86 protein-coding genes (2 of these 86 only partly in view) are annotated in these 115343 nt (G+C 54.5%); 43 read left to right on the top strand and 43 right to left on the bottom strand.

The window, feature by feature from the left end; all coding sequences use genetic code 11:
- The 10 genes from FYC48_RS01425 to FYC48_RS01380 form a co-directional block, all read left to right on the top strand.
- Positions 1-718 carry the 3' portion of an efflux RND transporter permease subunit gene (locus FYC48_RS01425; protein ID WP_149494919.1) on the top strand. The gene continues 2342 nt to the left of window position 1, outside the view, so 718 of the gene's 3060 nt are visible here — the last part of the coding sequence; its start codon lies off the left edge, out of view; the stop codon is at positions 716-718.
- Positions 719-736: 18 nt separating this feature from the next.
- Complete coding sequence (locus FYC48_RS01420; RefSeq protein WP_149494918.1) at positions 737-2101, top strand: V-type ATP synthase subunit B; 1365 nt, start codon at positions 737-739, stop codon at positions 2099-2101.
- Positions 2094-2723, top strand: a complete 630-nt coding sequence (locus FYC48_RS01415) for a V-type ATP synthase subunit D (protein WP_149494917.1) — start codon at positions 2094-2096, stop codon at positions 2721-2723. Before FYC48_RS01420 ends, FYC48_RS01415 begins: the two co-directional genes overlap by 8 nt.
- Positions 2720-4594, top strand: coding sequence for a V-type ATP synthase subunit I (locus tag FYC48_RS01410; protein ID WP_149494916.1), 1875 nt, complete (start codon positions 2720-2722; stop codon positions 4592-4594). Before FYC48_RS01415 ends, FYC48_RS01410 begins: the two co-directional genes overlap by 4 nt.
- Positions 4585-5031 carry an ATP synthase subunit C gene (locus FYC48_RS01405; protein ID WP_149494915.1) on the top strand — a complete coding sequence of 149 codons (447 nt, stop codon included), beginning with the start codon at positions 4585-4587 and terminating at the stop codon, positions 5029-5031. The genes FYC48_RS01410 and FYC48_RS01405 overlap by 10 nt, the downstream gene beginning before the upstream one ends.
- A 72-nt stretch (positions 5032-5103) precedes the next feature.
- The gene (locus FYC48_RS01400; RefSeq protein WP_149494914.1) at positions 5104-5754 is read left to right on the top strand and encodes a hypothetical protein; all 651 of its coding nucleotides are present in this window, start codon (positions 5104-5106) and stop codon (positions 5752-5754) included.
- Entirely contained in the window at positions 5751-6416 is a 666-nt protein-coding gene (locus FYC48_RS01395) for a DUF2764 family protein (RefSeq protein WP_235034014.1), read from the top strand. Before FYC48_RS01400 ends, FYC48_RS01395 begins: the two co-directional genes overlap by 4 nt.
- Positions 6400-8226 carry a V-type ATP synthase subunit A gene (locus tag FYC48_RS01390; RefSeq protein WP_149494913.1) on the top strand — a complete coding sequence of 609 codons (1827 nt, stop codon included), beginning with the start codon at positions 6400-6402 and terminating at the stop codon, positions 8224-8226. The genes FYC48_RS01395 and FYC48_RS01390 overlap by 17 nt, the downstream gene beginning before the upstream one ends.
- A gap of 675 nt (positions 8227-8901) precedes the next feature.
- Positions 8902-11235 (top strand): transporter substrate-binding protein, encoded by a 2334-nt coding sequence (locus FYC48_RS01385; protein ID WP_149494912.1) that lies wholly within the window; start codon positions 8902-8904, stop codon positions 11233-11235.
- 58 nt (positions 11236-11293) lie between these two features.
- The gene (locus FYC48_RS01380) at positions 11294-12016 is read left to right on the top strand and encodes an LOG family protein (protein WP_149494911.1); all 723 of its coding nucleotides are present in this window, start codon (positions 11294-11296) and stop codon (positions 12014-12016) included.
- Positions 12017-12438: 422 nt separating this feature from the next.
- On the opposite strand, the gene FYC48_RS01375 is transcribed toward FYC48_RS01380, so the two are convergent.
- On the bottom strand, positions 12439-13809 hold the full coding sequence (locus FYC48_RS01375) for a Gfo/Idh/MocA family protein (protein ID WP_149494910.1): 1371 nt from the start codon (positions 13807-13809) through the stop codon (positions 12439-12441).
- Between the two features lie 563 nt (positions 13810-14372).
- On the opposite strand from FYC48_RS01375, the gene FYC48_RS28240 reads away from it, so the two are divergent.
- Positions 14373-15536 carry an alpha/beta hydrolase gene (locus FYC48_RS28240; protein WP_235034013.1) on the top strand — a complete coding sequence of 388 codons (1164 nt, stop codon included), beginning with the start codon at positions 14373-14375 and terminating at the stop codon, positions 15534-15536.
- Between the two features lie 251 nt (positions 15537-15787).
- On the opposite strand, the gene FYC48_RS01365 is transcribed toward FYC48_RS28240, so the two are convergent.
- A complete protein-coding gene (locus FYC48_RS01365; RefSeq protein ID WP_235034105.1) occupies positions 15788-18409 on the bottom strand; it encodes a M56 family metallopeptidase in 2622 nt (873 codons plus the stop codon).
- A 23-nt stretch (positions 18410-18432) separates the two neighbouring features.
- The gene (locus FYC48_RS01360; RefSeq protein WP_149494908.1) at positions 18433-18852 is read right to left on the bottom strand and encodes a BlaI/MecI/CopY family transcriptional regulator; all 420 of its coding nucleotides are present in this window, start codon (positions 18850-18852) and stop codon (positions 18433-18435) included.
- 533 nt (positions 18853-19385) lie between these two features.
- Here FYC48_RS01360 and FYC48_RS01355 point away from each other — a divergent pair.
- From FYC48_RS01355 to FYC48_RS01335, 5 genes are all read left to right on the top strand, one after another.
- A complete protein-coding gene (locus FYC48_RS01355; RefSeq protein WP_149494907.1) occupies positions 19386-20162 on the top strand; it encodes a hypothetical protein in 777 nt (258 codons plus the stop codon).
- Positions 20163-20204: 42 nt separating this feature from the next.
- On the top strand, positions 20205-21305 hold the full coding sequence (locus FYC48_RS01350; protein WP_149494906.1) for a cis-3-hydroxy-L-proline dehydratase: 1101 nt from the start codon (positions 20205-20207) through the stop codon (positions 21303-21305).
- A 503-nt stretch (positions 21306-21808) separates the two neighbouring features.
- The gene (locus FYC48_RS01345; protein WP_149494905.1) at positions 21809-23818 is read left to right on the top strand and encodes a response regulator; all 2010 of its coding nucleotides are present in this window, start codon (positions 21809-21811) and stop codon (positions 23816-23818) included.
- Positions 23819-24253: 435 nt separating this feature from the next.
- Positions 24254-24445, top strand: a complete 192-nt coding sequence (locus FYC48_RS01340; RefSeq protein WP_149494904.1) for a hypothetical protein — start codon at positions 24254-24256, stop codon at positions 24443-24445.
- A gap of 146 nt (positions 24446-24591) precedes the next feature.
- A complete protein-coding gene (locus FYC48_RS01335; protein ID WP_149494903.1) occupies positions 24592-26100 on the top strand; it encodes an aKG-HExxH-type peptide beta-hydroxylase in 1509 nt (502 codons plus the stop codon).
- 19 nt (positions 26101-26119) lie between these two features.
- Here FYC48_RS01335 and FYC48_RS01330 read toward each other — a convergent pair whose 3' ends face one another.
- A complete protein-coding gene (locus tag FYC48_RS01330) occupies positions 26120-27115 on the bottom strand; it encodes a hypothetical protein (protein WP_149494902.1) in 996 nt (331 codons plus the stop codon).
- A 176-nt stretch (positions 27116-27291) separates the two neighbouring features.
- On the opposite strand from FYC48_RS01330, the gene FYC48_RS01325 reads away from it, so the two are divergent.
- The 7 genes from FYC48_RS01325 (at position 27292) to FYC48_RS01295 (ending at position 35127) form a co-directional block, all read left to right on the top strand.
- Positions 27292-27909 carry an MgtC/SapB family protein gene (locus FYC48_RS01325; protein WP_235034012.1) on the top strand — a complete coding sequence of 206 codons (618 nt, stop codon included), beginning with the start codon at positions 27292-27294 and terminating at the stop codon, positions 27907-27909.
- 416 nt (positions 27910-28325) lie between these two features.
- On the top strand, positions 28326-29426 hold the full coding sequence (locus FYC48_RS01320; RefSeq protein ID WP_235034011.1) for a sodium:calcium antiporter: 1101 nt from the start codon (positions 28326-28328) through the stop codon (positions 29424-29426).
- Positions 29427-29449: 23 nt separating this feature from the next.
- Positions 29450-30388: a cytochrome c oxidase subunit II gene (gene coxB, locus FYC48_RS01315; RefSeq protein WP_149494901.1), complete on the top strand. Its 939-nt coding sequence runs from the start codon at positions 29450-29452 to the stop codon at positions 30386-30388.
- Entirely contained in the window at positions 30385-32922 is a 2538-nt protein-coding gene (ctaD, locus tag FYC48_RS01310) for a cytochrome c oxidase subunit I (protein ID WP_149494900.1), read from the top strand. Before coxB ends, ctaD begins: the two co-directional genes overlap by 4 nt.
- A gap of 2 nt (positions 32923-32924) precedes the next feature.
- Positions 32925-33335: a transmembrane prediction gene (locus FYC48_RS01305; protein ID WP_149494899.1), complete on the top strand. Its 411-nt coding sequence runs from the start codon at positions 32925-32927 to the stop codon at positions 33333-33335.
- The gene (locus FYC48_RS01300; RefSeq protein WP_149494898.1) at positions 33335-34000 is read left to right on the top strand and encodes a cytochrome c oxidase assembly protein; all 666 of its coding nucleotides are present in this window, start codon (positions 33335-33337) and stop codon (positions 33998-34000) included. The genes FYC48_RS01305 and FYC48_RS01300 overlap by 1 nt, the downstream gene beginning before the upstream one ends.
- The gene (locus tag FYC48_RS01295; RefSeq protein ID WP_149494897.1) at positions 34000-35127 is read left to right on the top strand and encodes a c-type cytochrome; all 1128 of its coding nucleotides are present in this window, start codon (positions 34000-34002) and stop codon (positions 35125-35127) included. The genes FYC48_RS01300 and FYC48_RS01295 overlap by 1 nt, the downstream gene beginning before the upstream one ends.
- A gap of 132 nt (positions 35128-35259) precedes the next feature.
- Here the strand turns inward: FYC48_RS01295 and FYC48_RS01290 are convergent, their stop codons facing one another.
- The 5 genes from FYC48_RS01290 to FYC48_RS01270 all read right to left on the bottom strand — a co-directional run bounded on the left by FYC48_RS01290 (position 35260) and on the right by FYC48_RS01270 (position 42362).
- Positions 35260-37113, bottom strand: a complete 1854-nt coding sequence (locus FYC48_RS01290) for a vanadium-dependent haloperoxidase (protein WP_149494896.1) — start codon at positions 37111-37113, stop codon at positions 35260-35262.
- Positions 37114-37303: 190 nt separating this feature from the next.
- Entirely contained in the window at positions 37304-39058 is a 1755-nt protein-coding gene (locus tag FYC48_RS01285; protein WP_149494895.1) for a sulfatase-like hydrolase/transferase, read from the bottom strand.
- Between the two features lie 12 nt (positions 39059-39070).
- The gene (locus FYC48_RS01280) at positions 39071-40327 is read right to left on the bottom strand and encodes an NAD(P)/FAD-dependent oxidoreductase (RefSeq protein ID WP_149494894.1); all 1257 of its coding nucleotides are present in this window, start codon (positions 40325-40327) and stop codon (positions 39071-39073) included.
- Complete coding sequence (locus FYC48_RS01275) at positions 40324-41322, bottom strand: proline racemase family protein (RefSeq protein ID WP_149494893.1); 999 nt, start codon at positions 41320-41322, stop codon at positions 40324-40326. The genes FYC48_RS01280 and FYC48_RS01275 overlap by 4 nt, the downstream gene beginning before the upstream one ends.
- Complete coding sequence (locus FYC48_RS01270) at positions 41322-42362, bottom strand: dihydrodipicolinate synthase family protein (protein WP_200836510.1); 1041 nt, start codon at positions 42360-42362, stop codon at positions 41322-41324. Before FYC48_RS01270 ends, FYC48_RS01275 begins: the two co-directional genes overlap by 1 nt.
- 80 nt (positions 42363-42442) lie before the next feature.
- On the opposite strand from FYC48_RS01270, the gene FYC48_RS01265 reads away from it, so the two are divergent.
- Complete coding sequence (locus FYC48_RS01265; RefSeq protein ID WP_149495772.1) at positions 42443-43183, top strand: AraC family transcriptional regulator; 741 nt, start codon at positions 42443-42445, stop codon at positions 43181-43183.
- Between the two features lie 116 nt (positions 43184-43299).
- On the opposite strand, the gene FYC48_RS01260 is transcribed toward FYC48_RS01265, so the two are convergent.
- The 3 genes from FYC48_RS01260 to FYC48_RS01250 form a co-directional block, all read right to left on the bottom strand.
- Complete coding sequence (locus tag FYC48_RS01260) at positions 43300-43539, bottom strand: hypothetical protein (RefSeq protein WP_160149264.1); 240 nt, start codon at positions 43537-43539, stop codon at positions 43300-43302.
- 79 nt (positions 43540-43618) lie between these two features.
- Entirely contained in the window at positions 43619-44821 is a 1203-nt protein-coding gene (locus FYC48_RS01255) for a DUF1559 domain-containing protein (RefSeq protein WP_149494891.1), read from the bottom strand.
- A gap of 578 nt (positions 44822-45399) precedes the next feature.
- On the bottom strand, positions 45400-48501 hold the full coding sequence (locus FYC48_RS01250) for an FG-GAP-like repeat-containing protein (RefSeq protein WP_149494890.1): 3102 nt from the start codon (positions 48499-48501) through the stop codon (positions 45400-45402).
- A 103-nt stretch (positions 48502-48604) separates the two neighbouring features.
- Here FYC48_RS01250 and FYC48_RS01245 point away from each other — a divergent pair, with 103 nt between their 5' ends.
- The 3 genes from FYC48_RS01245 to FYC48_RS01235 all read left to right on the top strand — a co-directional run bounded on the left by FYC48_RS01245 (position 48605) and on the right by FYC48_RS01235 (position 54630).
- Positions 48605-50191 carry an FG-GAP repeat domain-containing protein gene (locus FYC48_RS01245; RefSeq protein ID WP_149494889.1) on the top strand — a complete coding sequence of 529 codons (1587 nt, stop codon included), beginning with the start codon at positions 48605-48607 and terminating at the stop codon, positions 50189-50191.
- Between the two features lie 961 nt (positions 50192-51152).
- Positions 51153-52754 carry a TolC family protein gene (locus tag FYC48_RS01240; protein WP_149494888.1) on the top strand — a complete coding sequence of 534 codons (1602 nt, stop codon included), beginning with the start codon at positions 51153-51155 and terminating at the stop codon, positions 52752-52754.
- A gap of 214 nt (positions 52755-52968) precedes the next feature.
- On the top strand, positions 52969-54630 hold the full coding sequence (locus FYC48_RS01235) for a cation:proton antiporter (protein WP_149494887.1): 1662 nt from the start codon (positions 52969-52971) through the stop codon (positions 54628-54630).
- A gap of 44 nt (positions 54631-54674) precedes the next feature.
- On the opposite strand, the gene FYC48_RS01230 is transcribed toward FYC48_RS01235, so the two are convergent.
- The 9 genes from FYC48_RS01230 to FYC48_RS01195 form a co-directional block, all read right to left on the bottom strand.
- Positions 54675-55808, bottom strand: a complete 1134-nt coding sequence (locus tag FYC48_RS01230) for an ABC transporter permease (RefSeq protein ID WP_149494886.1) — start codon at positions 55806-55808, stop codon at positions 54675-54677.
- A gap of 276 nt (positions 55809-56084) precedes the next feature.
- Positions 56085-56771 carry an ABC transporter ATP-binding protein gene (locus FYC48_RS01225; RefSeq protein WP_149494885.1) on the bottom strand — a complete coding sequence of 229 codons (687 nt, stop codon included), beginning with the start codon at positions 56769-56771 and terminating at the stop codon, positions 56085-56087.
- A 2-nt stretch (positions 56772-56773) separates the two neighbouring features.
- Positions 56774-58369, bottom strand: a complete 1596-nt coding sequence (locus FYC48_RS01220; protein ID WP_149494884.1) for an efflux RND transporter periplasmic adaptor subunit — start codon at positions 58367-58369, stop codon at positions 56774-56776.
- A 3-nt stretch (positions 58370-58372) separates the two neighbouring features.
- On the bottom strand, positions 58373-58915 hold the full coding sequence (locus FYC48_RS01215) for a hypothetical protein (RefSeq protein WP_230775328.1): 543 nt from the start codon (positions 58913-58915) through the stop codon (positions 58373-58375).
- A gap of 12 nt (positions 58916-58927) precedes the next feature.
- Positions 58928-60112: an ABC transporter permease gene (locus tag FYC48_RS01210; RefSeq protein WP_149494883.1), complete on the bottom strand. Its 1185-nt coding sequence runs from the start codon at positions 60110-60112 to the stop codon at positions 58928-58930.
- Between the two features lie 237 nt (positions 60113-60349).
- The gene (locus FYC48_RS27545) at positions 60350-60805 is read right to left on the bottom strand and encodes a hypothetical protein (RefSeq protein WP_160149263.1); all 456 of its coding nucleotides are present in this window, start codon (positions 60803-60805) and stop codon (positions 60350-60352) included.
- Positions 60806-60894: 89 nt separating this feature from the next.
- Complete coding sequence (locus tag FYC48_RS01205) at positions 60895-62361, bottom strand: L-serine ammonia-lyase (protein ID WP_315853758.1); 1467 nt, start codon at positions 62359-62361, stop codon at positions 60895-60897.
- Between the two features lie 358 nt (positions 62362-62719).
- A complete protein-coding gene (locus FYC48_RS01200; protein WP_149494881.1) occupies positions 62720-63565 on the bottom strand; it encodes a hypothetical protein in 846 nt (281 codons plus the stop codon).
- Positions 63566-63692: 127 nt separating this feature from the next.
- The gene (locus FYC48_RS01195) at positions 63693-64859 is read right to left on the bottom strand and encodes a XylR family transcriptional regulator (protein WP_149494880.1); all 1167 of its coding nucleotides are present in this window, start codon (positions 64857-64859) and stop codon (positions 63693-63695) included.
- Between the two features lie 272 nt (positions 64860-65131).
- On the opposite strand from FYC48_RS01195, the gene FYC48_RS01190 reads away from it, so the two are divergent.
- The 10 genes from FYC48_RS01190 (at position 65132) to FYC48_RS01145 (ending at position 75132) form a co-directional block, all read left to right on the top strand.
- Positions 65132-66304, top strand: coding sequence for a hypothetical protein (locus tag FYC48_RS01190; RefSeq protein WP_149494879.1), 1173 nt, complete (start codon positions 65132-65134; stop codon positions 66302-66304).
- Between the two features lie 417 nt (positions 66305-66721).
- A complete protein-coding gene (locus tag FYC48_RS01185; protein WP_149494878.1) occupies positions 66722-67198 on the top strand; it encodes a BLUF domain-containing protein in 477 nt (158 codons plus the stop codon).
- A gap of 70 nt (positions 67199-67268) precedes the next feature.
- The gene (locus tag FYC48_RS01180) at positions 67269-67847 is read left to right on the top strand and encodes a heme NO-binding domain-containing protein (protein WP_149494877.1); all 579 of its coding nucleotides are present in this window, start codon (positions 67269-67271) and stop codon (positions 67845-67847) included.
- Positions 67835-69193, top strand: coding sequence for a sensor histidine kinase (locus FYC48_RS01175; protein WP_149494876.1), 1359 nt, complete (start codon positions 67835-67837; stop codon positions 69191-69193). The genes FYC48_RS01180 and FYC48_RS01175 overlap by 13 nt, the downstream gene beginning before the upstream one ends.
- Positions 69174-70421 carry a sensor histidine kinase gene (locus tag FYC48_RS01170; protein WP_149494875.1) on the top strand — a complete coding sequence of 416 codons (1248 nt, stop codon included), beginning with the start codon at positions 69174-69176 and terminating at the stop codon, positions 70419-70421. The genes FYC48_RS01175 and FYC48_RS01170 overlap by 20 nt, the downstream gene beginning before the upstream one ends.
- Positions 70422-70493: 72 nt before the next feature.
- Entirely contained in the window at positions 70494-71669 is a 1176-nt protein-coding gene (locus tag FYC48_RS01165; protein WP_149494874.1) for a response regulator, read from the top strand.
- A gap of 2 nt (positions 71670-71671) precedes the next feature.
- Positions 71672-72832, top strand: a complete 1161-nt coding sequence (locus tag FYC48_RS01160; RefSeq protein WP_160149261.1) for a response regulator — start codon at positions 71672-71674, stop codon at positions 72830-72832.
- A 5-nt stretch (positions 72833-72837) separates the two neighbouring features.
- Positions 72838-73212, top strand: a complete 375-nt coding sequence (locus FYC48_RS01155; RefSeq protein WP_149494872.1) for a response regulator — start codon at positions 72838-72840, stop codon at positions 73210-73212.
- A 255-nt stretch (positions 73213-73467) separates the two neighbouring features.
- A complete protein-coding gene (locus FYC48_RS01150; protein WP_149494871.1) occupies positions 73468-73935 on the top strand; it encodes a CBS domain-containing protein in 468 nt (155 codons plus the stop codon).
- A gap of 129 nt (positions 73936-74064) precedes the next feature.
- Positions 74065-75132, top strand: coding sequence for a Gfo/Idh/MocA family protein (locus FYC48_RS01145; protein ID WP_235034010.1), 1068 nt, complete (start codon positions 74065-74067; stop codon positions 75130-75132).
- 20 nt (positions 75133-75152) lie between these two features.
- Here the strand turns inward: FYC48_RS01145 and FYC48_RS01140 are convergent, their stop codons facing one another.
- The 5 genes from FYC48_RS01140 to FYC48_RS27540 form a co-directional block, all read right to left on the bottom strand.
- A complete protein-coding gene (locus FYC48_RS01140) occupies positions 75153-77978 on the bottom strand; it encodes a serine hydrolase (protein WP_149494869.1) in 2826 nt (941 codons plus the stop codon).
- 165 nt (positions 77979-78143) lie between these two features.
- Positions 78144-78899, bottom strand: coding sequence for a glycosyltransferase family 2 protein (locus tag FYC48_RS01135; protein WP_315853757.1), 756 nt, complete (start codon positions 78897-78899; stop codon positions 78144-78146).
- A 107-nt stretch (positions 78900-79006) separates the two neighbouring features.
- Entirely contained in the window at positions 79007-80155 is a 1149-nt protein-coding gene (locus FYC48_RS01130) for a glycosyl transferase family 28 protein (RefSeq protein ID WP_200836509.1), read from the bottom strand.
- Positions 80152-81258 carry a glycosyltransferase family 4 protein gene (locus FYC48_RS01125; protein WP_149494867.1) on the bottom strand — a complete coding sequence of 369 codons (1107 nt, stop codon included), beginning with the start codon at positions 81256-81258 and terminating at the stop codon, positions 80152-80154. Before FYC48_RS01125 ends, FYC48_RS01130 begins: the two co-directional genes overlap by 4 nt.
- 289 nt (positions 81259-81547) lie before the next feature.
- Entirely contained in the window at positions 81548-81763 is a 216-nt protein-coding gene (locus FYC48_RS27540) for a hypothetical protein (RefSeq protein ID WP_160149260.1), read from the bottom strand.
- Positions 81764-81936: 173 nt separating this feature from the next.
- Between FYC48_RS27540 and FYC48_RS01120 the strand changes: the two genes are divergently transcribed.
- Complete coding sequence (locus FYC48_RS01120) at positions 81937-83358, top strand: MATE family efflux transporter (protein ID WP_149494866.1); 1422 nt, start codon at positions 81937-81939, stop codon at positions 83356-83358.
- A 212-nt stretch (positions 83359-83570) separates the two neighbouring features.
- Here FYC48_RS01120 and FYC48_RS01115 read toward each other — a convergent pair whose 3' ends face one another.
- The 4 genes from FYC48_RS01115 to FYC48_RS01100 all read right to left on the bottom strand — a co-directional run bounded on the left by FYC48_RS01115 (position 83571) and on the right by FYC48_RS01100 (position 88584).
- The gene (locus tag FYC48_RS01115) at positions 83571-85016 is read right to left on the bottom strand and encodes a Y4yA family PLP-dependent enzyme (protein ID WP_235034009.1); all 1446 of its coding nucleotides are present in this window, start codon (positions 85014-85016) and stop codon (positions 83571-83573) included.
- 5 nt (positions 85017-85021) lie between these two features.
- The gene (locus FYC48_RS01110) at positions 85022-86674 is read right to left on the bottom strand and encodes an FAD/NAD(P)-binding protein (protein WP_149494864.1); all 1653 of its coding nucleotides are present in this window, start codon (positions 86672-86674) and stop codon (positions 85022-85024) included.
- Positions 86671-87723 carry a 2,3-diaminopropionate biosynthesis protein SbnA gene (gene sbnA, locus FYC48_RS01105; RefSeq protein WP_149494863.1) on the bottom strand — a complete coding sequence of 351 codons (1053 nt, stop codon included), beginning with the start codon at positions 87721-87723 and terminating at the stop codon, positions 86671-86673. Before sbnA ends, FYC48_RS01110 begins: the two co-directional genes overlap by 4 nt.
- Positions 87724-87873: 150 nt before the next feature.
- Positions 87874-88584 carry a hypothetical protein gene (locus FYC48_RS01100; RefSeq protein ID WP_149494862.1) on the bottom strand — a complete coding sequence of 237 codons (711 nt, stop codon included), beginning with the start codon at positions 88582-88584 and terminating at the stop codon, positions 87874-87876.
- 531 nt (positions 88585-89115) lie between these two features.
- Here FYC48_RS01100 and FYC48_RS01095 point away from each other — a divergent pair.
- A complete protein-coding gene (locus FYC48_RS01095) occupies positions 89116-90546 on the top strand; it encodes an MFS transporter (RefSeq protein WP_160149259.1) in 1431 nt (476 codons plus the stop codon).
- 96 nt (positions 90547-90642) lie between these two features.
- Here FYC48_RS01095 and FYC48_RS01090 read toward each other — a convergent pair whose 3' ends face one another.
- The 4 genes from FYC48_RS01090 to FYC48_RS01075 all read right to left on the bottom strand — a co-directional run bounded on the left by FYC48_RS01090 (position 90643) and on the right by FYC48_RS01075 (position 95976).
- Positions 90643-92673: an ATP-binding protein gene (locus tag FYC48_RS01090; RefSeq protein WP_160149258.1), complete on the bottom strand. Its 2031-nt coding sequence runs from the start codon at positions 92671-92673 to the stop codon at positions 90643-90645.
- 299 nt (positions 92674-92972) lie between these two features.
- Entirely contained in the window at positions 92973-94802 is a 1830-nt protein-coding gene (locus FYC48_RS01085) for a glycosyltransferase family A protein (protein ID WP_149494859.1), read from the bottom strand.
- 14 nt (positions 94803-94816) lie between these two features.
- Positions 94817-95029, bottom strand: coding sequence for a hypothetical protein (locus FYC48_RS01080; RefSeq protein ID WP_149494858.1), 213 nt, complete (start codon positions 95027-95029; stop codon positions 94817-94819).
- Between the two features lie 134 nt (positions 95030-95163).
- Positions 95164-95976, bottom strand: coding sequence for a hypothetical protein (locus tag FYC48_RS01075; RefSeq protein WP_149494857.1), 813 nt, complete (start codon positions 95974-95976; stop codon positions 95164-95166).
- Between the two features lie 363 nt (positions 95977-96339).
- Here FYC48_RS01075 and FYC48_RS01070 point away from each other — a divergent pair, with 363 nt between their 5' ends.
- A complete protein-coding gene (locus FYC48_RS01070) occupies positions 96340-97689 on the top strand; it encodes a prolipoprotein diacylglyceryl transferase (RefSeq protein ID WP_149494856.1) in 1350 nt (449 codons plus the stop codon).
- Here the strand turns inward: FYC48_RS01070 and FYC48_RS01065 are convergent.
- Positions 97614-99392, bottom strand: a complete 1779-nt coding sequence (locus tag FYC48_RS01065) for an AAA family ATPase (RefSeq protein ID WP_149494855.1) — start codon at positions 99390-99392, stop codon at positions 97614-97616. The two genes, FYC48_RS01070 and FYC48_RS01065, sit on opposite strands and share 76 nt — an antisense overlap.
- Before the next feature lie 223 nt (positions 99393-99615).
- Between FYC48_RS01065 and FYC48_RS01060 the strand changes: the two genes are divergently transcribed.
- Complete coding sequence (locus FYC48_RS01060; protein ID WP_149494854.1) at positions 99616-99804, top strand: hypothetical protein; 189 nt, start codon at positions 99616-99618, stop codon at positions 99802-99804.
- A gap of 232 nt (positions 99805-100036) precedes the next feature.
- Here FYC48_RS01060 and FYC48_RS01055 read toward each other — a convergent pair whose 3' ends face one another.
- From FYC48_RS01055 to FYC48_RS01045, 3 genes are all read right to left on the bottom strand, one after another.
- Positions 100037-101839, bottom strand: a complete 1803-nt coding sequence (locus FYC48_RS01055) for a polymorphic toxin-type HINT domain-containing protein (protein ID WP_149494853.1) — start codon at positions 101837-101839, stop codon at positions 100037-100039.
- Between the two features lie 256 nt (positions 101840-102095).
- Positions 102096-103412 (bottom strand): DUF1501 domain-containing protein, encoded by a 1317-nt coding sequence (locus FYC48_RS01050; RefSeq protein WP_149494852.1) that lies wholly within the window; start codon positions 103410-103412, stop codon positions 102096-102098.
- Positions 103413-103548: 136 nt separating this feature from the next.
- Entirely contained in the window at positions 103549-105270 is a 1722-nt protein-coding gene (locus tag FYC48_RS01045; protein WP_149494851.1) for a DUF1549 domain-containing protein, read from the bottom strand.
- 157 nt (positions 105271-105427) lie between these two features.
- Between FYC48_RS01045 and FYC48_RS01040 the strand changes: the two genes are divergently transcribed.
- Complete coding sequence (locus FYC48_RS01040; protein ID WP_149494850.1) at positions 105428-106177, top strand: class I SAM-dependent methyltransferase; 750 nt, start codon at positions 105428-105430, stop codon at positions 106175-106177.
- A 113-nt stretch (positions 106178-106290) separates the two neighbouring features.
- Here FYC48_RS01040 and FYC48_RS01035 read toward each other — a convergent pair whose 3' ends face one another.
- The 5 genes from FYC48_RS01035 to FYC48_RS28755 all read right to left on the bottom strand — a co-directional run bounded on the left by FYC48_RS01035 (position 106291) and on the right by FYC48_RS28755 (position 112674).
- Positions 106291-107805 (bottom strand): sulfatase family protein, encoded by a 1515-nt coding sequence (locus FYC48_RS01035; RefSeq protein ID WP_315853756.1) that lies wholly within the window; start codon positions 107803-107805, stop codon positions 106291-106293.
- 316 nt (positions 107806-108121) lie between these two features.
- Complete coding sequence (locus FYC48_RS01030) at positions 108122-108463, bottom strand: hypothetical protein (RefSeq protein WP_149494849.1); 342 nt, start codon at positions 108461-108463, stop codon at positions 108122-108124.
- Positions 108464-108532: 69 nt separating this feature from the next.
- Entirely contained in the window at positions 108533-109636 is a 1104-nt protein-coding gene (locus tag FYC48_RS01025) for a transposase (protein WP_149494848.1), read from the bottom strand.
- A 710-nt stretch (positions 109637-110346) separates the two neighbouring features.
- Positions 110347-111624 carry a hypothetical protein gene (locus tag FYC48_RS01020; protein WP_160149257.1) on the bottom strand — a complete coding sequence of 426 codons (1278 nt, stop codon included), beginning with the start codon at positions 111622-111624 and terminating at the stop codon, positions 110347-110349.
- Positions 111625-112512: 888 nt separating this feature from the next.
- Complete coding sequence (locus FYC48_RS28755) at positions 112513-112674, bottom strand: DUF2256 domain-containing protein (RefSeq protein ID WP_149495769.1); 162 nt, start codon at positions 112672-112674, stop codon at positions 112513-112515.
- Positions 112675-113590: 916 nt separating this feature from the next.
- Between FYC48_RS28755 and FYC48_RS01010 the strand changes: the two genes are divergently transcribed.
- Positions 113591-115343, top strand: the 5' portion of a protein-coding gene (locus FYC48_RS01010; protein WP_200836508.1) for a RecQ family ATP-dependent DNA helicase. Its footprint extends 287 nt past the window's final position; 1753 of the gene's 2040 nt are visible here — the first part of the coding sequence; it begins with the start codon at positions 113591-113593; its stop codon lies off the right edge, out of view.

Here is a 115343-nt window from a genome sequence, read left to right as displayed (position 1 = left end):
GCTTGGAACCAACGCTATCCCAGTCGGTCAAGTCATCGATGGTGTTGATTTGTCATGGGAAGACCCGATCATCTGGCGATGGGACCGCCGTCGCGCAATCACAGTGCAGTGCTCCCCCAATGACGTCACCGCACCAACGCTGCGAAACGCCGTGGTGGACAAATTCAATGCGATCGACCTGCCTCCCGGGTATCGCTTGGATTGGGACGGGGAGTACTGGAGCGCGAAGCAGTCACAGGAAGCCCTATTACCCGGAATCGTTCCGGCCATCGTGATCATGCTGTTCATCTTGGTGGCGTTGTTCAATGGCTTTCGGCCGATGCTAATCTGCATCGGCGTGATTCCCTTTGTCATGATTGGGGTCTCGGGCGGAATGCTGGTAACACAAACACCGTTTGGATTCATCGCTCTGTTGGGTGCGATGAGTTTGTCGGGAATGATGATCAAAAACGCCGTGGTTCTGTTGGATGAAGTCAATGCGAATCTTGCGCGAGGCCTCTCGCCCTACAACGCGGTCGTAGAGGCAGGGGTTTCACGCTTGAGCCCTGTGGTAAATGCGGCTGGCACAACCGTGCTTGGCGTTTTGCCGATGCTGCAAGACGTTTTCTGGGTCGCCTTGGCTGTGACGATTTTCTTCGGCTTGATTGTTGGAACCGTGCTGACGATGGTCATGGTCCCCACGTTGTATGCCCTGCTTTACCGGGTTCAAGCGGAATAACGTTTCGAGGCAACCTCAATGGAATCACAATTGCAACAGCTCGTCCGTCACACCCGCGTGCATGAAATCGTCGGGGACGTCATTCGTGTTCATGCGACTGGCGTTGCGCTGGGCGACCTGGCGGAAGTCCAGAATACCGACGATGAAATCTCATTGGCGCGAGTAATAGCCCTGGATCGTAACCTGGCCAGTCTTCAAGTGTTTGCGGGAGGCAAGGGCTTATCGACCGACGCGACGGTTCGCTTTCTCGGCCGACCGCTCGACGTGGTCTATTCACCGAACATTTTGGGACGCATTTTTCGTGGCTCGGGCGAGCCGATGGACGGTGGCCCCGATTTGTCAACGGAACCACGCGTCAAAGTTGGTGGCCCGACGGTCAACCCTGTGATGCGTGTGATGCCCACAAAAATGATCGAAACCGGCATACCAATGATTGATCTGTTCAATTGTCTGGTCGAAAGTCAGAAGATCCCAATCTTCTCGATCGCCGGCGAACCACACAGTGAACTTCTTGCTCGCATCGGGTTTCAAGCCAACGCTGACGTCTTGGTCTTCGGTGGTTTAGGACTGATCTTTGACGATTACTACTTCTTTCGCACGGCGTTTGAAGAGCATGGGGTCTTCGCCCGAACGGTGATGTTTGTCAATCAAGCCTCCGACCCGCTTGTCGAGCGACTGTTGGTACCCGACATGGCACTCGCGGTCGCCGAAAAATTTGCAGTGGAAGAGAACAAACGAGTTCTTGTCCTACTAACGGACATGACGGCCTATGCGGATGCGATGAAAGAGATAGGCGTTGCACAGGAGAGGATCCCCGCGGTCCGTGGCTACATGGGCGATCTATACACGCAACTGGCTCAACGTTATGAAAAAGCTTGTGACTTCAAAGGTGCCGGTTCTGTCACCATTCTGACCGTGACGACCATGCCAGGCGACGACGTAACCCATCCGGTTCCCGACAATACCGGCTATATCACCGAAGGACAGTTTTACTTGCATGGCGGTATCATTGATCCCTTTGGTTCGTTGTCACGGCTAAAGCAACATGTCATCGGAAAGGCCACTCGTGAGGATCACTCCCAAATCATGAACGCGATGGTCCGTCTCTATTCCGAGGCAGTCGAAGCGCAGCGAAAGCAGGCGATGGCGTTCGAATTATCGCCGTTCGATCAGAAGCTTCTTCGTTTCGGCACGCTATTCCGCGAGCGATTCATGGACATCCGAATCTCGATGCCGGTGACCGAAGCTCTGGACCTGTGTTGGAAAACCCTGGCGGAATGCTTTGAACCACAGGAGTTGTTGATGAAACAAGCCCTTGTGGAGAAATACTTTCCAAAAGATGTCGGACCTGTGGCAGTCAACGAGGCCCCGATTCATGGCTAAGCTCAGGCTCAGCAAGAATTCGCTTCAGCAGCAACAACAACAGCTGAAGCTCTATCAGAAACTGCTTCCGTCGCTGGATCTGAAACGCCGACAACTGACGGTGGAGGCACAAAAAGCACGTGCCGACTACCAATCTTCTCGTGGGTTCGCCGAGGAACTGGAGACTCACATCGGGCGCGAACTTCCGATGATCGCTGATGAATCGATCGATCTCAGCGGCTTGGTAAGTATGAACGGGTATCGCGTCGGCGAACAAAACGTTGTGGGAACACGGCTTCCGACTCTTGAACACGTCGAGTTTAACGTGGCGGACTACTCGCGACTGGCGACACCAGCGTGGGTGGACATTCTCATCGAAAGACTGAAGGACGCAGCCGAGGCACGCGTTCGGGCGCGTATCGCCGGCGAACGCGTCAAGATTCTTGATCATGCCGTGCGGCGGATTACACAGCGGGTCAACCTGTTCGAAAAAGTCCTAATCCCCGACGCAAAGAAACATATCCAACGGATACGCATCTTCCTCGGCGATGCTGAACGCGCCGCCGTGATCGCATCAAAGCTCTCCAAGGCAAAGCAGTCAAAAGCCGGCGAGGATTGGAGCAGCGAAGAGGGACACGCATGAGCATTGTCACGTTACATCGTGTCTCATTCGCCGGTCTAATCGGCGACAAGGAAATTCTACTTGACGATCTGCATCGGTTTGGAGTTTTGGAAATCATTCCCTCTGGCCAAGTTGCAAAGGGAGCAGCAGGGCATGCTTCCTCCGATCGCTCTCGCGAGGCATTGAAATTCCTTCTCTCGGCACCACAGCGTCGTCGGCAAGTTCAGAACTATGAGACCTTCGATCCACATGTCGTCGAACAAAAGGCCCTGGAGCTGCAGGATCGCATTGCGACCTTGGAGGCCGAGCGTGACGACCTTTTGCAACGTCTGGATGCGGCCAAACCATTTGGCAAATTTCGTTTTGTACCGAAAGAACAAATGGGCGACCTGCGGCTTTGGTTTTACGCGGTACCGCATGCCAACATTGCCCAGGTCGATGCGGCCGTTGCGGAAACGAGTGTTCGAGTTGCGGCGGCATCGGAAATCGTCGCACGAGACCCGCAGTGCTGTTATGTCGTTGTTGTCTCGCCAGTAGAAGTACCGAAAATGCCCGTACCACGGGCGAGGATTGGGTCGACAGGCCCCCACGAAATGTCGCGCAGACTCGACGAAGTTGAGCTGGCGATCGAGGACGCTCAGTCCGACCGAGCGTCGCTCACACGCTGGTGCCTTCTGTTTGCCCGTAACTTAACGGCTCTTCAAGATGCCGCGGCTCGTGCGGACGCCGATCGGCAAACCTTCGACACCGATCCGGTTTTTGCCTTGGAAGCCTGGGTCCCCGAGCTACACGTCGACGAACTGGCGCGCTACGCTCACAAGAATGGGTTCGTCTTTTCCAACCGACCACCGACCCCCGAAGAATCGCCTCCGACATTAATGCGCAATACACCGCGTGTTGAAGCGGGCGAGGACCTTGTGAATTTTTACATGACTCCCGGTTATTGGACTTGGGATCCCTCCGGCATCGTATTCATTTCGTTTGCCATTTTCTTTGCGATGATTTTGGCCGATGCGGGTTATGCAACGGTGCTCGGCCTAATGTTGCTGGTGGTTTGGCGAAAGCTCGGGCGCCCGAACACGACTGACGCCATCTTTGCGAACGCTGCCGACATCGAACAGGGCGAACCGCTTCCCGAGCGAACAACGGGGCAGCGATTCCGGCCTGTCCTGTTGATGATCGTTCTGTCCTCGATGATCTATGGCGTCATGGTCGGCAGTTACTTTGGACTTACACCATCCACTGACTCGGTGCTGGGTTACTTGCACGTGCTGGACATCAACGATTCGCATTTGATGATGGGCGTTGCTGTTTTCGTCGGCGCGTTGCACGTCGTTTTGGCAAACATCATGGATGCCCGTCGCTATCAAGATTGGCGAGACGGCCTGTCATCGTTCGGTTGGGCGGCCGCAGTAGGCGGAGGGTTACTCTTCGCAGCGGGAACCGCGATCCCGCTGGTTGCTGGGCTGAAGCTGATAGGCGTTCTTGTGGGCATAGCGGGACTGTTGCTGGTGTTGCTCTACACGGCGCGTCACGAAAAACCGCTGAAGCGATTGTTGGGCGGTTTACTCGGGCTAACGAAAGTCTCCGCTGCGTTTGGCGACGTCTTAAGTTACTTGCGTCTATTCGCGTTGGGCTTGGCGTCCGCTTCTTTGGCGACGGCGTTCAATGATATGGCATCTGGAATCTACAGCAGCATGCCACGATTCGGTCTGATTGCGGCCTTGTTAGTACTTTTATTTGGACACGCCCTGAATTTACTGCTGGGCGTGTCCAGCGGAGTGATTCATGGTCTTCGACTGAATGTGATTGAATTTTTCAATTGGGGTCTGAAAGACGAAGGGCGACGTTTTACACCCTTTCGGCGAAAAGAAGGTTCTCTATGGAATTAACATTACTCACTTTAGGATGGATCGGTTTATATGCCCCGCTGTCCCTGGGAGCCATCGGCAGCATGATTGGTTGTCTTCGAGGGGGCATGGCTGCTTGCGGCGCGATGCTGGAAGTCGAGAGCGGTTTCGGACGCTTTGTCGGCGTCGCGGCAATGCCATCCTCCCAAACCATCTATGGGATCGTGGTGACGATGGCATTGCCGACTTCGATTTCGCCCGGGAACTCTCCGGGAATGTTTTCTCTCGGCGTGCTCTCGGGCGCCGCCTTGCTTTGCAGCGCTATCGCGCAGGGCACCGCGTGTGCTGCGGCGATCAATGTTTCCAAAAACAAACCCGAGGTGTTTGGTATTTCCCTTGCCCCCGCGGCCTTGATTGAAGGCTTTGCCGTATTCGCTTTCGTCTTCGCGCTTGTATTGGCGGGACGGCTGCCCGAATGAAAGGCGATGAAAAGGCGTGGTTTAAACAGGACTCGACGATTGGTTGAACCGTAATCTCAACGACTGAACGCAATGAAAAGCAACACCAAACCATCCGCCGGTGTTCAAGAACTGATCGAACGGATTCGCGATGAGGGGGTCCAGGCGGCACAGAGCGAAGCGGATCACCTGCTAAGCGATGCCAAGCGGCAGGCAGCAAAGATCATCGCGGATGCGAAAGCCGAAGCCGAAGTGATCCAGGCGAAGGCACGTGACGAAATAGATGCCCACCGGACGGCAACGCTCGATGCGTTGCAATTGGCCGCAAGAGATACGGTACTGGATTTGAAGTCACGTGTGATCTCGCGGTTCGAGGAATTTGTCCAGCGGCTCGTTGTATCAGCGACACGCGACGAGCAACTCGTTCGCAATATTGTGCTGGTACTTGCAGGACGTGCGGCGGACGAGTTTATCCAGGACAAAGACATCAGGGTGCGGATATCAAAGGCCTTACTTGGTGACAACACGTTAAAAGAAGAGGGCAGGCAGGCCATCCTTGCTTTGTCGAGTGATATGTTGCGCGAAGGAATCGAACTCGTTCCCGATCACGAAGTCGACGGCGGGGCACGTGTTCAGCTAGTCGAAGACAGATTGGAAGTCGATCTGTCCGATCGAGCGGTTGCACGACTGATCGCACAACGCATGCTCCCCCGCTTCAGATCGATTTTGGACGGCACGGAATGATGTACTACGACCTAATCGCGAGCCTACCGCGACTCCCTCATTTCGAATCGGCTGAGCGAGTGCCGATCACCCCTCTTCGACTGAATCAACGACTTACTCGATTACACCCCGCGCATGCAGAACAGATCCACAGGGCAAGATCGCAAGTCACATTACGTCCGTCAGGCATTGCAGAACGAAGCGAAGACGCACTGATTCAAGAACATGATCATTTGTTGCAGACCGGCACCGAAAACGCACTGCAAGACTTCCTCGTCTTTCGTATGACGCAGCGGATAGTCGTCGCGGCGCTGCGGCGATTCCGAGCCGGTCTCGAACCGTGGCGAGATCTGCAACTTTGGCAGGCCAGCGGGCTGCTGTTCCAGATTCGAAAAAATTGGGACGTCCCCTTTTTTAAGCTCCAACACCTATATCCTTGGGTAACACAAGTCTCAACATTTTTGAGAGATGGTGATGCGATTGGACTGGAACGACTGCTATCGAATCTCAACTGGCACTGGCTATCTCGCTGCTCCGAACGTTCCATGTTTGGATTCCCGGCCGTCATGGCATTTGTATTTAAGTGGGACATGATTCAAGCATGGCTGGCATGCAGTGATCAGGGGGCCAAAGTTCGGTTCACAAATCTGATTGACGAGGTGACACATGAATCACAACGATAACCAAGAAGTCAATGATCGTTCGGCAGTTGTCGTTCAGGTGCGTGAAAGCCTCGTACTAGTTCAATTTGACGAGCATACTTCGGTCAAAAAGAACGAGGTGGGCTACGTGTGTGTCGGTGATGAACGGCTGAAGGCGGAAGTGCTTCGTATTCGCGGCCGCGTCGCTGATATGCAAGTGTTTGAAGACACCACGGGCGTGCGTGTAGGCGATCGGGTTGAAATGACCGGCGAAATGCTTTCGGCAACCCTGGGCCCGGGATTACTGGGACGCGTCTTTGACGGCTTGCAAAATCCATTGCACGAACTAGCTGATCAGCATGGGTTCTTTCTCCCACGTGGTGTTTCCGCGCCGCCACTGGACCTGCAGAAAGAATGGCAATTCACCCCTTGTGTATCGGTTGGTTCACGGGTTCCACCGGGCGGGGTTTTGGGGACCGTCCCCGAGGGTTCGTTCATCCATAAAATTCTCGTCCCCTTTGGAGAACCCGAGCCAGCCGTGGTGACCTGGATTGGCGAAGGCAACTACACGCTGAACGACCCGGTGGCTCGGATTGAAGTGAAAGGCGTGGAGCGTGAGGTCACCATGGTTCAACCGTGGCCAGTCCGTCGCCCCATCCCCGCGTTATTGCTGCGTCGCCAATACGCGGAACGAATGTACGCTCAGGAACCGTTGACCACCGGAACACGGATCATAGATACCTTTTTCCCTATCGCCGATGGCGGGACGGGGTGCATACCGGGACCGTTTGGAGCTGGTAAGACGGTTTTGCAAAGTACGATCGCCCGCTACGCGACGGTGGACATCGTCATCGCCGTAGCATGCGGGGAGCGTGCCGGTGAAGTCGTTGAAACCATCACGCTCTATCCGGAAACCGAAGACCCGCGGACCGGCGGAACGTTAATGGATCGGACGATCATTATCTGCAACACCTCCTCGATGCCCGTCGCGGCACGCGAAGCTTCGATTTACATGGGGGTCACACTTGCCGAATACTATCGCCAAATGGGATTGAAGGTGCTGCTGATTGCCGACTCCACTTCGCGTTGGGCACAGGCAATGCGAGAGACCTCCGGACGAATGGAAGAGATCCCTGGGGAAGAGGCATTTCCTGCATACTTGGATTCTTCCATCAAAAGTGTTTATGAGCGTGCGGGGACAATTCGCTGCGCGGACGGATCACAAGGAAGCCTCACGATGATCGGTACAGTTTCGCCAGCAGGAGGCAATTTCGAAGAACCGGTCACCCAGTCGACGCTCGGCACGGTAAAGACATTCTTGGGCTTGTCTTATGACCGTGCCTACAAACGATTTTATCCGGCAATTGATCCGCTCGTTTCTTGGTCGCGGTACTTCGATCAACTCTCGCCTTGGCTCAGTAAGAATCTTGCCCCAAACTGGTTGGACGACGTCAGACAGTTGCAGACGCTGCTTCAGAAGGGAGATGCAATCAATCAGATGATGCAAGTGACAGGAGAGGAAGGCATCACACTGGAGGACTATGTCACCTGGCAAAAATCCGTCTTGGTGGACATGGCCTATCTGCAACAGGATGCTTTTGATGAAGTCGATGCGTTCATGCCGCGGGATCGCCAACTGGAAAGCTTGCGACTTTTAAAGAGTATTGTGTATCAAAACTATGATTTTAAAAGTCGTGATGAAGCACGCGACTACTTTACCAAGGTTACCGGTACCTACAAAAATTGGAACTATAGCGCATCGGGAACCCCAGATTACGAAAGACTGAAATCTGAAATTGAAGAACTGAAGTCGAGCATGAGCGTCCGAACGGAGCAGGCGAATCTGACCTGACGCCAATGATCGAGGGACCACGATATGGCCACTTGGCCGCAGACCAAATCCCTCACCTCAAGGCCAGGGCGAGCCACAATGAATTCGATGGAAGAAAATTTAGATCGATCGGTAAAGCCCTTGAGTTACCGATGGGCGACATGAAAATGGGGGACCAGATCTGCGCACTCGAACATTGAAAATGTCCTAACGGACGCATCGACCGCGCTTCGTTAATGTGCGACCTGAAGCCACCCAACTATTCCAACGATGCGTTAGCAATCTCCAGTCACGGCGAACGTAGGCGGTTTCTTTGAGGTAGTCGGACCGAATCATCGCGCCGTTAGGGCTTCAATCCTGTAGAGAACGATTCGAATCGCTGAAGGCGTGATAGAATTGACCCACCTTTGAAAAAGGACAGGGCTCCACCATGAAGTAAATCCTCTTTTCCCCGACGACCGCTTGATTGAGGCGGCGGACGAACCCCCGTGCCGAACGTGGTTTGGCCCTGTTCGATCACTGACCTTCAGAAGTTCTTTTCGCTCCCGACGGAACATTAAGAACCAAACTTTATGAACGAATACGCATTGCATTGATGCAATATTGCCGGCTCCAACCGTACCTGTCAGGCTGAAAGCGTCTTGCCAAGCAGGATTTCACCGGTTGTCGCATTCGACTCACTGATCTGAACGTACTATGACACCGAATGACAGTCCTTCGATTGGTAGTCCAACGCCCGATGATCAGGGTGAGCAACCTCAGCTCAGCGAAACCAGAAGCCTGTGCACAACCTCGGGCGACACTGGATCGAGTTCGCATCGGAACCAAACGGCAGAGAAGTGGATCGGCAAGACATTGGGTAAGTACGAAATCACCGGAGTATTGGGGCAAGGAGGGATGGGGCTTGTGCTTCGGGCCCACGACCCGACGCTCGAACGTGATGTTGCCATCAAGGTCCTATCTGAACACTTGGCGGCCAACCCGACCGCGCTGGCTCGTTTTCAGGCGGAAGCAAAGGCTGCAGGAAAACTCAACCATGCCAACGTGGCGTCGATCCATGAGATTGCTGAAGACAAGCAGTTGCACTATCTGGTTATGGAATTGCTTGCCGGTGGAAGCGTTGCGGCTGAAATCCAGCGACGGAATGCCTACACTTCGCAAGAAGCCACGCGGATTATGATTGATGCCTGCGGTGGTATAGCGGCCGCCCATGCCGCCGGACTTGTCCATCGCGACATCAAGCCGGCAAACCTTGTGCGTTCCGATCTTGGCACTGTCAAAATCACCGATTTTGGTTTGGCGAAACTGACATCGGGAGGCGCGGGTATGCAATTGACACAATCAGGGACGATTATCGGTACGCCCTATTTTATGAGTCCTGAGCAGTGCCAGGGTCAATCTGTCGATTCCCGTACCGACATCTATGCGCTGGGCGCCACGTACTATTGTCTATTGACCGGACGCGAGCCCTATGATGATTCCGACAGCGCCGTTCAGGTTATGTTTGCCCATTGCCACAAGCGTATCCCCAATCCGCGCGATCACGATCCGTCTGTTCCTCCCGATTGCTCAGCGATCATCTCTCGCGCCATGGCAAAAGATCCGTGCGACCGGTACCAGACGGTCGAAGAGATGCTACACGATCTGCAGGCCGTGGATGCGGCCCTGTCCGGTCATCCCTCGGCCGATTTCCAAACCCGGTCCAGTGTTTCTCTCGCTGCAGCACCCCCATCGAATTCGCTTCGATCGGATCGCCGGATGTACGGGAAAATCATGCCCCTTGCCATTGTGCTGGTAGTCGCCTTGGGGATCGCCTGGAGCTTCTTTCCCTCCGCTTCGGTACCCATCGGACCACATGGAGAACCGATCAAGGTCGGTGTCTTACAATCTCTTAGCGGGACGATGTCGCGAAGTGGCACAAGCGTCGTAGACGCTACGCTGTTAGCAATTGAGGAGATCAATCTGGCGGGAGGTTTAATGGGCCGTACAGTGAAAGCCGTCGTCGCCGACGGTCGTTCGGACACGCAAACATATGCCCGAGAAGCCGAGCGTCTGATAAAAGATGACAACGTCTGTGTCGTGTTTGGTTGCTGGACGTCTGCAACTCGTAAGACCGTCAGGCCAATCTTTGAAGAACACAACCACCTATTGATTTATCCTGTGCAGTACGAAGGCATGGAGACTTGCCCCAACATCGTCTACATCGGTGCGGCGCCCAATCAACAGATCCTACCCGCCGTATCGTGGGCGAACGAGCAGGTGCATGTGAAGCGATTCTTTCTCGTAGGCTCTGACTACGTCTTCCCCCGCACAGCCAGTCAGATCATCAAAGACCAAATGAAAGAATTGGATGCCGAAGTCATTGGCGAGAGGTTTGTACCGCTGGGAAGTTTGGAGTTTAGTGAAGTTGTCAAAGAGATCAAACGCCTCAAACCGGACATGATACTGAACACCGTTGTCGGTGACTCTAACGTCGGATTCTTTAATGCACTACGTGATGCAGGGATCGGCCCCAGCGAGATTCCTTGTCTGATGTTCAGCATTGGGGAGCAAGAGCTTCGCAGTTTCAATATTCAAGACGTGGAAGGCGATTACGCTGCCTCGACCTATTTTCAGTCACTTGATAGCCAAGCGAATCAAGAGTTCGTCGAACGCTTTACGAAAAAGTATCCTCAGCATGTCATTTCCGATCCAATGGAAAACGCCTACGTCGGTGTAAAACTGTGGGCGCAAGCCGTACGTGATGCGGAGAGCATCGAGCCAGCCAAGGTCCGGCGTGCCATGCTTAATCAGCGTCTTGCTGCCCCGGAAGGCGATGTTCGCGTGGACCCAGAAACCCAGCATTGCTTCAAAACACCGCGTGTCGGCCAAATTCAAAGTGATGGTCAATTTCGAGTCGTCTGGAGTGCCGAGGCGCCGATCCGTCCTAGCCCATACCCTCTTAGCCGAACCGCGGAAGACTGGAAGGCTTTCCTACATGACCTGTACACCGGCTGGGGGAACAACTGGACCTCTCCAACGTCCCTCTAGCGGTTCAGTGTCGTTCATGAAGTTTAATTCAAACCAACCTTCACCCCAGATATGTACGATGAAGCCAGAGCAAACCGCCGTCAGCCTCGCCAACGAAGACCAAGTCCGAGAAGTGCTTGCCGAATCGGTGCTTGGCTTATGGGATGTCGTCAACAATATCACACGTCTAAAGCCGTCTCGTCGTGAACGCTTTCGTGTGACCGTGTTTGGCTCGGCGCGATTTAAACCTGGCTCGTTTGGCTATGAAGAGACGAAGCGCTGCGCCGCAGAACTGGCGAAACTCGGTTGCGATATCATAACTGGCGGTGGCCCCGGCTTGATGAAAGCGGCAAACGAAGGCGCCGCGAGTGCCCCCGAGCGATCCAAATCAATCGGGGTCCGAGTCGATCTGCCGTTCGAGCAGGAGGTGAACTCGTTTGTTTCACAAACGTTCGAGCACCGCACTTTTTTCACACGATTGCACCAATTCGTCCTGCAATCGGATGCCTTCATTGTCGCGCCCGGCGGTATCGGCACGGTGCTGGAAACAATGATGATCTGGCAATTACTTCAGGTGCGTCACCTCCAAAATACACCACTGATTCTTGTTGGTGAAATGTGGCCTTCGCTCGTCGAGTGGGCGAAAAAATCCATGATCTCCATCGACTCGCCTATGGCCGACGCCGCGGACCTGGACATTCCGCAGTGTGTCGGAAGTGGAGATGAGGCGGTCACCTTGATTCGAAAAGCTCACGCTCAATGGGTCAAAAACCAGGACAAGACTGTGAGCGAACCAAAGTAGTTGCGAGAACTTCCAAGGGAGTTTAGGGCGATTGCGCGGTGACGTTGGCTGACCCTTACCCCGGAAACAGTGACGGCGCTGCCTGCACTGATTTCTACTTAGCCGGTCAGCGATTCGATTTGCTTGGTCAGCAGATGAACTTGACCTTGCAGTCGACCAATTCGTGAAGTCTTTGCACCGGCCCGTGAGCAGCTATGCCACGCCTCTGTTGAGCGACGCAGCCGACCTTGTGGAAGTGGAAAGCGGAAACGCTCGCGATTCGGAGAATTGAGCGACAATGTCGCTCAACTTTCCAAGTTGCTGGCGGACTAATGCGAGTGGTTGATGATGCCGGAACATCGCTTCAAGAACAAGCTATTAGTGCCAAAGCCGGCCCAGTGCAAAACCGGCTCAATAACACAGACCCGCTCAGCAGGACAAGACTACAGGTTGATCTCGTATCCCTTTCGGCTGTCTCTTGCCAAAAACGCGTTGGCTTCGTCGTCGCCAACGATTTCTCGTTTGACCGGATCCCACTGCAACTCGCGTCCCAAGCGGATGGCAATGTTCGCGAGGTGACATGTTTCTAGCATTCGGTTGTGAGTAAACACGTCAGAGATCGGCTGCTCTCGAGATTGCATGGCGGCAATGAAGTTGGCGGTGTGATTTTCACTCACCGGTCCTCCATAAACTTCTTCCACAGCCCCTTCGGGCAGCGGATTGCTTTCGAGATCTTCGACCGGCTTGCCGGACAGACGGCCCCGATTGACGAAGAAGCGGCCCTTGGTCCCTTCGAACAGAATCCCGTTGTCGCCTTCGCTGGTAATGACCAGCGGGATGTCGCCGGGCATGTTTGCATGAATTTCGAACTTTGTTGGCGAGTTGTAACGGTCATCGACCGTGGGATAACCATCTTTGTATTCCACTGGCAGGGAATAGCTTACCGGCGTGATTTTGCTTGGACCGGAGTCATCGGCTCCCAGTGCCCAAGTCGCAATGTCGACGTGGTGGGCGCCCCAATCGTTCATTTGGCCGCCCGAGTATTCGTACCAATTTCGCCATGCGTAATGGCAATTGGTGTAAAGCGGTACGCCGCCGCCGTAGCCTTTGCGCATCTCCGGCAATGCCCGATAAGAGACTTTGGGAGCCGGGCCAAGCCACATGTCCCAGTCAAGACCTTCGGGAACATCGATCGCGGGGATCTCAGGTGATCCCGTCGCACCGTTGATGCCACAGGTCACCTTTCGAATCTTTCCGATTCGGCCGGCGCGGATCAACGCGATGGCCTTCAAGAATCGCTGGCTGTTTTCGGTACGCTGCATCGTTCCGACCTGGAAGACACGGCCGGTCTGCTTCACGATCTTTTCAATCAGCTTGCCTTCGGCGATCGTCAGCGTGAGCGGTTTTTCGCAGTACACGTCCTTTCCGGCTAGCATCGCCTCCACAGAAATCTTGGTGTGCCAGTGGTCCGGCGTGGCGATCATCACCGCGTCGATGTCGTCTCGTTCAAGCACCTTGCGGTAGTCGCTGTAGCCATCGGCCGCTTTACCAGTTTTCTCCTTGAGCTTTCCATTGACGCTGCCAAGGACGTTGGCATCGACATCGGCGAAAGCGGCAAAGTCGGCGAACTTGGTCGACTTGTTGGTGATCGTCCAGCCCTGGTTGCGCAATCCAATGGTTGCAAAGACGGGACGCTCGTTGGGTGAATCCTGAGCCAATGTGAAGTTGCTTGTTCCGGCAAAAACACCGGCACCGGCCAGGGCGGAGGTGGATTGAAGGAAGCGACGACGGTTCAGACGAGACGCATTTGACATAGTGATCCTCTTAGAGCGAGACAGACCTGATGAGTTGAACTGGGCTACTTCAGCCAATGATCCAAGCTTTTTGAAACGTTCTTAGGTTTGGTTCAATGCAGCTGATGAGCACTGCGCTGATGCGCGGTGCAATGAACCTACAGGAAGCCGGCCCAGTGTTGCGCATAGGAAAGGACATGGGGGGGAATATCGAGAAATGGGGTTGCGCGACGCGTCTTGGCAGCAGAGACACGTTGATTGGTCATGGCCGAACGATCCAGTCGAGACGCGAATCTCCTCCGCGTAAAATTATTCAGCACTCAAACAGTTTACATGCTGCGAGCGCTAAAGCGTACCCCGCGATTTCACCTGAAACAGCAATGTCGTCGAGCAAGGTTAGCAGCGACGCGGCTCCATGAGAGAGATCGCTTCCCACTTACGTCAAGACGCCACGTTCACGCCGCCAAGAATCGCTCTAGACGCATTAAAGGCCCCTTGATCTCTAATCGTCAAGCGTGGAACGCCCTTCGCTTCACAGGCGAGCAGGATTGATGGCATGCGCAGTGCTTTTCCGAGTTCGGACGATGAGAATAAAACACGATGGATTGAGCGACACCCTCGTCTCCACGAATGGTTTATGCGTACACATGCAACCTTGGTCCTTCGAGACCTCTGCCGCATGTGAAATATCTCTGCTGCGGTGCAAAATCTCTCATGAAACCCAAGAAGAGGTCACCGCCTGTGAATCAATCCCGGCGTCGGGCGTCATCCAAAACGCTTGCTCCTCCCTCGAAACACCTGAAGGCCAAGTTGTCTCGATGAAAAGAACACTGACACTGATCGCACTCTACCTGCTATTGCCCTGCGTGCTTCAAGTTGTGCAGGCCTCGGCGCAAGACCAAACCAACCCCGAGCGACGTGATCGTCCTCGGGGCAGATTCGGTGGACCAATCGAACTCGGCCCGGATGACAAGCAAATCTATCCGGATCCTCCGAACAGCATTGTCGAGAAACGTGACGACGTACCGCGCGGAAAGCTGGAGATGATTGATTACGAGTCGAAGACGGTTGGTACGACTCGGAAGATGAACGTCTACACTCCACCAGGCTACTCGGACGAAACGAAGTATCCTGTGCTCTACCTATTGCACGGGATCGGTGGCGACGAAACCGAATGGCAGCGATTCGCGACACCCGATGTGTTGCTCGACAACCTGATTGCAGACGGCAAGGCGGTGCCCATGATCGTCGTGATGCCGAACGGGCGTGCCCAAAAGAACGATCGCGCCGAGGGGAACGTGATGGCCAGTGCGCCGGCGTTTGCGGTCTTCGAAAACGACCTTTTGAACGATGTGATCCCCACGATTGAATCTCGTTATTCCGTCGCAGCGGACCGACAGCATCGAGCGCTCGCCGGACTTTCGATGGGCGGCGGTCAATCACTGAATTTCGGTCTCACCCACCTTGACACTTTTGCGTGGGTAGGCGGTTTCTCATCGGCACCGAACACGAAAGCTCCCAAGGAACTGATCCCCGATACCGAGAGCACCAAGAAGCAACTCGAATTGCTTTATTTGTCATGTGGAAACAAGGACGGATTGATCAAAGTTAGCCAACGCGTCCAAAGGTACCTCAAGGAGAACGACATTCCACATCACTGGAACGTTGATTCTTACGGACACGATCCCACTCACTGGCGAAACAATCTGTATCATTTTGTTCAATTGTTATTCAAGGAAACGCCATAGACCTCGGAATCGAAGGCAGCGACAAAGCCCAGTTGAATGAACCGCCTTCGGTGAACCGCCAGCAATGCGCCGCCGCTGAAAACGATTCCCTGAAGGCATCAAGAGGATTCCCAACTCCGCGTCCAACGGCGAAGCCGGAAAGCCTCGCCGCAGCCAGTCCCGAGGTCGAATCAAGTTCCACCTCGCCACGGATAGCATTGTGGGCGTCCTCTTGAATTAGGAAACTCAGTTTTTCAGATCCGAGCGTTGCTCTATTTGACGATGATCGTCGCTATGTCAGGCTGTTGGAATTCCCTCGACAACTGAAGTGATCGGATGCCTTGCAATCCATTTTTCGTTGTCGCAACGATATCGATATCAAACATCACAGGTCGGACTGGGATCGTTGCTTGGCCTTGCTTGTTTGAGAAAAATGGCGGCATCCAACTGCGGCGTTCCCAGCCTCGACGAAGAATCCGTATTTCTGCTTCCGCCGGAGTGCCATCCTCGTTTTGCACCTTTATCTGCAACGGGGCGACCGGGCGAAGCTCGAACGATACTTCAAGATCCTCGTTGCCTTGCTCGATCGTCTGCAACCATTCGCTTTGTTCCAGTGCCGGCGTGTACTCGTCCGGATTCGTCGTTAGCCGATCGTAATGGGTCACGAATCCATAACACCGTCCGCCGATGTAGATGTCCGTCGACTTCGAAGGAATCCTCAGCTCTGCAATTCCCTCTCTGTTAGTTGATGCCATTCCGGGGCTAATTCGAATCCTTCCGTTGCGAGGGGCTCTCCAGCCGACGCCGACGCCTTGCACACCATCTCCGGTTTCGGCGTTGACGACATGAACCGTGACCGTGCGAGCGGACGCCTGATCTGTCCCACCATCGAGTGCAACAGAGTTTGCAGCGGTCCGATCAGCAGTGTTGCGTTGAAGTGGAATTTCAAACGTGGGCTGATAGTACGGATACACCAAACTGGATCGCGGTCGCCCTTCGGCAATCATGCGCCAAGTTGCGAGATCGGTTGATGTCGCAACGCGGATCACGCGAGCGGCGGCAGTCGAACCGACAGGGTCGATACTGACAATCCGATGGCTCGGTAGTCCTCCGATTCGAAAGTTACCTCGGTCGTCCGTCCGAACGACGCAGTTGAGTTCACTGTGCAAAAATGAAACTTCGATCGCAGCATTTTGATAAGGATCGACGATTTCTAAGAGTGAGAGTTCGAGTTGCTCAATCGGATTTCCGTCAGCATCTTTGATTGTCCCATGGATTTCATGTTCCTGATTTAGTCGCAGCGTGACCTGCGTCTCTTGGCTGTCAAAGTACGGATATGTTCGCGCCGCGATGGCATAGCCTGGTGCAAAGACACAAATCTCCCAGCGAAGTGGACTCCCTGATTCAAACCAAGGAGTTGGCTGGTCTTCAAATGCGAATCGACCGTCGCCATCCGTCCAGCCAACGGCAAACACCTCCTTCGTGCGACCATCGGCTCCCAAACGCATGATCGAAGAATTGCTCGGAAGCCGAAGGACGACGAAGGCACCCGGGACGGCATCCTGCTGCTCGTCGATCACAAGCCCTCGAACGGTGATAGGATCGCCTTGAAGTTCGGCCTGTCGGCCTTCAATTCTGTCGATAAAATCGGCGTCAATGAAACGCCAACCGGAAGTTGTATGGATTTGCCGAAGCAGTTCGTTGCGATCTGTCACCGACGAAGAGCTGTTTTGATCGTTCAGCGAATTGGTTTCCGTGTCGATCGTTTGCGTCAATGCGGTATTGGTCAGTCCACAGGCGATGAGGGCAACCGCGACGAAACAAGCGAATGAAGTGCGCCAATGGTTGGATTCGGTCGGGGCGACAAGTTCATCCATTCGTGCGTGTAAGCTCGATCGCCTCGCGGCCATATAAGCGAGCCCCTGAATTCCTGCCGGATGCTGTGCGAGTTTGATCAGTAGTTCGCCATAGGGTTGACGATTTCGTTCGCCAATCACGGCAATCGTCGACGCATCCACGGCAAGTTCGGTTTGAAAGCGGACCTGGCGTTGTATTAGGTACGCTAAGGGATTAAACCAGTGGATTGTCGTGACGAGCCGGCAAAGAGAACAACAAACCCCGTCCCACCGACGAACGTGTTCGATTTCGTGCACGATGATTGTGTGAAGTTGTTCGTCGCTTAGGTCGCGAAGCAACCTTGATGGCAAAAGAATCGTGGGGCGAAACAGGCCGCAGACGGCAGGCCCAACGTTTTGGTCAACGATCACACAGCGAATTTTACGCCGCAGTCTTATTGAATGCTGACGCGAGTCGCAAATTTGAAGCAGCTTCGAATCGGTCAGCGGTCGCCCCCTCGCGACTATTCTTCGGAGCATAAGTTGAGAGCGAGCCCAACACATGGCAGCCCAGCAACATCCGATGAGCCATGCGGTGACCAGGAGTAAAGCCGGCGAAAACCATTGCATTGGCAGAGGTTCGTTCAATCTCGATGTCATGATCGAACCCGAAGATGCTTGTAAGTTCCGCGCTGGCGATTCCTCCGTCATGACGATCGATCTTGAAGGTGAGGTCAGCGCCGCGATAGCGAGATCCGAGTCTGAGCGTTCGGTACGCGTGTGAGACCCTGGATTGAGAACGGTCTGCACTTTGGTGTCCAGGCTTGGATCGATGTGCCCGGATGCGAATAGGTTAAACATGCTAAGAGCACTCGCAGGAACGAGAAACACCAGAAAACGGCAAGCAGGAATGAGCCACAGTCTCGAACGCCATTTCGGCGTGATCCAACGGCGGAGCCCACGAGTAAGGATCAGTACGATCGCGGTCAGCACCGCTGCCTGCCAGGTTGTTCGCCATAGCAGTCCCGCCCAAACGTCAGCTTCGACGGTCGATAGCATCGAAGCTTGCTCTTGCAGATGCGTCATTTGTTTTTGCCTGATTTGCGAGATCGCTCGGCTGTCGTTTTGGTTTCCCGTGATGCCAGTCGCCGACGAAGTTGTTGAACTTCTTCGTCGGTGAGTGATTCGTATTCAACGAAATGAGAAAGCAGAGAATGCACATTGCCGTTGAAGAAGCGTTCTGCAAATGACCGGGCAGCCGACCTGATGCATGCTTCACGAGTCACGGCAGCCGTATAACGGTACTGCGATCCATCGACGCGCACCTTGACCGCCCCTTTTTCGACAAGCCTTGCGAGTAACGTTCGAAGTGTTCGGTGGCTACGTTTTTTGGCCGTCACGCCGGCCAGCACATCACCCGCGGTTTGGTCGTCGGCCCGCCAAACGCCTTCCATCACTCCCCATTCGGCGTCGGTGATGTGGATTTTGCTCTGATCGTTCACATGTGGCCTCCCGTGACTACGCCCGTAGTAATTCGGGGCTCAGTGTTACCATGCTTGTAGTAAGAGTGCAAGAAATTTCTGCAAGATGAAACGGAATGGGAAGACCATCGCGTCGACCAGATGCAGCATCTAAGAGCGTGTCGAGTCAAATTTGGTACGAAACATCACGTGCTGTTGGACGTGAAGTTCTCTTGTCCAATACTTCGCAAGAAGTCTCGCCTAGCGTCTGCCTGCTGCGGTAGCAACGTTTGGCCTCCACACTAGCGACTTGCCGCTTAGGTCGTTGCCAGCGGCTGGCGTTTGATGCATGGGGGGATATCCGGTGGGGGTACCGCTTGCTCGGCTTGTTGGGCATTGTGGTGACCCAAGGCGGACATTGCCGCCCTCGTATTGACTCGCTCGCGACGACGGTCGAATTGGCCTATAGTCGGGACTTTAATGTCGTAGTAGCACCCCGGTTATTACCTCCGACGCACCGGATGGCCCAATCCCGCGCGGCCAGGGTGATGTCCCGTAACGTCTGATGAGTTTCCGTGATTGAATTCTTATCGCAGCGAAGATTCGCCGCACAGATTTGTGTCGTGGTGCTTTCACCGTTGGCGATTGTCCTGATTGGTTTGTCCAGGCACGCGACCGCGGTCGATCCACCAAAGTCGTTGCCCGACGTCACCGAGCTACCGGCCAAAGTCGATGGGTATCAACCTCGAATCGTTCAAGGCTGGGGCTTTCAGATCAGTGAGCGGCTGCTTGACGAAGACCGTCAACAAACCGAGCATGCGGTCATGAAGTTTGCCGACCAGATTGAATTGGTCAAGCGAATCCTACCGCCGGGATCGCTCAAGCAAATTTCACACGTCACCATTTGGCTTTCGCCACCTTACGAAGGATTTGGCGCGACCGGTGAATACCATCCGTCGGCAAGGTGGCTACAAGCCAATGGCCGCGCCCCTGAGCTTCATCGCTGTATTGAATTCACCAACACGGCAAAGATCGATGCGGAGATAAAGCGAATGCCTGCCCTGCTATTGCACGAGTTGGCGCATGCCTATCACGACCAAGTTCTGGGCTTTGAGCATCCGGAAATCGAGCGTGTTTTTCGGCAGGCTCGTGATGCGGGGACCTACGACGCTGTTGCTCGGCATGACGGTAAGATCACAAAATCTTACGCGATGACAAATGCCAAAGAGTACTTCGCTGAACTTTCAGAATCGCTTTTCGCACGGAACGATTTTTTTCCTTTCGACCATGGCGAACTGGTCCGACATGACCCGCAAGGGTATCGCGTATTGACGCGACTTTGGAATCAGTAGCACCACGACGCACCAAACTTTGTTTCGGCCAGGATCATCATCATGAAAATTACGGGATTGAGTGTCTACCAAGTCGACTTACCGCTTCACGAAGGCAACTACAGTTGGTCAGAAGGGAAAAGCGTCGATGTGTTTGACTCCACGGTGGTCCAGGTCGAAACCGATGCGGGCATCAGCGGATTCGGCGAAGTCTGTCCGCTCGGCCCGGTCTATCTGCCGGCCTACGCCGCCGGGGCCCGCGCCGGAATTGAGCAACTCGCACCGGCTATCATCGGCGCGAACCCGACCGAACTGACGGCACTCAATCGGTTGATGGACTACACGATGAAAGGTCACCCTTACGTCAAATCCGCAATCGATATGGCGTGTTGGGATATCCTTGGCAAGGCGGCACAGCTGCCGGTCTGTTCCTTGTTGGGAGGACGCTATGACGACGACGTCTTACTTTATCGGGCGATCTCGCAACGACCGGCGGACGAAATGGCCGCGAACGTCCAAAGCTATCGAGAGGAAGGTTACCGCAGGTTTCAGCTCAAGGTCGGCGGAGACGCCAACGACGACATCGATCGCATTCGCGCGGTCGCCGATGTGCTGCAACCGGGAGACAAGTTAGTCGCCGATGCGAACACCGGATGGCTGATGCACGAAGCGATGCGAGTCGCGGATGCGGTCCGTGATATCGATGTCTATTTTGAACAGCCTTGTGCATCCTACGAGCAATGCCTGAGCATTCGTCGGCACACCAATCTGCCCTTCGTGCTCGACGAAGTCATCGATTCAATCGGCGCGATCTTAAGAGGTGCTGCCGATCAAGCGATGGATGTCGTGAACATCAAAATCAGCAAGTTCGGTGGCCTAACCAAAGCGCGCCAAGCCCGTGACCTGTGTGTCGAACTCGGTATCGCGATGACACTTGAAGACAGTTGGGGAGGTGACATCATCACCGCGGCGATTGCCCACTTGGCGCACAGTACGCCAACGGAGTACCGGTTTACCTCGACAGACTTCAATAGCTATGTCACCAAGTCGATCGCCAGCGGCGCCCCACAACGAGTCGACGGACGCATGTCTGCATCGACCGAGCCCGGCCTTGGGATCATACCCAAGTTCGACGTCTTGGGAGATCCGGTTTGGCGTTGCTAAGAGTCAGCATCATAAGGCCGTGGCAAGAAACGATGCGAACAAACGCCTAAACCTCTCGCGATGATGTGGTGATTCGTCGTGATTCCGGGCAGGGGAACTTGCCGAAAGTTTCAGCTTGCCGCCGTCGGATTGCTGAAAGCCTCGGCGGAATCCACGACGTCGCAAATCTAATTTTGTCTCTAGGGGGCACCCAAAGCGATCGCTACGGCTGCGTCGAAAAGACGATGGCTGTTACCCGCCGACCGGTTGATTGGCCCAACATCTCGATTGTATTGATGGGTTCGTCGCCAGACATGTGTGCGGTGGATTTCCCTTCGAATTCCAGCCGAAGAGGCTCGTTGGGAAGCCCCCGTTGTGCCGGACGCTGATACAATTTTGCGGCTTTACGTTGTTCGGCAATGCTCCGCACAACAAAGCTTCAGGTCTTGTGATCGGAAAACGCCCGATCGAAAGTGATCGATCGAACAAGACGGGGTGTGTTAAGTCCACTGGGGTGCTGGGCAATGAACGATGGATCTGGTCGAAAAAGCGAATCACTTCCCGGTAAAGCGATCGATCGGAGTCAGCGAGAGACCGAGGACCGCTATCACCGGCTTGCCAACCTGATCGATCAGGGCTTTTGCGTCATGGAAGTTTTCTTCGATGACGACGGCGTGGGGGTGGATTATCGATTTTTAGAGGTCAACCCAGTATTCGAGCGACACACCGGCCTGGTCGATGCGGTGGGGAAGACGGCCCGCGAACTGGTCCCGAACCTAGAATCGACTTGGCCCGAACGTTATGGCCGGATCGCGATGACGGGCAAATCGGAACACTTCGTCGATCGCTCCGAAGCGATGGGACGTTGGTTCGAGGTCGATGCGTTTCGAATCGGCGCCCCGGAACAGCGCCGGGTGGCTTTGTTATTCACCGATATCAGCAACCGTAAAGCCGCCGAGGAAGCTCTGCGTGAAAGCGAAGAGCGGTTTCGCGATCTTGCCGATAATATGTCTCAGTTTGCTTGGATGGCCGATCGCGACGGATCGATCGTTTGGTACAACCGGCGGTGGTATGAGTATACCGGGACGACGCTAGAGCAGATGAAGGGGTGGGGATGGCAAGCGGTGCATCATCCCGACCATGTCGGTCGCGTCGTCGAAAAAATCAGCCATTGTTTTCGTACCGGCGAAACCTGGGAAGACACTTTTCCCCTGCGATCGGCTAATGGCGACTATCGTTGGTTTCTTTCGCGAGCGATTCCGATTCGGGATAGCAAGGGGCGCGTTCTCCGGTGGTTTGGCACAAACACCGATATCACGCAACAGCGTCAACTTGAAAGCAAGTTGCAACAAACGGCGATTCAGTTGGCTCAGGCGAATCGACGAAAGGATGAGTTTCTCGCCAATGTTAGCCACGAGATTCGCTCGCCGATGACCGCGATTCTCGGTTACCTCGACCTGATCGAGTTGCACAGCGACGAAGACCGGAGGCATGTCGAAACGATTCGTCGCAACGGCGAATTCTTGCTGACGTTGATCAACGATATCTTGGACCTTTCCAAGATCGAGGCAGGGCAATTTGAAACTGATGCGGTCGCCTTTGACCCAAAGGCATTAATCGGCGAAGTTGTTGACCTGATGACGATTCGTGCTCAAGAAGGCGGAATCACGCTGACAACCAAAGTCACCGAGTCTGTTCCCGAAGCGATCGTGACCGACGCTAAACGAGTCCGCCAGGTGTTGATTAATCTAGTCGGTAACGCCATTAAATTTACCCCGCAAGGGAGCGTGCAAATGGTCACCACGTTCGATCAAGAGTCAGGTGAGATGGTGTTCGATGTCATCGACACCGGCATCGGGATCCCAGCAACAGACGTCGAGCGTTTGTTCCGGCCTTTCGAACAAATGGATGGATCTATCACACGTCGCTTTGGGGGCACGGGGCTTGGCCTTGCCATTTGCCGGCGGCTCGCGACCGTTCTCGGCGGGTCAATCAGCGCGGCCAGCGAGGAGGGGGCAGGGAGTCGATTTCGATTCACGTTGCCCGTGGGAACCCAGTCTACAGATCGAATTGATTGGCGCGGTGAATTCGCAGCGTCGGGAACACATGATGGAACGATCGACACGGTTCCCGTCTTCCGCGAAGGCGATCGACTCGATGCGCGTGTGCTAGTCGTGGACGACCGTCCGGACATTCGATTTCTGCTACAACGCTTGCTTGAACGATTCGGATGTGACGTTGCCACGTGCGAGAATGGCGAGGAGGCCTTGCGATGGTTAGACGACCCGGATTCGGCGACGATTGATGCCGTCATCATGGATATGCAGATGCCTGGAATGGACGGCTTAACCGCCGTCCGGCACATGAGACAAGCGGGGTTCAGTCGTCCCGTCATCGCTTTGACCGCCAACGCGATGGACAGTGATCGGGAGCGATGCCTGAATGCCGGCTACACCGATTACCTGAGTAAGCCGATTGACAAGCATTTGCTGTTTCACAAGCTCAAGCGTCGACTGGCCGAAACGCAACGTTAGTACAAGATTTGCCTCAAGAGGCAACGGACCATGGGAGTGTTTCGCGGGCGAGTGCTCAAATCTATATTTCAGGATGAGCCGTATGGAGTTAGCCACCGTTGAACTTTAACGACGCCCGCTAACCGCCGAACGCCCGTCGCCTGATAGTACACAGGTGTTTTAATGGTCCGACAAGCGTTGCTCAAGCCACGTCAACCTTTACCTCTAGGGTAGCGGAACTCGCCGAGAAATTCGGTCAGTCAATTCGAACCGGCGGATCTCGAATGCGTTTTCACACCAGTCTGATGACTCGGAGCCCAGGGAGCCCACCGGAAGCCAATTCCAATCTTGACGCTTGGGGGCGTCCATCCCTACCCTGACTGTCATTCTGGCGATAGCGGGTTGCCTCATCAACTCCATTGCTTCCATCTACATGACGCGAAAAGGAATTGGTTCATGCAAGAAAAACGCCCCAATAACGACGTGCGATCGAACAAGTCGGTTTCCGATTTGGAAAATAAGATTCTTGATCACTTGACAACCGATCGAAACAAGGACGGCGAAGTCAATCCCGTTTTCCCGACGGACTTTTCTGCGTCGGGTAGCGGTAAAGGCGGCGGCGGAAATGTCGCATCGATCGAGCAGTAAAGGGTCCGGCTTCACGGTACTCAATCCTCACGACGATTCGTTTTGAACGTGACGGCAATCTTGAACTTACCGCCAAGCGTACTAGTTCGTTACGTCTTGGCGGTCTTGGGTGAAGGAACAGGATTACAGAGCAAGGACAAGCATCAATGATCAGCGACAAGACGCTTTTGGAGCAAGCACCTGATTGGATTTGGGAATCCCACCACGTTCTTTCGCTCAAGTATGAGAAAACGATCGCAACGTTGTCTGCGATTCGGAAGGCGCTGCTTCAGCAATCGTCGCGTTCCGATCAGGCTTCCCAATTTTGCGAGCAAGTTGACTGGGCCCTTGGGTTGCCATCCGATGTGGTTGAGTCGACATGGCGAGATCCACAGGCCTACTTTTTTGCTCGCACTGCCTATGACTTGTATCTCGCCGCCTATCTGGAAATTGATCTCCCTTCAGGCACTCGGGCTTACGTCGACGAGCTCAGTCGCACGAATCCAGATTGTCCAAAATCGCTGCCTCAGTTGCTCGATGATCATCTCGAACGCTTCGGTCTTTTCGCCGTTTCGTTCGCCATCGCGGCGCAACAATCAATTTCCATTCGTCCGCTTTCGCTCGATCTTCCCGAGACACTTCCGGGCACGCGTTGGTCGTTCTCTGGTACAGAGTCATTGCAACTTTGTGGGGTCGATCCGGATGGCCATCTAGGGCTGAAGATGAACGATGAAGTAATCAACGTTCCTCTCCCGGATGCAACACTTCAGAAAGAGAACTGGGCGATTCATGTCGCTCCGGTGATTGGGGCGATACGGTTGCAGCCTCCCGCGTTTAATCTTCCCGGCTTAAGAGACATCCGTTCGGTCGTTCCCGCCAGCGTCGATGGGCAAGCGGCATACTGTAGGATTGTCACCGAAACACTAGATCTCATCCGCCTTTGTGATCCTCAGACCGCCGAGCAAATCGATGGCGTGATGCAAGTCTTGGCAATGAAGCCTGCCGGATTTGGAGGCGTGTTCAACACCAGCTGTTCTCGATTGCCCGGTGCTGCGGTTTTCAGTGGCGCCCGTTGTCGAGCAATGTTGGCCGACGACCTCATTCACGAGTTCTACCACAATCGTTTGTTCGCAATCGAAGAACAAGGACCATTCTTTGCCGAATCAACCTCGGATCAACGGTGGGTTCCCGAGACGGTTTATTCGCCATGGCGCGATGACCCAAGACCAATCTATGGCTTGTTTCATGCGGTGTATGTTTTTGAAAGAGTGTTGGGGTTCTGGATTTCGGCGATCCAAGGCGATGCCCTGAATGCTGATGAACTTCAATTTGGTAAGTACCGGGCGTCCAAGTTAATAGGTCAGCTTCAAATCAGTTTGGAGCAACTGATCGCGTGGGGCGAATTCACCGATCGGGGGCAAACGCTGTGTCACTGGTTGCGGCACACCTTGGAACAGAGAGCACAACAATGTGCCGCTTTGGAACTGGGGGGCCATACCACCGTCACATCAATGGATGAGCATGGCAACTCCACCGCCATGATTGACAAGCAGGGTAGATTCGTGACCGTTGCTCAAGAACTGCGGCGACACATTGAAATCTACGACACCAATCGGCGCTGCGAGCAATTGCCGCGACTACGTGAACGCTTCCTTTCGGCAATGGCGTTGCCCTAGCAAATTTCTGCCCAACTAATCAACCGGCTCGTTTTCTGGTTCCCCGCAGCGCCCTCCGATAGATCATTTCGGCGGCGATTTGGGGGGCAGCCCAGATTGGGATCGTGCGGTCAAGACGAAGGGGTGTATCGTCGGTCAATCCGTCCTCGAGTGCTCGCATTGCATCGATGAACCGCTGATTAAAAGCGTCGTGAAGCGATTGACGCGCTTCACCGCCCCCGCCGTAATCGACCGGCAGCATTGGGTTGGTGTTGATTTCCCAAACTTGGAGCATCCCCTCTTTGACACCATAATCGATCCGACCAAAGTCAACGCCGGCTAATTCAAAAATCTGGAGCAGTTGATCATGATGGGGAAAGTCATCGATGTATTGCCGTTCTTCGGCGAGCAAGTCTTCGTCGAGTAGTTCCCATGATTTCACACACCAATGGCGGCTAAAGAATAGGTGGCGTGGTAGGATTCGGTTGCCAATACGAAAAGCAGCGTACTTCCGGTAAACACCATTTTCGTCGCCGATATCACAATGTTCGACCACCAGTTTCCTGTGCGTTCGCCCCCAGCGTTGATCCCAGGTTCGGTAAGCATGATCGAGTTGTTGCTGGGTGTGGATCAGCGTTGAAAGCGGGCCCTTATGATCATCTTCGCCGCGAATGAAAACGGGGAAATGCTTTGGTTGGGGGTGGTCACTCAGTCGATAGGCATCGAATTGATTGATCCCCGTCTGTCGTAATCGTTTCAGCAGCGGAAGTCGCCCCAACGTACGTGCGGGGTGGTTAAGGAGCTGAAAACCGCGGGCGTTTTCGAGTTGGCTGCATAATTTCGCCAAGCGGTCGAGATCGCGTGCCGTCAGACGTTCATGGTCGGCGAAGACATAGGTGCCGCGAGGAAACTGTCGCATCAGAAACAGTTGAGCGTAACACATCGGCCGGACAATCGTTTGCAGCATTCGGCACTCCAAACGCAGGCATTTCCGGATGGTGTAATCGTGGCGTTTGGTGGTTAAAAAAAAGATCATCGCGGTAATCACAGAGAGGCACGGCCGACAGGTCAGCGATACATCAAAACAGGCGTAGCGGGAAAGTCCATTTCAAATCTTCGTGGGTCTGTCGCAGTCGATGCCCCGATCGGGAAGCCTGATGCCGAGACTCTCAAGAATTCTCTTGAAACAGGAACTGATACGACAAGACCACCGTGTCACGCCCCGGGGCGTCGTGGGGAGGCGTTCGTTGGCATTCAGTTTGCTTTGTGCAGTACGAAAAATCCGTTTTTCGTACTTGCGTGAAGGGCCTTCGGTTGGAACTCGACTTTCAGAATATTTTGACGGTATTGATTGCCGGTGGTTTGGGCGCGATCCTTGGTTTGGAACGTGAAATTGCCTCGAAGCCGGCTGGCATTCGAACTCATATCCTGGTGGCTTCGGGGTCGGCGCTGATGATGGTGCTCGGAGAAGACATCATTCGAGAGTACCAGTATGTCGATGAGGAGACGAAACTGCAGTCCGATCCGATTCGGATGTTACAGGCAATCGTCGTCGGCATCAGTTTTCTGGGTGCCGGCACGATCGTCCATGACAAGGAACAAGGGGTCGAAGGCCTCACCACCGCGGCAACCGTCTTTCTGACCGCAGGCATTGGAGTTGCCGTCGCCGTTGATCGAGTTCGATTCGCGGTGATGATCACCGCGGTCGCCATCGTCGTACTACTTGTCGTCGGTTTTTTGGAACGCTTAATCCATCGTTGGCAAACCAAGCGAGAGCAGATCGTGACAGAGCCATCCGCGGTCGCGTCGACATGCGACGAAAGCGATTGATTGGTTTGCTGCCATGCCTGCGGAGCAAACAAGACCACCCCGTTCGGCGATCGACCAGCGAAGGTGAAGGCGACGTGCCGGAGAAATTCCGCCGAAGAAGAAAAGGCTGCGATCGCGTCGCCGCCGTCGCGACTTAGGGATAACGGTATCGTCGCTTCAAGAGGTGAGCCTCACGCGGTTCAATCAGATAGACACGCACTGTGCCTACAGAATCAAAGTGTTTTCTACCAAAGCGGTATGAATGTTGTTCTCCGATAGGGCCTGAGTTCCTTAACGACCTACTGTGATAACGTTTTTATTGATGCCGCATCGTCGTCCACCGACCACCATGATTTGGCCAGGATGCCAACCGTGCCGTCTGCATCATTGCCGTTGGCAATTCCCATCGGGGCCGCAGATTGATCAGCGGTTCGCGAGTGGCCCCAGACAGATTGGCCGACGGGATGCTTGAGTTCACGTCATATCCGATCTGGGGAAACGCCGCGGTCTTCGCCGCTGGGGCGTTGCTGGTATGGACCGCCGGAACAAAGCTCAGCCGCTATGTAGATCTGTTTGCCGATCGGACGGGAACTGGCAAAGCATTCGCCGGTGTGCTGCTCCTCGGTGGCGCGACGAGTTTACCGGAACTCGCGACGACGTTGACGGCGGCGTCCTCCGGCGCTGCGCAGCTGGCCGGTAATAACTTGATCGGAGGCATTGTGATGCAGATTGCCGTTCTGGCATTTGTTGATGCATGCTTGCTTCGCGGTAAGCCGTTGACGTTGTTTTCTCCCAAGGCGAGTTTATTGCTTGTCGGCGTGATGTTAATTCTGTTGGTAGCACTGGCGTCGGCAGCAATCAGCAGCGGCGAACTCGCCTCGCTGGATATTGTTTTTCTGGGGCACGTCGGAATCTGGCCGGTGCTGTTGTTTGTCGCGTATCTGGGGACGCTGTGGTTGATTTACCAGTACGAAGGTGACCCACGTTGGGAACCTCGGGGGGACATTGCCCAACCTCCGGAGACGGCGCGAGACTTGAAAGACGCCCATCACGAAACCTACGCTGAAACGACGACCAAACGATTGGCCGGGTACTTTGCCATCGCTTCGATCTGTGTCTTGATCGGTGGGTTCTTTGTAGCGAAGACTGGCGAAGCGATTGCCGAACAGACGGGAATTGGCGAGGGCTTTATTGGGGCGACGCTGGTTGCTCTGGCGACGAGTTTACCGGAGGTTAGCACGACCTATTCGGCGGTTCGTTTTGGGGCCTACAGTATGGCGGCGGCGAACATCTTGGGGACGAACAGTCTTGAGGTAGCGCTCTTTTTACCAGCCGAGCTGGCTTACCGCGGTGGGCTGATCTTTGACCAGATGAAACCATCGGCCGCATTCCTCGCCGCCCTCGGAATTGTCGTGACTGCGATCTACTTGGGAGGCATTCTCGAACGGCGTGATAAAACGATTGCGGGCATGGGCATCGATTCGTTCGCCGTGTTGTTCGTGTATCTCTGCGGTATGGCAGTGTTCTACTGGTTGTAGTTTCCCATCGGCTGGCTTCGAAAATGGATCACGCTTCTCATTCAACCTTGAATCCTGCGGGTGCGGCCGCGGAACAGATCTCACAACTGTTCTATTGGATGCTGGCCGGTGGGATTGTGATCTGGGGAGTCGTGGTCGGACTTGCCGTTTACGCGATTTTTGTCCGCAAGGAACATCCACTTCGCATGACGCGTGCGTTGGTCATCGGCGGCGGAGCGGTGATACCGACAGTGACTCTTTCGGGACTGATGGCATATTCGCTTTCGATCATGCCTGAGTTACACCGTCCGGCGCCCGACGGCAGTTTGACAATTCGAGTCAGCGGGGTGCGTTGGTGGTGGCGAGTGGAGTATTTAACGGACGATGGCGAAGTTGAGTTTGAGACAGCCAATGAAATCCGGTTGCCGGTCGATCGGCCAGTCGAGTTCAAACTGGTCAGTGAAGATGTCATTCATGCGTTTTGGATTCCGGCACTCGGCGGCAAGATGGATATGATCCCGGGGCGTGAAAATCGATTGCGGCTTGATCCAACTAAAGTCGGCACGTATGGCGGAGTCTGCGCCGAGTATTGCGGAACGGCCCACGCACAAATGATGTTTCGTGTGATCGTGTCCGACGAACAGGAATTCGATGCTTGGCGACGTCAACAACGAAGTGACGCGATCATCGAACCGGCCCCAAATCCATTCGGGCGGCAAGTCTTTTGGCGGCGTGGCTGTCCTGCGTGTCACACCATTCGGGGAACCGAGGCTGACGGTTCTGTTGGTCCTGATCTGACACATTTTGGCTCTCGGATGACTATCGGTGCGGGGATACTGCCCAACGAATCGGACGCACTAAAACGTTGGATTGTGCGAACGCATCGTGTTAAACCTGGCGTCGAAATGCCGGGCTTCGAATCGCTAATCAATGCACCCGAAGAGCTTGATGCGTTGGTGGCATACCTGGAGGCCCTGCGTTGAACGATCGCCGCGAAGAGCAATCTACGTCCGATACGCAATCTTCAAACGATCCGGCCGCCCGGAGACTGTTACAGGCATGGAAGACGCCGACGGGATGGCGCTATTGGTCGGCGGTAAACAATAGTGAAGTTGGCTTGTGGTACACGCTGACCGCGTTTGCATTTTTTCTATTCGGCGGATTGCTGGCTCTGGTCATGCGGATCCAGTTGGCGGTGCCGGAAAACGATTTCATTTCGGCGGACACCTACAATCAGGTATTCACGCTACACGGCAGCGTGATGATGTTTCTCTTTGCGGTGCCGATTCTGGAAGCGATTTCGATCATGTTGCTTCCGGAAATGATGGGTGCACGAGACCTACCGTTTCCTCGTTTGTCGGCGTTTGGATTTTGGTGTTTCGTGATCGGCGGAGTCTTTGTGTGCGGGTCAATCTTTTTTGACGCCGCCCCACGTGGAGGATGGTTCATGTACCCGCCGATGACGACGCAATACCAAGACGGCGTTGGCGTCGACATTTGGTTGTTGGGGCTATCGTTCATCGAGATCGCGTCGATTGCCGCTGCGGTGGAGTTAATCGTCGGGGTGCTCAAATGCCGTCCCCCGGGGATGCGTCTGAATCTGATCCCGCTTTACGCGTGGTACATTTTGGTCGTCGCGGTGATGATCCTATTCGCGTTTCCTCCGCTGATTGCCGGCGACGTATTGATGGAGCTAGAACGCGCGCTTGACTGGCCATTTTTCGATGCCAGTCGTGGTGGTGATCCGCTGTTGTGGCAGCACCTCTTTTGGATTTTCGGGCACCCAGAAGTCTACATCGTTTTCCTGCCATCGATCGCGTTGATCGCGATGATCGTCCCCACGTTTTCACGCACCCCAATGGTCGGCTATAGCTGGGTTGTGCTAGCGGCGGTGGGAACCGGATTTTTAAGCTTCGGCCTGTGGGTCCACCACATGTTCACGACTGGGTTGCCTGGAATCACGATTGGTATCTTTTCGGCGGCAAGCCAAGCGGTTGCGATCCCAACCGGTGTGCAACTGTTTTGCTTTATCGCCACATTGCTGGTCGGACGTGTGGTTCGATCGGTGTCTCTATTGTTCGTCTTGGCAGGACTCGCGACTTTCATCATCGGTGGGTTGACCGGAGTGATGGTCGCGGTGGCTCCGTTCGATTACCAAGCTCATGACACGTACTTCGTTGTCGGGCACTTGCACTACGTCTTGATCGGAGGAACGATTTTCCCGATCGTCGCGGGATTCTACTACTACTATCCGTTCGTGACCGGCAAGCAACTTTCCGAGCGTTTGGGATATTGGATTTTTGGGTTGATGTTCATCGGGTTCAACGTCAACTTTTTCCCGATGCATTTGGCCGGTCTACAAGGCATGGCGAGGCGCATTTATACGTACTCGCCAATGTTGAACGTCGGTTGGTTGAACATGATTTCGACAATCGGCGCATTCGTGTTGGCTTCCGGAATCCTCGTATTCTTGATCGATGTGCTGCGTCCCAAAGGCAAGCAGCCGTTGGTCAAACGGAACGTGTGGAACGCAGGCACTCTGGAGTGGAGCGGTCAAGTTCCCGATCGTCCGTGGGGTATTCGCAGCATTCCGGTGATCGAGTCCCGCTATCCACTTTGGGACCAAGACGACTTCATTGCGAAAGTCGATGCGGGGCAGTTTTACCTGCCTGATGCCGCCGAAGGTTTACGTGAAACGCTGGTGACGACGACTGTTGATGCGCGTCCGATTCAGTGTCTACGGGTTCCCGGCCCTACGTTTTTGACGCTTTGGGCGGCCATTTTCACCGGCGGTGTGTTTATCTTCGGAACGTTTCATTGGTACGTCGCGGCAGGCCTGAGTGGCGTACTCGCGTTTGCAACGATCATCACTTGGCTTTGGACAGGGACGTCGATCATCCCCGAAAAGGACCAAAAAGAAATTGGTTTGGGGGTGACGTTGCCGATTTATGTGTCGGGGCCCAACGCAGTAGGTTGGTGGGCAATGTTCATCACGATGATGGGTGATATGACTGCGTTTGTCTCTTTGATTTTTGGCTATTACTTTTACTGGACCATTCATGAAGACTTCCCGCCGAAGGACATCGCGGGTCCGGGAACGTTTTGGCCGCTCGCCAGTTTAGCCGCCGGGGTCGCAGCGTGGGGATTGACGGTCGTCACCAAGAAACGCAATTCGGCCAACGATGCCCGGGGGTTTTACGCTGCTTCGATCGCCAGTCTCGTGTGTGCGGCGGTTGGAATCGTTGCGCTTTGGATGGGTATTTGGCAACACGACATGGATCCCACCGAACACGTTTACCCCGCGATCGTTTGTGCGATCGCGCTGTGGACAGGGTTGCATTTATTGGTCGGTAGCGTGATGCATTTGTACTGCATCGCACGGCGACTCGCCGGAAGGATGACAAATCGGTTTGATGCCGACATCGTTAACGTGACTCTGTATTGGCACTTCGCGGTGATCACGATTGCGGTTACGGCACTTACCCTTGGCTTGTTCCCTGTTGCGGTGGGGCGATAGAGATGACCACTCCGACGGAGTCTTCGAAAACCTACGAGCGACGATCGATACCCATTTCTTCACGGTTGTGGTGGCTGACGATCGCGCCGACCGTTTGGGCCATTCACTTTCTTGCCTGTTATTTGGCGGCAGCGATTTATTGTGCAAAAGCATCGTCACCCGAGGAGTCGATGCCGATGCTTCGGATCGCAGTTGCCATTCTCACCGGACTCGCGATTGTCATGATCACGTTTGTGGCGTTCATCAGCTTCCGCCAGCATCGTATGGGCGCCGCGCCGCTACCGCATGACTTTGATTCCCAGGACGACCAGCAACGTTTTTTGGGATTCGCTGCCTTCTTGCTTTCGCTGTTAAGCATTATTGCGACGTTGTTTACCGCATCGGTCTTTGTTTTCCTGGGGGCTTGTCATTGATGCGTGCTTTCGCATGGAATCTTGGGTGGTTGCTGTTGGCTTGGGCTTGGTTAGGGCCATTGCCAGACCTGGCCGGATCATCGTTCGCGGCTCATATGACGCTCCATATGCTGGTCGTTGCGATCGCGGCACCGGTCCTCTCGATTTCCATCGCCGGGCTTCGACACGACCCCGTACGAAAGGCCCCTTGGTTATTCGCGGCGGTACCGGCCTCGGTGGCCGAACTGGTAATTGTCTGGGCATGGCACGCGCCGGTACCACACCACTGGGCACGCCATTCGCTTTGGGGATTCGCCGCAGAACAAGCAATGTTTCTCTCCGCGGGAATGTGGGTCTGGCTTTCGGCCTTTGGGGGGGCGCTTCCTCGTGATCGCGGAAGATCAGCCTCGGGTGTCATCGGTCTATTGTTGACGTCGATGCATATGACTTTTTTAGGGGCACTGCTCGCGATGTCAAATCGTCAGTTGTATCAACATCACCATCACGGCGGAGGGTTGGATCCGTTGACCGACCAACACGTCGGCGGCGCGGTAATGTTGGTCGTCGGTGGTATCGCCTACTTGGTCGGTGGGCTATGGCTGATCGGTGATGTTTTGTCGCTATCAAAGCAAAACGCTGACGAACTGCATTGGAAACGAACAAACGAACTTATGGGACGTCTGTAATGTGGAAACGGCGACTAAAGGATCTCGTCGGTCTGGCGGCGATCGCTGGGATCACCGGAGTGATCGTATTGATATCGGGGATCTTTCCGGTACGCGCTAGTGACGGGCATTGGGCGATCACGAAATGGTTTCTAGATTTCGCTAGTAACCGCAGTATCCAAACGCATGCGACGGGAATCGATGTCCCTAACTTGGACGAAACCGGTCTGATTCGCTTGGGGGCAGCTACATTCGATACGAATTGTCGATGGTGTCATGGGGTTCCCGATTTACCGATGCCGTCACCGGCGAGTCAGATGACACCACGTCCGCCAAATTTGAAGCCTGTTGTAACCGGATGGGATGACGACGAGCTGTTTTACATCGTCAAACATGGCATCAAGTTCGCCGGAATGCCAGCCTGGGCATCACCCCAGCGAGACGATGAAGTTTGGCCGGTCGTAGCGTTTCTCAAGCAGTTGCCCAATATGAGTCTCGCTGACTATCGCGAACATGTTCATCCCACGCGATTCGCGATGCAGGATTCGGCAGACCTTTCTGACAAGAAGGGGGCGATCGTGAACATCGTCAGAGAACACTGTGCCGCTTGTCATGGCATCGCTGGGAACGGTCGAGCGGGTGATCGTGTTCCAAAGTTGTCGTCGCAGCGAAAGGAGTATCTTGCAGCGACCCTTGTGGCCTATCGCGACGGACAACGATTCAGTGGCGTGATGCATCCTATCACGGTCAATTTTACAGACGAAGAACTACGATCCTTCGCCACTCATTTTTCTCAACAGCCTCGTAAGCCAATGATCACGACCGCGGTCGAACAAGATAGTGACATCACCGATCACGGACGAAGGCTGGCAACCGATGGAGACCGGGAACACAAACTTGCATCGTGCAACGATTGTCATGCTGTAAACGTCGACGGTGACGAAGGCTCTGGTCCCGATCGAAGTTATCCGCGACTAGCCGGTCAACCCAAGGAGTATCTACGGCGTCAATTACAACTCTTTCGCGAGGCAAATCGCGGCGGCAGTTCCAACGCATCGATCATGATCAAGATCGCCGCAAAACTAAACGATGATCAGATCGAAGCAGTATCGAAGTTCTACGCCAACGAATTGATCGATCCGGAGTAGCTGTTCGCGGTGTCTAACTTTGCCTCGTTCGGACAAGCGAGTTCCGAATTGGTAGCGATTTATCGACTCTGGTCAGCGTTGGCGAACTGACACAGTACCCCAAACGCGCGATCGGTTTGCCAAAGCGTTAACCTAGACGATTGCTAACAGTGCGTCGGCGATGTCCTTGTCTTGATCGCGGGCGATTCGATCGGGATGGCCATGGCTAGCTCCGCTTAGCACTGTCTGTTTCATAGCACCGGGAGGTGCGTAGTCGACGCCGTCTTTATCAAGATGCACTTCGCCGCCACCGTAGGTTGTAAAGTGGAAACAGAAATCTTCCACATAGTCACGACTCTGGCGATAGAGCATGTCGACGGCGACTCGCTGGCCCAGCAGGATGCTTTGCGTGTAATCGCTGCGCCAGTGTACGCCCGCCATGTTTCGTCCGATAGAAATGTTGGCAGCCAGCTTGTCGAGTTCCATACCAACGGTGAGATAGCCGGCATCGGCTGCGTCGTAGTCTTCGAGATGTTGACCGCACGCACTGGAGATTTTGGGAGAACGAATCTGCTCACTTTCCTTGAAGAATGCTTTGAGAATCGTAACGCAGGCGCCGGCGACGGTGGCATGCCCGGCACCGTAGGCGGGGTGCATCGGCGATCCTTCCGGGAACGCCATCGGCAATAGCCCCGTGGGATGGCGTTTCTGATTGGCACGATAAGCCGCACTGGCGGTCACCGTGTCCGCGGCAGCGCCGATCAAATTAGGAACCCGCGAGACAAGCCCGCCGTAGACTTCCGGACGCAATCGAAGGTGAGTCCACTTTTGTCGCCAAACGGCCTTTAACGCTCGCGTCGCCGCCTCGGTCACCAAGCTCAACACATGAGCCCCGCCAAAGGTGCCGAAACCTTCTTGGTTTTGCCCCAGTTTTTGATCGGAAGATCGTGGCTGCGAAGACCCGATACCTGGATACGCCGGACACGCTTGGCCGTAGGGATTACCTTCGCCAAACGGATAACTGTTTTGCAACAGAATCAATGCGGCATTCAAATACGCTTGGTAGAGTTGATCAAAATGAACATAGGTGGCCAAGTCTCGCATCGTCGAGATATACCGCAGGGTTCCGGGCAGAGTATCACCGATCACATTTTCATTGGGTGTGCGAGGTTCACCATTTTGGATTGCTCGCCACTCATCGACATCAACCATGTAGTCACGGTAGGGCTGTCCATAGACGACTCGTTGGTCGACACGCAGAGTTCCATAAGGAATTTCCTGGGTAAGGAACTGAGACAGGTAGGGACCGACGCGTTCACGAAGTGGATCGGGCGCGAACAAGTCGCCGCCGCGGAATAGTGTCGCGACATCGAGCGTTCGGCTAACGTATCCGTTGGTGCCGGTAGGTGGAGCATTGACGTCTTTCGTTGGATCGATGTATAGCTTTTGATCGCTCAGTTCTTCGATCGCCTTATTAGCGTTTTCGTCGGAACCCCAACGGGCAAATGGAATGTCGCGCAGATTTGCCATCCAATAAAGCTCGATCGCTTCGGCGGCGGCTTCTTCGGAAGTCAACGCGGGCGGTGCCGGGATGTGGTGGAAACATGGATCGCTTAGCTCGGTATCCACCGACCACCCCGAAAGTGGATTGACCCATTTGCGATTGTCGGGTTCGAACGCAATACCGACCAAATCGTTCGGATTGCCGGTTTGATTCAGCGTCGCAAGCGACTCGACGAATTTTCCAAAATCAACGTCCGCGACGAGACCATCGGAGTCGTGCTGGAGGCCTTTGTGAAAGAACGCGGCACCGACATGCTTCCCAAGCATCTCACAATCGATGTTATCCAAAATCGCTTGTAGTCGTTGCTGGCTGACCTGACATGGACGCTCGCAATCGTTGGTCGCAGTGGGCGTTGCCGGTTCGGCGGCCGCCGGTTTCTTTTTGGCGTTTTGTCTTCGGGCCGTGTCACTGCTGGTCGTCCGTCTCGCTTTTTTCTTTGCCATCGAACTGCTCTCTTGCTGGGAAGAATGTCCATCGACCTGCGGTTACGCTTGTGGCCCAAAAGAGCGGTTGAACGTACCCCGTCAGGGGAGTGCAGTGTAGTGGCCGCCATTTCAACGCTCAAGCATTTAGCGGAAAGGCGTCAGTTCGGTTGGCGCGGTGGAAATTGCGCAGCGCCGCTGGGGGACAGCGTTACTGGGGGACAATTGCCTTGGCGGTACGGTCATCCACGCGAAAGTACCCCAGGTTTTCATCGTCGGCGTCGCGGATCATCCAGACGGCACCAGGGCGAGTCTGTCGCCGCAAACGTTTTCCCTTTGCGATCGTTTCGTAAGGCACTGGCTTTCCCTGCGGTGACATCCACCACAGCTTCACCGTTTGGTCGGTACGATTCAGGAATACAATGTCGAAACGACTGCCACTGGGATTGGATGCGGGGGCGAGCTCGTCATTGAGGGGTTGCCAAGTCAATTCGGTCAACGCATCAAACGTCGGTTTGGGTGATGGCGCAAAATCAGCCGGGGCCTTCGCCCGCAGCCGATTGCGTAGCGAATCCAGACTCGGATCGGATGCCAGGTTGTTCCACTCGTAAGGGTCGGTGGCGATGTCGTACAGTTCCTCATCGCCGTTGGCATAGTGCACCAGTCGCCAGCGTTTGGAACTCAGTCCAAAACTTCCCGGCCGCTGTAAAAACGTGACCGACACATGATTCCATTGGGCATGGGGATCGTTCAGCAACGGAACCAAGCTTGGCCCGTCGTGAACAGGTTCGGCCGGCAAGCCACAGAGGTCAAGCAAGGTCGGTGCGAGACTTAATAGATTAACGGGCTCGCTGCAGCGACTTGCTGTCGTTCCACGAGGTAGACCGGGGGTGCCTTCGGGAACTTGAATCATGAGCGGAACTCGTGTGCAAGCTCGCCACGCGGTGTATTTTTGCCAGTGCTCTTTTTCGCCTAGGTGCCAGCCATGATCGGACCACAGGACGACGACGGTGTTGTCTGCGTGGGGACTGCGCTGGAGTGCATCGAGGATGTTGCCCAACATCGCGTCGGCATAGTGGATGGAAGCCAAGTATCCCTGGATCGCCTGCTTCCATTGATGCTGTTCGACGATGTGTGCGAAGTATCGATTTCGCGCGAGACTTCTTGCAGGCGTTGGCAAATCTTCCAAGTCGTCCGCTTTGTATCCCGGCGGCAATTGAATCGATTCGATTGGAAAAGGGTCGAAATACTTTTGCGGGACGAACCAAGGTTCGTGGGGACGGTAGATCCCGCACGCTAAAAAGAACGGTTTCCCATCTCGCGGTTGTTGCAGTTGTTCGCCGACCCATTTGGCAACTAAGTAATCACCACCGGCTTGCTCGTCGGAAGCGTCGAGTGGCCCCCAATCGGTTTCAACATACTGCCAGGGACCGCCGCGCGGCAGACTGACCGGCCTCGACTTGGGCATTAACGTGCGAGGAAAAGGATTCTCCGTTTCGGCCGCTGGAAAATATTCGTCCCAGGAGGCCGCATCGATGAAGTAGTGCAACAGTTTACCGGAGCCGGACGCATGGTATCCATGTCGCGAGAAAACCTTTGGTAGCAGTTCCGCTTTGGGTAACACGTCACGCATCTTCTGCAAGTTGCTGTAGACGCCTGTGCGATGAGGCGACTGTCCTGTGAAGATCGCGGTCCGTGATGGGTTACATGCGGGGGCGGTGCAGTGCGCGTTGTCGAACAGGACACTCGAATTGGCAAGTCGATCCAAATTCGGCGTGATCGTCTGGGGATGTCCCCCGAGGACTCCGATCCAGTCGTTCAAGTCATCCATCGCGATGAACAGAACGTTCGGCGGTGATGATGATGTTTGTATCGACGCCTCTTGGCAATGCGCCGAATCGATCAACGCACCGATGCCGACGCACAGTATCAAGAATTGCGAGGAGACTCGCCGGACGATTGTCATCGATCGCTTCCTCTAAAAGCGGGAGGGTGAAAACGCATGAATGTCCAGGTGTGGTTTCTCCTCGGAAACCAATTCGCTGATCAAGCGTCCCGTCGCGGTCGCCAAGCTGACGCCTAGCATGTTGTGCCCCGTTGCAAAGAACACATTGTCCAGTCCCGGTACCCGTCCAATGATGGGCAGGCTGTCCCATGTCATTGGCCGCCATCCGTACCAGGTTTCGCGGATTTCCGGAGTGTGTGGCTGGATCAGATAAGGCTCTGCAGAGCGTTTTAGTTGTTCGATTCGCCGCGGAGGGATCGACGAATCGTAGCCGACAAATTCCATCATCGACCCCAGTCGGTAGCCATCATCAAACGGAGTCACGCCGACTTTGTGTTCGGGGAACAACATCGGATGCGTGGGACATGGATTAGGGCGACTCATCGTAACGGAGTAGCCTTTGCCCGGTTCGATCGGTAGGTGACACCCCAGTGTTTGCGAAAGCTTGGGGCTCCATGCGCCGGTCGCGATGACATAATGATCGGCGGCATAATCACCGTCAGTCGTCATCGCTCCTCGGCCTCGACCACGTTCACGTCGGAGCGAACGCAGCTCACAGCTTTCCACGAATCGTACGCCGCGCTCACGAAGTCGATCCACCCACTGGGAAAGCAACTGATCGGGACGGACACTCGAATCATCGGGGTAATAACACGCGCCGGCGAGTCCACGACGCAATGCGGGATCAAAAGTTGGCAATACATCCCCGGCTAACGTTTTTGCTTCGACACCAAAGTTTTCGCGAATCAGGTCACATGCGTGCTGAAACTTTGCGAACGCGGCGTCGGTTTGAAAAACATACAGTAAGCCGTTATTTTTCCATTGCCCATCAATCACATGTTCGGACACTAACCGGCGGTACTCATGCATCGAAGACTCAAGGATCGCTTGCAAGTGTTTTCCCGCTTCGATCATCGGTCGGTGTCGACAGCGTCGGGCGAACTCCGCCATCCAGCGAAATAATGCTGGTGAAAATCGTGGTTGAATGCGGAACGGCGCATTGCGATTGAACAACGACTTCAAAGCGATGCCGATCGCGCCGGGTTCGGTCAGTGGCAACACATGACTGGGGCAGATGTAACCACAGTTGGCGTGCGAACATCCGCTACCAATTCGACTGCGGTCGATCACGGTGACGCTGTAGCCGGCTTCACTCAAGTAATGGGCACACGATACACCGATGATGCCACCGCCGATGACAAGAACGCTTTGCGATCCGTTGAAAGTCATCCGACGTCCCCCAGAACCGTTGGTTTGGAAAACAAACCGTGTGCGAACGGGTCACCATTTTGCACGACGATCCTACCTTCGTTACAAACAAATGCACGGCCACGGATCGTTGGCACGATCGCGTTTGCGTGAACCGATGCCCTCTCATCGACTAGTTCATACGAAGCGACGAATTGACTACCGATGATGCTTTCTTGAATCCAATCCTGACCGGCAGCCCAACGTCCGTCGGCAGCCAAGCAAGCAAGTTTGGCACTCGTTCCGGTCCCGCAGGGTGATCGGTCATACGCTCCACCCGGACAGAGCACAAAGTTTCGGCTGTGTGCCCCGGCGGTTTGAGTTGGACCGAAGAATTCGACATGATCGATCAACGCACCGCCTTCCCCGGTGATTCCCTGACTCTCTAATGCCGTACGAATTCGCAGCGCGTCATCGGTCAGCCTTGCCAGGTTTTCGGTAATCAATTGGTAACATGGCGATTGGGTCAGGAAAAACCAATTACCACCCCAAGCGATGTCACCGCAGATCTCTCCGATACCGTCGACATCCACGCGTACGTCGTTTTGATATCGGTAGCTGGGGACGTTCTTGATTTCGACTTGAGAATCTGAATGCAGGTTAATCGTTATGCTACCGACGGGAGTTTCGAGCTGATGGATCCCCGGGCGGATCCGCCCCATGTACTCCAGTGCGATCGCGACACCGATGGCTCCGTGACCACACATTCCGAGGTAGCCACAGTTGTTAAAGAAAACGACACCGGCTTCACAGTTCGGGTCCGCTGGTTCGCAAAGCACGGCGCCAACCATGGCTTCGTGTCCGCGAGGTTCTTCGGCGACACGTGAACGAAACCAATCCGCCTGCTGCGACAACCGTTTGACAAGGTCTCGCGGCGGAAGTTCATCTCCGAAGGGGCAACCGGCGATCACGATGCGCGTCGGTTCGCCTTCGGTATGTGTATCGATGTACTCGATCGACCGATCATACTGTCGCATTAGGCGGCTCCCTCCCAGTGACCCCACCACGTTTTAAACTGACTCCACTGATCTTCGAGAAACGCTTGTTGACTCATGGAAAGCTTGTCGGTCGGATTGAAATGGTGTTCGAACTCTACGTGCCCCTCCAAAACCATCAATCGTTTGTAGTACAGAACCAGATCGGGACCTTCATCAAACTTCGAGAGCACGGCGAGGGCCGATTCCAATTCTGTGGCCAAGCGAAGCGAGGCGGCATCGCCACCGGCAGCCTTCTGACTCAGTTCGACCAAACGCAGCACTTGTTTGGGTAACGCATTGCCGACACCGGTGATCGCCCCGACGGCGCCGCAGTTAAAAAAACCGTGCAAGACTTGGGTGTCGACGCCGACCATCAAAGACAAAGTCGGATCGCCGCTGGTAATGTTCTCGGCGGCATACGTGAGTGACTCCGCACCACCAAACTCTTTGAAACCCACCAGATTGGAGAACTCGCGTCGAAGTTCGAAGAACAGATCGGCGCGGGTTTGATAGCCGTAATAGGGACTGTTGTAGATGACGGCCGGCAAGTCGGGGGCAGCGTTCAGGATGGCCGCGAAGTGATGTCGCTGTGCCGCGATCGAGCTGCCTCGGGAAAGGACACGGGGGATGACCATTAAGCCGGCAGCACCGACTTGCTGCGCGTGTGCGGCATGATCGGCGGCTTGGCGTGGACTTTGTGCGCCGGTGCCGACGACGACGGGAACACCGGCGTCGACAAGTGCCTTGACGCCCGTTTGCCGTTGTTGGTCTGTCAGTAGCGGCCAGTCCCCCATCGATCCGCAGTAGACGACCGCGGTCATCCCCTGACCGATCAACCGCTTCCCGTGGGCTACCAAGGCATCCCACAGCGGTTCACCTTGGTCACTGCACGGCGTCATCAACGCCGGAATACAACCTTGAAAGACGTTTCGCTCTCCCGTCACGGCAATCTCCACATTCGAGGCAGCATCAAAGTCTTGCTGCCGGTAAAACAAAGGCTGCCGAAGGGCTCGATGCGGTTCGGCTTGAAGGACAGCCATTGTCGATCAAGAGCTAGGTGATTTCTTTACCCCTAGTGTGCCTACAACTTGAAAATGCGCATAATTTTCGCCGCACAGAGATGATCCCCGACCTATTCAATCGACTCGGCCAGCCGTTTACCGGCGAAGAGCTTTTCGACCACCTGCATGACGTCGTTTTTTTCGTCAAAAACGACGGCGGCCAGTATGTCGTTGTCAACCAAACGCTTGTCAGCCGGTGCGGCAAGAAACATAAATCTGATTTGATCGGCAAGCGACCGACGCAGCTACTGCGTCCACCGCTCGGAGAACGCTATGAAGAACAAGATGACCGGGTGTTAGCCTCGGGACAGACCTTGACCTCACAACTCGAACTCCATGTCTATCCGACTTTAGAAACCGGTTGGTGTTTGACGACCAAGATGCCGCTACGTGAATCCGATGGGACAATCGTCGGGTTGGTCGGCGTCTCTCAAGACGTCAAGATCCCTGACGTTGACACCGATGAATTTCAACATCTTGCCGACGCGATCAACTATGCCAGGATGCACACTGCAAGATCGGTTTCGGTCAGTGACATGGCGACGATCGCCAACATGTCCCGTTATCAACTCGATCGCCGAATGCGACGCGTGTTTGGCCTGACAACGGGACAGTGGATCATTCAACTCAAAATCGACGTCGCCCAACGTCGATTACAACAGACCGACAAATCGATCGCGACGATCGCGCTCGATGTCGGCTATTCAGACCAGAGCGCTTTCACGCGGCAGTTCAAGCAAGCAACGGGTTTGTCCCCGCGCGAGTATCGTGCGACGTACCAAGCGACACGTTCGAGTTAAGGTGTGGTCAAGGTGGAGGCATAAGGAAAACGTGTTGGACGTCTCCTTATGGTGCGTCTTGCCCCTCATCCATCTGCAGCCCCGTCGATAGCACCGACGTGGTCGGAAGTAATCGATTAGCGAACCGGAGGGGCCATCGACTGGGCGTCCTTTTCGACCATTTCTTTGTACGCCGTGACCGCTTCTTCATCGGCGTTCTCGGCGACGTTTGTTGCCCCCGAGCTTCCGCAACCGGCGAAGACCGCCGTGAAGAGCCCGACGATCAATGTGTGTCGCAGGCGTGAAGGAGGGAAGGGATGAGTGACGTATCCCTTTGACATCGATTGAATCCATTGCATGAAAACGGTTCTCCGCATGATTGGTTATTAAAGAGATTTCAGGCGCAGCGAAAATTAACCCGCTGCGCCGTAGCTGAAGAAACTGTCATCGAAAGAATTACAACGCTTGATCGATGACCTCGCGGCCGGCGCGGGTCCCGAGTGCGCCCCACAATCCGTAGGGACTTGGGTTTCCCGGTAAGTAGTTCGCGGTTCCTCCGTCGGCGGCACGACGGACGACGGGGTTGTTCGAATTCCCCGCCTCGATTGAGTCGGTTACGAACTGAACCGAACCATCACAAAGCAGAATGTGAACGCCGCCTTGGTGACGACTTGCTGCCGGGAAGACCTCGGCATTGGCCCAATTGGTCGACGTGCAAAACTCGCGGTTAGGTGGCAGGATGGTATTAAAGGCCGTGAATGGATTCCAAGCTGAGGCCCATCGGGCACCGCGGGTATTCGTGTCCGCTGCTCGCGCCGGAGCCGCGGGGCCCCAGAAACCGGGGCGTTCGGGATCGATGAATCCCAGTTCGCGACAATGGCTGGGGTTTTCGATGGGGTTCGCACCACCGGATGAATTCAGCGGCATCGTTCGCACGTCGTTGTCGCCCAGGTCGGTGAGGATTTCGCCCATACAAATGGTGTTAGAAAGTCCGTCAATGACATCCCGGAACTTTAATTGTCGGTGCAAAACAAATGCGCCGCGATGGGAGGCATTGGATTGTGCGGACTGTTCGGCTTCGGGATGAAGCCAGACCGAAAGGTTGCCGAACTGGAGCTCGAATCCGGCATCGCCAAGGCTGACCGCATAGTTGGTGCGTCCTAGTGCTGGAAGGCCAACACCGGGGTCACTCGGGCATCGCAGCATCGGGATTTCGGTCGACCAAGGTGCGTAGTTGACTTCTTCGTTGGACGGCCCCATTGAAGGGAAGTCGATCACACCGTCTGAATCATAGTCCATCGGATTGGATATCTGATCCCACAATCCTTGCTGTTCGAAGAACGGTGTCAGCCCGACAAAAACGCTCAGCATCTTGCAGTTGTAAGCATCACTCTGTTGGTACCAGTACGAGTTGAACAACGAGTCTGATCCATCGTCAGTTCCGCTGCCGTGCGTCGGCATTGCCTTATAAGCAGAATGGTAGTTGTGAACTGCGAGTCCGATCTGCTTGAAGTTGTTGCTGCAACTCATGCGTCGGGCGGCTTCACGAGCCGCTTGAACGGCCGGCAACAGTAAGCCGACAAGAACGCCAATGATGGCGATTACGACGAGCAATTCAACAAGAGTGAAACCGTGGTTTCGATTTCTGGATTGAGCCATGAGGTGATCCGAAGTGAAAGTTGATCGTTCACATAAAGCCGATCGTTGATCGATCCGACTCGATGATGAAGGTTTACATGAGCTGGGAACTCATGCGTTTCGGTCCGCCTCTACATACGGTGTGATCAGCCTACGATCGGGCACCGCACGTCGACATCATGGGTCGACATTAGGAGACTGTCTTGTCTCATTGCCTTGCGATTCCTTGAATTTGCGCATAAAGATCGGGGCATCGGTCAGTCATCTAAGTGGTTCAAAAACAGCCACTTAGCGGCGACCGAGATTTGGTTTGGCCGACGCTATGTTGAGGTGCCAACAAGCAACGGAAGGCACCTCTCCCTTCGCTCTCAATGGGGCCGAACTCAGACACCTAGGCCAGCCTGGCTTGTGACATGCTCTGCAAGCCTAAGCGAAGCATGAAACGAATTGACGCCTCGTTTGCCACATCCGATCTAGCGGCTTGTACCCATCCGCTACGAAAGTCCATCTCGTTGTCTCGGCGAAAGTGAACACGTGACTGATCAATGAGAAGTTTTTTGTTGACGTCGCCGTCAGTTCCGCCCGGCTGGTTCTTCGCGCTACTGAACCGGTTCTTCGGGATGCTGAACCAGGACCGTTTCTGTTCCGGCGGGTATGCCGGGGTACGACTCAACGGTCCCGTCGGGCCACACGATCTCGACTTCGACTTCGGTTTGGTCAAGTTGACCGAGTCCGACATGAATGGCGGGATCGTTACTGCACTGATACCCGTCACCGGCAAGTCGAAACGCAGTGAAAACGGTTTCACCGGCTTTGATTTTCACAGTCGCGCCGATGGCGTCGCGCGAAGATCGTGTTCCTTTGAGAATCAATCGTACCCAATCATGATCCGATGACCCTTGATTGACGATCAGTGCGGTCGGTTCGGTTTGGTGAGTGACGGCGAAGTCGAGTAAACCGTCTCGGTTAACGTCGATTGTCCAAAGGCCGCGGCCGACATGTGTCTTGGCAAAGTACTGCCCGATCGAGTCGCGAGCGCCGTTGGAATAACGACCGGATTCACCTCTTTGAAAGATCTGCGCCGGTTGATCGTACATCGCTTTCTCGCTCCCCCGAGAAAACAAGTCGACGTGCCCATTCGTGACGACCAATTCGAGGCTCCCGTCGTTTTCCAAGTCGATCGCCTCGGTCCCAAACGCCACCAACGGACGGGTGTCTTCGACAAGTCCGGCCGCGCTGGTTCGGTCTTGCCAAACCCCGCCGGCGGTTTGCATGTGCAACGTGTTCGTTTCTTTAGAAAAGTTGGTCACATACAGATCAAGGTCACCGTCGCGATCGAGGTCGGCAGTCGCGATGCCCATCGACCCCATCGGAATGCCTCGATCGTCACCGCCAAGTCCACGCAGCATCGCAGACTCGCGCAGTGCGAAATCAGATACATCTTCCGTTTTCGATGGAGAAGCTTGAGAAACAGAACTCCAGTAGTGGTTGGCCGTCATGTCATTGGCAATGAACACTTCGTTTCCAGCGCTGCCATCGAGGTCACCGACGACAATACCGAGTCCTCGTCCGGGGTCGTTTGAAGTTGCTTCCCATTGTTCCGTCGCGTTGATAAAGCGTCCCGTACCATCGTTTTGCAAGAAGCGATCTGGCTGGGCTGCGAACATCACCGGAGAGCATGACCGAACCATTTCCGTTCCGTCAACGGAACATGATTTTGTCACCGGATCGAGCGTTGCGCAATAATTGACGACGATAATGTCGGAGATCCCATCGTGATCCAAATCGGCGATCGCCGCGCTGCTGGACCATTCGTCGTTTGGTTCTTGTGGCAATCGATCATTCGCATCAATGAAAGTACCGTCGCCTTGGTTGATTAGCAGACGGTTGGGGCCATAGTTGAGAATGAGAAGGTCGGCAAAACCATCTTCATTGACATCGCCAACGGCGACACCTTGCCCGAAGCCACGATCGTTGCTCAGTGACGTCGTCCCGGCAGGAACAAATTGCCCGTCCAAATTACGAAACAGCTCGTTCGGCTTGCTGTCGGACGCGGGAGGCGTCCCGCCGGCCGTGACAAGGTAAAGGTCGCTGTTCCCGTCAAGATCAAAATCGATCGTTCCGCCACCACAACCAAGCGTTTGGTAAAGCATGATGCCGGGTTGGTCTAGCGTATCGGCGGTTCGTCCCCAAAAGCGAAGCCCACGTTGCTCCGCTTCGTCATCGAGCCGCCAGGGTGAGTCGTGTTGACTGAGGTTGGTATCTGTCTTGTCGTCTGAGCTTGGAACGATTCGCGTTGACTTTGCCGATACCACGCTTTCGATCGCCGGCAACGGACGATTTTGTGCGAGCTGTGACATCGGCGGAAATTCGGATGGCAACTGCCACGGCGTCTCTTGTCGAAGACGCCGGACTAGCGACATGCGATAACCGTCGACATCCACCGATTCATCTTCGGGGAGGGTGGTCGCGATCGATGCCCATGCCTCCGCTTCCCAAAGGCGTCCGAGCTGCTCGAGTGTTTTGGCTAGGTCGATGACAATGGACCGCGAGATACCGCCCGTTCGCGTGAAGCGATCTTTGAGTTGCTGCAATCGGCCAAGCATTTGTGCTCGACGGTTGACCGCTTCGACCACTTCGTCATCGACATCGGAGAGTTCGTTTCGGGCGGCGGCGAGCAGTGTCGCGAGACGTGTCCAGACTTGTACGACATCGGGATCTTGACTGATCGCCGCTTCGGCGAACGCTCGCAGTGCGCCGTCCTGATCGTTGTTGGCCCGTGACCAATCGCCCAAGGCAATCCAGTAACCGGGATAGTCTTCGATGCCTGCGGGCTGAGATGCCGCCCATTGTCGGAGCTCGTTGATTCGGCCAGCCGCGCTAAGCGATTGCCCCAGGAGCGCCTGTGCCGGTAAGTAGTCCGGGTGGGCTGCGGTGATTTCTCGAAGGGTCTTGACGGTTTCTTCGAAGCGACTTTGATCAAAGGCTTGCTTGGCCCCCCCCATCAACGGGCGCTTGTCCTCAGGATTTCGCTCCATCATTTCTGCGAGCGGGGTGGGGTCGAGAAACCGTCGTTCGGTATTGCTGATCGATTGCAACAACTCGACATCAATTTTTCGGTGGCGGACCAGGTAACGGCCATGTTTCAGTGCCGCGACGCGGTCTTCGGCGCCGATATAAAAATCAAACAACCAGCGACGGGTTTCATGTTGATCGGGGTTGGCTTTGACGGCGGCTTCGAGCATCGCCAAGCCTTCATGAAACCGGCCGACACCGATCATCGCAATCATCGCTTGGCGAACGCGCGTGGCACTGCGGTACGATTCGTTCTCGCAGGCTGCCATTAGCCACTGCGTCGAAGTGTCCGATTGCCCGACTTCATGGGCGGCACGGGCCATCAACACGAGAACTTCGGGGGTAAGTTCACCGAGGCCTGTCTGATCGGCTCTTGACTGGTCGGCCAAGTATTCAGCCGCCGCAAAAGCTTCTGTCCAGTTGCGGTTCCGGGAGGCAATTTTGAGACTTCCTTCGGGATTGACATACTTTGGTCCGACACCGGTTTGACCTTGATTTTGCCCCCCGGCATCGGGCCCGTTTTTGTCGCAGCCGGACGGAATCAAGGCGAATGCCACAATCGCAAGAAGCGACAAGACGAATTCACGGCGTTGACGTAAGATAAGAAGAGCTTTGGAGACATTCACGCGTACGAAACCGTCAATTAAATCAAGTTTAGTGACTAAAGAGATCGATCATTTGAGCCTCCCATTCTACCCCAGAGTGCGACGTCGTCTGACGAGTCAACCGATGTTTTGGCGATTCGGTTGGCGGTATTCACCAAGTCTGACCGGCGGAATTGTTTTTTGTGTCTTGACCTTGGGCGGACTGGTCGGTTGCTCCAACTACGCTCGGCAGACGCCCGAAGGCTCGGCGAATGCATTGACAAGTGACAAACTTGAATTGATCAACGCGGTCGGCCCCAAAGTCAAGGCGTTTTGTTCGGACTGCCATGCGATGCCAAGGCCAACCAGTTCTCCGGCGGACGAATGGGAAATGGAGATCATTCAGGGATTCGATCTCTATCGTCAAACGGGGCGCACCGACTTAGACGTGCCTGATCAAATCAACGTTGAACGGTATTTCAAACTGCAAGCCCCGGACAAACTTACTCTTCCGCTTCCGTCGACATTGAACTATCCCCCCGCGACGCTTCCTCACCAACGCTCGGAAGTCTCTCGCGAACGCAGCCGCCCACCGGGGGTCACGCACCTTGGCTGGTTTGATCTGCAACTGCCTTCATCGCCGGGGCACGCGATCTTGTACTGCGATATCGGTTTGGGAACAGTGAATGCCTACTGGCCCAACCGAAGCGATGGTGCCATCAAGCGTTTAGCGACGCTTCTTCAACCGGTGCACATTGATGTCTGTGATTTGGACGGTGATGGAAGACGTGACTTGTTGGTCGCTGACATTGGTGAATTCAACGCCGCTGATAGTGACCTCGGCCGAATGATCTGGCTGCAAGCTCAAGAGGACGAAACGTTCAAAACCCATGTGCTGGTCGAAGGCCTGAGCCGCCCGTCGGACATTCGCGCCGGTGACTTTGATAATGACGGCGACATGGATGTGCTATGCGCTACATTTGGTTGGCGAAATAGCGGTCATGTTTTCTTGCTGGTCAACCAAGGTAACGATGTAAACGGGGTGCCTACGTTTGAGTCCAAGGAGGTCGATCCTCGACACGGAACGGTCCATCTGCCACCGATTGATTTTGATAGCGACGGTGATCTCGACTTTATTGCGTTGATCAGTCAAGAGCATGAACGTGTTGAATTGTTTCGCAACGACGGTCAAGGCAACTTCGCTAACGAATTGATCTGGGCGGCTCCCGATCCAGCTTATGGTTCTAGCGGAATCGAGATCGTCGACATGGATGGTGATCAAGACTTCGACATTCTGTATACCAACGGAGATTCCTTCGATCGTGGTGCCAAGCCGTTCCACTCCGTTCAGTGGCTTGAAAACGAAGGCCGGCTTCCGATGAAACGCCACGAGATCGGTTTAATGCCCGGGGTGCTCAATGCAACCGCAGGTGACTTTGATTCCGACGGTGACATGGATGTGGTCGCCGTCGCATTGCTTCCCCGAGACGTCTCGGTTGGCTGGGTCAAGCAAGGTTCTTCACCGCTGGTGCTGTATACCTGTAACGATGACGGAAGTTATACGCCCTCTCGCTTGGAAGGTCAGTTTCACGACCACCTGTCTGTCATCAAAGGTGATTTCAACGGCGACGGAAAGCTCGATTTCGCAACTGGAAGTTTCTTTCGCGTGATCGGGCAATTCTCCCCAAAGGAACTGGAACAACCGGAACTGCTGATCTGGCAATCGCAGTGAAATCCCCGACATTCCTCGCTTCCGTTGCATCCCGGACAAGCGATCGACCGATCAATCCACTAGTCAATCTTGGAGTTTGATGGAATAGATCTCGAGCGCCCCGATTGGTGTTCGTGAAATCGTTGCGAGAAGGGATTCTGCGCGAGCCGCAAACCCGAATTGTCCCTTCGGTAGTTCGGTTGATATTCACATGACGTTTGGCCGATGACGTCGACTGTTCCACAGTCACCGGGACTGACGGATCATGCCCGACGTTCTTAATTGTGGCGAAACACGCGATTCGGAATTGGGGTCGGGCCGAAGCGAAAGTCGCCGGGGCCTTCGGCCATTCAAGAAGACAGCCCGCGACACACGGCGATTCAGGCTATCCGACCGACCTGTAGACCGTTCGACCTCGATAGAATGCGATGGCACCACCGATTCAGAACCAGACGCTCGTACGCCTGCTGGCAGTCACGTTGGTCGTCGGCTGCTTTCCTATGCAAGCGGTGCCGTGTCATCACAGCGCGCATTGTTTCGCGCGATCGTCCAACTGTAGAACGCTCGGCCATAGCGATCATGGCAGTGTGGCACATCGGTGCACTTCAAAGTCAATGCGTCTAATGCGTTTGTCGAATGCTGATACGAAATCGTTGCGTGGATCGTATTGTTCGCATGGGCATGATGAAGGTCACTGCAACGGGAGATGCCCTCGTTGTTTGTCTTCGCCAGCCACCCCGGCTCAGCCCGCGGTTACGTTTCAACTCACATGTTCTTCTGTCGCGACCCATTCCGTCGCGAACGGTGCCCTTCGGAGCATTGTCTTGCCAGCGGTCGGTTCAAGAAGAAATCCACACCCACCGCCTCTTCGACTTCGCCTTTCCTGTTCGAGCCCTTTGGTGTTGCAGGTTTAGCCGTCCAGCAAGTGCCTATCTTGGACGAGGACCTTTTCAATTCAAAGATGATTCACGGATGAATTCGAATGAAACGCAACGTTACGAAACTGATGGCCGGTGGGTTGGTTTGCCTTTGCTCTGGCTGCGGCATGATGCCCACGGGCCGAACTTCTTCGGTCGTGTCGCCAACGACCGACGTGCGGACTAACCTAGCACAAGCCAACGCAATACGCGGCTTCCATTCACCGGACACGGGCGGAGTGCCGAGCGCAGCGAAGGTTACCGGCGAGACCACCGATGAGGATGTCGCCAAGATTCGATTGACAAATTACTCCGACGAAAAAGAATCACCGTTTTCCGATCTACTTGCTCAACAGGCCACGCCGTCGAATCACTCGGTGATGGATGGTGTCAGTGATCCCCAGCCGATTGAATTCGACGAAGCGAACGTTGCAACGTTCGATCAAAGCGTCGCCTCGTTAGATGAGTTGATCGCGGTCGCGTTCAGACGTAATCCCGCGATTGCCGAACTGGCGGCCACCACACAGAAGGCGGCAGGATATCGCACGCAGGTCTCGCTTTATGCCAACCCGATCGTCGGTTACCAAGGGCAACAACTTGCCGATAAGGGTACGGACCAGCACTTGATCTTCATCGATCAAGAAATCGTCACCGGCAACAAGCTGCAACTCAATCGCGCCGTACTGAACGAAGCCCTGCGGGCACAACTGCAAGAGCTCGAAGCGCAAAAGATGCGGGTCACCACCGATCTGAAAACGTTGTTTTACGACAGCGTCCAATTGCAACAACAGCTCGAATTGATCACCGCATTCGCAAGACAGCTCGAACGTGGGGTCGAGCTTGCCGAAAAACGCTATGAAGTCGGCGAAGGCACACGAATCGACGTGCTTCAAACGCGAGTTCAGCTAAAACAACTTGAACTCGACCGTCAGCAAAAATCGGCGACGTTGCGAGCCACGCTACGTCAGATCGCCGCCGTCTGTGGGACTCCTAATCGAGTGTTAACGGGGGTCACCCAAGACAACTTACCGGCGGAACCTGAGATGCTTGATTGGGTATCGCTGGCCGATACGATTGTCGCTTCAAGCCCAGAGTATTCCGCCGCTCACGCTCGTATCCGTCAAGCCTCGTTGGCCGTCCGTCGACACGAAGCCCAGCCACTGCCAAACTTGATGTTCCAGGTCGGCACCGGTGTCGACTACGCCACCGGTGGTCATGGCTTAATCAATGTTCAGGCGGGTGCGCCGATTCCTGTGTTCAACAAAAACCAGGGAAACATCGCCGCGGCCAAGGCAGAGTATTGTCGTGCAATTCAGGAAGCCGAACGGGTTGATCACGCGATCCGGTCGCGATTGGCCGAAGCGGCTGGCGAATACGAAAGAGCTGCCGAAGCGGTAAAGATGTACTCGGGGGAACTACTTCCCGCCGCGCAGCAATCTGTCGATCTTGCCGAAGAAGCTTACCGTGCCGGAGAGCAAGATTTCATTCAATTGCTCGTCACTCGCCGAACGTATTTCGATACGAATTTATCCTACGTCCAATCTCGTGGTGATTTGGCGATTGCCAAGGCAAAGATCGACGGCTATCTATTGACCGGCGCACTGAACGCGGTGATCGATGGTAGCGGAGACGATTCGCTACGCGGATTGACCTTCAGCCAGCAATAAGAATTGCAGTCACTGGATAGCGTTCGACCTGTCCCATCATCTACATTTTCATCGGCGGTGTCCCCGCCAGCGATGATTTCCAAAAATTCGATGATGATTTAAGAACTGACCCGATACGGATGCACCCGAGTACGCGAGCCGACGACGACGGCGCTAATCGTGGGGCGGCATATCCGACTGATGGTTTTCGGGGAGGTTTATCGCGGAGACAGCAGTGGACCTGTGGACAATTTTGCAAGACGTAGTGGTGCTTCTCGGAGCGTCATTGCTGATCGGTGGGGCGTTCTCTCGCTTTGGGCAAAGCCCGATCGTTGGTTATTTGCTCGCAGGCATGCTGCTTGGCGGACCGGGAAGCATTCACGCCGTTGGATCGGAGCATGAGATCGAAGCGATCGCCGAGCTGGGGGTTGCGCTTCTGCTGTTCAGCTTAGGTCTGGAATTCTCCGTCACCCGTCTGAAAAAACTTGGCACGAAACCGATACTTGGGGGGGGCGCCCAAGTCGTACTCACGATTTTTTTGGGATTCGCGGGGGCAAAACTCTTTGGCATGTCGGTCCGTGAGGCGATCGCGTTCGGGACCATGATTGCCTTGAGCAGTACGGCGGTTGTGCTGCGTATTTTGATGGAACGCAGCGAAATTGAGATGCCCCATGGAAACAATAGCTTGGGGGTTTTGCTGACCCAGGACATGGCTGTCGTTCCACTCGCGCTATTGATGACGATCCTTGGAGGCGAAGGTGATTCGGGCGAGATCGCTTGGAACGTTATCAAGTTAATCTTGATGGCAGCCGGTCTAATCCTAGGCTTGTTTGCATTGAACAAAGTCGCGGTGATCGCGTTGGGCACGCTGACATTGCATCGCAATCGTGAACTGACCGCGATCTTTGCCGTCGTCACCGGGCTAGGGGCCGCCTGGGCGTCCCATGCCGTTGGGATCTCGCCGGCGTTGGGAGCTTTCGTCGCCGGAATGCTCTTGGGAAGTTCGGCATTCGCGACTCAAGTACGCGCCGACGTCGCCCCCCTGCAAGTGGTTTTGCTGACGCTGTTTTTTAGTTCGGCCGGCATGGTCGCGGATCCGATTTGGATTGTGACCCACGCGCACTGGGTCGCGTTGGTCGTGGCATTGATCATCGTTGGCAAGTTGGCGGTGATCTGGGTGATCTTTGTGCTGCTCGGTCAAACCACCCGCGTCGCCGCCGCGACTGGTTTATGTTTAGCCCAAATCGGCGAGTTCGCATTCGTTCTCGGGGCGATCGGCAGGTCTGGTGGAGTGGTTTCGGAATCGACGTATGGGATGGTCGTCTCCGCGGCGATCGTTTCGTTCTTTCTGAGTGCGATGTTGGTGCCTGTCGCACCCCAGTTTGGCAACTGGATCGCTCAGCGATTTGGGACGTCGGGAACTCCGTTGGCCGGAACAAATCAACGGCCAGATCCTCCGGACGTTGCGATCATCGGTTTTGGTCCGGCCGGTCAAATCGCCTCTCAAGGATTGATCGATCGGGATATCAAGGTACTGGTACTGGACCTCAATCAGGCTGGGGTGAGAAAGGCAAAGCAACTCGGATTCCACGCCGAGATCGGTGATGCGACACAAACCGAGGTCATCGAGCATGCTCGACTGGCGGAGTGTCAGGTGGTTGTGATCACGATCCCACATCACAAGTCGGCGTTGTTGATACTTAATACCATCCGCTGCCGCGCTCCCCACGTCCACATCATCGTCCGAACGCGTTACGAAGCTTATCGCGATGATTTTAAAACGGCCGGTGCCGATGTCGTGACCGGGGACGAAATGCAAGTCGGCGAAAGCTTGTTTAGTTATGTGCAGCGTTGGTTGATGAATTCACCCGAACATCGCGATGGTCCGGTCATATAGCCGGGTTGGCGTCTACGGTCTGGCCATTCTGGTCTTGGGTGCACCTATTCTTTTTGTAGAGCCGTCGCGATCGGTACCGTTGCCGCTTGAACTGCGGGGGCGAAACCAGCGATCGCGCCGACGAAGACTGAGACGACGATACTTTGAACCATCAGTTCCGCCGAGGGACGAAATGCGATCGTCGCACCTTCGGCACCGATCGCCAATCCTGCGGTTGCCAGCGTAAGCATCGCGATCACGGTCCCGATCGATCCGCCCGCAAAACACAACAGGATACTTTCCGCCAATACGAGCCGCATCGTTCGTAGCGGCCGGACACCGATCGTTTGTAAAACCGCGTATTCCTGAATTCGATCTTGGACACTCATCACGGTTGTTGTCGCAACCAACGAAAGCACCAAACCGATGCAGGCATAGCCGAGGTAGTGGGCAAATCCTATCAGGTCGACCAAGTCCGACAACGTGCTGGCTTGGAACGCGCCTTTGCGCCGGGTTTTCGTCGCAACTGGGCCGGCGCGAAGGCGAAGATCGATTTCGGAAGCGACCACATCGGGATCGGCAGTGTCGGCGAGAGAAACTTCGAGCTGTGTCACCAATCCCGCCGCGTCGACTCCGCGTGTGTACTGCAAAAACTCCAGACCGGTGTAAATCAGGTTTTCTTCGGACGGAACCTCCGAGGAAAAGATTCCCGCAACATGCACCGAAAGATCACCGATCGAAAATTGATCGCCAACATCGAGCCCGCGGCGTTTGGCCACGTTCTTTCCAACGATTGCCGCGTCGCGACGAGAATAGAATACCTGCCATGATCCGTCCTGTAACTTCAAGGGCCGCGTCGCTCGAACCTGTTCGGGAGACGCCCCGTTGAAAACGACAATGTCCAGGCTGGCACGGCAATTGTTTGTCCATACTTGAATGGGCATGACTTCATTGACACCGTCGATCTTTTTAATTTGCCGCGCATAGTCTTCCGGCAGTCGACTGCTCGTGGGGCAGAATCGATTCTCTTGAAAAACAATTAAGTTTCGATCCGCTTCGGCGCCACTTGTCAATCGATCCAATCCGTGCTGGACGGCACCGACGAAGCAGAACACGAACATCGCCACCATCGAACCAGAAACGGTCAATAGCGTCCGACTTCGGTGTCGCCACAACGTCTTAAGAACATACTTCCACATCGCATTCACTTTTTGAAGTGACGCACTCGAGTGAGGTGGGCACTAATCGAGTTGCGTCAGGATTCGCGTTTGAGAACCATTCAGTGTCTTGCAAATTGGTGAAGCACAACGCCTCGTATTTCGCAACCCAGTGACACGAGGTTTAGCCGAATGGTTTGAGCCGCCGATTTTGGGTAACAGCGGTTTCGTTCCAGTATCCGTGGCTAACGCCTTCGGTTGACAAGCGAACCGAAAGCTTTGGTTTTGACGAAGCACTCCTTTCAAAACTTTCCCGGGCTAAGTCATCGTCACGGCTTCGAGGAACTTGCCACGATCCAGTGTCAATTGTCTTGTCGCGATCCTCGCAACTTCTGAGTCGTGGGTAACCATCAGCAAGGTAATCCCCAGTTCTTGATTGAGGCGTTGCAGCAATTGTTGAACTTGGGCACTCGTTGTTCCGTCAAGACTGCCGGTCGGTTCATCAGCGACGACGACTTTCGGGTGGGCTACGATTGCCCTCGCGATTCCAACCCGTTGTTCTTGTCCACCGGAGAGTTGTCGCGGATAATGATCCGCCCGATCAGAAAGCCCGACGGCTTCGAGAGCTAATTCGACACGTTGACGACGTTCAGATGCAGAGAGCTTTAGCAGCAGCGTGGGCAGTTCGACGTTCTCATATGCGGTTAAAACCGGGATCAAATTGTGTGTTTGAAAGATGTAACCCAAATTGGTCGCACGCCAATCGGCTAACCGGCTTCTCGACAAATTGGTGATCTCTGTTCCGGCAACTTCGATCTCACCGGCGTCCGGTCGATCGATCCCGCTGACCAAATTGAGCAGCGTGCTCTTTCCCGTCCCGCTGGGGCCCATCAGAGAAACAAACTCACCTTCCTGAATCGAAAGCGAAACATCGTCCAAAGGTACGATGGTCTCGTCCCCTTTGGTGAATCGTTTACTTACCCGACGTAGTTCGACTAATGGCATTGCTACTCGACTCCTAATTGTAGGTCTTCACCGCGAAGCGTCACGTAGGCCCCGTCGCGAATCGTCTCGACGTGCGAGCTGATCAGCTTGTCGGTCACCATCAACCCCGACGTCACCAAGATCAAACCGTCGTCACCAGACGCTCCGGTTTCGACCACGCGGCGGATCGCTTTGTTTTCGCTATCGACGATCCAAACAAAGTCCCCCTCGTCGCCAGATCGAACCAAGGATTTTGGGACAAAGATCTGTCGCGCGTCGGCGAGTGGTTCCGTACGGTTAACTAACTCAGGTGCCAGAAAAGTCGCCGTCACCAACATTTCCGGCCGTAGCGTTTCTGGCGGGGCGAGAATCTCGACTTTGACTTCCAGCGTATTCTTTTGAATGTTTGCCGAACTGGTCGGTTGCAGGACACGGCCCTCGATCGACTCTTTCGACGAGGCGGTTTCGATTTTGACCGGTGCTCCCGGTGTCACCAGTGGTAGATCCTCTAATCGAACGTCGGCACGTACTTGCAAACGACTAGGATCGTACATTTCAACCACCGTGCTCGACTGGTGTCCTGAACTTTGTTGCAGTCCCGATACGCGTGTGCCGGGCAACGCAACCAGTTGCAAGATGCGCCCACTGATGGGGGCACGAATCTTGGTTCGCTGAAGGGTCAGTTCGGCAAGCTTGAGCTCAAGTTTGGCTTCATCACGAACCGCATGAGCGGATCCGACGTTCGCTTCTGCCTCCGCGACTTGCCGTCGTTCTTCGATCAGCAATTCAAGTTGCTCCGAAAGGACTTCGAGGCGTGCGCGTAAGGCTTCGATTTCGCGATCAAGATTTATCCCGCGGGTGCGTCGCTCTTCCAATTTTGATTTTGCCGCGGCAAAATCCCGTTGGGCTTGTCGAATCACAACTGTGGCGATCGCAGCCCCGGCATCTTGCTTGCCTTCAAGACTACTGCGTGTGTAGTCGACATTGGCTTGAGCGGTTTGAATCTCAAATGGCAATGTTTCACGTTCGGTCAGGGCCTTCGCGAGCAAGCTTTGCGCTTCGGTCAACGGTGTCTTCAAATGCAACGGCTTTTCCAAGCGTGCGCGAGCGGCCCGAAGTTCTGCCTCGGCTCGTTGACATTCACTTTCCCGGAGCGCCAACCTTGCTTTAGCCTGATCGATGGCGATTTCGGCATCGACATCGATCAGTCGTGCGATCACCTCCTCTTTTTCAACCAATTGTCCTTCGATCACCATCAATTCTTCGATCACGCCGGACGCCAACGAAGGGACGCTGACGGACGTGGGGCGTGGTTCGATCCAACCGGCAGCTTGAAACAACGGCGTTGCTGAACGAGGAGCTTCACCTCGTCTAACGATCACCGGGGTCACCGACACGGCCGTCTTAGGCAGCAATTGTCGTCCGGCGGTCATCGCCAGCATGACAACAAACCCTGTCAAGATCGCTCCGGGTAGCAACACACGCGACACCCACTTTGACGTGCGACGTGGATATCTTGAGTTCTGCCGACCCGATGCGACCATGCTGTCGTCGAGTTCGTTTTTACCAACTTGACGATCGATGGCCAATTGACTGAGATCGAGTGGTGGTTGATTCATTTTTTACTCGCCCGGACGAACAAACACTTTGGTTGCCGCGACAGTCAAGTTGCCCTCGCTGTCGCGCTTGGCGGAACCGGTGACGACGACAGTGGAAAGCTCTTTCACGCCTAACAACGACTTAGCGTCACTGGCTACCGGTGCGCCGGATTCATCAACCATCTTGACGGTCGCGATATTGTCTTTGACTTGATTCATCGTGCAGCAGTAATCCCAAGGTGTCGGGCAGCCTTCGTCGGAAGAACAATGCGGAACTTTGGGATCTACGATCGTGAAGGCGGCCAGTCCATCGACGAACGGTTGTTGCGAGCCACCGATTTTTCCAACCAGGGTCACTTGTTCGTCGTTCTCCACCGACTCGCGTGCGGTGCCAACGGGAACGGCACCGGCGGGCTCGGTGTCGGAAACGAATGCGGAATCAACCGTCGATCCGACCGCCGATTCCACGACGTTTTCGCTTTCACTTTCAGTCCCACCACACCCCACCGAAACGGCCAACGTCAATGTGATCATGGATGCGAGTGATTTCATCATTTTGAATGTCATCTTCTGGTTTCCTTAAACTGCCTTTAATCCGATTGCCACCGATTCACGAAGAGCTTTCAGTGCCGGTGGCAGCGCACCGAAAGCTCCGAGTAAGATTCCGACGGCGGATCCGATCAGGACCGCGATACCGTCGATCGCCAAAGGGAATGCGCCCATGGTGAAACGCACCGCTACGCCGTTAAACGCAGTCAACGCGACGAGTCCTGAAATCAACGACGCCGTCGTGGCAAGCAAGACCCCTTCTTGAATGAGGCTGAACAGGATCGCGCGGCGTTTGAAGCCGATCGCTTGAAGCGTTGCTAGCTCACGGACACGACCTGAAACGGCCCCGTACATCATGTTTAATCCGGCGAAGAAGCCTGCCCCCGTTACCAGGATGACGACCAACCACGCCAGCTGTCGAACCGGTCGATAGTGCTGTTGAAGGGTTGCGTAGTATTGTTTTTCACCGATAGCACGGAGTTCCAGATCCGTTCGTTCTTTGCAAAACAATGCGACCTCGGCGGGCGAAGCGTTTGGATCCAGTCGCATCGCCACTAAACTAAGGTCCTGCCGCTGTGTGGCGGTTTGAAAGTCGGTCAGGTCACACCAGATCTCTGATTCGTAGGCAGAACCTCCGGCGACAAATCGACCGGCAATCTTCCAATTTCGACCTTCGAACTGCAGTGTGTTGCCGATCTTCAATTCGTTTTCTTCGACGCCAAGTTTTGCGGCGACCAAATTACCTACGATGACGCTTCCTGCGGTTGGCCAGTCGCCTTCGATAAGACGTACGGAACGACGAATCAGCGGTGCGTTTGGTGTGACGCCTCGTATTAATCCCAACGCATTGGACGACGACCGCGAGGTCTCGCTTGTTTCGTCGACCGTCGCGGTGGTCACTCGAGTGCCCATGTAGAGTTCCGGAGAAACATGCGCAATGCCGTATCGCCTCCATACGCTGCCGATACTGGCGTTTAACAAGGAAGGTGTTTGTGCGGTGATCGACGAGTTTTCGATGTTCTCTTCGGAGTTGACCGAATACACGAGCACAACATCCTCCTCACCACTGACTGCGAGCGACTGTTCGAGCCCACGAATAAACCCAACGACGACGAAGACCAACATCACGACCGTCGCCATGGCGACCAACGTGAGGGTGGTCCGGATCGGCCGACGAGCCAAATTGCGGACGCCATATTCCCAGGGCAATAACATCGTTCGAATTCGTGATACCTAACGAGGGTCGCACCACCAACCGGCGACAGACACTTGCGAGCTTGCTTTCGACAACACGTAGCGAATTGCGACGCGCAAGGATCTGATACCGATCACAACGCAAACCAATGTGGTGTGGACGGAATACCAGAGCAGAGAGAATTCTGTTGTTTTCCGAGCCTGCTCTTCCAGAGCCAAGCAAAGCACGGGAACTAATTCAGAATCTGAAAGAGAGGCTCAAATCAACCAACGTTGATATTCAATGAGCGCAGTTCGCCCCACAGAATTGGCAAGGGGGATGTGCTGATGAGATTCCCAGGTTTCGCCGATCGATAGCAGGCTGTCATCGGAGAGGACTGGTAGCCATTCGACCAGCAGTGATGGGCTTTCGGAAAGCTCCGGGCATTCCAAGAGGATCGCCCCGCCACACAAACAGTCTGGACACGTGCATTCTTCGCCCGCAGGATTCCCCCGATCATTCGGACCTGGAACCGTGGTGGTCCGTAATTCGGCGTCCTTTTGTTCGGAGAGGGCCGCGTCCAAATTCACCTTAGGACAGCAACTGCACCGAAGGCGCGCAAGTCCATCGACTTCCGTCTCCGCCTGACTTGCTCCCGCTTCACAGAAGGAACAACGCAGTGGACACGCAAGGAGATTGAACACCATCGTAAGGATCAATAGCAGTTGCGACATACTTCAAGAGTATCCCGGTAGCGGTGCCATGGCAAGTTCGACTTGACCGACTCCGGCAAACTTGCGTGATTGCGAAACCTGAGTGAATTTCAGCACTCACTGATGTTAACCGCCAAGCCTCCAGCCGATGTTTCCTTATACCGAGACGACATGTCCGCCCCTGTCCGTTTCATGACTCGGATCACTCGGTCTAGCGAAACGAAGTGCTTGCCGTCACTGCGAAGCGCAAGCCGGCTGGCATTGATTGCCTTGACCGCTCCCATTGCGTTCCGTTCGATACAGGGAACTTGCACGAGCCCTTTGATGGGATCGCAGGTCAGACCAAGATTGTGTTCCATACCAATCTCGGCCGCCTCCTCGACTTGCCGAGGCGTTCCCCCGAGTGCTTCGGTCAGCGCCCCAGCGGCCATCGAACAAGCCACGCCAACTTCGCCCTGGCAACCAACCTCCGCCCCGGAAATCGAAGCGTTTCGCTTATAAAGTGATCCGATCAACGCGGCGGTCAAGAGGAATCGCTCGATGGTATCTTCATTGACGTTCCGACCAAATCGGTCCAAGTACCGCAAGACGGCGGGAATGATTCCGGCGGCACCATTGGTCGGCGCAGTGACGACGCGTCCGCTGGCGGCATTTTCTTCGTTGACTGCGATCGCATACAAGTCGACCCAATCCAGGATTCCCATCGGGTCGCGGTCAGTCGCCTCCGTTCGACTCCGCAGAGATCGATACAACGCCGGCGCCCGTCGGCGAATGTTCAATCCGCCTGGCAGGATTCCGTCGGTCTGACAACCACGCTCGATACACGCCTGCATCGTTTGCCAAATCTTCTGCAATCCGTTCGATATTTCGGTGTCACTGCGAAAGGTCCGCTCATTCGCGCGAGCTAAGTCGCTCAACGAAAATCCATGTCGATCGGTAAGGTCCAATAAATCTTTCCCCGAGTGGTAGGGATAAGGAACCTGGTGGTAGTCGCCATGACCCGCCCGCGGCGTTTCGCCATCGCGGATTACGAAACCTCCGCCGATCGAGTAGTAAGTACTGCTGTAAAAAGGTGTCTCAGAATCGCCGTCACGAAATGCCGACAAGCTCATCGCGTTTGGATGCCCCTCCAATGTCACACGTCGGTTAAAGAGTAAATCTTCTTTTTCGCAAAACCGAATCGCTCGCCTGCCCGCGAACATCAATTGTGTCGTTTGCCGGATGCGCTCTAATTTTTCCGGCACGGTATCAGGATCGATCGTGTCAGGTCGTTCACCTAGCAGCCCCATCATGATGGCGATGTCGGTAGCGTGCCCGACTCCTGTCAATGCGAGCGATCCATACAGATCAGCTTGGACTCGCCCGACGGTTTCGACGTCGTCGGATTGATCGAGTTCATTGATAAACATCTCGGCGGCGCGCATGGGCCCGACCGAATGCGAACTCGACGGACCGATTCCGATCTTGAACAGATCAAATACCCCGACGTAAACATCGGATCCAGACTGTCCCCCTGATGGCAAATGATCGGCTGTCATGCAATGGCTCGGATGGAAGACGGGGGCGATGGATGACATTCGGTCAGCCATTAAAACAAGAAGCCTCTACGAAGCGAACTCAAGTTACCACGATTGTTCGTCCATTTTGTAGACCCTCGTCCGCTTCGTGGAGACCGCGTTCGTTAACGCTACTTTGTGGAAGCGAGTGCTTCGTAAATTCCAGAACCTTGCACAAGAATTTCGTGGACGTCCGGATGAGTAGCGACGCGACAGCGGTGCCCCGGCTGCATTAGGGGTGGGCAATCGTTGCTAAAACGAGGGATCACACCCGGCCGCTGATTGACCAGTCATGAGTGACTGAAACGCGAGGGTAGCAGAAATCGCCGCGTGCTATGGAGGTCGCTGCTACGGCGAAAGACGTGTCGAAAGCAACTTGCTATGGCTTGTTGGATAATCGATCGATCATACCAAAATCGATTTTATGAGCATCGCCGGTGTAGGGCAGGGTCCATCCTTTACCGATTTCCCCCATCGAAGGTTTGCTCCAAACGGACTCGTTGTTGAGCAACGCGACTGGGGCCGCACCACACATTCGAGCTAAACCGAACTGCCATTTACCGCGGTTTGTTTCAAGAAACAGCAGGACTTCCGGGTTGGTCCCGTTGGCGAATACAAAGACCGCCCCGCTCTCAGTTTGACTACCTTTGATGGAGTAGTGCACAATTGGATTGGGCATCAAGCGAAGATGAAAATCTTCTTGTTCGAACTTTTCGGAGACCGAAAACTGTGTTGCCAGCAGTTTCATCTGACGGCGTTTTAGGGACTCTGTTTTGGGCACGGACGGTGACTTGGGAAACATCTGAAATTGCATTTCGGACTGTCGAGGCATCCAGACCCAACCTTCGCCAGCTCGGACCTTCAAGCGACTGTCGGTCAAGCACAAGAACTCATAACTGACAATCGGCTGCCCCGTAGAATCGACCACCATCTCCATCGCGATCATCGCTTTGGGTCTGCCTTCCCCGAAAGCCCAAAGCACGCCATCGCTTGTCTGACGCGTCGCATCGCCAAACCTCAGAATAGGCTGGGTTGGCGTCTTTACCTGAAGCGTGGTTCCGTCATGTTCAATTTCGACTCGTACTCGTTCGAGCAAATGGTTTAAGTATTCCAATCGAGCGTTTGGCGAGTCGTCGGCACTAACGCAACCGGCTGCCAAGTTGATTGCGACACTCACCACGCAGCACACCAGACGCGATGACCATGCCTCAGTAAATCTGACCATACGTTCGCTCCCGGCAACTTCAATAAGACGACTCACCCCGACCGCCAATGCTCCTCGCGATGGCACCTCGAATTTTAAGACGTGTCGTCTACGATTTCAAGCAAGAGGAAAGGATTCCCCCGCCCGTTCATTTCGATCGGTCGCTGCGAATTTGATTTCGATACTGTGTCGGCGTCATTCCCATACTTCGCTTAAACGCGACAGTTAGGTACTCGGGATGCTCAAATCCAGTTCGCTTGGCGATATCAGAGATGCGATCGTCTGTTTCCACCAAAAGCTGCTTGATCCGTTGAAGTCGAATGCGATGCAATTCTTCGTGTGGAGTATGTCCGATGACTTTTGCGAATCGGTGTTCAAGGGCGCGTCTGGAAATCGAGCACTGATGCAGGATGTCGGCCACTCGAATGTTTTCGAACGCATGCCGACGGATATAGATCAGCGCTTTGGCAACATCTTGGTCTTCGATCGCGATCGTGTCAGTCGATTGCCGAATCTGAATCCCTTTCGGCTGAGTAACCAGTCTGGCGTCGCGATTGACGGCGGCGCCATTCATCATGTGCTCCAACAGCTCTGCGGCTTCGAATCCAGTGCCGTAGGTGTCCGGTACAACGCTGGTCAACTGCGGATCGCAAAGGTTACAAATCAGTGAATCATTGTCGACGCCAAGGACAGCAACCTCTTCGGGGACACCGATCGAACAGGTGCGGCAGACGTCCAGCAAAAGCTGTCCTTGGTAGTCGTTGCAGGCCATGATCGCGATCGGTTTGGGTAACTCAACCAGCCAAGCGGCAAGCGAGTCACGAACCTTATCCCATTGGTAACTGGAATCGTAGCGATGTGTGACTTGGTATTCAAAGTACTGGCACTGGGCCTGCCGCACGAGTTGACGGAAGTGATCACGGCGTGCGTTTGACCACGCAAAGCCCGGGTCTCCACAAAACGCCAAGTTGGCGAATCCGCGATCGAGGAAATGGTTGACCGCGAGCTGACTAATGGCGCTGTCCTCGGTATCTGCCCAGGGAATTCCGGGCAGGTGACGGGCGGCACTTAAATCGACGATCGGAAGTTGTAGTTGCTGTAATTGCAATCCGATCTGATCGGTTTCGATGCGAGCGATAATCCCGTCGCCTTGCCAATCCTTCAGCCAAGCAGGTGGTCGTGCACCCCGTTCTTGTTCGTTCAACTGAATCGACCAATTGCCTCGGGTGCGTGCGAACCCACAGATGCCGTCGAGCAGCCCGCGGCAATACCCGTTGGATGTCTCAATTAGCAGGGCGACCGATCGGCGCTTCATCAAGCTTGGGTGTGGGGGAAGGCAGGGATGTGGGGTTTCGATCGCCATAATTCTAGCAGCAATCGCATTTCGCACGACTTCGTCGTCCAGGTTGGGATAACCGAAGGCGGCAAGAGGGGGGCTGGCTCCATCTTCACGGTAGAGACCTTAACGATCATCCGGCCTAGGGGCTACGTGACAGGGAAGTCTTCGTCAATCAAATTTCCGCCGGGCATCGTCGATAGGATCTACACCACTTCTTCCTGCCCTCTCTCGTCCAGCAAGGAACGTCGATGCCTTTTTTGCACGGAAGCCTCGGTTTTCAACGGTTTAGCGTTACCGGTTTCGAAGAGACCGACTTCGGTGAGGAACAGATCGAGATACTTTCGAATAACGCCGCCGGGCGTTTCGAAACTGCCAACGAAGAGAACGTTTCGGTCGGTTTCCTGGGCGGCGACCACTTGTTCGATACGGATTTTGATCTCGGAAAAAACGTGATCAATAATGCCGTTCACTGCGGGGTTCGAATCGACACCAACCAAGTGCCCGGGTCTTACCGTGCCGCATGGTTGCAGATGGAACTTGCCGGTATCGCCAAGGACAACGAAGGCCGAAAGATCACGAAAGCTCAACGCAAGGAAGCCAAAGAAGCTGTCGAAGCAAGGTGCGAACAGGAGGCAGCGACGGGTAAGTTTCGGAAAATGAAGTCGCTCTCACTGCTCTGGGACCTCGACCAACAACTCCTGTATTTCGGAGGATCGGTTGGAAACACCGCACGTCTTTGCACGGAGATGTTGGAACGGCTTTTTGGACTCGAGCTTCGTCACCTAGGCGCCGGTGGGATCGCGACCCAGTGGGCGACGGCCAACAAGGTTTTTGGAGAAGTCGATGAACTGCAACCGGTCAGCTTCGTGAGTGATTTGATCGCGGGCGACCACAACTGGGCGAACGAGCACTCTCAGCAGCCGGATTTTCTTGGGAATGAGTTTCTCGTTTGGTTGTGGTGGAAACTGGAAACAGACACCGACACTTTCACCTTGGTGGATGATTCCGAAGTCACTGTGATGCTGGCCCGAACCCTCACGTTGGAATGTCCTTACGGTGAATCCGGGAAAGAAACGATCTCTGCCGAAAGTCCGATCAAGCTCCCCGAAGCGACGAAGGCCATTCAATCAGGGAAACTGCCTCGGAAAGCCGGGATGACGGTGATTCGCGATGGCCGGCAGTTCGACCTGACGCTTCAAGCGGAATCATTTGGAATCAGCGGCGCGAAAATTCATCTCGAAGACGACGAGGAATTTGATGACGAAGACCGTATCGATGCGATTCGGCTGCTGACCGACACGACAGACTTGATGCTGCAGACGTACGTCGAACGCCGAATCTCCGACGATTGGCAACAAGATCACCAAGCGATTCGCAAATGGCTGACCGGAAGCCAAAAGCAACGCAGTAAAGCGGCGTAACGACAACCGCTGTTCGAGCGAGGTTCGCACCACAAACTGTCTCTAACGGGGGCCAGCGGCAACCGCGTCAATGGTTGTCGCCCATTCGCGAGTCTTTTTCTTAAACGCGTGCTACGGTAGAGCAACTCGTCGGGTCGGTGATCGCCACAATCGACTGGCCTGAACAATTCTTTCAACGTCAAGTGGACAACGTCGCCGAAACGTGGTGACGGGGAAAACCCACTGAATCAAAGTTCGCATTCGATGCGTTTCTTCCAACCGATGCCGGTAATACGAACGACTTAGTCGGCGTCGTCGATCACTCAACGGTCGACCTTTCTTCGCGATTCTGACAACGCGATCGATGGATTCGCCCCACGTTTACGTTTGGGCGAACTTGTTGCCCTTTGTAAGTTACTCAAAGGAGACGAAACCATCATGACGGTCGGTCAGGAGTTCGAGCTGTACCAGTTGGTCTATGTCAGTTCCGCAAACGTGCCCTTCTCTGACAAAGATCTTGACGCACTGCTCCATCGGGCGAGAAGTTCCAATCACGCGTTAGACGTTTCTGGGATTTTGCTTTTCGCCGACCAGACGTTTTTCCAGGTCCTCGAAGGTGAACGTGCCACCGTTCAGATTCTGTTCGAAAGAATTGAACACGACCCCCGGCATAGCGATGCGACAATCATTGCCGAGCGACCGATCGAGCATCGCAGCTTTGCCGATTGGAGCATGGGGTTTGTACGTGACAAGACGCTTATCTCATCACTCCCGGGGTTCGTCGATTTCTTCAAGACCGGTCGCTCTGATTTTGGCTTTGCCGGCCTTCGTGGTGATGACAAGAGGATCAGCCATATCCTCGAAAGCTTTCGGCGTGGACGTTGGCGACGGTCCCACGAAATGTTGCTTTCGTAGCCTTTGTTTCGCTGTCGTCTCGTCGTTGCCATCTGTCGTAGCACCGAACCCCCGTTGATGGAGATTGCCAATGAAAGGCATCGTATTCACCGAGCTCATCGAAATGGTTGAAACGAATCTGGGGCTCGAGATTGCCGACCGCATGATTCTAAACGCTAACACACCTAATCAAGGAGCCTACACGTCGGTAGGGACCTACGACCACATGGAGTTGATTCGATTGGTCGTCGCACTCTCCGATGCGACACAAGTTCCCGTCCCACAATTGGTGCAAGCATTCGGCAAACACCTGTTCGGCCGATTCGCCGAACTATACCCCCAGTTCTTCACTGGTATTGATTCCACATTCGAATTTTTGCCTCTGGTAGAAAGCTTCATTCACGTCGAAGTTCAAAAGCTTTACCCAGATGCTGAACTACCAACGTTCCGGTGTGAACAGACTGACGAAAGATTCGAGATGACGTACCAATCGAGTCATCCTTTCGCGGATCTCGCCGAAGGATTGATTCAAGCGACCGTCGAACACTTCGGCGATGAACTCAAGATAAGGCGAACAGACTTGGGAGAGAAAAATGGCACGGAAGCTCGGTTTACGTTGACACCTTCATCCGTCCCCGAATCCAGAGCTACTCAGACGTGTCTGAACTAGACCTGCTTAAACGGAAACTTGAGCGAGAGTTGGCGGCTCGCAGGGCCGCCGAAACACTCCTCGAACGAAAATCACAAGAGCTTTATGACGCCAACGAAAAGCTACAAGCGTTTGCCGATCACACACGAGCGATCTTGGAAACCGCGGCCGAAGGCATCATGACGTATGACGAATCGGGACTGATCCGGACATTTAATCGATCCGCTCGGGTCATTTTCGGCGTCGACGATGCGATTGGTGTCGACATCCGAGAGCTCTTCAAGTTGACCGCCGATCAAGCTCTGAAGCTGTTCGGCGAAAATATGGACGGGGGCTTGATCGACCCCGATTCCGAAATCATTTATCAAGTTGAGCCGATCGAAATTCAAGGAATTCGACGCGGAGCCACATTCCTCTGTGAGATCTCACTGAGTCGCGCGACGATCGCGTCGGCACCGACATTCATTGCCGTCGTTCGTGATATGACAAAGAAAAAGCAGCTCGAAGCTCGCCTGAACCAAGTCAGAAACATGGAATCGATCGGTCAGCTTGCCGCCGGTGTGGCGCATGAGATTAACACCCCCATTCAGTTTATCGGCAATAACATCAATTTCTTGGAGGGAGCATTCGACGACATTGGATCGCTCTTGGATCTCTATGGCGATCTAAGTCGGGCGGTTGAAAACGATCAATCAAGTCGAACGATCATCGAAGAAATTAATAAGCAAATCGAATTAGCAGACTTGGGATTCTTGCGGACAGAGTTTCCGTTAGCGATCTCGCAATCACTTGAGGGAATTGACCGAGTTACCAAAATCGTACGCGCTTTGAAAGAGTTCAGTTCGCCTTCGACGACAACGAAAGCTTCGATCGACGTGAACGAATCGATCGAAACCGCGCTTGCGATCACCGCGAATCGATTTCGAGACCTCGCAGAGGTTCGAACAGATTTTGACGTAACACTTCCACATGTCATTGGAATTGGTGGTCAATTCAATCAATCAATTTTGAATATTTTGACGAACGCGGCCGATGCGATGGAGATTCACCGGACGTCGAAATCGGGTGTCGTCGTCGTCGAGACGAGGCAAACCGAAGACGACATCGAGATCCGCTTCCATGACAACGGTTGTGGTATCCCAACCGACATTCGTGACCGAATCTTTGAGCCGTTTTTTACGACCAAAGATGTCGGACAGGGAACCGGCCAAGGCTTGGCGTTTGTTTACGACGTGATCGTCAACAAGCACTGCGGCACCGTTTCGGCACACTCTCGTAGTGAAGGCGGAACGACAGTGCTTGTCACTCTACCTACAAGGATTTGTGAATACCATTTAAGGCGGGAGCATGAAAGTACTGCTAGTTGATCCCAATGATTTCCGGCGTAGAAAATGGAGGGAAAGGCTCGAAAAAGCGAACGCCAAGGTGATCGCGATGGCCAACCTTCCCAGTCTGTCGATCACGGCACGCTTCACGATGGGATTCCTCGCCTGGCCGGTGAACTCTCGGAATCCCGAAGATTGGATCGCCGATTCGAAAACCAAGTGTGGCACCTTGGTTGGGATCTTTGCCAACAATGTCGATTCCGCCGGTACGGCGTATGCTGCCGGACTTGACGACTACCTTTCGATCAATTGCACCGACAGTGAGTTGTTCGCAAAGATGGCTCGAGCCGAACAGTTAGAGCTGACGCAGCAGAGGCTCTCCCAGGCTCAGAAGTTGGAGGCGATCGGCGAGTTGGCATCCGGGATCGCGCACGAAATCAACACGCCAATTCAGTACGTCGGCGACAACACACGTTTTGTCGAATCCGCGTTCGAAGATTTGGTCAGTGTCCTGCAAGTCTGCCAAACGTTGATCGGAATGGATGTCGGTCAGTCTCCGCAGTCTGCGATCGATGCACTCCGTGAAACGATGGACGAAGCGGATGTCGATTACTTACTTGATGAAATCCCGACGGCGATCACGCAAACACTTGAAGGCGTCGATCGCGTGGCAAGCATCGTTCGTGCGATGAAGGACTTTGCCCATCCAGGTGTCAGCGAAATGACCCAAGTTGACCTCACTCAGTCGATCGAAAACACCATGATGGTGGCACGAAACGAGTGGAAATATGTTGCTGAGATTGAAACCAAATTCGATGCGAACTTACCACCCGTGCCTTGCTTGCCCGGTGAACTGAACCAGGTGTTGCTCAATTTGATTATCAATGCCGCCCACGCGGTCGCGGATAAAGTTGGCGAAACGACCGGGCAAAAAGGCACGATTACGATTGCGACGCACCATCGACCTCCATGGGCAGAGATCGTCATTCGCGATTCTGGAAGTGGAATCGCTCGCGAAAATTTGGAGCGGATCTTCGCCCCATTTTTTACGACCAAACCGGTCGGAAAAGGCACCGGTCAAGGGCTTGCGATCGCACATTCGGTCATCGTCGATCGGCACGGTGGGACGATCGATGTGGATAGTCAAATCGGAAAAGGAACGGCGTTTACGATTCGACTTCCGCTTGATCAAAACGGCCCCGACGGTGCCCCTCCGGCCTCTACCGCGGCGAATACATCCCATCGCGCACCGCTGGTGTCTGCCGAGTGAAGGCCCCACCGCCCAATGCCCCAGATGCACATCAAAGAATAGACCAGCGAGAGGTAAATCACCGTGAGTAAGATGCAGGTACTCTTCGTCGACGACGAACCCAATGTCCTGTCCGGTTTGCGGAGGATGCTCCGCCAACAGCGATCCGTTTGGAACATGCACTTTGCCAACGGAGGCGAGGCGGCGCTTCAGTGGCTTGCCGAACATGAGTGCGACGTGATCGTAACCGATATGCGGATGCCAGGGATCGACGGTGCGGAGCTTCTAAATCGCGTTTCAGAGCTGTACCCAAAAACCGTGCGTCTGGTGCTTAGCGGACAAAGCGAACACGAAAAAATCTTTCGTGCCGTCGGACCGGCGCATCAATTCATGTCCAAACCATGCGATCCAAAGCTGTTGGTCAACACCATCGAGCGGGCGTGTGGGCTGCACGGCCAACTACAAGATCCGAAGCTTAAGGGACTGATCTCTCAACTCAGTTCGCTGCCTAGTCTGCCCAAGGTTTACTCCGATCTTGTCAAAGACCTGGAGTCCGAAGATGCATCGATCGAACGGATCGGAAAGCAAATCGGATCCGATGTCGCCATGACAGCTAAGGTACTTCAGCTGGTCAATTCATCGTTCTTCGGACTGCCCCAGCGTGTCTCCTGTCCCGAGCATGCCGTGTCGTTGTTGGGGCTCAATGTGATTCGCCCTCTGGTGTTGACCGCAAAGGCATTCTCTCAATACGAGAACGTCAGTGTACGAGGATTCAAGTTGCAAAAATTAATCGACCATTCTCTCTCGGTCGCGATGCTCGCCAGAAAAATTGCTGAAATGGAATCATCCGATCCGCATACGGTCGAAGATTCATTTATCGCCGGTATGGTCCATGACATCGGTAAATTAATCCTCGCGCACAACCTTCCTGGCGATTACAGCGAGGTGATCGATTCGTCCGAACAAACAAGCATTCCGTTACATGTCATCGAACGCAAGGTGTTCAATGCTTCGCATGCCGAAGTCGGGGCTCATCTGCTGGGCCTTTGGGGCTTGCCCCATCCGATAGTTGAAGCGGTGGCCTTTCATCACCGACCTTCCGACGCGAACAACGATCGCTTCTCGCCACTGACGGCGGTCTATCTGGCTGACCAACTCAATCATCACCCAGGTAGCAACGGCAGTGATTGCGACCACGATTACCTCGATTCACTGGGGCTAACGCCTCGTCTGGATCGATTCGCCACACTGACGACCGGAGAAGCCTGAGAGTGACTGAAACGATCCTTCTCGTCGATGACGAACCAAATATCCTTCAGGGGTTTAAACGCCATCTCCGCAAAGACTACCAAGTCGAACTTGCGGTCGGCGGAAAAGAAGCCTTGAAGGTTATCAAAGAAAAAGGCCCCTTCGCGATCGTGGTCTCGGACATGCAAATGCCGGAGATGAGCGGTGCGGAACTCCTTCGTCGAGTGAAAGACGACTACCCCAGCACCGTCCGAGTAATGCTGACCGGCAACGCCGACCAAAATACGGCTGCCGTGGCGGTGAACGAGGGGCAGATCTTTCGCTTTCTAAATAAACCCTGTCCTCCGGATCAGCTTGCCAAGACCCTCGATTCTGGGCTTGAGCATTATCGCTTGATCACTGCCGAAGCCGAGTTGCTCAACAAAACGCTTGCCGGTAGCGTGCGAATGTTGACTCAGGTACTTTCGTTGACAATGCCTGAGCTGTTCGGCTTTACCTATCAAGCACGGCAATGGGCGAAATTGATCGCACCGAGACTTGGTATCGGGCCAGCTTGGGAGGTCGAAATCGCCGCAATGTTGATGCACGTGGGATTTGTCGCTTTGCCGCGTGAAACAATCCATGCGTATCTTAGTGATGGTTCAATCGGTGACGAACATCAGTCGCTAATCGATGGTACATCACAGCTTGCCTTTGATCTGATCTCCGTCGTGCCACGTCTCGAAAACGTGGCGGAGATTGTGCGTAGGCAGTACGACGTGCCCTCTGATCCGACACCACAAGCGTCACGTGTATTGCACGCGATTGCTGATTATCAGCGTTTTGTCCGGCACCAGTCGTCGAGGGAAGTCCTCGAACGTCTAAAGGATAAACAAACCTACGATCCCTATGTGGTCCAAGCCCTTGGGAATGTCATTACCGAGACTCGTGGCCGTAAAGCGGTCGGTATCGACGGCCTGAAAGACGGCATGATTTTGCATTCAGGTATCCAAGATAACTCTGGGCGTTTACTCCTTGCCGCTGGCATGGAAGTCCATCAGGCGATGATTCAGAAACTCACTATCCTGGCTCAATCAGCGACCGGAGTTCGTGAGCCAATCGAAATCCAAACTACTGAAGCAGACGATTCGGATATGGACGAGTCTTCGGTAGAAGTTTCACACTTGCTATTTGAAGGGGTTTGACGGCTATGGCTTCAGTAATTCTAGTCGACGACGACAGCCACCTCCTGAGCGGACTGCGTCGCAACCTGCGTGAGCAACCGTACGAGCTTTTTACGGCCAATTCCACGGAGACGGCGATCCAAATGTTTCAGCGACATCCGTTTGATGTTGCGGTCGTCGATCAACACATGGGCGGCCGACTAGGGACAGAGTTGATCGCCTGGATTTCGCTGCATTTTCCCAATACGGTGCGGATTATGTTGACAGGATCGACCGACATGTGGGTTGCGCAAGAGGCAGTCAATAACGGCGGTGTCTTTCGCTTTTTAACGAAGCCATGTCTATCGCTCGACCTCGCGCTCGCGATCCACGAGGGGTTGGAAATGCAGTCCGAAGTTTAGGCAACATCTGGTGTGAAAAATCGGTTCATCACACTTGCCCCCGTTTCTTTTTGAAGGCCGCCATTGCTGCTGATTGGAATAGAGCGACAGACCGTCGCATCGCTTCGTCTAGCCGCAAATTTGGTGTAGACTAACGCTTGTAAAAACAAATCGAATCTTTCCATCTAGCAATCGCAGACAGAGAAAGGTTATTTGTTGATTGGCGCCTCGGTTGACGCCATCTCGAGCGTGTTTCCACATCCAAGGGAGCTTGAAATGAATACCGAGTTAACCGTCAAAGACCTGATGGCACGAAGTGTCGTGTCGATCGATCATGACGCAACCGTGCATGCCGCATTGGACATCATGATGGAAGACAAGCTTTCATGCTTGCCCGTCGTCGCGGCGAACGGTCGATGTATTGGTGTCCTCGCGTTGCCGGATCTCATGCCGATTGCGAGCGAGTCGGATCACTTACTAGACGAAGCCAGTGACGGTGTGATGGACCGGCTCTGGGTTGTCGATGTCATGCGAGAACGTTTCGGAAGTGATCAGGTGAATGAATTCATGAGCGATGAACCGGTGCTGATCGGTGCCGAGGCATCGGCCAGTCACGCCGCCGAGTTGATGCTCAACCATGGCATTCACCATTTACCGGTCGTCAATCGAAATGACGAACTAATCGGTATACTCTCGTCGATGGATCTTCTGCGGGCGATCGTATCTTCGACAGCCAACGCTTGATCTGCCGGTGAACTCGACCTGCCGATGAGTAGCGAACTTGCTAGAATCTGAAGCTCGAAAGTTTCACCGATGTTTCCACTCGGATGCGTCGGTATTGGGCATGATGGATTCAGAACGCAGGCGACGGTTATGAAGATTGCAGGGATCAACTTCGATCACTTTCATATGGGTGATTTGCTAAGGATGGCGCACGACCATCCCGACGCAGAAATCGTTGGGATTTGTGACGAGGATCCCACGCGAATGCAGGACGCGATCGCCGCATTCGACCTAGCCGATCACCAGGTTTTTACGCAACCCGAAGCTCTCTTTGCGGCAACCGAGGTCGACTTGACGATCCTCTGTCCTGCCGCGTCCAAACATGGCGACTGGGTGGAGCGGGTCGCGCCTTTCGGATCGGATTTGCTTGTCGAAAAACCCTTTGCCGGCTCGCTCGCCGAAGCCGATCGGATGATCGCAGCCTGCGATTCTGCGGGCATTCGCCTTGGCATTAATTGGCCGCTAACGTGGGTTCCTGCTCACCGAATGACCAAACGTTTGATCGATGATGGCGTGATCGGAACGTGTCTTGAAGTCCATTACTACGGTGGCAATCGCGGCCCACTTTGGCACGTCGCAGATAAGGTCGAACGGACCGCAGAAGACGTCGAACGTGAAAAGCCTCGTAGCTGGTTTTACAAACGTAATGAGGGCGGTGGGTCGCTGCTCGACTATCTTGGTTATGGAACCACACTCGGGACGTGGTACATGAACGGCGAAGCGCCCATCGAGGTCGCTGCGATGGTTGATCAACCAGCCGGTTTGGAAGTCGATGAGCACAGCGTCGTGATCGCTCGCTACCAAAACGGTCTATCAAAGTTTGAAACTCGGTGGGGGACCTTTACAGACCCTTGGACACACCAGCCACAACCGAAATGTGGTTTCGTTATCGTTGGAACCGAAGGCACGATTTCGAGCTACGATTACGAAGATCAGCTAAGAGTCCAATCGCGTGATTGTCCGGAAGGGAAGTGGGTCCGGCCAGACCCAATTCCCAACGCAATGCGCAGCCCGATCCACTACATGATCGATGTCATTGATAACAATCGGACAATCGAAGGGCCGCTTTCGACAACGATCAGCCGGATCGGACAGCAAATTGTCGATACCGCCGCGATTGCTGCGACCGAGAAACGGACCGTTAAGCTACTCGCCTAGTCAAACCCCATGCAGACCAATCATTCTGGCCAATCAGACACTTGATTGGCCATGTCGTGCAACAATCGATCCATCGCCCGCCCCAGGTGCGACGCACGAGGACTGGTCCGAGCATTGAACAAAGCGACAAAGTTTTTTCCATCGTGACGGCGGATCATAATGGTTGCCGTCCCCGCCAGTGAGCCGGTGTGCCACTGATTGACGCCCTTGGGAATGTCAACGATTGACCATCCGAGCGAGTAGTAGCGGTCCTTCGCGTTCCCTTCATCATCGTGACCGGCTAACCCCGGTGGCCGTGCAAACATCGCTTCGATACTTTCCCTGCTGAGGATCGGGCAATGATCGGGATTGTCAAATGCCGCGGCAAATTTTGCAAGGTCCGTCGCCGATGCGATCCAAGCACCGTGCGCGTCCATCGCTTCCAAAAACCAGCCACCGTAGGGCCAGGGAACCGTTTCGTTCAAGTCATCGGAAAAGACTGATTCGGCATCGCCGGAATGGTAGTACCGCACTTCATTTTCGGATCGCTGATCGAGCCGAGACTTTCCGATTCGCATCGCAGTCACCCCGATCGGTTTGAGGACCTGTTCTTGAACATAGCTTTCATAGCTCTGATCGGTCAGGTTCTCGATGACACGTCCGAGCAAACAGTAGCCAAAGTTTGAGTAGGCGTATCGATGGCCGGGATCGAAATCCAAGGGATAGGTAAACATCGCCTTGATCACGATGTCCGGTGTTGCCGGCGGAGGAACGTTGAATTGCTCGGCGAACTCTACCGATCGAAACATGGCATCAAAGGATTGGCCGCGATCCCAACCACCTCGGTGTTGCAGCAGGTGCCGGATGGTGATTTTGCGAAACCGTTCATCGAATTTCTCACCTGCCGCCGCAATTGAATCCTCGGCGTCAAGATAATCCAATACTGGATCGTCAAGTTGCAGCATGCCGTCTTCGACCAACTGAAGAATCGCGACTGCCGTAATGGGTTTAGAAAGACTTGCGATTCGAAACAAACTTTCGGTAGTGACCGGTTCTCGTTTAGCGACATCGGCATACCCGTACGCTCCGGAGAAAGCGACTTTACCTTTGTCGGTGACCGCGATCGAAACTCCGGGTGCCCGGTGCGTCTTCATGAATTCTTTGATCGATCGATCGTAGACCTCGAATCGATCGTCACGCGGTGTCGATTGTTGGCGGTAGGGGGCAAGGCTTTCACGATACCCTGGACCGCGGAGGACGCGTCCCGGTTTCGCGTCGGTTTGCTTTCCGTCGTCGAAAACAAGTTCGCCATTTACGACGACATATCGCATTCCCTCGCTGATCGCATCGGGATGTTCAAAATCGGCATGGTCGGTCAAGTTTTCATAGTCAAAGACGATCACGTCGGCGGCTAAACCAACCGCGATCCTACCCCGGTCGTACGCCATGACGTTGTTTGCCGCCGCAGCACTTGCCTGGGCAACAGCTCGCTCAAGGCTGATCGCGCCGAGGTCACGTACGTACTTGGACAACAACCGAGGAAATGACCCGAATGCACGCGGATGTGACGCACTACGGCTTCCACCGGCAGGGCCGACATCGGTACAAAAGGAGACAAACTCCTGTTGCATCGCCATGATCTTATTGGCATCAGACATCGTCTCTGGCAACGCAAATGCACCGCTGCGAACGAGATTGAAAAACGTGTCCCACGGGTCTTCGCCGATGGCTTCAGCGATCTGCGCCACACTCTTGCCATCGTGCTCTCGATAATCCGGGTGGTTGCTTCGCCCGATGACAATCCGCCCCCAGTCATTTCCTGTGTGGCGAAACCAGTTTTCCCAGCCGTCCGTTGTCTCCATCTCTTCACGGATGGTTGCTCGCAGTGATTCATCGTCCAGTTTTGTAATCAGTTGAGCACGCCCGTTTTCGAAGTGCTTTGGATGGATCAACGCCGCGATTCCCAGTCCGTTGTTGATATACGGATAAATATCAGCGGTGACTTGGTGGCCTTCGCTGCGCGCCGACTTGATCTTCGCGATCGCCAACTGCATTTTTCCCCAGTTATGTCGCCCGGCCGCTTTCAAGTGAAATATATGAACCGGGGCATCGGCAGTTTGCCCGATGTCCAACGCTTCGTCGATCGCCTCGAGTAGGCGGTCGCCTTCGTTACGCATGTGGGTATAGTATCGTCCGCCGTATCGGCCGGCTTCGGCAGCTAGTTCTGCGATCTCTCTGGTCGGCGCATAAACAGCGGGCGGATAGATCAGTGCTGTCGAGACACCGATTGCCCCGGCTTCCATCGCTTCGGCAACCAGCCCTTTCATCTGCGACAACTCTTGTTCGGTTGGGCGTCGGTCGGTGTCACCAAGTACGATCCGCCGCACTTGAGTGTGGCCGATTGTCTGCACCAAATTGAGAGGAATTCCACGAGACTCGACAAGCGTGAAATACTCCGCCATCGTGGTGTACCCGTAGCGACGTTCATCGTCCGGGCTTTGTGGGGCCGCGGACGAGCCCTCACCGGCATTGATCGTCGTGATCCCCTGGGAAAGTAAATTGATCGCGGTTTTGGGATTCTCCAGCATCGGTGATGCGGTCTGCCCCATCAAGTCAATGAATCCCGGAGCCACAACCATGCCGGTCGCGTCGAGCGTTTTCTTCGTATCCTGATCAGCTAAATCGCCAATTTGTACGATTTTCCCGTCTTTGATACCAAGGTCTGCAAAGTACCACGGGGCTCCGCTGCCATCGACCACTTTGCCGTTGCTGATGACCAGATCGAATTCGGCGCCCCTGGCTGAGGTCGCCAAAGCAACACCCCAAAGGCAGACGGCTTGAAGTAGTAAGAGTAGCCAGGTTTTCATCAACACTTTCCCCCGCGCGGCAATCTTCTAACGGTCGACTCTAATTAGTTCTCATTCGTTCCGACTAATAATTTAGTTGGTCGAAGAGTCGACGTGGGGGGGCAACGCTACGATGTTCCACATGAAAAATCGTCAAGGGAGGTTGAGTGCGATCGGCATCGCGGTTTAGAACCCCGCGGGAGTTCGAGTTAATGACTGCTCGATTTGATCACTCGTCGGCTTACGCAGCAGCTCAAGCTGGTCGTTGATCGGATCAAAGCGAACCAAACCCTCGTTTGCGAATGCCGACAACCAGGACTCCATTGGCCAAACACCCCATTTCTGTCGGAATCGCCTCGCATTCGAAACGACGTCGACAAGGTGGTTCATTGGCGGTTTGTAGACGGCATGATATTGGTGAAACGCTACCGCATCGACGAAAGCGAACGGAAGACCTACTCGACGCGCGGAGAACGCAAAATCTGTATCTTCACCACCATAGCCTCTGTATTGCTCGTCGAACTTTCCAAGACGTTCGAAATCATCTTTCCGGATTGCAAAGCAAAGAGACCAGAAAAGCTCATATCGACTTGATACAAGTTGCTCATTTTCTTGAAGGCATGGTTGCAAAGGATGCTGAACCGCAATTCGATCCAATTCGACAAGGTCCCAATTTCCTTTCGTAACTCCCTCTGGCAAATATCTCGGACTTCCCATCCAAAGTCTCGCATGAGTTTGTGTCACTTCGGCGAACCGTTCGATCATATGAGCTGATGGGATACAATCCACGTCAAGGAAGATCAGTGTGTCCCCACGACTCAGCTCAGCCGCTTGGTTTCGAGCTTCGGCGAGCGGCAACCTTTTTCCGTCACCATCGACACGTGCGGTCACGATTGGAAACTTGGTTTGCCTAAACTCGGACACATCAACATCCTGATCCATCCCAACAATTATCCATTCGGTCGGTGACATCGTTGATTGACACAGGCCTCGAAACTGGTTGGCCAAGTGGGTTTGTCGTCCACGAACGATGGTAAGCAAGCTAAGGCTCATGATGCGTTTTGCCCCATCTCAGCAATCTGACTGTTTGGGAATAGACCGCTGCACAGCGACGTTGTCCCTGACTGCTCCCCTCGCCTGAGCAGGTTTGAACGAAGCGCGGCTAGTTCGAGAAATCTTGCGGCTTCGATAGCACCGTCTTCACGATAGATTGTGTCCCAAGGCGAAGGATCTAAATTCATTGCTCGCCCGATCAAAGTTTTCCATTCGTCAACCTTCGGCCATTGAGGCACCCCGACGGCTAGTCGTTCTCGGTTGAGAATGTGAACCTTGCGACGTTGTTCGTCGAAGGGGCGTTCCTCTGCAATGGCGATAAACCGGGCCCGTTCGCGTCCCAATTCCATCACACTATTGTGGCCCGCTGCAGAGACCACCATCGTTGCGGCACGAACATATTTAAGCGGTTGGTCCGTCCATCCGACATATCGAAGGTTCATCGGTTGCGTCATGGCTGGTGGCTTCTCTTTACCAACGACCACCCAATCGAAGTCACTAACCGCGGTCGCTGCTTCCGCGAGTCGGGATGCCTGTGAATCGGTTCCACCTTTGCCGAACATCACGACAATGGTCGGACGACTGAATGAAACCGTCTTGTCATCATCGCTGTGAGCGGAGAAACCAGAGAGGTAAACTGACTTGTCGATCACCCAATCGGGCGTCAGTTCATCTTCCATGCATCTTGGAAATGGCGCCAGTAATGCTTCCGCAGCTGCGTAGGCATTAAGGTGGGCCGGATCTCGGCGGTCGCCGTGTTGACGAACCACGACCTGGGGGATCGAAGCGAGACGAGTCAGCATCGAGATTTCTGCCGAGACGTCGACGACCATCAGGTCAGGCTTCGTTCGCGACAGCCAAGCCGTGTATTCGGCGACTCGGCGTGTGATCGAATCCGTCCAAAGCGGTGCGTAGTGAAGCGCGGGAACATCTTGTGACCTGGCAGCACCCTCAAAAGAAACGTCATCGATATCACAGGCAATCTCGATGACTTCCAGTAGGTTCGCACCTTTCCAATCCAGGTCGCCAAGTCGGCTCGTAATGACCGACGACGGCACTTTTAGATGCCGCAGAATCGCTTCCGTTCTTCGTTTATGTCCCATCCCGTGGTAATGCACGTAGAATCCGATCTGTAAGTCATTCATGCCGCTGTCGCTCCGTCGATCGAAGAGTGCCGCATCAGTGGCCGAGGCAATTCGATGCGTGAGTAAAGCTCTTCGTAAGCAACAACCATACGATCAAAGCCAAATTTTTCTTGAACGTAGCGACGGCAGACCCCGCCGTCTAATGCTCGACATTCATTGATACATCGTGCAAGATCTTCCGTATCGCCTGGATCCGCCAAACGACCGACCGATCGACGAACAATCTCTGGAAGGGCTCCGCGGCGAAAGCCGGCGACCGGAGTCCCACTGGCTAAAGATTCAGTGACAACCAAGCCAAATGGTTCATCCCAGCAGGGAGTGACCACAGAAACGGCTGCTCTGCCAATCAGCTTAGACAGCACTTCATGATCTTGATGACCGTGATACACATCCTCGCTACTCAGACGCGGTGAAACTTCGTTGTCAAAGTAGACCTGATCGGAAATCGGGCCAACCACGTCGATTGGCATCCCGGCCTCGTGGGCCGCTTCGATTGCGAGATGAGTTCCCTTGTCGGCTAAGATTCGACCAAACCAGATGGCTCGATTCTCTTTCGATGCTTGATGTTGCATCCAAAAGTTCTCATTCACGCCGTTGTAGATGATTCGTTGCTGACCAAGTTCGGGTGACCATGACTTTGCGTTGGCCTGCGAGATGTTTACAAAAATACCGCACGACCCTGCGCCTCGTCGCCGTACTTCTTGGGTCATGCGAGGTAGCGGTGGCACGTGAAGTGTTGTGATGACAGGACAGGGTTGGCAAGAAGCGAACCGCAGCGGAATCGGACTCAGTGAATGATTGTGGATAACATCGAAATGTTCCATCGCCAGCCGATCCATCAAAGCGCCGTAGGCTTCGTCTTCCACGGCCTCGATCCAATCGTGATCGATGTGTCCGAGTCGACTGATCGAATCCCGTACCGTCGCGACATCGACAACCGAACTGAGTCCAAGTTCATGATCGGAATCTCCACTGGCAAACAACGTGACATCGTGCCCACGATCGCGCAAAGCGGCTACATAATCAAACGTGAATGCTTCGAGTCCACCTGAAAACGGTTTGGCGATCGGATGTTTAAGGTGCCCAATAATTGCGACTTTCATAGAGCGTTCCAAGTTGAGAACAACTGACCAGTGCTCCGGAGAAGCTCCGGCGCTTGTATGCCCCGTCGGCTTCGCAATCGACGTGCCAATGAGCGAAGGGAGTTTGTCTTTCGTTCCAACTCGTTTTTAGGATGAGCCGCATAGCGTTAGCCACGGTTGCGGTGGAACAGCCGGGATTAACGTCCATCGGCGGACAACTCGAACCCGTATTTTCAAACGGAATGAAGCATGAGGCAAAGCCGCGAAAGTTCACCGACCCTCTTCGGGTTCCTCCGCAAATATCTGCTAGTCATTCGTTCGTCCCATTCTCATGGAATCGTTGACGAGACATTTCCTGATAGACCATCCCGTGGCGTTCAACGGGCGTCAGGATAAAACCGTTTCGAACGCAGGTCTGATCCGCGTCATCCATCATGGTCGATACCAGTTCAGTCGTGCCCCGAAGTCGATTGACAAACCGGCTAACCCAAGAGTCTTTGACATGTGTGAAAGATGTTGATGCCATGGTTTAAGGACCTTTGGTAGAAAATTGGCACTGGCTTCGCAGGATGTTCTGCACTGCGGTCGGTAGCCGAGCATCTGGTGCACCAAACAGACCGGTTTTTCGTTTCGATTTCGCGGGAATCGTTCTGCGATCGCTAGCTCATCTCCTTTGAAAACGCCCGACACGTTGTTCGAATGCTAAAGCAAGTCCAGCCCCGACCCGCTGATCCCTATGGCTATCGTGCTTTACTATCCATTGCACTTCCACTGATCGCGACCGTTGGCTGCTTTTCGGTCACACTGTTCACCGACCGAGTGCTGTTGATGTGGTACGGGCCAACCTCTTCGGCCGCTTCGATCTCGGCCGGCAATGTGTACTGGGCGATTGCCTGTATCCCCGTGACGGCGATGGGGTTCACAACACCGCTAGTCGCTGCTGCGATGGGACGCGGATTAAAAACATCTGACTCCGAATCTCAACCCCACCAGCGAAATGTCGATAAAATTCCGGGATTGGTTTGGAAGCTGATTTGGCAAAGTATCTGGATCACATTCGCGACGCTTCCCCTATTTGCCTTGATCGGATGGTTGAGTCCAACTCTTTTCTTGGCGTTTGATCATGATCCGAACCTAGCCGCCGAAGAGGCGACCTACTTCCGAACTCTTTTGTTGGTTGCTCCCGCGTCGATGCTTGAAGCAGGCTTGACCGCGTTTTTTGTCGGCCGTCGAAAGACAGGTCCAATCTTTCGCACGAATGTCGCGTCTGCCGTATTAAATATCTTCCTGGATGTTTGGTTGATCTTCGGGGGGGCAGGTGTACCAGCACTTGGCGTCCTTGGTGCGGCGCTTGCGACTGCGATTGCCATGTGGTTTAAAGCCGCAATCTTCGCCGTATTGATCGTTCGATCGTCGCCTTCGATCAGGTCACTGGTGGAACACTATCGACCCAACCGATTGGTGATTGGACGCATTCTTGGTCCAGGTTCTGTCTTGGGAATCCAGCAACTAATTCGATCATCAATGTTTAGTTATCTCATGTTAATGATCGGGACCGCATCGGTGACCGGACTGGCTGCAACATCAGCCGCGGTTAGCCTTTATCAATTGTTGTCGATTCCGGCCGTCGGGCTCGCCACCGCGGTCACTGTGATGATCGGCCAATCGCATACCTCGGCGACGATTCACTTAGTCCGCGCGGTTGTTCGACGTAGTCTGGTGTTTAGTGCGGGAGTATCGTTACTTGTTGTCGCCCCTCTTGTTTCGTTTCCCCATTGGATTGTTGAAATCCCTTTGTACGGCGTAAGCAAAGACGAAGCGGATGCGGTTCGTCCCATTGCAATTTTTCTCTTGCGGTTTGCCGCGGCGTACGGGGTGTTCGACATCACGGCTCTGACGCTAGGTGCCGTTTTGAAAGGGCTGGGGACCACGACGCCGATTCTTATTTCAACGTTGTTCGCTTCTATCGCCGCGTTGACATTTGGCTGGTTTGGTGGGTATGCGTCCGTCTCACAAGTCACCCACTGGTGGTCCGCCCTGGTCATCTGGGCAGCAACGCAAACCATCTGCCTGGCTGTTTTCTTAGTCAAACGTGGATCATTGGCGAGGCCCCATGGGTGATCACATTCAGGTGTGGCAATGCCGCCAGAAACCTCGCCTCATCAAGTTTCAACTCGCCTCGACTTTTTCCAGGGAAGACTGCTGGCGAACTCTCGAAGCGAGTCGTATTCACCGAAGTGCAGTATTCCCGGATGGATGTAGCTCGATTTGCAGACAGCTTTGGTGTTGCCTAAGGCTTTCGCCGTTACCGACACAGTCAACAGCGGCAGCGTTCATGGATGCGCTGCGTCCACATCGATTGGGTCGAGTCGTACCGGGTCGTCATAGACGAGGTTTTTAGCCAACGGAAATTGATGTGAGCGACTTTCCAAGAAGTGCATCAGATAACCTGCGGTGTTGGGGAACACAACAAGGTCACCACGCTGGATTCCATTGGGGAACCGCAGCTTCCGGAGACTAATCAATTCGGATTCGGTGCAGTAGGCACCGACAAGATATCCAAATTGTTCAGCTCCGCCGTTGTGCGAATCTTTCTTGATCACAATTGGGTCAACCAAGAAGTCATCGCTCGATGTGCGGCACTGCGTCCGATTCATTGCCAAACCGACAAGCAGATCATTGTCGGAGTTTCGCTTACAAAATTCAACGCGCGCGATCGTCATCCCACAGCCGTCCATCAAGCTCCGTCCTGGTTCACATCGGAGTTGGAGATCGCGCCGTTTGATCGCGTCGGCAACGAGCTCGTCCCCAATTGGGGCGCTAAGTATCGAATCAAGCCAGTCCGCTCGGACCGGGGATTGATAGTACGGATACGACTGCCTCACACCGTGAATCTGTCCATTAATGGCGAGTAGTCCGAGCCCATGATTCCGATAGGTCACCGGATCGCGTTTGCCTAACAACGCGGATTCCAGCTGGGCCCAGAATGTTTGCCACTGATCACCGCAATGTAAGTAGGACATGGGAAAGCCACCCCCAATATCAATGAATTGTGGGGCAAACTGCTGTTCCTTTGCCCGGTCGATCCAGCGGAGCACACACTCGATCGCATCGATCCGCTGACTCGCATCATAACCATCGAGGTGAAAATGAAACCCCACTAAATTCACGACATCACGATCGAGTTTTCCGAGTAACCCAACGTCATCGGCGTTAAATCCGAATCGCGTAAATAGTTTTTCGCCCTGATGCCAGAAGCCACCTAGTCGCAACGCAAGTTGCGCCGGACGCCCATGTGTCTTGGCGATTTTTGTAGCTAAGGCGAGCTCATCTTCATTGTCGATCGCGATCCCCACTCCATGCCGCACGCAGGTGGTAAGTAGCGATTCGGATTTAACCGCGGCGGTGCAGATCAGATCTTTGGCGGCCACTCCTCGATCAATCGCTTGCAACAGCTCGATCTCACTGGCGGTATCGATACCGACACCGTCATGAATCGTTTGTTCGATGAACGTGAGGCACTTATTCGACTTTCGCGCGAAGAACACTTGAAAGTCCACTTCATGATGTTTCGCGACATCGTCCAGCTCCGCCACATTTTTTGACATCGGTTCACGATGAATCAAGTTGAGCGGTGATCCATGGCTATCGATCCAATCAAACAACCGTGGATCATTCAAAGCGTCTTGCATCCACGAGGCGATCTTCGCGTCAAGTGGCGGCATTCCATGACAATGAGACCGAATCGTACGGGCTGGCGGTTCAACAGATTTCGTCATCGTTGTTAAAAAGTAACTGGCCGGGATCGTCGAGTGATCATCGTAGCGGCCCACCGTTCAAGGTGTGGATGCAACGATCGGCTAAGTGTATCGTTCCCGATAATGATGCCTTCGGTGCATCGCCCGAACACGGCAAGATTTTTCGTCCCCCGTGGAGCGTCGGCACGACCTTCTTCGTCAACAGCGATCGCACCGGTCATTGGATCATGCTGGAGATAGCCTTGTTGAACCAATTTGTCAATCAATCCGTTTTCTTCGGGTTCATTCGGCTTGGCAAGTACGGCGATGACATTTTCACTTGACGGGGTGGGTTCGTCACGCTGGCAGGAACATCGTAACATCCCTTGCCGCGCCAACGTCACTACTTTTTCGATGGATTCTGCGGGAGGTCCGAAGGCAATTCGTTCCATTTCCGCGGCCGTTCTGCTGTACGCAGGCCAAGATTTTGGGATTAAACCGCCGTGGCTGATCAATGTCACCATCTGTGGATACAGTGTTCGCCATGCCGTGCCCAACGCAGCAGGGGCATCGTACGGACGCTGGGCAGTAGCCACCAACCAAGACGTGATCATCGCCCGAACCGCAAGGCTGTGATTCATCGAGTAACGTCCCCAGCGGCGAAACCAGTCGCCCACACTTGCACCAGATTCATCGATACCATTTCGATTCAGCAACGCTGCGGCGGATTGGCAAACGATCGGCCATAGTTGTCGCCGAAAATCAATCTGGCCGACTTGTTGTCGGAGTTCGCCGAGTTGTTCTCGGTAGGGATCCCAGAAGGAATCATCGATTGGCTCGACTTTTTCTGTCGGCTTAGCCAACATCGGACGCCCTGATCGAGAAACGAGATGGATCCGATTCGGTTCGTTGCCTTGGGGAACGTAACATAGACGATTTCCATTGCGTAAGAATTTCCCGCCACGACCCTCAGTCAACGAGAGTACCGAATCGATCGCCGTCAAACCGAACCCGGTCACAAACACATCACCAGACAATTTGGCTCGATCACCCGAAAGGCTGCTAAACGGGAATGAACTGACTGGCGTATCGCAAGACGCGCTGCCGGTGACGCCGACTCGTCCCGAACATCGCAGGCCCTCATGTCCGACCGTAATCACGACCTCATCAAACACTTGACGTTGCTCTTCGGTCGTGACAACCCAAGTCGCTCGTTCACGGCGAAGATCGTTCACTTTTTGCGTCACTCGTTCGACATGGCAATATTTGGATAGCTCTTCGATCGTCGTCTGGTAGCACTCATGCAGGTATTCACCCACGACAGCCCGCGGGACGTACGCATCGGCGTATGCATGTTGTGGATGGTGTTTGTCGAGCCATCTCAAGAGCGACAAGTGCCGCCTGTTCTTAGCATGTTTGTCATTGTCTAGGCTCCAGAAATCGATTTGCCCCGCCGCCAGGTTCATTCGCAAGTAATGTGGTTGCCGCGGATCATAAACGATACCCGCGCCAGGAAACTTGGATGGTTCGAAGATCGTGATTTCGATGTCACCACTTCCTCCGTTCGCTTTGATCTGTCGCAGCAAGCTTTCCAAGCAGTAGCTACCTCTCGGACCACAACCGATAACGGCCACGCGGACAGAGGGGCCAAACGCTCGTGTGTCAATGATTTGGTCAGTAGAATAAGTAACCGTGCTCATGATACGACCTCTTCAAGTTGAGCGACCCGATTGGTTTGCGTTCCTTGAATCAGCGAACGCAGACGCTCGGGGGAACAGTGCAAATTGGTTTCGACCCATCGATCGTTGAAAACGGTGTCCAGATAACGACACCCGCTATCATGCAGGACAGCGACACAGCGTTTCCCCCGAAGTCCGTTTCCGCGTGGGCCGTTGCCCAATTCACGAATAGCTTCTAGGACGCCGCCGGCCGATCCACCGACCAACATTGCTTCGCGTTCGGCGGCACGCCGGCAACCGACCACACATTGCAAATCATCGACTCGTAAGACTCGATCGACGCAGGTAGACTTTGCGAGCGGTGGCACGCGGCCGGCACCTAAACCAGGAATCTGTCGCGGGCCATGTGAACCCCCGAACAAGACACTTCCTTCGGCATCGACCGCATAGACTTTGGCATCTCGTCCGCGCATCCGCAGGTACTCCTGACACCCTTGGATAGTTCCGGTACTACTGGTCGCGACAAACAATGCATCGAACTGCCCGCCGAGCGCCTGATCGATTTCCGCGATCGTGCCGTGGAAATGCGCCTCGGGGTTTGCAACGTTGGCATACTGGTTTGGCCAATAGCTATTAGGGATTCGCTCAAGCAACTGACAAACTCGGGCCAGCCTCGCTTTTAAGAAATCACCTTCGATCGGCGTATGGACGTACTCGATCGTTCCCCCGAGTGCTTCGATCATGCGGATGTTCTGCTGCTGGGCTCGCGGATCGACCACACAGATGAACGGTAGCCCGTGGTATCGGCAGGCTTGGGCGAGGCCGATCCCCATATTGCCGGATGACGATTCGATGATGGTCGACTGGTGAGTGATCTGACGCCGGGCCAAAGCGACATCGATCATGTTTTTTGCGGGGCGGTCTTTCGCACTGCCTCCGGGATTTGCCGCTTCAAATTTGACAATTAAGTCGATGTCATTGCGATCAAGGTAGCGGCGAAGACGAATCAATGGCGTATGCCCGATCGCGTCGAGGACACCGTTATGAATCATTGGTTGGGTTGCAAACATGGCGGATGATCTCGGGTAATGAGCCGCTCGGAAATGAGGGCTGACCACCCCAAAGCAAGACGCATGCCAAAGGATTCGATCCCCGTGATAATTCGCGTTGACGATGCTTCACGGTCAGTCGCGAATTCTAAAAATGGCCAGCATGGTGGCTTAGCGGTCAACCAGACGCCGAGAATAGGCAAGCAGGTCGATTCCTATCTCGGCCACGATGATATGGCCCTTCGTCAGCCACGCCGCGGCGAATGCCCACACCGCGACCCATTCGGCCCAGAAGAGAAAGTTGAGATCATTGAGCCAACGCTTCCATTCCACCGGGAGCAATAGCAGGTAGCTTCCCATGGCAATCATGCTTAGCAAGATGACAACCCCGCTGGTGTAATAAACCAAATTTCGCTCGGCGATGTGGTTGGCCATCTCGGGGTCACTGTGACCCCGACTGGGAAAGTGATAGAGTGAGTAGGTGGCGAGCGTGAGAAAAAAAACGCCGCCGCTGAACGAGTGTAGGTAGCCAACCAGCGAGCGTTGGTAGAGTGGGTCGCTAGCGTAGTCGAGCGGAAACAGTGCCACCCCGAGCGCCGCGGCACTGCCGATGTTGGCCGTCCAATCTTCGATCCACCCGTAGCCTCGATAGCAGTACAGGAACACTCCCATCGCGCAAAGCGTTCCGACAAACAGATCACGAAGCGGCGTGTGGTAGTAACTGCTCATGTTGTCTTGGATTTCCACGTCTAGAATCAGCCAACCGAGCGGGCCCAATACCACCGGCAGGATCAACCCACTCAGCCCGATCGCGCGACGAATCCCAAGGTACGACAATACGAGCGGATGATTGTGATGTTGTGAAGGCGAAGATTCGGGCATCCAGTGTTCCTTTTAGCGAGTCGGTACGGTCGCCGGCCGTCGGCAAGGTGTGACTGCGCCCCTCAGTTTCCGATCTGGGGTAGCAAAGATGATGCCCAACATGACGTCGATTGATTCGATCTGGCCAGGGCGACGTCCGTTGACGAGAATCCAAGCACACAAACCGAATCGGCGCCTCGTTCTGCTAGAAAGACGGCAAGCGCCCGACGGATGAGTGCTTCGTTCCATTTGAAAAAAACGGATTCAAGTCATCAGCCGTTGGGCGTTAGCCCCGGTTATTGCACCGAAACCGTGGCTATCGGTATGCGGCTCATCCTAAAATCGAGTTGGAACGAAGCACTGAACAGCTTTCCGCTGAACAACGCCGCGAACTGATCCGAAGCTTCATCATTTTAACAATTGAGCTGACGGCGTTTGCCGCAAGCCCCACCGTTTTTTGGGGGCGGCGACAAAAGTCTGACGCGAACGCGATCGACTCATGACTTCAGCATCTTTCTGAGAGACTGCGCGTCGATCGGCATCCCGATGCCAATGAATTTTTTATCCGACCAAATCGCCAAGCGTAGCCGCGTCTTCTACGGATATTGGATGCTGCCATTAGCAATGCTGCTACAGATCGGATCTAGTCCCGGGCAAACGTTCGCGGTTAGTGCGTTCACACCCGCGTTACTCGATGCGATCGACCTCACGCAAAGTCGTCTGGGATTGGCTTACATGCTCGGAACCCTGCTCGCGGCGATACCGCTGACCAGCATTGGTCCCGCTTCAGATCGAATTGGGCTCAAACGAATCGCATGCTTCGTCATCTTAGGACTAGCCGCGGCATGCTTGTTCGCTTCAACGGTCACTAGTTTCTTGGGGTTGTTGGCAGCGTTCTTCTTTTTACGATTCCTTGGCCAGGGATCGATGTCACTGTTGTCGAACAACACGACCGCGATGTGGTTTCGAACTCGGATCGGACGTGTCTCGGCGCTACTGAGCATTGGTTCGGCAGTCGCGTTTGCTTGGGTTCCCGATTGGTTATCGACTGCGATCGAGACCATCGGATGGCGTTCCACGTACCGATGGATCGCGGTTATCCTCGTTGTGTTTCTGTTTCCGGTGATCCTTCTTTTGTACCGCAACCGTCCCGAAGATTTGGGGCAATCGGTCGATGGCATAATGCCAAGCCCGCATCCTGAAACCATCGGCGCTACATCGGTGGTGCATGTTTCGGACGATGTGGCTTCAAAAGACGATCGTTCGCAAGCGTTCGGCGAATCGGATGCCGGACAGCCCGGTCAACTTGACGATGTCGATGGGATGCAACTGGCCGATGCGATTCGGACGGTTTCTTATTATGTTATCGGGCTTTCGAACATCGTTTGGGCGATGGCAGGAACCGGTGTCTTGTTCTATCTATTCACGCTTTGTGCCGAGCGGGGGTTGGATAAGGACGATGCGAAAACACTGTTTAAGATCCTGGGATTTTCGATGCTTGGCGCACAACTTTGCGGTGGAGTGTTGGGTGACTATCTAAGACTCAATCGATTATTCGGAATCGGTACTAGCATGATCGCGCTCAGCTTGATCTGGCTTCGCTTCGATCATTCATTGCTCGGTGCCAAGCTGTTTGCAATGTTGTTCGGAGGCGGTCAAGGAATGTTGATTTCGGTAACCGGTGTGATCATGGTTCGTTATTACGGACGTCGTCACCTGGGAAGCATTCGCGGCGCCATCTGGTGTGGGACCGTCGCCGGAAGCGGTTGTGGGCCGTTATTGATGGGAGCATTTATGGATCGAACCGGGGCTTATGACCCCGCTATCGCATGCTTCGCTACGGCAATGTTGCCCCTGGCCGTCGCGGCCTGGTTCATTCATCCACCGCAATTGACATCCGATGGTGAGGGTGCGAAGGAATCGGCGAATGCGTCGCCCCCAGTTCTTGCAACGACAACCACTTGTATCGATTCAAAGACTTAGACAAATTGTCGATCGATAGACCGAATTAGATTCTCGGAGATGCACTGACGCGATGAGGGCTGATTCGTCTGAACTTGGCAAACGCAAATCAATGCGTCAGATGTAGAAGAGCATTGCGTCGGGCTGCATGTGATAGGTTGGGAAATTGAATCGGAATTTTGTTCCCTTTCCAAGACTTGATTCGATTTCGATGTCACCGCCGAGAGCCTGGCAAGCTTCTCTGACAGCAGCCATACCAACGCCTCGGCCGGATACTTCGGTTGCCATGTCTTTCGTCGTGACCCCATCGGCGAACACTGCGTCTTGTAGTTCGTCTGTCGAATCGCAGGTCAGGCCAAGCGATTGACAGCGTTCGGCAACTTTCAACCAATCAATTCCGGCGCCGTCATCACTGACCTCGAACACGAATTGCTCGTCTTCTTCCCACGCTCGCAGCGTCACTTTTCCGGCGGACTCTTTTCCTGACTTCAAACGGTCATCGGGTGACTCGATACCATGGTCGATCGCGTTCCTGACAACATGCACCACCGACCCCCAGAACGCGTTCCAATCGGGCCCCGGGGGACGCCTTACATTTTCTGCTTCGACGTTCACTTCGACACCGGTTTTGCCGAGTCGTTCGGCGAGTTGGCTCGCCCGTTCGGCCAACAACTCCAAACGCCGATCGACCGGATCCCAAGTCCAGCGTCGCATCAAAGCGGCAAGCAGTGGACCTCCGACACCTGATTCGACTGCTTGCAGTGTCTGTTCAAAATCTTTCTTGTCGACAGTGACATGATCGATGTCTTCCATGCTGACGATCGTTGACAATCGCGCGCGGACTGCGATCCACTGAGTCTCCAGTGCTTCCCACCGTGCCGCGTCGTAAGCACCATCGATTTCCTCGAGTTCGTCTTCCAATCGATGCAACCATCGAGAAAAACTGTTCAATCCGAAGATCGCCGAATTGCCTTTCAGCGTGTGCACCCATCGTTTTTGTTCTGCCAACGTTCCGATTCCAGTGGTCAAATCGGAAACCAAACGATCGGCTTCATCCATGAATCCGCGAACACTGCCGGGGTCACGAACAAAGCGAGTGAAGATCGTCAACTGTTCGCGTTGTAGTTCACTGGCAAGTTTGAATTCACGTTCGGCTGTGACGTCCGTACAAATAACCAAGATGTGTCTCAGCTGATCATCGATCACCACCGGTCGGTAGGTTAACTCATATGACGCGCCCTCAAAATCAAAGGACTTCGGCAGTTGATCGATTGCAAGTTCGAGTGGCATCCAATCACTCGAAAGCTGTTCCCAGTTCATCTCGAAACTTTCGGCGAGTCGTTGGTCGGTGCCTTCGAACCAGGTCCAAAGTTTGACCCCAGCGACTGGACAGCTAAACCATCTCTGAAAAATCGCTGACGGCGGCCCCACGAAGTCACCTGCCAAGTTGACGATCGCCAGGCCTTCGATGACGTTATCCAAGACTAGCAACGAATCGGCGTGTGCGGACTCGGCTTCACGTCGCGCCTGTTCGGCGATCTCGTTGGCAGCATGCAACTTGAACGTGGCTGCTTCTTGGGCGGCGCCAAATGACCACGCCGTTGCGGTGACAACCGAAATCAGTCCTAAGGAAACCACGGCTGCTTGCACATTCGCGAGATTCTGCGGGATTTCAGATTCCGGGTACCACGGTTGATCAGAAACCGCCATCAACACCAACACGAATGTGGCACTGACCACAAACCAAATAATTCCTGACTGTCGTCCCGCGAGGATGACCGCGACCAACGGTCCGAAAAACAGCCAACTGAGCGCCGAGGAATGGACGCCCCCAGTGAATACGATCGGGAAGCCGACCCCGACGGTGCAAGTCAACCCCAGCAAGTTGCCGACCAGCCATACCGATCGATACCTTCGGAACAGAAAGAAGATAACCGGGACGGTTACCAACGCTTGCTGTGGGCCGATGTTTGAACACGTCGTCCCCAGTACGATGTAATAGACCGAATACACATAGGCGGCGCAGAAACCGAGTGTCAACAGTAAGACGACGAGACGGCTGCGGCGAACCGATTCTGCGTCCTCTTGCGTCGTGTCTTCGGGGAGACAGAATTCGATCCATCGATCGATGGGGTGATCTGATGACACTTTGTTGATGAGTAAGGAGGGAACGCGACACCGTCCGGTTTCCAAACCTAGCATCGCCCCTCGTTTTATAGGTGAGATTCCTCGTCAAAGCGTCGAGGAGTTCCCCTTAAAAAGTATTGGTGTAACCATATGCGACAGAGTGTCTACGCACTCATGCTTGCCGTAGTGCCATACCGCACGATTCGAGCAATGTCCGCCGTCCGTACCGGAATCGCATCCACGATTAAGTAACACGCGATTAGGTCACACTCGTAGGGGAGGGATCACAGACAAACTCCGCGTCCGGCTCCGCGACATCGTCAGTCAGAAGGGCTTAATGGGCGTGTCACGCCTCGATAAAGATCGAGAGCACCAAACCATCTCGCATCAAAGCTGCCTTGGGCATATAGCTTCAGTCGCCGTAGCACCTCCTCGGTCGACTCGCGGTTGGCCCGCGACCCGATCCCGGAGTCATCGTGTTGTGTCGCAGAAATACCGTGGCATCGGTAGCGGACGACGACGTCTCGCGTGACCGCGATTGATGAACGAGCGTGATAGGCACGCAACTGCAGATCCGTATCAACCCCGGTTCGATTTCGGTTTCGTTCGCCAAAATCTCCATAACCGCCGAGTGCGATAAAACTTGGACGTCGCACCACCAGGGTCGGGTTTTCCATGTAGTATCCGCTGGTGTACTGGCAGGCGTACCGCGAAAATCTCAGTGGTAACCACTCGCATTCATCCACCGTAAAATAATCCCAACAGATCTTGTCGACCAACGAAGACTCGCCAAACAATTCGGTCGCGCCGGTCAGAAGATCAGCACGAGTCGACTGCATCAAGGCGTATGAATGGGCGATCCGATCTGGAAGGCTAATGTCGTCAGCGTCTTGGACTGCCACGAAGTCGGTTTTGACAAATTCCATCAAGTTATTGAACGTCGCAAACGGTCCGATGTTCCTTTCGTTGCGATAGAGGCGAACGTTCGGTAAGTTGCGATAGCGATTTAGAAGTTCGTTGCTCGATTCGAGACTCGCATCATCGACGAGGTGTAGGATCACTTCGGCATTCCGCTGAGTAACGATGCTATCGATCGCTTCGGCCGCGAAGTTGAATCCATCGCGAAACGGGATGACCACATCACAACGGGCTCGGTCGCGGACCAAACGTGCACTCACTCGCTGAGTGATCGGTTCGGACGGTACGTCAAAATTTAAAGCTCCGATAAAGGCAGCGTCACCACGCTCTTGAGTATCGATTCGGCACAAGACTTCTTCGGCAAGATGGATCGGACGACCAAGCCTGATCACCCTGCGTAGCAACTCTTCCAAGCAGGCGTCGCCCACGGTTGCGTCGAAGCCGCCTAAATCAACCAACGCCGCTCGCCGGATCACCATCGTTGCCAATTGTAATGTGGCAGCCTGATTGGACAGGAATGATCGATGGACCATGCCGTCACAAGATTCACAGTGGGCGAAGACCAGTTCGGTACCCCGATCATGCAAGTGCTGAAGCGAACGCTTCAGTCGCGTCGAGCGCTGCAGGCAGTGGCCGTCGACGAAGGCAAGCGATGGGGTCTCCGAACGGGCGATAATCTGATTAAGGATCTCACCAAGATCGCTCGGCTGATCGAGTCGTTGAGTGTGAACGTTCGGCCGGGCCAACAGGTCGGTCAGGTTTGTCGACTGCGACCGTAACGCGTGGATACTTGAGTCGGTCAAGACATGCAGGATCACATGGGTGTCGACTTGGTCAAGTGATCCTGCGATCGTCTGTTCAAGCTTGCTCGCCGAAGTGACGCCTCTGGCATCGAGCACCAGGTCACAGGCATGGATCGTCGGCACGGTAACGTCGATACTGTCATGATTGACAGCCCGTTCGGCCCAGGCTTTTAAGACGCCCGGAATCGTTTCCGGTTCGGGGGCATCGAATGACACTTCGCATGCATTCAAGATCACCGAAGGCATGACCGGATTGATCGTCACCGGGCTAAGCGGCGCGCCTTCGATACAGACTTCGCAGGCACTGCGATCGACGACACAGTGTCGCGGATTGGCTCCGGTCAATCGGGCGGCGAAGTGGCATTCGGCCAGTTCACCTTGGTCCGTCACCTGAATGCCCTTGCGGAACGGGCATCCTAAATCATCCATCAATGGTCAATCGATTAAGTCGCCAAAGTTTCGACACAAGGCGTCGCACGAAGTTGGCCTTTGAATCGGCCAGGTAGCGACGGCGGATCGCCGGCGACGCCATTATTTTCGCTTTGAATCAGTTTCAGGTCCCACTGCTCACCGCTCCACTGCCAGATCGCACGGCCTGACGGCGCGCCGCGTGAACCACTCGTTCCCATCACAACCTGATGCTGATCATTCCACATTTGAATCTCCGTCCTACGATAGCCATACGCAAGTCTAAACCAAGGAGGCAACGCCCCCGCCAGACGTTCTCCTGGGGGTGACGTTGTAGCGTACCGTAGCCATCGATGCAAGCAATCGCATGCGGCCGGTGGTGCTACGGTAGATCACTCAACGGAACGTCAGAATAAAGCGTCATCATCCCCTGCACCTTGTTGACGCGGTCTTCGGACTCGGGGCTTAGAGCGTCTTTGGCGGTGTAATGTGAAACCAAGGTTCGCGTCGTACTGCCGTTGCCAATTGTGAGTTGGACGTTTTTCGGAAATTCTCCTTTCGACGCAATCTCATTTCCTAGTGAAATACGTGCGAATGGCGGTGCGCCTCGATGTCGAGCCAAATTGAGTCGCTTGACCGCGCCCGTAAATTGGGCAAATCGGGCAGCTTGCTGCGGCGTGGTCGCTTGATGTGTGGTTGCTTTGTACTGGTAATCGGCAAACGCGAGTTCGACGGCGCCGTCCGCAGTACGCGTCGCCTGAGCAGAAATTCCCAGCCGCTCTTCGGCGTCATTCTTTTTGGCAAAGACGCGGATTTGCGCGGCCGTTTGCAGCACGCTCGCGATCGGGATCGAGCTTTGCAAGCTTTTTTGTCGTGACAGCACCGTCATTTGCTTTTCGTTCCAATCAACGACGGTGACATCCATTGGCGGGACCAACGAAAAATCGTAGGCCCGGTTGTCCTTGAAAATGACGAGATGCCGGTCGATCGGATGGGGTTTGCCATCGACGATTTCGGAAATTTCGATCGTGACTTGGAACGGGGCGTCATCGGTCGAATGCGATTCGGCCGCATCGTCCAATCGGGCTTCGACGGCCGCGCACGGGCGGTTTTCGGCGGCATACGCTGCACAGAGGGCCGCGAACAGGGCGACCGTGGTCCATCTGGCCTTCGGTGGGGCGGGTTGGCAATCCATGCTTTTGATGATGCGGGTGGGTAGGACAACTAGACCTAGACTTATCAACACCGCGGAGCGTAGAAAAGGAATCGCCCTGCGGTCCAGAGCAATCGTGTGGTGACGCAAACGCTGTCGGCTCATCAGCCGACGGGCGTTAGCCGCGGTTACTGCACCGAAACCGTGGCTAACGCCATGCGGTAAATCCTAAATTCAATGGTTGACGAAGCACTTGGGCCGTCGGCCCGCAAGTTGCCCACCGTTGGATTCCGATGGGCAAACACAACTTTCACGCTGCGAATGCGTGACGATCAAGTTTTGACGTTCGGCAGATCCTGTTAAGCTGACCACATTGGCCTCACCCCTACTTGCCCATACAAATCGATGCAGCGAACGCTCTTTCTGATTCCACACGAATTGGGACCGTTGTCGGTGTTCGGGCTTGGCTGGGCCGCCCTGCTGGTGCTCGTTGGATTTCTGTTACGAGCCGGCTGGATCATTCAACGCGAACGCAGACCTACGGACGCACCCGCGCGAGCTGGCGAACCGTCTTCGCCATCGGCTAGTCTCGCCAGTGCATTGATGGGCGAGAGCTTCATTTGGCTGGTCGCGGCTGCGATTGTGATTTTCATCTTGCCAACAATTGAAATTGCCGGTGTGGGCGGTAATCCGGTCGGGCTGCCGATTCGCGGCTATGGCTTTTTCCTCGTGCTTGCCCTGATCGCTTCGATAACATTGGCCACCGCTCGGGTGCGGCGAGCGGGACTGAATCCGGACCTTGTCTACGCGCTCGCGCCGTACGTTTTCATTGGCGGGATCGTAGGGGCGCGATTGTTTTTTGTCATCCAGTATCGCGACAGCTTTATCGGTGATTCGATCGGCCAGACGATTCGAAATGTCATGGCATTTACCGAAGGCGGCCTGGTCGTCTACGGTGCATTCATCGGTGGTTTTTTGGCGTTCCTCGTTTTCAACTACCGCCATCGTTTGCCCCTATTCCGGTTCGGCGACGCGATCATCCCTTGTCTGTTTATCGGGCTGTTTTTTGGTCGCATTGGGTGCCTGATGAATGGTTGCTGTTACGGCGGACGTTGTGAACCCGATTGGGCATCAATTCGTTTTCCGCCGATCAATAAGGTTTATCAAGAACAACTGCGATCGGGCGAACTGCTGGGCATGCGGATCGACCCGGATACCGGTCGGATCGAGTCGGTCGAAAGCGGAAGTCTTGCCGACCGTTTGGGAATCGATGTTGGCGAGCGGTATGAGTACGGCCAACCGACATATCCCCCGACGGAATCGATTGATCCGAACATCCCCGAAGAAGACGTTGTCCCCGGTTGGGTGATGGTGGTCGAAGGCGAGACGTTTGAACTCAGTCCCGCCCAGCTACCGCCACGATCGTTGCCGGTCCGCGCCGCCCAGTTAATCAGCAGCTTTAGCGGCATCGTGTTGTGCGTATTCTTGTGCGTGCTTTCACGCTACATCCGCCGCCCCGGCGTATTGATGTTCGTGGGGTTTGCATCGTATGCCATCGCGCGATTCATTTTGGAAATCGTGCGGACCGATGAAAGAGGGCAATTCAACACTTCGCTGACGATTTCTCAGTGGGTCAGTGTCGGCGTACTGACGCTGTCAGTCGGAGGGTTGGTTTACATTTACCGCTTTGCTTCGGACGATGGTTCAGGTTCCGCTTCAAGCTCAATGACCGGTTCACCCCAGTCGGCGAAGTAAGGTTCGCCGCAATCGTCGCAGGTGATTTCGGTCCCTAGGCAGTGATCATCGACCACTTGTGCGACCCCCCCATTGCACTCGATGCGGACCTTACCTGGTTTGGCCGCCATCGCCTTGAGGTGAGCGCTGTCGACTCCGGCGACTTCGATGTCGTCGCCTTGCAGGGTTGTGAGTAGATCACGGGTGATGTCTTTGATTTCGGCCAAGCGATTGGCTAAGCGACGCACGCTTCGTTCGAAACTATTGCGGGCCGTACGTCCGTTGCCAAAATGTCGATCCCGTTTGGCATACAAGTACGTGAATCCACGCAATAGCCTTCGCCGTGATTCGGTCGGCAATTGATACTTCGCCTTTGACGCCATCAATTCGAAAATTCGGCAGAGCGATTCGGGGTTGTAGTCGGCGAAGTGCATGGTCGTTCCGACACGACTGCTCAGTCCTGGATTACTGCGGATCATCGCGTTCATCTCGTTCGGATACCCGGCTAAGATCACGACCAAACGCTCACGCTGGTCTTCCATTCGCTTGAGTAGTGTCTGGACGGCTTCGCGACCGTATTGATCTTGGCCGCTTTCGTCGATCAGTGTGTAGGCCTCGTCGACAAACAGCACGCCATCGAGAGCTTCATCGATTTTTGCATTGGTTTTAGGACCGGTTTGGCCGGCGAACTCGGCTACCAACCCACTGCGATCGGTTTCGACAAGGTGCCCTTTCTCGAGGACCCCGAGCGCACCGTAGATCTCCGCAATGATCCTCGCAACCGTGGTTTTTCCTGTCCCGGGATTACCGACAAATGCCATGTGCAGACTCGGTCGCGAAGTCGGCAGATCTAGTTCCTGGCGTTTTCGTTCCATCGCCAAAAAGTTGGTTAAGGTTTGGATCTGATCCTTGATGTTGTCCAGCCCGATCAACCGGTCAAGCTTTGCCTTGGCATCCTCTAAACGTTGCTCAGGTGTGCGAACGTCTTCGGATGTTTCAGTCGTCGTGGTCTTTGGCGTTGATCGCTGCGGTGACGCCGGTTGCGGCGATCTTCCTGGGCCGGCCGTTGGTGTGGGCTTTCCGACGTTCGCCGAGATTGCGTCACCACGTAACCGCTTCGCCTCGTCACGAAGCCAGTCGATGGCGGCACGCGCATTATCGGTATCGGCTTGACGGGTAAGGTTGTCGGGAGCCCGTCCACGTGCTTGATCAAATTGGCGCTTCATCGATGCGATGTTGGCATTGTCGGCGACGCTGACATTACCATCGACATTCGTCAACAAGTTTGCCATTCGCATGGCCAGCGTTTCCAACTCGCCCCAATGATTTCGCAGGTCGGGTAACTCTGTAAACGGGCGAACCAATTCGTCCCATTGGAAATCCGCGGCGGCATTGATCAGCCAGTCGACGGCTTCATGAAGCTGACTACCGAGCACCGACTTTCCCCACAAATGCTCTAATAACGCGCGTCCCATTTGTCGCTGCTCAAGACTTTTCGCACTCGCGTCGGGAACCACCGCGGCGAAGACCTTCATCAAGAATCCTTGGTGCAAATCATCCATCTGCTGGGCGAACGACTCGGCGTCTGATTGGCCTTGCCCCAGCCAACCATAGGAACCACGGACCAATTCGGCCGCCTCAAAATAGAACGCTTTTGTTTCGGCAAGCGACTCACGATACAGCCGAACAGACTCGATGATTTGATCGTCCGAGGGTCCTGACATTTTTCGGTTTCAATAGAGGTGCGGATGGGGACTCAATCTGACAGGGCATCGACCGAAACACAAGTCCGGCAATCGCCCGACTTCGAGTCAATCGCGACGATGTGATGTCGATCGACCAGAAGCGTCGAACGAGGTGAAACATGGTACGATGGCTTTGTAAGAAGCTGCCTTTGGCTTCACGAACTCAGCATCGAAAAACTTCCCAGCTTGACTCGAGATTGAAATGAAACTGACCGATTTCTACAACGCCGTTAGCAAACGTGTGGACACCGAAAAGACTCACATCAATGCCGCAGAAACCAAGCGAGTGCTTAGCGAAGCATTCTTGGTCTTGGCCGAACTGGATGCGGCGGATTTTGCCGACACGATCGCCAAAGGAATGACGACTGCAAAGAAAAAGCTTTCGAAGTAATTGCCTGCGCAAGCACCGTTTTATCTGGCAGCACCGTCGTAGAAACTGGCTTCCCGGGAATCTTTTCGAGATCCGTGAGCCGTACGCGCTAGCGTCGGACCTGTGCTGCGGAAAATCACGTGGAAGGCTGGGCCCGCGGCTAGCGCCGTCGGCTCAGCGGGCATGCGGAACGTGCGGACGTAAAGCATTGAACTCACAGCCTACCGGCGAAAGGTGGGGCGACAACGTTCCACTAATTCGAATGCCAACCTGGAATCGGCTGTTGTGAGGACGAACGGATCATGTTGTCATGAACCAACAAGGCTGATTCGCCGACAAAGTACGTGTTGGTCTTTTCGACCACCAGGTTGAACGCTTCACAGGCCGCTCCGCCTTCGACAACCTCGATCGGGACAGAGCCGTGCAGTCCATGCAGTCGGTCGCCCGGATTGAGTTCTTTCGCCATCGTCCAGCCTTTTCCGGTCACCCAGAACGGATGCCCCACCGTTGCCGTAATCGACTCGCCGGCGACCATCAGACGCATCGTGTCACTCGGTGGACGAGCGGTAGTTCGAGTCACTAAGCGATAGCTGAGCTCGCCCGAAATCGGGTCCTTTGACAATACCTTGTCACCGCTTCGGATCGATTCAATCGGACGTCTCCCGGTTTCAGTGTGCACGATGGTTCCCGCGGGGAAGCACTCACATCGCGGTGGTAATGGGATTCGCAGTTCGCCGCGTCGATAGTCTGTTTGCGACAAATGGACATGTCGTTTGGAAGCCGTGACATCGTATTCGTTGTACCGCTTCCACCAGTCCCACCAAAGCTGCGGCTGATCGTCGAACTGCTCGCCGGTCGACGTTTTGAGGGCCGCGAAAATGCGTTCGTTGCTCGACGCCCGATCCTCGTTTTGGTTCTCAATCGACTGTTCTGTTTCGGCGATCCGACGTGTTTGAAACGCGAGCTCGTTGGCGAATATCTGGTGATAGACTCGGCTTGTCCGAATGACTGGGGCGTTGATGGACATCCCCGCCTTCGTTGCTCGAGTAAAGGTGACCACGTCATCGGCGCGTTCTTGTCGAATCAAGGTTTCACTAAACACGGTATCCCCGATTCGCGAGAGGGATGATCGGTACTTCAACGGTGCTTCAAGTCGATCGAGGTACTGGCCGGCGAACGCGTGAATCGGATCTTTGGCAAGTTCAAGGGCAGCGATATTCCGTCCTGACGCGTCGTCAAGTTCCAGCGAAAGTCTGACCAAGGCGTCCGACGAAGTCTGACCGTCGATTCGGCCGATCACTTCGATCAAGTGTCGTTGCAGCGAAGGAGCGCTTCGGTGGGCGAAGATTTCAAGTGCACCGATCGCATCGGGATCATCCACCGACGCAATGGATCGCCATGCCTCGGACCGGTCGGCCGAAACGTCTTCAATCCGTTCGACCCATTCGCGTAGCACTGGCATCCACTGATGGAGCGCTCGTCGTTCTTGATTTTGCAATCGTTTCGCCGTGATCACCTGGTCTTTGGGGACCCATTGGCCTTCGTAGCGTCGTAGCCGCAATTTTGATCGGGCTTCGGCATGGTTGGGGGCAAGCGTCAGCACATTCTCCCAGTGCATTCGCTCTCGATCGTCAAGCTGATTCTGCCGACACCATTTGGCAAGTGAAACTTCACCGGCAAGGTTACCGGACTGTTCTCGCCGTCGCTGGTGGTACTGCTGCAGAACCTCATCGGCAGAGTTCATCAGCATTGATAACCGAACGGGAACCCACCGGTCACGGTGGAGAAGGAAGCCAGATTGCCACTGCGCCGAGGTGTTTTCTGGATCCTGCTCGACGGCTTGGTCGAGCAAACGAAAACGCTCGACCGAGTCACCGGCGAGTTCTGATTGAAGTGCTTTCTGAACCAAAGAATCCGCCTTTGATTCCGTCGCTTCTGCCACCGCATCGTTCGACAACGCGGCAACTGAATCGACCAACACCCAAAACACACATGTGATACCGAGACGGACCAGGAGTCTGTGTGTACCGCTTCGTAGGTTGTTCGAACGAATCATTAAACTGCCCAGTGAAAAGAGGAGGAGTCACAACGCAGGCACACCCTCGCGTTTCGATGAAAGGCGAAGACAATTGTGTCACGTTCGAGTCGCATGCATCCCGTTAGCGGGAACGACGTTGGGCAATCATGATGTTAAGCTTCGATTCGTCCTCTCGTTATACACGACCGCTGCCGGCATTACAAAGAAACCCGATCAACGGTGACAAGTTTGCGGCCCCAATTCTCTGGGATAGCGGATCACTGCGCAGCCCTTGCTAAACCATCAGATCATCAATCGGATCGCCTTCGATACGGACCAAAGGGCGGCCAACCGGCGTTTCTAACTCGCGTTCATACGCGACCCCCAGGCACTTCAGGATCGTTGCGTGCAGATCGCCGATCGTGACCGGCTGGTCCAAATTAACCAGCGGATTCGATTTCAGATCCTCCGATTTGACCACCGGATCGGCTGCCGTCGCGCCATAGACGCTTCCTTTGCGGATCCCACAACCGGCCAGAAACATCGAGAACCCGTTCGGCCAATGGTCACGTCCTCCGGCCGGATTGATCACCGGTGTTCTGCCGAACTCACCGCCGCAAACGACCAACGTGTTTCGCAGCATCTCACGTTCTTCCAACCTTCCAAGCAGTGATGCAAGTGCGGGATCCAGCGTCCCGCATGCTGACGACTGAAGCGAGTGATTGTTCACGTGAGTGTCCCAACCGCTTAAGTTGACTTCGACACATCGCACGCCGGCTTCGATCAACCGCGATGCCGCCAAACAACCGCGTCCAAACGGAGTGTCACCAAAAGACGCCAACGTCGTGGCAGACTCGTCGCTGACATCGAATGCGTCGATTTGTTCGCTGGACATCATTCGTAGTGCCGCCGCCGTGGACGATTGGTGCAACGTTCGATTGTGATCCAAGTCTTTTAATCTACCGCGGCGAAATTGAGATTCTAAAAAGTCGAGCCCGTTGAGCCTTCGATCCATCCGATCGGCATCAACACGAGCCTTCAAGTCGGGTACCGGGCTGTTGGGATCACCGACGATGAAGGCATCAAAATTTGGCCCTAAGTAGCCACCTTTGGAAGGCCACTGCCCGGGGATGATTGAAACGTGACGTGGGATATCCAATGATTGCGGAAACTCATGACACAGCACCGCACCGATCGACGGATGAACCAACGTCGGATCGAGACGCCATCCAGTTTTGACGTTGTATGTCGCGCGTTGGTGGTCACCTTCCTTACTCGTCATGCTGCGGATCAATGTTCCCAGGTGCATTTTCTCCGCAGTTTGCGGCAGCGTGTCGGCGATCTCAAGTCCTTTGACCGTCGTCGGGATCGCCCCCACATCGCCGCCGTACTTGCTGCCGACATGCGGATCAAAGGTCTCCAATTGACTTGGCCCACCATCCATCCAAAGCAGAATGACATTCTTTTGTTCGCCGGCGTCGGTCTTGGCGATTTGGTCGGCCCAGGCAAGCTGATTCGCGATCGCCGAAAGCATCGCCCCACCAGCCCCGGCGCCTAGTAAGGTGCGGCGCGAAAAGTGCAACTTTGGATCGCAAACGGATGAATGCAACATGTTCGATAAGTGATCTATGAAGTGCGATGTAGTTAACAAGTACCGCGATCGTTCACAACTAACCTCGCGATGGGTTTTCGAAACGTAGGCACTGAATGAATCGATTCGCTATGGCTCTCGCCGGGCTATTTGACGTTCAATGATTCCACGTAAACTCGGTCGAATTGGCGAGCATCCAAAACAGGTCTTCCAGACCGTTGCCACGGCCGTCCGCTTCGCCAACCTTTTCGGCAAAGTACGCTTGTTCTTCTTTGGTGGGGTACCGATTGAGCAAACACAAGAATGCGACTTCGACGGCTTGGGGATCGTCTTGGGCAAAGGACTTAATCTGTCCGGTGGTATTTAAGATCGGTTCTGACTTTGCCGCTTCGTGAAGCATCGACCCGTTGAGCAACATTAAACGTTGAGGAATCGTGATGCCGTCCTTGGAAAACTCGTTTTCACCCAAATCACCGTAACGCTTTAGAAAATCATTGATCGCCCCGAAACGGATCAGTTGTACCAACAGCGAAGAGTCGCGATCGATCATTTTGACCTTCGATGCCTGGGTGATCGATCCGGCAACCTGCTCGGCCCGCAACCGGGTGAGCGGGAACGCTGCGTGCACCACTTCGTGCCGTGCCGTGATCTCGAAATCGGCAACGCTATCGACGCGGAATGCTTCGGTCGATGCGATCAATCGAATCGTTCGATGGACATCTCGGTGCCGTTGAAAATCATCGATCAACGCAACCAGTACGGGATCATCGGATTCATCGAGCGGCAAGTTGTCGACGGCATCGGTCACCGCTCGACCGAACATCAACGTCCAAAAACGGTGCACTGCCGCACGAGCAAACTGTCGATGGTCTGCCGCCGTCACCCAACGAGCCAATCGCTCGCGCGGGTCACCATCCTCTGGTAGTAAGTCTTGGCGATAGGGCACATCCGCCGTCACGTCGACTTCTTCGTCGGCATCAAGGTATTGGAAACGGTAGTCGACGCTCTCGGTCCGCACTCCCTGCAATCCGTTTGTTTTGGCGCTGCTGTAAAAGGCGGCCAGTTGATGAAAGTCCGTTTGGCTGCCTCCTCGCAGTGCGTCTTCATCTCCCAAACTGACATTTCCTAAAAAGTCGTCGTGACACTGCAAACAATCGATCCGTAACCCTAGAAATGCTCGACAGGTCCGAGCCGCCAAACGCACCGGATCAGGGCTTCCATCGTTACTATCGAAGGTGACCGTCAAAAAGTTGACTTGGGGGCGATCTGTCCAAAGTCCTTCGGCAGTGATTAAGTCTCTAACCACTTGATCGTACGGTCGATTTTCGGCAATCGTCTCGCTTAACCAATGGCGAAACCGTCGTTGTCGGTACACCAGAAAAGGGCCTTCATCACTGACAAGAAACCGTGTCCAACGCTCGGCCCAGTAATCATGAAACCGAACGTCACCGAGCAACCGATCCAAATGGGCGCGTTCGCGTTGATCGACAGGCAATGACTCGAGTGCGCGGATCTCTTCGAGTGACAATCCGCTCCCGACGAGCGCCAACGACAGACGCCGGCAGACGGTCATCCAATCCGCCATCTCCGCAGACCGCAGTCCTGCCGCGGTGATCGCTTGTCGTCGGGCTTGATCGATCCGGTCAACGACGGCATCGACTGAATCTGCGTCGCCTGATTCCGTCGCGATCGGCTTCGAATTCCCGGCAGCCTCGAGTGACATATCGGGGGATCGCGGATCGCTCTCTTTCGGCCGGATCGAAGAGGCTGATTCGGTGGTTCGTCCGTTGGATAATCCGGACGCCATGTAGCCGAACGCTAACAATAGCAGCAGACCGAACCAGGCCCACTTCGTGATTGAGATGATGGCTCGTTTCATCGATCGAACTCGAAGCGATTGTGATGACGCCGCAAGACTTCGCAGCGTCCGCGTTTTTACCCTGACCTGATTTTAAATCCGTCGTCATTGCCCATTCGCCACCGCTGTGGCAAGCTTGGCTAATCCTCGCAAAAGTTTCCCCAAAAAGTTGACCCCGATGGCTTCGAACCAAGATCGATTCTTCGAACCGTATGATCGTGAAGAGATTGCCTATGGGGACACCCCGTCGGCGCCGTTGGCGGCCTATCTGCGGCAAATTTGCCGGACCGAGGCATCAGGAGACGACGGATTTTCTGCGGCGAAGAACTTATTTGCTTTAGATCTGGGGGCAGGCGCCGGACGCGATACGATCGCGATGGCTCGTGCCGGATTTTCGGTGACCGCCGTTGATCTGAGTCCCCGAGGGGGCGAACGGATCATGCAACGGGCAACCGAACAGGGGGTTTCGGAAAACGTCAAAACGCAGGTCGCGAACGTCTGCGAATTTGAAATCCAACCCTCCAGCTATGACCTGATCTGCGCAACGACGGTGCTTGACCACATCAGCGAGTCTGATTCGAAACGCGTTTGGCTAGCGATGCTCGCCGGCCTAAAGTCCGGCGGAGCGTTGTACGTCGAAGTTCATTCGACCGAAGATCCCGGCAGCGACCAAAGTCCGGGACTGGAGAACAAAGCCCCGGTCAGCGAGACCGCCGACGCGGTGATCAATTACTTCCCGCCCAATCGCCTGCTTGGATGGGCAACCCAACCGCGGGCGGACCTCCGTGTGCTGCGCTATGAAGAACGACTCGAATGGGACTACACCCACGGTCCCGAGCACCTGCACGGAAAAGCGATCCTGTTGGCGGTCAAGTCCGGGACGTTTCCTCCCTGGTACGGCCAGCCGGCCGCGTTCCCCCGCCGCTAGACAGATCGGTTGCAAAGACCGCGGGAAGAACGTCCTGCTTTTCGCCGGATGATAGTGCTGTATGAAATGCTGGCGAGATGTTTTCACCGAAACCAACCTCGTCGTCAGCATCGTTACCAGATCAGGGGCAGCTTTTCGTCGCCGGGTTCCATCTTGCCTGCCGGGCGGACGTCGGTGCCTTTGGTTTTCGTCAACCGGTCCCCCAGTGACTCACGGTATCGTTGCGCGGCGGCTTCCAACTCGGCGACGACATTGGGATGTTGGTCGGACACGTCCTTCGTTTCACCGATGTCATTGTCCAGGTCGTAGAGGGCTTTGTCGGCCACCGCTTGTTGGTATCCGACTGGCAATCCTCCGGTGCCACCTGGATGACCGTTCAACGTTCGGTACTTGTGCGGGAACACCAATTTGAATCGCTCGTTGCGAATCGCTTGAAGTTGCCCCGAATAAAAACACGGAAAGGTTTCGTGAGGTGTCACGGCATCGGTCTCGCCGAACATCAGCGGCCGGATGTCATGGCCGTCGATGGGGTGATCGGGTAACTCGGCGCCGATCATCGCCGCGACGGTTGGCAACAAATCAATGGTGCTCGCCAAGGTATCGCAGGTGGTGCCTGCGGGGATCGTTCCCTTCCACCACATCAGCGTGGGTTCGCGATAGCCGCCTTCCCACATCGTGCCTTTGCCCTCACGCAGCGGCGTCGCTTTGCCGGCGTGGTCGCCGTACGACATCCACGGCCCATTGTCGCTAGTAAAAACAACGAGCGTGTTTCGTTCGGCGCCGATATCTTCGATCGCTTGCATGACTTGCCCGACCGACCAATCCAGTTCCATCACCACGTCGCCGAATAAGCCCTTCCCGCTTTTGCCGACGAATTCGTCCGATGCATACAGCGGAACGTGAACCATCGGGTGTGGCAGATACAAGAAAAACGGTTCGTCGGCATCTCGCTTAATGAAATCGACCGCGCGTCGCGTGAACTCTTGCGTCATTTGTCGTTGGTCATCTGGTTGGACTTTTTCGTTGACGACCGTTGTGTTTTCGATCATTGGCAGTTCGGACCAGCTGATCGGTGCGTTAGGATTATTCTTCCGTTTTGCGATCGCAGCCGGATGGTGCGGCCACATGTCGTTGCTGTACGGGATCCCGTAATACTCATCGAAACCGTGGTTGGTGGGCAAAAACTTTGGGTTGTGTCCCAGATGCCACTTGCCGTAGATCGCGGTGCGGTACCCTTTGCTTTTGCAGATTTCGGCGAGTGTGGTTTCGTTAGCGTTCAGACCGATGTTTGATTTTGGTCCCAGAGCCCCCGAGATACCGATTCGTTTATGAAAGCAGCCGGTCATCAACGCCGATCGTGACGCGCTGCAGACGGCCGAGGAAACGCAAAAATCGGTGAAACGCCGCCCTTCGGCCGCCATCCGGTCCAGGTGCGGAGTCGGGTAGCCGGTCGCACCAAAGGGATTGATATCGGCGTATCCCATGTCATCAATAAAGATCACCACCACATTCGGTCGTGTCAATTCTTCCGCGTCCGCGGTCGCCCCCAGCATCAAGCCGAGCAGACCGCCGACGAACGCTAGCGCAAACCTGCGAACCCCCATTCCTCCCCCACCCAACAGGGACACAGCACCATTCGGGGACACAGCATGCGTAGGCCAAACTGAATCCTTCGAATCGTTCGGGGACAGAGCACGAGAATCGTTCGGGGACAGAGCACGAGAATCTTTTGGGGACAAAGCACGGCTAGACTGAGGCGAACTGGTGGGGGACAAAGCAGGGTGATGGGGCATGCGGGGGCTCATGATTGAAAATGAAGAGAGCTAGTTTGGGCGGTCTCGATTGATATCACCGAAGGTGGGTAGAAGTGACGGCAATTACCGTTTGGCCAAGTTTACTCGTTTGGCGACGGAGGATTTCACTTCAATTCAGCGTTGGTCAGGTTTAGTTCTGTCTGACTTCACACCGATGGTCGCGAATGCGAATTACAAACGTTTCGATGGCAGATCCGAGATTTTCTTTGCTCGCGCCCCCGAAGTCAAATATGCATTCTTCCTCCATGTGATTGGGGACATAGCAAGCTCTCGATTCGGCAGGAACATGGCACTTCAAGAACGACCAAGTGAACGAAAGACGCAATGGCGCATAGCAGGGTTCTCCGTCCCACTGTGTGTATCGATTGTTGCCCTGTTTTAACGAGGGTAGCGGGTATTGATGAGTGCCGACGATGAAATGCCGCAAGGCGACCATTGGCCCCAATTTGCTCAATCGCTTATACCAGCTCACCGGATCTGATGAGTTGTCACAAAATTGCCATTTGAAATGTTGCGGCTAAATTCGCTCGAGCAAATCGCATCAGGCAGCCGCTGCGATTAACTGCCTTGCTTCGTTGGTGATGCGAAAGCGGCGACCGGTGATTCTGCTGCGGCAGGATTCGAGTGTTTCGATTCGCGCCGCCACATGGGTGAACACCTCGTCAAAACTGTCGACCAGTTTCGTCCACGCCCGCCGGCTCAGTCCAGTCTGACTCAGTGCCGTGGGCGCTCGACCACAGGTTTTCTCTCGCTTTGGTGACGTTTGCTCGATGGTCCACTCCAGTAATTCGATGTACTGGGGCAGCGTGAGCGGCAAAAACCCCTTATCGGTGAGCCGATGAGGCGAGTCGCTTTCACAAGCTCCGAGATCGTCCCGCCGCTCGTCAATCGTCAGTCTGGCAAGAAACTCGTCACGGCGTATTGAAGGTTTGTGTTTTTGATTTCCATCGCCGCTTGTGACGTTCGCTTGCGATGATTCCAGTGGTGACTCAGCCGTTGATCTGAATTCCGATTCGATGCGAGTTTGGATGGACGAAAACTTGCTTTCCTCGACCGACTCGGCTAGTCCGGCACGAACTTGATTCAAATCAACATAGGCCGCGCAGGCGAGCAGCGACGCTTCGTCTTCGATTCGGATTGCTCGAAACCGGTCTTGCCAGAACTTACCCGATTCCTCGTCTTCGCGGTTGGCCCGCTGGGCGATTCGTTGATTGAGAAGCCGCATCCACCAACTCGGATCGGAGAGCCGGTGGCGAACCTCGGCAAGCCTTTCAGGATTGTTGCGAATCGCGTTTAGTTCGGCCTCGGTCGGTTCAGCCGGCTTACCATCAACCATGCGTGCCGGGCAAATCATCAGCCATCGCAAAGCAATTTCGCGATCATCCCAATCGGCGACGAGTTGTGGCTGCGTCCGAAGGATCAAATGATAGTGGTTCGAGAGAATGCTGTAACAGAGCAATTCGATCCCAAAGTAGGCGGCGAAGCGTTCAAGCAACGCTTCAATCCATTGCTTACGGTGGTCAAAATTTTGGCCAGTGAGCGGATCATCACCCATTAAAAAACAACGGCGAACCGTGCGATTGATCACATGGACAACCGTGGGTTCGTTTGGGTCGATGATCTCTTGTCGAGACAGACGCGCCATCAGATCTGACCTCCTATCAAAGGAAACCATACACCATCAAATCTGATGGCGATTTAGACAGCCGTCACTCCATAACAACCGGTGGAAAGCGATTGGATTTGATTGAACCCGTTGCGGAAACCGATGTCAACACGAACGTTTGTGCAGTGCATAGCCATATGAGATGAGATGCTATGTCCCCAGGCTCAGTGTCAAAGGAGATGAGATGCTATGTCCCCAGGCGAATCCATGTCCCCATCGAGGTCTACTGTAAGAAGGATATGTGTCTTTCGGTGGACATGGAAAGCATTTGATCTTGCGGGAAACGATAGCGTGTCATCTGTGGGATGGTCCTCCTGTCCAATGACATTCCGCCTGACACTCCTTCGGGGCTTGGCCGCGTTGGTGGGACCTTGACCGCGAGTTAACATCCGTGGCGTTAGCCTGTCGGCGCTTCGCGTCTGAAGTCGAAGAACCTGTTCTCGGTGCTCTGTCCCCCAGCGTTCTCTGTCCGTTCGCATCGCCATCGCATCGACTCACTTGGCACCAGTGCTGGGCTAATGCAATGGCGACGCGAAGGGGGACTCAGGGAAAAACGTTGTCAGAACGGTTGTTTGCTGCCTTTGTTGGAGAGGTCGAAGGGAGCGGATCGCTGCTCGCAGGCCGTATACCCACGAAAAACCCGGATGGACTAGATTTTCGGCCCGGTGCCGCCGAGGCACACGTTGCCTTCAACCGACGCGGTTGAACTGACTGTTCCGCAGATCGCTTCTCGGTACAAAGCTCTTGAGCTTTTCGATTTTCAAGAACTTCTTCGCACCCGGGTCGTTCGTAAGCAACCGATATGCGTCGCCACAATCCTGTGCGGAATCGAAACCAAAAAAATACCAGTAGCCGCCATTAGAAAAATACTTCAGCGGTTCAATCTTGAAATGCTTCTGCAACGCCTTTATCGTCGCTTCCTTCAGACCGTTTGTCACGTTGCTGAGTTCCGCACACCGTTTATCCCAGCAGACACCCACGACGGTCTCCGCAGCCGAAAGAAATTTGACCGCGGTGAACGGAACTGACCGAATTAAGATTTCTCTGGTACGAATAACGTCGCGGAAGGCGCGGATTTTTTCATCTCGGAAGGACTTTGCCGGGCTTACGGAATCGAGCTTCATGATGACATCGATCGCGAAGCCGAACGTCCGTGATGCCGCATTTGGTGAATGCAGATCAATGATGTCACTAGCGTTGATTTCTGCTAAGTCGACGATCACCGCTCCGAACACACTCCGGAATTCTTCGAGTTGAGTTGACAACACCGATCGGTCGGTCGAAGTGGTGGAGACGAACCGTTTGTTCCAGCCCCGCGTGTGGCTGATGATCTGACTGCCTTCGTCGAGCGTCTCGCCAGTTTGGACGGGATGTCGGTGTGCGTGATCTTTTGTCGCGTTTGTTTCGTCGGCCTTTGCTTCGGAATTCTGTTCCGGCGGTTCCAATCCTTTCTGCATGTCCAGATTTATCGAGTCGGTATGGTTGAGACCACGAATGACATACCGGCGAACAAAGTGCCCCGCCTGCGTTTTGATGTACTGTCTCTGGTTCGGATGGTCTTGCCGCACGAAGATGCTTGGTTTGCTGTTGTGGGATTCACTGACGCATTTGAATCGCTCGTTTTCAAGATAGACACGTCCAAGTTCCTTGCTTGTCTTTTTCGAGATGATTCGTCGGATGTCGTTTACGCTCGTGCCAAGAATCTCAATGCCATTCTTGCTGTTGTTGAGTATCGCCTTCTTTGTATCTTCCCACGACATACCTTGCTTGAGATATGCTTTCTCAAATGTCAGCAGGTTCTTCTGATTGATCAACGCGTCTTGGTTTTTTTGCGCGAGCGTCGTACGCTGCGATTTTACATAGTCAAAACAGTCGATGAGATACTTCAACATCGGCCGGTCAACTTCGCCGATTTCGGTGGAGGGTACAAAGTGGAACTTTTCTCTGTACCGGAACGATTGAGGCATCGGGGCACCTGGGGCGATTGAGGAAACGGACCATCATCGCCCTTAAATTGCCGAATCTGGCGGTCGGCCGCCGCCTTTTTTATTCCGGAAGAAGTTTTCTCACGCTTCGCATGCAAACGATCGCTGCTTCATGACGTGGGGCAAGTCAACAGTTGGGAGTTGGTTCAATGGCATCTCTACGCAAGGAAGCCGACCGGTATAGAACCGAGTGGCGTTTCCAAGTTCGGCACAATCGCAAACCTCACGTCATCCGAGATTGTCCGGCAGCCATGGACCGCCGTCTGGACGGTTCCGTCACGGTTGGCCGAAAGATGTGGGGCTGATCGACTTGCTGGCCGCGATCCTGGTTTTCGTTTTTCTGTACGGTGGTGCAGCGGCGGCTGTGGGCGCCTGCATTGGGGGTGTCGCCACAGGCGCTGTCAGACAGAGCATTAGGGGACAGAGAAAGCATTTGAGTCTGCGGGGAACGTCGAAGTGTCGCTTGTGGAACAGCACTTTTTCCAATGCTTCTTGGCTGACGCCAATTCGGGGTTTGGTTTTATTGTTCGAACCCAGAACATGGGCTGGCTCCCGTGAATATAGCGTGCCGTTGTTCAGGAACTGAGACAGTTGAGCTTTCCGTGGATGCGCCTCCGTGAATAGCAATCAAGGGTTCGTCCGGCAAGTTTGCATCTGCCGTCATTTTTTTCAAAGAGGTGCTCTGTCCCCGAAGGGATTGGGCACTTTGACTCGTCGTTGGTTCGCAACTGGGCAAACGGAATTTTTCGTAGATGCTACGTCCCCGCCGCTAGCTCCCGGATGTGTTCCTGCATGCTGTGTCCCCGGATATGTTCACCCGGATATGTTCAGGTTGACTTTCAGGTGCTGTGTCCCCGGATGCGGGCGATGTTAGTCTTGTTGTCGCGGGTTGGAAGAGCTTGGCTTTCGCTTGCATCTCTCACTGCAGTATTTGACGTCGCTCCAATTCTTGGCCCATTTCTTCCTCCATTTGAACGGACGGCCGCAAACCACGCAGACCTTTTCGGGAAGGTTGGGTTTCTGGTGGGACATCATGGTTTACTTCTGGGTGGATTCTTGGGTGAAGGTATCCGGGGACAGAGCATCGGGAGATAGAAAGGCATCCGGGGACAGAGCACGTTTTTTAGTTTGCTTGGCAATGTGTGGTAGTTGCCTGCAACGTGGGCTCGCTATGCAATAAAATTTCACCTGTCACCCCTTCGGGGTTTGATCGCTTGGGTGGGACTTGGACCACGGGTTGGCACCCGTGGCTTTAGCCTACCGTCGCTTCGCGAGTGTGGGCAGCGCAGTAAAGCGTTGGTGGTCTATCGCGAGTGGAGGTCGCCCCAGGGCTGGCGGAAACGACTCGTGGCATCCGGGGACAGTGGCATCCGGGGACAGAGCATCGGGAGATAGAAAGGCATCCGGGGACAGAGCACGTTTTTTATTTTGCTTGGCAATGTGTGGTCGTTGCCTGCAACGTGGGCTCGCTATGCAAAAAAAATTTTCACCTGTCACCCCTTCGGGGTTTGATCGCTTGGGTGGGACTTGGACCACGGGTTGGCACCCGTGGCTTTAGCCTTCCGTCGCTTCGCGACTGCGGGTAGCGCAGTCAAGCGTTCGTGGTCGGTCGCGGGTGGAGTCGCCCCAGGGCTGGCGTGAACGACTCGGGCTAACATGCGTCGTTGACTCGCCGCGCCCACTGCAATCAACGTTACTGCGAATCAATGCGCTGGGGGAGGGATTTTGTGCGAGGTGGGATTGATTTCGTGACGAGAACGGTCAATGTTGTAAGGAACGAGGGTGGCAAGCCGGTGATGGCATCCTTCACACCCGCTTTGATAGCCTCGTCTCTCATTGGACTGCCTGCCGCAGGTGTAGCAGGCGTTTTTCAGTCACGCCGGTAGCAGCAAGGTGATTGAGGTCGCGAACAATTCCGTTTGCCGACCCAGCAACTGCGGGCGTCTTGATGATCGCACCGATTGGCGTATTCCCTAACGTTCACGTTTGGGCGACAAGCAACTCCGTTGACTCGAATGCTGCCAAAGGTGCCCCAGGAGCCGAGATGAAGGGAGATGAGATGGAGATTGCAGGCACGGAGTCACTGCGGAAGGCCCGTTCGGTGCTTCGAGATCAATTCCAACTGAATGACTTTCGCGATGGCCAAGCCCAGGTCGTCACACGATTGCTCGAAGGAAAAAACGTTGCGGCGGTGTTTCCAACCGGCGGCGGGAAAAGCCTGTGCTATCAGCTTCCCAGCCAGATGCTCGAAGGCACCACCGTTGTCGTTTCACCCCTGATCGCGTTGATGAAAGACCAATGTGATGCGCTGGCTACGCGTGGGATCCATGCCGCCCGATTGGATTCGTCACTGAGCGATCAAGAGTTCCGTGACTCGATCCGTGGCATCCGTGATGGATCGATCCGCCTGCTTTACGTCGCCCCGGAACGGTTTTTCAACGAACGTTTTATCGCGACCGTCGGATCGCTGAACGTGTCTCTGTTCGCGGTCGACGAGGCCCACTGCATCAGCCAGTGGGGGCACAATTTCCGACCGGATTACTTGAAACTCGCCGAACTCGCCAAACGTCTGAAAGCCGATCGCGTATTGGCGTTGACCGCGACGGCCACACCGGAGGTCCTGGATGACATCCGAAACGCCTTTGACATCGAACCGGATGATGCGATCTGCACCCCATTCCATCGCCCCAATCTAAAAATCCGTAGCTCGATCGTGTCGCGGTCAGAACAATATCCCGAGTTAAAAGAACGATTGATCGGGCGCCCGCGCGGGGCCACGCTAGTTTATGTTTCCAAACAAAAGACGGCCGAAGAGATCGCCGAACGGCTTTGCGAAGACGGGATCGAAGCAACCGCCTATCACGCGGGGATGTCGGCCGAAGATCGCGCCGATATTCAACAGCAGTTCCTCGCCTCCGTTGACGGTGTGATCGTGGCCACGATCGCGTTTGGGATGGGGATCGACAAGTCGAACATCCGTTACGTCTATCACTTCAATCCGCCTCAGTCGATCGAGGCGTATGCGCAGGAGATTGGACGTGCCGGACGCGATGGTGAAGCCTCCATCTGCGAGTTACTACTGGTCCCCGAAGACCGCGTGGTCCTAGAGAATTTTTCGTTCGGTGACACGCCCAGCCGACACGGTGTCGGTCGACTGCTTGAATTCCTTTGCGGTCAACCCGATGAATTTTTCCTTTCACACTACAAACTTTCATTCGAAACCGACATTCGAATCTTGGTTGTCAGAACACTGCTAACGTACCTGGAAATCGACGGTTGGCTGGAATCCACCTCGCCTCGTTACGATACCTATAAGATCTACCCCAAGGTAACGTCGAAAGCGATCTTAAATAACTTTGATGGCGAACGCCGAGAGTTCCTTGCCGGACTATTGGGCCAACTGACCAAGGGGCGGAAGTATTTTTATCTAAATATGGCGGCTGCATGTAAGGCACTTGGTCAACCGAGGTCACGATTGGTCAAAGCGGTCGAGTTTATGGCGGCACAAAACTGGATCGATGTAAATGTCAAAGACTTAGTCCATGGCTATCGCTGGTTAAAACGGATCGACCAACCCAAAGTGATCGCCGACGATTGCTATGAGCGCGTGATGAATCGTGAACGATCACAGGTCGCGCGAATCGACGAGGTGTTCGACATCGCACGAGCGACGAAGTGCCAAGCAAATCACCTTGCTTCTC

Origin of the sequence: Roseiconus lacunae (genome assembly GCF_008312935.1) — a bacterium.
Lineage (GTDB): Bacteria > Planctomycetota > Planctomycetia > Pirellulales > Pirellulaceae > Stieleria > Stieleria lacunae.
Note: the sequence above shows the minus strand (reverse complement) of the source record. Positions and strands in the feature narration are given on the sequence as shown.

Coding starts and splice junctions, on each gene's coding strand:
- FYC48_RS01025 (WP_149494848.1), bottom strand. CDS start 109,636: ATGGCGCGTCTGTCTCGACAAGAGATCATCGACCCAAACGAACCCACG.
- FYC48_RS01395 (WP_235034014.1), top strand. CDS start 5,751: ATGATGTACTACGACCTAATCGCGAGCCTACCGCGACTCCCTCATTTC.
- FYC48_RS01150 (WP_149494871.1), top strand. CDS start 73,468: ATGAATACCGAGTTAACCGTCAAAGACCTGATGGCACGAAGTGTCGTG.
- FYC48_RS01420 (WP_149494918.1), top strand. CDS start 737: ATGGAATCACAATTGCAACAGCTCGTCCGTCACACCCGCGTGCATGAA.
- FYC48_RS01275 (WP_149494893.1), bottom strand. CDS start 41,322: ATGCGACAGTATGATCGGTCGATCGAGTACATCGATACACATACCGAA.
- sbnA (WP_149494863.1), bottom strand. CDS start 87,723: ATGTTTGCAACCCAACCAATGATTCATAACGGTGTCCTCGACGCGATC.
- FYC48_RS01350 (WP_149494906.1), top strand. CDS start 20,205: ATGAAAATTACGGGATTGAGTGTCTACCAAGTCGACTTACCGCTTCAC.
- FYC48_RS01095 (WP_160149259.1), top strand. CDS start 89,116: ATGAATTTTTTATCCGACCAAATCGCCAAGCGTAGCCGCGTCTTCTAC.
- FYC48_RS01330 (WP_149494902.1), bottom strand. CDS start 27,115: ATGATCTTTTTTTTAACCACCAAACGCCACGATTACACCATCCGGAAA.
- FYC48_RS01340 (WP_149494904.1), top strand. CDS start 24,254: ATGCAAGAAAAACGCCCCAATAACGACGTGCGATCGAACAAGTCGGTT.
- FYC48_RS01415 (WP_149494917.1), top strand. CDS start 2,094: ATGGCTAAGCTCAGGCTCAGCAAGAATTCGCTTCAGCAGCAACAACAA.
- FYC48_RS01400 (WP_149494914.1), top strand. CDS start 5,104: ATGAAAAGCAACACCAAACCATCCGCCGGTGTTCAAGAACTGATCGAA.
- FYC48_RS01195 (WP_149494880.1), bottom strand. CDS start 64,859: ATGAAGCGCCGATCGGTCGCCCTGCTAATTGAGACATCCAACGGGTAT.
- FYC48_RS01040 (WP_149494850.1), top strand. CDS start 105,428: ATGGCTTCGAACCAAGATCGATTCTTCGAACCGTATGATCGTGAAGAG.
- FYC48_RS01240 (WP_149494888.1), top strand. CDS start 51,153: ATGAAACGCAACGTTACGAAACTGATGGCCGGTGGGTTGGTTTGCCTT.
- FYC48_RS01065 (WP_149494855.1), bottom strand. CDS start 99,392: ATGTCAGGACCCTCGGACGATCAAATCATCGAGTCTGTTCGGCTGTAT.
- FYC48_RS01020 (WP_160149257.1), bottom strand. CDS start 111,624: ATGCCTCAATCGTTCCGGTACAGAGAAAAGTTCCACTTTGTACCCTCC.
- FYC48_RS01215 (WP_230775328.1), bottom strand. CDS start 58,915: ATGACATTCAAAATGATGAAATCACTCGCATCCATGATCACATTGACG.
- FYC48_RS01115 (WP_235034009.1), bottom strand. CDS start 85,016: ATGACGAAATCTGTTGAACCGCCAGCCCGTACGATTCGGTCTCATTGT.
- FYC48_RS01260 (WP_160149264.1), bottom strand. CDS start 43,539: ATGCGGAGAACCGTTTTCATGCAATGGATTCAATCGATGTCAAAGGGA.
- FYC48_RS01155 (WP_149494872.1), top strand. CDS start 72,838: ATGGCTTCAGTAATTCTAGTCGACGACGACAGCCACCTCCTGAGCGGA.
- FYC48_RS01230 (WP_149494886.1), bottom strand. CDS start 55,808: ATGTGGAAGTATGTTCTTAAGACGTTGTGGCGACACCGAAGTCGGACG.
- FYC48_RS01210 (WP_149494883.1), bottom strand. CDS start 60,112: ATGTTATTGCCCTGGGAATATGGCGTCCGCAATTTGGCTCGTCGGCCG.
- FYC48_RS01305 (WP_149494899.1), top strand. CDS start 32,925: ATGACCACTCCGACGGAGTCTTCGAAAACCTACGAGCGACGATCGATA.
- FYC48_RS01410 (WP_149494916.1), top strand. CDS start 2,720: ATGAGCATTGTCACGTTACATCGTGTCTCATTCGCCGGTCTAATCGGC.
- FYC48_RS01365 (WP_235034105.1), bottom strand. CDS start 18,409: ATGCTATCGACCGTCGAAGCTGACGTTTGGGCGGGACTGCTATGGCGA.
- FYC48_RS01380 (WP_149494911.1), top strand. CDS start 11,294: ATGAAGCCAGAGCAAACCGCCGTCAGCCTCGCCAACGAAGACCAAGTC.
- FYC48_RS01070 (WP_149494856.1), top strand. CDS start 96,340: ATGCAGCGAACGCTCTTTCTGATTCCACACGAATTGGGACCGTTGTCG.
- FYC48_RS01205 (WP_315853758.1), bottom strand. CDS start 62,361: ATGTCATCCATCGCCCCCGTCTTCCATCCGAGCCATTGCATGACAGCC.
- FYC48_RS01285 (WP_149494895.1), bottom strand. CDS start 39,058: ATGACAATCGTCCGGCGAGTCTCCTCGCAATTCTTGATACTGTGCGTC.
- FYC48_RS01220 (WP_149494884.1), bottom strand. CDS start 58,369: ATGAATCAACCACCACTCGATCTCAGTCAATTGGCCATCGATCGTCAA.
- FYC48_RS01245 (WP_149494889.1), top strand. CDS start 48,605: ATGTTTTGGCGATTCGGTTGGCGGTATTCACCAAGTCTGACCGGCGGA.
- FYC48_RS01345 (WP_149494905.1), top strand. CDS start 21,809: ATGAACGATGGATCTGGTCGAAAAAGCGAATCACTTCCCGGTAAAGCG.
- FYC48_RS01180 (WP_149494877.1), top strand. CDS start 67,269: ATGAAAGGCATCGTATTCACCGAGCTCATCGAAATGGTTGAAACGAAT.
- FYC48_RS01130 (WP_200836509.1), bottom strand. CDS start 80,155: ATGAATGACTTACAGATCGGATTCTACGTGCATTACCACGGGATGGGA.
- FYC48_RS01185 (WP_149494878.1), top strand. CDS start 66,722: ATGACGGTCGGTCAGGAGTTCGAGCTGTACCAGTTGGTCTATGTCAGT.
- FYC48_RS01080 (WP_149494858.1), bottom strand. CDS start 95,029: ATGTGGAATGATCAGCATCAGGTTGTGATGGGAACGAGTGGTTCACGC.
- FYC48_RS01200 (WP_149494881.1), bottom strand. CDS start 63,565: ATGGTCAGATTTACTGAGGCATGGTCATCGCGTCTGGTGTGCTGCGTG.
- FYC48_RS01075 (WP_149494857.1), bottom strand. CDS start 95,976: ATGGATTGCCAACCCGCCCCACCGAAGGCCAGATGGACCACGGTCGCC.
- FYC48_RS01165 (WP_149494874.1), top strand. CDS start 70,494: ATGCAGGTACTCTTCGTCGACGACGAACCCAATGTCCTGTCCGGTTTG.
- FYC48_RS01255 (WP_149494891.1), bottom strand. CDS start 44,821: ATGGCTCAATCCAGAAATCGAAACCACGGTTTCACTCTTGTTGAATTG.
- FYC48_RS01385 (WP_149494912.1), top strand. CDS start 8,902: ATGACACCGAATGACAGTCCTTCGATTGGTAGTCCAACGCCCGATGAT.
- FYC48_RS01390 (WP_149494913.1), top strand. CDS start 6,400: ATGAATCACAACGATAACCAAGAAGTCAATGATCGTTCGGCAGTTGTC.
- FYC48_RS01120 (WP_149494866.1), top strand. CDS start 81,937: ATGCTAAAGCAAGTCCAGCCCCGACCCGCTGATCCCTATGGCTATCGT.
- FYC48_RS01190 (WP_149494879.1), top strand. CDS start 65,132: ATGCCTTTTTTGCACGGAAGCCTCGGTTTTCAACGGTTTAGCGTTACC.
- FYC48_RS01100 (WP_149494862.1), bottom strand. CDS start 88,584: ATGCCCGAATCTTCGCCTTCACAACATCACAATCATCCGCTCGTATTG.
- FYC48_RS01290 (WP_149494896.1), bottom strand. CDS start 37,113: ATGGCAAAGAAAAAAGCGAGACGGACGACCAGCAGTGACACGGCCCGA.
- FYC48_RS01170 (WP_149494875.1), top strand. CDS start 69,174: ATGAAAGTACTGCTAGTTGATCCCAATGATTTCCGGCGTAGAAAATGG.
- FYC48_RS01405 (WP_149494915.1), top strand. CDS start 4,585: ATGGAATTAACATTACTCACTTTAGGATGGATCGGTTTATATGCCCCG.
- FYC48_RS01140 (WP_149494869.1), bottom strand. CDS start 77,978: ATGAAAACCTGGCTACTCTTACTACTTCAAGCCGTCTGCCTTTGGGGT.
- FYC48_RS27540 (WP_160149260.1), bottom strand. CDS start 81,763: ATGGCATCAACATCTTTCACACATGTCAAAGACTCTTGGGTTAGCCGG.
- FYC48_RS01145 (WP_235034010.1), top strand. CDS start 74,065: ATGAAGATTGCAGGGATCAACTTCGATCACTTTCATATGGGTGATTTG.
- FYC48_RS01375 (WP_149494910.1), bottom strand. CDS start 13,809: ATGTCAAATGCGTCTCGTCTGAACCGTCGTCGCTTCCTTCAATCCACC.
- FYC48_RS01110 (WP_149494864.1), bottom strand. CDS start 86,674: ATGAGCACGGTTACTTATTCTACTGACCAAATCATTGACACACGAGCG.
- FYC48_RS01280 (WP_149494894.1), bottom strand. CDS start 40,327: ATGACTTTCAACGGATCGCAAAGCGTTCTTGTCATCGGCGGTGGCATC.
- FYC48_RS01050 (WP_149494852.1), bottom strand. CDS start 103,412: ATGTTGCATTCATCCGTTTGCGATCCAAAGTTGCACTTTTCGCGCCGC.
- FYC48_RS01270 (WP_200836510.1), bottom strand. CDS start 42,362: ATGGCTGTCCTTCAAGCCGAACCGCATCGAGCCCTTCGGCAGCCTTTG.
- FYC48_RS01060 (WP_149494854.1), top strand. CDS start 99,616: ATGAAACTGACCGATTTCTACAACGCCGTTAGCAAACGTGTGGACACC.
- FYC48_RS01225 (WP_149494885.1), bottom strand. CDS start 56,771: ATGCCATTAGTCGAACTACGTCGGGTAAGTAAACGATTCACCAAAGGG.
- FYC48_RS01085 (WP_149494859.1), bottom strand. CDS start 94,802: ATGGATGATTTAGGATGCCCGTTCCGCAAGGGCATTCAGGTGACGGAC.
- FYC48_RS28755 (WP_149495769.1), bottom strand. CDS start 112,674: ATGTCCCACCAGAAACCCAACCTTCCCGAAAAGGTCTGCGTGGTTTGC.
- FYC48_RS01125 (WP_149494867.1), bottom strand. CDS start 81,258: ATGAAAGTCGCAATTATTGGGCACCTTAAACATCCGATCGCCAAACCG.
- FYC48_RS01135 (WP_315853757.1), bottom strand. CDS start 78,899: ATGGATCAGGATGTTGATGTGTCCGAGTTTAGGCAAACCAAGTTTCCA.
- FYC48_RS01300 (WP_149494898.1), top strand. CDS start 33,335: ATGCGTGCTTTCGCATGGAATCTTGGGTGGTTGCTGTTGGCTTGGGCT.
- FYC48_RS01265 (WP_149495772.1), top strand. CDS start 42,443: ATGATCCCCGACCTATTCAATCGACTCGGCCAGCCGTTTACCGGCGAA.
- FYC48_RS27545 (WP_160149263.1), bottom strand. CDS start 60,805: ATGTCGCAACTGCTATTGATCCTTACGATGGTGTTCAATCTCCTTGCG.
- FYC48_RS01335 (WP_149494903.1), top strand. CDS start 24,592: ATGATCAGCGACAAGACGCTTTTGGAGCAAGCACCTGATTGGATTTGG.
- FYC48_RS01055 (WP_149494853.1), bottom strand. CDS start 101,839: ATGATTCGTTCGAACAACCTACGAAGCGGTACACACAGACTCCTGGTC.
- FYC48_RS01295 (WP_149494897.1), top strand. CDS start 34,000: ATGTGGAAACGGCGACTAAAGGATCTCGTCGGTCTGGCGGCGATCGCT.
- FYC48_RS28240 (WP_235034013.1), top strand. CDS start 14,373: ATGAGAATAAAACACGATGGATTGAGCGACACCCTCGTCTCCACGAAT.
- coxB (WP_149494901.1), top strand. CDS start 29,450: ATGGATCACGCTTCTCATTCAACCTTGAATCCTGCGGGTGCGGCCGCG.
- FYC48_RS01045 (WP_149494851.1), bottom strand. CDS start 105,270: ATGAAACGAGCCATCATCTCAATCACGAAGTGGGCCTGGTTCGGTCTG.